Origin of the sequence: Neptuniibacter halophilus (assembly GCF_030295765.1) — a bacterium.
GTDB lineage: Bacteria > Pseudomonadota > Gammaproteobacteria > Pseudomonadales > Balneatricaceae > Neptuniibacter > Neptuniibacter halophilus.
In genome coordinates, this window is the sequence record NZ_AP027292.1 from 1614805 (window position 1) to 1730147 (window position 115343).

At 54.2% G+C, this 115343-nt stretch carries 107 protein-coding genes, 2 tRNA genes and 1 pseudogene (2 of these 110 only partly in view); 45 read left to right on the top strand and 65 right to left on the bottom strand.

Annotated elements, in window-relative coordinates; translation table 11 throughout:
- The 3 genes from QUD59_RS07490 to QUD59_RS07500 form a co-directional block, all read left to right on the top strand.
- A protein-coding gene (locus QUD59_RS07490) for a substrate-binding periplasmic protein (RefSeq protein WP_286240570.1) crosses the window boundary here: on the top strand, positions 1-478 show its 3' portion. It extends 242 nt beyond the left edge of the window; only the last 478 of its 720 coding nucleotides appear in the window; the start codon falls outside the window, past its left edge; it ends in the stop codon at positions 476-478.
- An 83-nt stretch (positions 479-561) separates the two neighbouring features.
- Positions 562-1131, top strand: coding sequence for a DJ-1/PfpI family protein (locus QUD59_RS07495; protein ID WP_286240571.1), 570 nt, complete (start codon positions 562-564; stop codon positions 1129-1131).
- Positions 1132-1218: 87 nt separating this feature from the next.
- Positions 1219-1569, top strand: coding sequence for a ribbon-helix-helix domain-containing protein (locus tag QUD59_RS07500; protein WP_286240572.1), 351 nt, complete (start codon positions 1219-1221; stop codon positions 1567-1569).
- 3 nt (positions 1570-1572) lie between these two features.
- Here QUD59_RS07500 and QUD59_RS07505 read toward each other — a convergent pair whose 3' ends face one another.
- Positions 1573-2871, bottom strand: a complete 1299-nt coding sequence (locus tag QUD59_RS07505) for a GGDEF domain-containing protein (RefSeq protein ID WP_286240574.1) — start codon at positions 2869-2871, stop codon at positions 1573-1575.
- Between the two features lie 52 nt (positions 2872-2923).
- Positions 2924-3784, bottom strand: a complete 861-nt coding sequence (locus tag QUD59_RS07510; protein ID WP_286240577.1) for an AraC family transcriptional regulator — start codon at positions 3782-3784, stop codon at positions 2924-2926.
- A 138-nt stretch (positions 3785-3922) separates the two neighbouring features.
- Here QUD59_RS07510 and QUD59_RS07515 point away from each other — a divergent pair, with 138 nt between their 5' ends.
- Together QUD59_RS07515 and QUD59_RS07520 are read left to right on the top strand one after the other, a co-directional pair.
- Positions 3923-4771, top strand: coding sequence for a nuclear transport factor 2 family protein (locus tag QUD59_RS07515; protein WP_286240578.1), 849 nt, complete (start codon positions 3923-3925; stop codon positions 4769-4771).
- Positions 4772-4877: 106 nt separating this feature from the next.
- Positions 4878-6107 carry a nucleoside recognition domain-containing protein gene (locus QUD59_RS07520; RefSeq protein WP_286240579.1) on the top strand — a complete coding sequence of 410 codons (1230 nt, stop codon included), beginning with the start codon at positions 4878-4880 and terminating at the stop codon, positions 6105-6107.
- Here the strand turns inward: QUD59_RS07520 and QUD59_RS07525 are convergent.
- Positions 6104-6502 carry an acyl-CoA thioesterase gene (locus tag QUD59_RS07525; RefSeq protein ID WP_286240580.1) on the bottom strand — a complete coding sequence of 133 codons (399 nt, stop codon included), beginning with the start codon at positions 6500-6502 and terminating at the stop codon, positions 6104-6106. The genes QUD59_RS07520 and QUD59_RS07525 overlap by 4 nt on opposite strands.
- Positions 6503-6762: 260 nt before the next feature.
- Here QUD59_RS07525 and QUD59_RS07530 point away from each other — a divergent pair, with 260 nt between their 5' ends.
- The 6 genes from QUD59_RS07530 to QUD59_RS07555 all read left to right on the top strand — a co-directional run bounded on the left by QUD59_RS07530 (position 6763) and on the right by QUD59_RS07555 (position 15131).
- Positions 6763-7734 (top strand): PstS family phosphate ABC transporter substrate-binding protein, encoded by a 972-nt coding sequence (locus tag QUD59_RS07530; protein ID WP_286240581.1) that lies wholly within the window; start codon positions 6763-6765, stop codon positions 7732-7734.
- 144 nt (positions 7735-7878) lie between these two features.
- On the top strand, positions 7879-10152 hold the full coding sequence (locus tag QUD59_RS07535; RefSeq protein ID WP_286240582.1) for an ABC transporter permease subunit: 2274 nt from the start codon (positions 7879-7881) through the stop codon (positions 10150-10152).
- A gap of 24 nt (positions 10153-10176) precedes the next feature.
- A complete protein-coding gene (pstA, locus tag QUD59_RS07540; RefSeq protein ID WP_286240583.1) occupies positions 10177-11865 on the top strand; it encodes a phosphate ABC transporter permease PstA in 1689 nt (562 codons plus the stop codon).
- Positions 11866-11898: 33 nt separating this feature from the next.
- Positions 11899-12732 (top strand): phosphate ABC transporter ATP-binding protein PstB, encoded by an 834-nt coding sequence (gene pstB / locus QUD59_RS07545; RefSeq protein ID WP_286240584.1) that lies wholly within the window; start codon positions 11899-11901, stop codon positions 12730-12732.
- A 20-nt stretch (positions 12733-12752) separates the two neighbouring features.
- A complete protein-coding gene (gene phoU / locus QUD59_RS07550; RefSeq protein WP_286240585.1) occupies positions 12753-13484 on the top strand; it encodes a phosphate signaling complex protein PhoU in 732 nt (243 codons plus the stop codon).
- Positions 13485-13619: 135 nt separating this feature from the next.
- Complete coding sequence (locus QUD59_RS07555) at positions 13620-15131, top strand: diguanylate cyclase (RefSeq protein WP_286240586.1); 1512 nt, start codon at positions 13620-13622, stop codon at positions 15129-15131.
- Here the strand turns inward: QUD59_RS07555 and QUD59_RS07560 are convergent.
- Both QUD59_RS07560 and QUD59_RS07565 read right to left on the bottom strand, forming a co-directional pair.
- Entirely contained in the window at positions 15115-15708 is a 594-nt protein-coding gene (locus tag QUD59_RS07560; RefSeq protein ID WP_286240588.1) for a glutathione S-transferase family protein, read from the bottom strand. The genes QUD59_RS07555 and QUD59_RS07560 overlap by 17 nt on opposite strands.
- Entirely contained in the window at positions 15705-16283 is a 579-nt protein-coding gene (locus tag QUD59_RS07565) for a pyridoxamine 5'-phosphate oxidase family protein (RefSeq protein WP_286240589.1), read from the bottom strand. The genes QUD59_RS07560 and QUD59_RS07565 overlap by 4 nt, the downstream gene beginning before the upstream one ends.
- Positions 16284-16392: 109 nt before the next feature.
- On the opposite strand from QUD59_RS07565, the gene QUD59_RS07570 reads away from it, so the two are divergent.
- Entirely contained in the window at positions 16393-17313 is a 921-nt protein-coding gene (locus QUD59_RS07570; protein ID WP_286240590.1) for a LysR family transcriptional regulator, read from the top strand.
- On the opposite strand, the gene QUD59_RS07575 is transcribed toward QUD59_RS07570, so the two are convergent.
- Complete coding sequence (locus QUD59_RS07575) at positions 17295-17879, bottom strand: DUF1415 domain-containing protein (RefSeq protein ID WP_286240591.1); 585 nt, start codon at positions 17877-17879, stop codon at positions 17295-17297. The two genes, QUD59_RS07570 and QUD59_RS07575, sit on opposite strands and share 19 nt — an antisense overlap.
- Positions 17880-17972: 93 nt before the next feature.
- Between QUD59_RS07575 and QUD59_RS07580 the strand changes: the two genes are divergently transcribed.
- The 4 genes from QUD59_RS07580 to phoR all read left to right on the top strand — a co-directional run bounded on the left by QUD59_RS07580 (position 17973) and on the right by phoR (position 21631).
- Positions 17973-18509, top strand: coding sequence for a chorismate--pyruvate lyase family protein (locus QUD59_RS07580; RefSeq protein WP_286240592.1), 537 nt, complete (start codon positions 17973-17975; stop codon positions 18507-18509).
- A 27-nt stretch (positions 18510-18536) separates the two neighbouring features.
- Positions 18537-19433, top strand: a complete 897-nt coding sequence (gene ubiA, locus QUD59_RS07585) for a 4-hydroxybenzoate octaprenyltransferase (RefSeq protein ID WP_286240593.1) — start codon at positions 18537-18539, stop codon at positions 19431-19433.
- Between the two features lie 125 nt (positions 19434-19558).
- Positions 19559-20254, top strand: a complete 696-nt coding sequence (gene phoB / locus QUD59_RS07590) for a phosphate regulon transcriptional regulator PhoB (protein WP_286240594.1) — start codon at positions 19559-19561, stop codon at positions 20252-20254.
- Positions 20255-20278: 24 nt separating this feature from the next.
- Positions 20279-21631 (top strand): phosphate regulon sensor histidine kinase PhoR, encoded by a 1353-nt coding sequence (gene phoR, locus QUD59_RS07595; protein WP_286240596.1) that lies wholly within the window; start codon positions 20279-20281, stop codon positions 21629-21631.
- On the opposite strand, the gene cysZ is transcribed toward phoR, so the two are convergent.
- Positions 21632-22411 (bottom strand): sulfate transporter CysZ, encoded by a 780-nt coding sequence (gene cysZ, locus QUD59_RS07600; RefSeq protein WP_286240597.1) that lies wholly within the window; start codon positions 22409-22411, stop codon positions 21632-21634.
- Between the two features lie 11 nt (positions 22412-22422).
- Positions 22423-22647, bottom strand: coding sequence for a hypothetical protein (locus QUD59_RS07605; RefSeq protein WP_286240599.1), 225 nt, complete (start codon positions 22645-22647; stop codon positions 22423-22425).
- 200 nt (positions 22648-22847) lie between these two features.
- On the opposite strand from QUD59_RS07605, the gene QUD59_RS07610 reads away from it, so the two are divergent.
- On the top strand, positions 22848-23789 hold the full coding sequence (locus tag QUD59_RS07610; RefSeq protein WP_286240600.1) for an NADP-dependent oxidoreductase: 942 nt from the start codon (positions 22848-22850) through the stop codon (positions 23787-23789).
- A 45-nt stretch (positions 23790-23834) separates the two neighbouring features.
- Here QUD59_RS07610 and QUD59_RS07615 read toward each other — a convergent pair whose 3' ends face one another.
- The 4 genes from QUD59_RS07615 to QUD59_RS07630 all read right to left on the bottom strand — a co-directional run bounded on the left by QUD59_RS07615 (position 23835) and on the right by QUD59_RS07630 (position 26323).
- Positions 23835-24266: a hypothetical protein gene (locus tag QUD59_RS07615; RefSeq protein WP_286240601.1), complete on the bottom strand. Its 432-nt coding sequence runs from the start codon at positions 24264-24266 to the stop codon at positions 23835-23837.
- Between the two features lie 9 nt (positions 24267-24275).
- Positions 24276-24536: a hypothetical protein gene (locus QUD59_RS07620; protein WP_286240603.1), complete on the bottom strand. Its 261-nt coding sequence runs from the start codon at positions 24534-24536 to the stop codon at positions 24276-24278.
- Positions 24536-25135, bottom strand: a complete 600-nt coding sequence (locus QUD59_RS07625; RefSeq protein ID WP_286240605.1) for a YjaG family protein — start codon at positions 25133-25135, stop codon at positions 24536-24538. The genes QUD59_RS07620 and QUD59_RS07625 overlap by 1 nt, the downstream gene beginning before the upstream one ends.
- A 102-nt stretch (positions 25136-25237) precedes the next feature.
- Positions 25238-26323: a TRAP transporter substrate-binding protein gene (locus QUD59_RS07630; protein ID WP_286240606.1), complete on the bottom strand. Its 1086-nt coding sequence runs from the start codon at positions 26321-26323 to the stop codon at positions 25238-25240.
- 139 nt (positions 26324-26462) lie between these two features.
- On the opposite strand from QUD59_RS07630, the gene hexR reads away from it, so the two are divergent.
- On the top strand, positions 26463-27356 hold the full coding sequence (gene hexR, locus QUD59_RS07635; protein WP_286240607.1) for a transcriptional regulator HexR: 894 nt from the start codon (positions 26463-26465) through the stop codon (positions 27354-27356).
- A gap of 332 nt (positions 27357-27688) precedes the next feature.
- The gene (locus QUD59_RS07640) at positions 27689-27886 is read left to right on the top strand and encodes a PA3496 family putative envelope integrity protein (RefSeq protein WP_286240608.1); all 198 of its coding nucleotides are present in this window, start codon (positions 27689-27691) and stop codon (positions 27884-27886) included.
- Positions 27887-27936: 50 nt separating this feature from the next.
- Here QUD59_RS07640 and QUD59_RS07645 read toward each other — a convergent pair whose 3' ends face one another.
- Positions 27937-29427 carry an FMN-binding glutamate synthase family protein gene (locus QUD59_RS07645; RefSeq protein ID WP_286240609.1) on the bottom strand — a complete coding sequence of 497 codons (1491 nt, stop codon included), beginning with the start codon at positions 29425-29427 and terminating at the stop codon, positions 27937-27939.
- Between the two features lie 469 nt (positions 29428-29896).
- Between QUD59_RS07645 and folE2 the strand changes: the two genes are divergently transcribed.
- Positions 29897-30832 carry a GTP cyclohydrolase FolE2 gene (folE2, locus tag QUD59_RS07650; protein WP_286240610.1) on the top strand — a complete coding sequence of 312 codons (936 nt, stop codon included), beginning with the start codon at positions 29897-29899 and terminating at the stop codon, positions 30830-30832.
- Between the two features lie 63 nt (positions 30833-30895).
- Here folE2 and dsdA read toward each other — a convergent pair whose 3' ends face one another.
- On the bottom strand, positions 30896-32257 hold the full coding sequence (dsdA, locus tag QUD59_RS07655; protein WP_286240611.1) for a D-serine ammonia-lyase: 1362 nt from the start codon (positions 32255-32257) through the stop codon (positions 30896-30898).
- Between the two features lie 106 nt (positions 32258-32363).
- Between dsdA and QUD59_RS07660 the strand changes: the two genes are divergently transcribed.
- Positions 32364-33287 (top strand): LysR substrate-binding domain-containing protein, encoded by a 924-nt coding sequence (locus QUD59_RS07660; protein ID WP_286240614.1) that lies wholly within the window; start codon positions 32364-32366, stop codon positions 33285-33287.
- A 6-nt stretch (positions 33288-33293) separates the two neighbouring features.
- Entirely contained in the window at positions 33294-33470 is a 177-nt protein-coding gene (locus tag QUD59_RS07665) for a hypothetical protein (protein ID WP_286240615.1), read from the top strand.
- Positions 33471-33753: 283 nt separating this feature from the next.
- Here QUD59_RS07665 and QUD59_RS07670 read toward each other — a convergent pair whose 3' ends face one another.
- Positions 33754-33969, bottom strand: a complete 216-nt coding sequence (locus QUD59_RS07670; RefSeq protein ID WP_286240616.1) for a hypothetical protein — start codon at positions 33967-33969, stop codon at positions 33754-33756.
- 73 nt (positions 33970-34042) lie between these two features.
- Between QUD59_RS07670 and betB the strand changes: the two genes are divergently transcribed.
- The 5 genes from betB to QUD59_RS07695 all read left to right on the top strand — a co-directional run bounded on the left by betB (position 34043) and on the right by QUD59_RS07695 (position 41314).
- The gene (gene betB / locus QUD59_RS07675) at positions 34043-35500 is read left to right on the top strand and encodes a betaine-aldehyde dehydrogenase (RefSeq protein ID WP_286240618.1); all 1458 of its coding nucleotides are present in this window, start codon (positions 34043-34045) and stop codon (positions 35498-35500) included.
- Positions 35501-35547: 47 nt separating this feature from the next.
- On the top strand, positions 35548-37248 hold the full coding sequence (betA, locus tag QUD59_RS07680) for a choline dehydrogenase (RefSeq protein ID WP_286240619.1): 1701 nt from the start codon (positions 35548-35550) through the stop codon (positions 37246-37248).
- A 334-nt stretch (positions 37249-37582) separates the two neighbouring features.
- Positions 37583-38716, top strand: a complete 1134-nt coding sequence (locus tag QUD59_RS07685; RefSeq protein ID WP_286240620.1) for a BCCT family transporter — start codon at positions 37583-37585, stop codon at positions 38714-38716.
- A gap of 121 nt (positions 38717-38837) precedes the next feature.
- The gene (locus QUD59_RS07690; protein ID WP_286240621.1) at positions 38838-40433 is read left to right on the top strand and encodes an alkaline phosphatase; all 1596 of its coding nucleotides are present in this window, start codon (positions 38838-38840) and stop codon (positions 40431-40433) included.
- A gap of 152 nt (positions 40434-40585) precedes the next feature.
- Positions 40586-41314 carry a TorF family putative porin gene (locus tag QUD59_RS07695; RefSeq protein ID WP_286240622.1) on the top strand — a complete coding sequence of 243 codons (729 nt, stop codon included), beginning with the start codon at positions 40586-40588 and terminating at the stop codon, positions 41312-41314.
- Positions 41315-41363: 49 nt separating this feature from the next.
- Here QUD59_RS07695 and QUD59_RS07700 read toward each other — a convergent pair whose 3' ends face one another.
- From QUD59_RS07700 to glmU, 3 genes are all read right to left on the bottom strand, one after another.
- Positions 41364-42275 carry a LysR substrate-binding domain-containing protein gene (locus QUD59_RS07700; RefSeq protein ID WP_286240624.1) on the bottom strand — a complete coding sequence of 304 codons (912 nt, stop codon included), beginning with the start codon at positions 42273-42275 and terminating at the stop codon, positions 41364-41366.
- 253 nt (positions 42276-42528) lie between these two features.
- A complete protein-coding gene (glmS, locus tag QUD59_RS07705; protein ID WP_286240625.1) occupies positions 42529-44352 on the bottom strand; it encodes a glutamine--fructose-6-phosphate transaminase (isomerizing) in 1824 nt (607 codons plus the stop codon).
- 2 nt (positions 44353-44354) lie between these two features.
- Positions 44355-45728, bottom strand: coding sequence for a bifunctional UDP-N-acetylglucosamine diphosphorylase/glucosamine-1-phosphate N-acetyltransferase GlmU (gene glmU / locus QUD59_RS07710; protein WP_286240626.1), 1374 nt, complete (start codon positions 45726-45728; stop codon positions 44355-44357).
- Positions 45729-45846: 118 nt separating this feature from the next.
- Between glmU and QUD59_RS07715 the strand changes: the two genes are divergently transcribed.
- Entirely contained in the window at positions 45847-46587 is a 741-nt protein-coding gene (locus tag QUD59_RS07715; protein ID WP_286240628.1) for a TrmB family transcriptional regulator, read from the top strand.
- A 158-nt stretch (positions 46588-46745) separates the two neighbouring features.
- Here QUD59_RS07715 and QUD59_RS07720 read toward each other — a convergent pair whose 3' ends face one another.
- From QUD59_RS07720 to rpmH, 17 genes are all read right to left on the bottom strand, one after another.
- Positions 46746-47171 (bottom strand): F0F1 ATP synthase subunit epsilon, encoded by a 426-nt coding sequence (locus QUD59_RS07720; protein WP_286240629.1) that lies wholly within the window; start codon positions 47169-47171, stop codon positions 46746-46748.
- 31 nt (positions 47172-47202) lie between these two features.
- Positions 47203-48579 carry a F0F1 ATP synthase subunit beta gene (gene atpD / locus QUD59_RS07725; protein ID WP_286240630.1) on the bottom strand — a complete coding sequence of 459 codons (1377 nt, stop codon included), beginning with the start codon at positions 48577-48579 and terminating at the stop codon, positions 47203-47205.
- Positions 48580-48615: 36 nt separating this feature from the next.
- Positions 48616-49479 (bottom strand): F0F1 ATP synthase subunit gamma, encoded by an 864-nt coding sequence (gene atpG, locus QUD59_RS07730; protein ID WP_286240631.1) that lies wholly within the window; start codon positions 49477-49479, stop codon positions 48616-48618.
- Positions 49480-49549: 70 nt separating this feature from the next.
- On the bottom strand, positions 49550-51094 hold the full coding sequence (atpA, locus tag QUD59_RS07735; protein WP_286240632.1) for a F0F1 ATP synthase subunit alpha: 1545 nt from the start codon (positions 51092-51094) through the stop codon (positions 49550-49552).
- Positions 51095-51106: 12 nt separating this feature from the next.
- Entirely contained in the window at positions 51107-51640 is a 534-nt protein-coding gene (locus QUD59_RS07740; RefSeq protein WP_286240634.1) for a F0F1 ATP synthase subunit delta, read from the bottom strand.
- Positions 51641-51654: 14 nt separating this feature from the next.
- On the bottom strand, positions 51655-52125 hold the full coding sequence (locus QUD59_RS07745; RefSeq protein WP_286240635.1) for a F0F1 ATP synthase subunit B: 471 nt from the start codon (positions 52123-52125) through the stop codon (positions 51655-51657).
- A gap of 66 nt (positions 52126-52191) precedes the next feature.
- A complete protein-coding gene (gene atpE / locus QUD59_RS07750) occupies positions 52192-52428 on the bottom strand; it encodes a F0F1 ATP synthase subunit C (RefSeq protein ID WP_286240636.1) in 237 nt (78 codons plus the stop codon).
- An 85-nt stretch (positions 52429-52513) separates the two neighbouring features.
- A complete protein-coding gene (gene atpB, locus QUD59_RS07755; protein WP_286240638.1) occupies positions 52514-53359 on the bottom strand; it encodes a F0F1 ATP synthase subunit A in 846 nt (281 codons plus the stop codon).
- Positions 53360-53375: 16 nt separating this feature from the next.
- Complete coding sequence (locus tag QUD59_RS07760) at positions 53376-53795, bottom strand: ATP synthase subunit I (RefSeq protein WP_286240640.1); 420 nt, start codon at positions 53793-53795, stop codon at positions 53376-53378.
- Between the two features lie 192 nt (positions 53796-53987).
- Entirely contained in the window at positions 53988-54863 is an 876-nt protein-coding gene (locus tag QUD59_RS07765; protein WP_286240641.1) for a ParB/RepB/Spo0J family partition protein, read from the bottom strand.
- 3 nt (positions 54864-54866) lie between these two features.
- Positions 54867-55661, bottom strand: coding sequence for a ParA family protein (locus QUD59_RS07770; RefSeq protein ID WP_286240642.1), 795 nt, complete (start codon positions 55659-55661; stop codon positions 54867-54869).
- A gap of 2 nt (positions 55662-55663) precedes the next feature.
- On the bottom strand, positions 55664-56293 hold the full coding sequence (rsmG, locus tag QUD59_RS07775) for a 16S rRNA (guanine(527)-N(7))-methyltransferase RsmG (protein WP_434025554.1): 630 nt from the start codon (positions 56291-56293) through the stop codon (positions 55664-55666).
- A gap of 8 nt (positions 56294-56301) precedes the next feature.
- The gene (gene mnmG, locus QUD59_RS07780; RefSeq protein WP_286240645.1) at positions 56302-58197 is read right to left on the bottom strand and encodes a tRNA uridine-5-carboxymethylaminomethyl(34) synthesis enzyme MnmG; all 1896 of its coding nucleotides are present in this window, start codon (positions 58195-58197) and stop codon (positions 56302-56304) included.
- 768 nt (positions 58198-58965) lie between these two features.
- Positions 58966-60333: a tRNA uridine-5-carboxymethylaminomethyl(34) synthesis GTPase MnmE gene (gene mnmE / locus QUD59_RS07785; protein ID WP_286240646.1), complete on the bottom strand. Its 1368-nt coding sequence runs from the start codon at positions 60331-60333 to the stop codon at positions 58966-58968.
- Positions 60334-60451: 118 nt separating this feature from the next.
- Positions 60452-62101 (bottom strand): membrane protein insertase YidC, encoded by a 1650-nt coding sequence (gene yidC, locus QUD59_RS07790; protein WP_286240647.1) that lies wholly within the window; start codon positions 62099-62101, stop codon positions 60452-60454.
- A gap of 15 nt (positions 62102-62116) precedes the next feature.
- Positions 62117-62488: a ribonuclease P protein component gene (gene rnpA, locus QUD59_RS07795; RefSeq protein WP_286240648.1), complete on the bottom strand. Its 372-nt coding sequence runs from the start codon at positions 62486-62488 to the stop codon at positions 62117-62119.
- Between the two features lie 28 nt (positions 62489-62516).
- A complete protein-coding gene (gene rpmH, locus QUD59_RS07800; RefSeq protein ID WP_007021587.1) occupies positions 62517-62651 on the bottom strand; it encodes a 50S ribosomal protein L34 in 135 nt (44 codons plus the stop codon).
- A 642-nt stretch (positions 62652-63293) separates the two neighbouring features.
- Between rpmH and dnaA the strand changes: the two genes are divergently transcribed.
- The 4 genes from dnaA to gyrB are packed head-to-tail and all read left to right on the top strand — an operon-like array spanning position 63294 to position 69616.
- Entirely contained in the window at positions 63294-64868 is a 1575-nt protein-coding gene (dnaA, locus tag QUD59_RS07805) for a chromosomal replication initiator protein DnaA (RefSeq protein WP_286240650.1), read from the top strand.
- A gap of 51 nt (positions 64869-64919) precedes the next feature.
- Complete coding sequence (gene dnaN / locus QUD59_RS07810) at positions 64920-66023, top strand: DNA polymerase III subunit beta (RefSeq protein WP_286240651.1); 1104 nt, start codon at positions 64920-64922, stop codon at positions 66021-66023.
- Positions 66024-66079: 56 nt separating this feature from the next.
- A complete protein-coding gene (gene recF / locus QUD59_RS07815) occupies positions 66080-67171 on the top strand; it encodes a DNA replication/repair protein RecF (RefSeq protein ID WP_286240652.1) in 1092 nt (363 codons plus the stop codon).
- Between the two features lie 21 nt (positions 67172-67192).
- Positions 67193-69616: a DNA topoisomerase (ATP-hydrolyzing) subunit B gene (gyrB, locus tag QUD59_RS07820; protein WP_286240653.1), complete on the top strand. Its 2424-nt coding sequence runs from the start codon at positions 67193-67195 to the stop codon at positions 69614-69616.
- A gap of 79 nt (positions 69617-69695) precedes the next feature.
- On the opposite strand, the gene QUD59_RS07825 is transcribed toward gyrB, so the two are convergent.
- The 12 genes and pseudogenes from QUD59_RS07825 to def form a co-directional block, all read right to left on the bottom strand.
- Positions 69696-69887 (bottom strand): GDCCVxC domain-containing (seleno)protein, encoded by a 192-nt coding sequence (locus QUD59_RS07825; protein ID WP_434025546.1) that lies wholly within the window; start codon positions 69885-69887, stop codon positions 69696-69698.
- A gap of 102 nt (positions 69888-69989) precedes the next feature.
- The gene (locus QUD59_RS07830; protein ID WP_286240656.1) at positions 69990-70400 is read right to left on the bottom strand and encodes a putative signal transducing protein; all 411 of its coding nucleotides are present in this window, start codon (positions 70398-70400) and stop codon (positions 69990-69992) included.
- 199 nt (positions 70401-70599) lie between these two features.
- Positions 70600-73869, bottom strand: coding sequence for a sensor domain-containing diguanylate cyclase (locus QUD59_RS07835; RefSeq protein WP_350227799.1), 3270 nt, complete (start codon positions 73867-73869; stop codon positions 70600-70602).
- A 284-nt stretch (positions 73870-74153) separates the two neighbouring features.
- Positions 74154-74708, bottom strand: coding sequence for a D-glycero-beta-D-manno-heptose 1,7-bisphosphate 7-phosphatase (gene gmhB / locus QUD59_RS07840; RefSeq protein WP_286240658.1), 555 nt, complete (start codon positions 74706-74708; stop codon positions 74154-74156).
- A gap of 93 nt (positions 74709-74801) precedes the next feature.
- Positions 74802-76850 carry a glycine--tRNA ligase subunit beta gene (gene glyS, locus QUD59_RS07845; RefSeq protein ID WP_286240659.1) on the bottom strand — a complete coding sequence of 683 codons (2049 nt, stop codon included), beginning with the start codon at positions 76848-76850 and terminating at the stop codon, positions 74802-74804.
- Positions 76850-77809, bottom strand: a complete 960-nt coding sequence (gene glyQ, locus QUD59_RS07850) for a glycine--tRNA ligase subunit alpha (protein ID WP_434025547.1) — start codon at positions 77807-77809, stop codon at positions 76850-76852. Before glyQ ends, glyS begins: the two co-directional genes overlap by 1 nt.
- 215 nt (positions 77810-78024) lie before the next feature.
- Positions 78025-78471 carry a YtoQ family protein gene (locus QUD59_RS07855; protein WP_286240661.1) on the bottom strand — a complete coding sequence of 149 codons (447 nt, stop codon included), beginning with the start codon at positions 78469-78471 and terminating at the stop codon, positions 78025-78027.
- A 47-nt stretch (positions 78472-78518) separates the two neighbouring features.
- The gene (locus tag QUD59_RS07860) at positions 78519-79967 is read right to left on the bottom strand and encodes a TrkH family potassium uptake protein (protein WP_286240663.1); all 1449 of its coding nucleotides are present in this window, start codon (positions 79965-79967) and stop codon (positions 78519-78521) included.
- 16 nt (positions 79968-79983) lie between these two features.
- A pseudogene (trkA, locus tag QUD59_RS07865) lies at positions 79984-81356 on the bottom strand (Trk system potassium transporter TrkA).
- Positions 81357-81404: 48 nt separating this feature from the next.
- Positions 81405-82709 (bottom strand): 16S rRNA (cytosine(967)-C(5))-methyltransferase RsmB, encoded by a 1305-nt coding sequence (rsmB, locus tag QUD59_RS07870; protein ID WP_286240664.1) that lies wholly within the window; start codon positions 82707-82709, stop codon positions 81405-81407.
- 4 nt (positions 82710-82713) lie between these two features.
- A complete protein-coding gene (gene fmt, locus QUD59_RS07875; protein WP_286240665.1) occupies positions 82714-83658 on the bottom strand; it encodes a methionyl-tRNA formyltransferase in 945 nt (314 codons plus the stop codon).
- A gap of 70 nt (positions 83659-83728) precedes the next feature.
- Positions 83729-84244, bottom strand: coding sequence for a peptide deformylase (def, locus tag QUD59_RS07880; RefSeq protein WP_286240666.1), 516 nt, complete (start codon positions 84242-84244; stop codon positions 83729-83731).
- Between the two features lie 261 nt (positions 84245-84505).
- Between def and QUD59_RS07885 the strand changes: the two genes are divergently transcribed.
- The 6 genes from QUD59_RS07885 (at position 84506) to QUD59_RS07910 (ending at position 91842) form a co-directional block, all read left to right on the top strand.
- Positions 84506-85534 carry a LysM peptidoglycan-binding domain-containing protein gene (locus tag QUD59_RS07885; RefSeq protein WP_286240667.1) on the top strand — a complete coding sequence of 343 codons (1029 nt, stop codon included), beginning with the start codon at positions 84506-84508 and terminating at the stop codon, positions 85532-85534.
- A gap of 12 nt (positions 85535-85546) precedes the next feature.
- Entirely contained in the window at positions 85547-86674 is a 1128-nt protein-coding gene (gene dprA, locus QUD59_RS07890) for a DNA-processing protein DprA (RefSeq protein ID WP_286240669.1), read from the top strand.
- A 289-nt stretch (positions 86675-86963) separates the two neighbouring features.
- The gene (gene tsaC, locus QUD59_RS07895; protein WP_286240670.1) at positions 86964-87539 is read left to right on the top strand and encodes an L-threonylcarbamoyladenylate synthase type 1 TsaC; all 576 of its coding nucleotides are present in this window, start codon (positions 86964-86966) and stop codon (positions 87537-87539) included.
- Between the two features lie 21 nt (positions 87540-87560).
- Positions 87561-88475 carry an oxygen-dependent coproporphyrinogen oxidase gene (gene hemF, locus QUD59_RS07900; protein WP_286240671.1) on the top strand — a complete coding sequence of 305 codons (915 nt, stop codon included), beginning with the start codon at positions 87561-87563 and terminating at the stop codon, positions 88473-88475.
- A gap of 32 nt (positions 88476-88507) precedes the next feature.
- Positions 88508-89335, top strand: a complete 828-nt coding sequence (gene aroE / locus QUD59_RS07905; protein ID WP_286240672.1) for a shikimate dehydrogenase — start codon at positions 88508-88510, stop codon at positions 89333-89335.
- A gap of 125 nt (positions 89336-89460) precedes the next feature.
- On the top strand, positions 89461-91842 hold the full coding sequence (locus tag QUD59_RS07910; protein ID WP_286240673.1) for a Lon protease family protein: 2382 nt from the start codon (positions 89461-89463) through the stop codon (positions 91840-91842).
- A gap of 181 nt (positions 91843-92023) precedes the next feature.
- Here the strand turns inward: QUD59_RS07910 and QUD59_RS07915 are convergent, their stop codons facing one another.
- The 7 genes from QUD59_RS07915 to QUD59_RS07945 form a co-directional block, all read right to left on the bottom strand.
- Positions 92024-93061, bottom strand: a complete 1038-nt coding sequence (locus tag QUD59_RS07915; protein WP_286240674.1) for an LbtU family siderophore porin — start codon at positions 93059-93061, stop codon at positions 92024-92026.
- A 99-nt stretch (positions 93062-93160) separates the two neighbouring features.
- The gene (locus QUD59_RS07920; RefSeq protein WP_286240675.1) at positions 93161-94261 is read right to left on the bottom strand and encodes a DUF1513 domain-containing protein; all 1101 of its coding nucleotides are present in this window, start codon (positions 94259-94261) and stop codon (positions 93161-93163) included.
- Complete coding sequence (locus QUD59_RS07925) at positions 94251-95336, bottom strand: imelysin family protein (protein WP_286240677.1); 1086 nt, start codon at positions 95334-95336, stop codon at positions 94251-94253. The genes QUD59_RS07920 and QUD59_RS07925 overlap by 11 nt, the downstream gene beginning before the upstream one ends.
- Positions 95336-96796 carry a di-heme oxidoreductase family protein gene (locus QUD59_RS07930; protein ID WP_286240678.1) on the bottom strand — a complete coding sequence of 487 codons (1461 nt, stop codon included), beginning with the start codon at positions 96794-96796 and terminating at the stop codon, positions 95336-95338. The genes QUD59_RS07925 and QUD59_RS07930 overlap by 1 nt, the downstream gene beginning before the upstream one ends.
- A gap of 49 nt (positions 96797-96845) precedes the next feature.
- On the bottom strand, positions 96846-98126 hold the full coding sequence (locus QUD59_RS07935; protein ID WP_286240679.1) for an imelysin family protein: 1281 nt from the start codon (positions 98124-98126) through the stop codon (positions 96846-96848).
- Between the two features lie 110 nt (positions 98127-98236).
- Entirely contained in the window at positions 98237-98860 is a 624-nt protein-coding gene (locus QUD59_RS07940; RefSeq protein ID WP_286240680.1) for a hypothetical protein, read from the bottom strand.
- A complete protein-coding gene (locus tag QUD59_RS07945) occupies positions 98835-99380 on the bottom strand; it encodes a gamma carbonic anhydrase family protein (protein ID WP_286240681.1) in 546 nt (181 codons plus the stop codon). Before QUD59_RS07945 ends, QUD59_RS07940 begins: the two co-directional genes overlap by 26 nt.
- A 119-nt stretch (positions 99381-99499) precedes the next feature.
- Between QUD59_RS07945 and prlC the strand changes: the two genes are divergently transcribed.
- Both prlC and QUD59_RS07955 read left to right on the top strand, forming a co-directional pair.
- The gene (gene prlC, locus QUD59_RS07950) at positions 99500-101536 is read left to right on the top strand and encodes an oligopeptidase A (protein WP_286240684.1); all 2037 of its coding nucleotides are present in this window, start codon (positions 99500-99502) and stop codon (positions 101534-101536) included.
- Between the two features lie 4 nt (positions 101537-101540).
- On the top strand, positions 101541-101804 hold the full coding sequence (locus tag QUD59_RS07955) for a YheV family putative zinc ribbon protein (RefSeq protein WP_286240685.1): 264 nt from the start codon (positions 101541-101543) through the stop codon (positions 101802-101804).
- 9 nt (positions 101805-101813) lie between these two features.
- Here QUD59_RS07955 and QUD59_RS07960 read toward each other — a convergent pair whose 3' ends face one another.
- Complete coding sequence (locus QUD59_RS07960; protein ID WP_286240686.1) at positions 101814-102890, bottom strand: PQQ-dependent sugar dehydrogenase; 1077 nt, start codon at positions 102888-102890, stop codon at positions 101814-101816.
- A gap of 128 nt (positions 102891-103018) precedes the next feature.
- On the opposite strand from QUD59_RS07960, the gene QUD59_RS07965 reads away from it, so the two are divergent.
- Positions 103019-103888, top strand: a complete 870-nt coding sequence (locus QUD59_RS07965) for a DMT family transporter (protein WP_286240688.1) — start codon at positions 103019-103021, stop codon at positions 103886-103888.
- On the opposite strand, the gene znuB is transcribed toward QUD59_RS07965, so the two are convergent.
- From znuB to QUD59_RS07980, 3 genes are read right to left on the bottom strand one after another with little or no spacing between them, the layout of a single operon-like run.
- Positions 103889-104677, bottom strand: a complete 789-nt coding sequence (gene znuB / locus QUD59_RS07970; protein WP_286240690.1) for a zinc ABC transporter permease subunit ZnuB — start codon at positions 104675-104677, stop codon at positions 103889-103891.
- The gene (znuC, locus tag QUD59_RS07975) at positions 104677-105450 is read right to left on the bottom strand and encodes a zinc ABC transporter ATP-binding protein ZnuC (RefSeq protein WP_286240691.1); all 774 of its coding nucleotides are present in this window, start codon (positions 105448-105450) and stop codon (positions 104677-104679) included. The genes znuB and znuC overlap by 1 nt, the downstream gene beginning before the upstream one ends.
- The gene (locus QUD59_RS07980) at positions 105447-105938 is read right to left on the bottom strand and encodes a Fur family transcriptional regulator (protein WP_286240693.1); all 492 of its coding nucleotides are present in this window, start codon (positions 105936-105938) and stop codon (positions 105447-105449) included. The genes znuC and QUD59_RS07980 overlap by 4 nt, the downstream gene beginning before the upstream one ends.
- Positions 105939-106006: 68 nt before the next feature.
- On the opposite strand from QUD59_RS07980, the gene znuA reads away from it, so the two are divergent.
- Positions 106007-106885 (top strand): zinc ABC transporter substrate-binding protein ZnuA, encoded by an 879-nt coding sequence (gene znuA, locus QUD59_RS07985; RefSeq protein WP_286240694.1) that lies wholly within the window; start codon positions 106007-106009, stop codon positions 106883-106885.
- A 9-nt stretch (positions 106886-106894) separates the two neighbouring features.
- Here znuA and QUD59_RS07990 read toward each other — a convergent pair whose 3' ends face one another.
- Positions 106895-107308 carry a response regulator gene (locus tag QUD59_RS07990; protein WP_286240695.1) on the bottom strand — a complete coding sequence of 138 codons (414 nt, stop codon included), beginning with the start codon at positions 107306-107308 and terminating at the stop codon, positions 106895-106897.
- A 181-nt stretch (positions 107309-107489) separates the two neighbouring features.
- On the opposite strand from QUD59_RS07990, the gene QUD59_RS07995 reads away from it, so the two are divergent.
- Positions 107490-107576, top strand: a tRNA-Leu gene (locus QUD59_RS07995).
- Between the two features lie 66 nt (positions 107577-107642).
- Positions 107643-107729 (top strand) — tRNA-Leu (locus QUD59_RS08000).
- Positions 107730-107786: 57 nt separating this feature from the next.
- Here the strand turns inward: QUD59_RS08000 and QUD59_RS08005 are convergent.
- Complete coding sequence (locus QUD59_RS08005; RefSeq protein ID WP_286240696.1) at positions 107787-108794, bottom strand: ABC transporter substrate-binding protein; 1008 nt, start codon at positions 108792-108794, stop codon at positions 107787-107789.
- A 203-nt stretch (positions 108795-108997) separates the two neighbouring features.
- Positions 108998-109120: a hypothetical protein gene (locus QUD59_RS08010; RefSeq protein ID WP_286240698.1), complete on the bottom strand. Its 123-nt coding sequence runs from the start codon at positions 109118-109120 to the stop codon at positions 108998-109000.
- 268 nt (positions 109121-109388) lie between these two features.
- Here QUD59_RS08010 and QUD59_RS08015 point away from each other — a divergent pair, with 268 nt between their 5' ends.
- Positions 109389-110570 carry an EAL and HDOD domain-containing protein gene (locus tag QUD59_RS08015; RefSeq protein WP_286240699.1) on the top strand — a complete coding sequence of 394 codons (1182 nt, stop codon included), beginning with the start codon at positions 109389-109391 and terminating at the stop codon, positions 110568-110570.
- A gap of 5 nt (positions 110571-110575) precedes the next feature.
- On the opposite strand, the gene QUD59_RS08020 is transcribed toward QUD59_RS08015, so the two are convergent.
- The 4 genes from QUD59_RS08020 to QUD59_RS08035 form a co-directional block, all read right to left on the bottom strand.
- The gene (locus tag QUD59_RS08020) at positions 110576-112222 is read right to left on the bottom strand and encodes a sensor histidine kinase (protein ID WP_286240700.1); all 1647 of its coding nucleotides are present in this window, start codon (positions 112220-112222) and stop codon (positions 110576-110578) included.
- A 13-nt stretch (positions 112223-112235) separates the two neighbouring features.
- Entirely contained in the window at positions 112236-113789 is a 1554-nt protein-coding gene (locus tag QUD59_RS08025) for a response regulator (protein ID WP_286240701.1), read from the bottom strand.
- Between the two features lie 177 nt (positions 113790-113966).
- Positions 113967-114587, bottom strand: coding sequence for a cation efflux transmembrane domain-containing protein (locus QUD59_RS08030; RefSeq protein ID WP_286240703.1), 621 nt, complete (start codon positions 114585-114587; stop codon positions 113967-113969).
- Between the two features lie 106 nt (positions 114588-114693).
- Positions 114694-115343 carry the 3' portion of a response regulator transcription factor gene (locus tag QUD59_RS08035; protein WP_286240704.1) on the bottom strand. Its footprint extends 22 nt past the window's final position, so only the last 650 of its 672 coding nucleotides appear in the window; its start codon lies beyond the right edge, outside the window; the stop codon is at positions 114694-114696.

The window sequence follows — 115343 nt, forward strand, 5'->3', positions numbered from 1 at the left end:
CATCTCCTGCTGCGCGAACCCGGCATGGCGCCAGCGCCCGCAGGAACAGGAGGTACAGATCTTCAGTCAGCCGTTCTACTGGACCCGGGATATCTTTGTTTTTCCTCTGAATCAGACCTTTCCGATCGAACGCCTCTCCCATCTGAGCGATAAGCGGGTCGCCACGGTGCGAGGTTTTGACTATCGGGGTGAGGAATATTTTGGTGAACGGATCGACTACCATAATGAACGCGCACTGATGCAGGCCCTCAGCCTGAGCCGGGCCGATGTCGGCATCATCAATCAGGATATCTTTCTCGCCGCCGAAGAGAATCTGCTCCTGACCCCGGGGCCGGTGCACGATCAGGCCAGCCTGCATATCCGCATTCATCGCGATCGCATAGATCTGGTTGAACCGATCAACCGGGCCATCAGCGAATTGATCCGCTCCGGTGAGCGGGACCGGATCGTCAACCGCTATCTGAATCACATCGAATAACCCTTGTAGTAATCGCCTAATACCACTCCGCAAGCCACCGCTGTTAAGTTGTGCAGACAGTCACAACCCACTGGAGTAGCGTAATGAATAATAAAAAAATACTGATGATTACCGGCGATTACACCGAAGACTATGAAACCATGGTGCCGTTCCAGACCCTGCTGGCGGTCGGGCATCAGGTCGACGCGGTCTGCCCCGACAAAGCCAGCGGTGATACCGTTGCCACCGCCATCCATGATTTTGAAGGTGCCCAGACCTACAGCGAAAAGCCGGGGCACAACTTCACCCTCAACGCCAGTTTCAGTGAAATTGATCCGGCTGATTACGATGCGCTGGTCATCCCCGGCGGCCGTGCCCCGGAGTATCTGCGACTGAATCAGGAAGTGCTGGCCATGGTGCGCCACTTCTTTACCGCCAACAAACCGGTAGCGGCGATCTGCCACGGCGCACAGCTTCTCAGTGCCGCCGGCGTGCTGGAAGGTAAACAGTGCTCCGCTTACCCGGCCTGTATGCCCGAGGTGGTCCAGTCCGGTGGACAGTACGCCGAGATTGCGATTGATGCCGCCATTACCGATGGCAATCTGGTCACCGCGCCGGCCTGGCCTGCTCACCCCGCCTGGCTGGCACAGTTTATGGCCTTGCTGAATAGCTGATCACACAGGATCAGGGTGGATGACCGGGCCCTGCTCGTCATTCACCGCTATACTCGAACGATTGGCCGAAAAGAGCAGAGAATCCCTATGTGCAAACTGTTTATCAACGCAGAGCCGTCACTCTGGCACAGCAGCACCCGCTCAATCCGTATAGACGGCATGGTGACCAGCGTGCGGCTGGAAAACTATTTCTGGAGTACGCTGGAAAGCATCGCCCGACGCGATGAGATGAATATCCCGCAGATGCTGACCCGGCTCTACCATGAGTCTATCGATGCAGGACATGATCTGGGCAACTTCACCTCGTTTCTGCGGGTGTGTTGCATGCGCTATCTGGCATTGCAGTTAAGCGGCGATATCCCGGTTAATGAGCGCTATCCGATTGCCGATCTTGATGCCTCTGAGATTCTGAAAAAAGAACAGGGCACACGTCACTGAGGGTCAGGGTGCAAAGGTAAAGCTGCCTTTACCCTGATGTTTGACCTGATACATGGCGGCATCCGCCACCTTGATTAACTGTTCCAGATCACCGCCATGCTGCGGACAGAAAGCAATACCGATACTGGCACTGATCCGCGCCTCTATCCGCCCCCGCTCTTCACACTCAATCAGAATCGGCTGCTCCAGTGAACTGATCAGTTTCTGCGCCACCTCTGCGGCATCTTCCGGCTGATGAATCCCGGCCAGCATCGCCACGAACTCATCACCGCCGATCCGGGCGGCCTGATCAGAGCGCCTCATCACGCCATTGATTCTCGCTGCAGCTTCAATCAGTACCCGGTCGCCCACCGAGTGACCCCAGCTATCATTCACCGTTTTAAAACCATCCAGATCGATAAACAGCACCGCAACCTGCTCCCGGTTGCGTTCGGCAGAGGCCATAAACATCGGTGCGCTTTCCAGCAGAAAATACAGGGTTGGCAGGCCGGTCAACGCATCATAATGCGCCATCCGTCGCAACTCCCCCTGTACCTGTTCTGCTTTATCCAGCGCCTGATGCAGCTCAGTAACATCATACTCTGCCATCAGAATCAGAAACTCACCGCTTAACGGGTGACGGGTCATACGAATATCCAGCGTGTGTCTGCGCTCTCCCTGAGTCGTTCGCATCGGATAGGTCCAGCGCCCGCCTTTCTCAGCCACCGCCTGCTCCAGACACGCTCGCCCTTCAGCAGGATCGGCAAAGCGCAGGCTGAACGGAGAATCCTCCGCGGCCGTGGCACTGTGTTGCAGGTGCTTGTAGGCCTCGGTCGCAGCCGGGTTTTCGACGATCACATCACCACTAAAGGTAAAGCTGGTTACCATCACGCTGGTATAACGCATCGCTTCCACCAGCAGCAGGTTTTCCGGCGTATCCCCCAGATTTACCTCTTCATTTATATAGGCGATGATACCACGGTGTTTTTCCGGCCCCAGCAGGCACGCACGATGGCGCATAAACAGGGTTTTCGGTTTACCGTTCGGGTAGGTCGTCCAGGGATCGATCGTCAGGCCGTTTTTCGCCGCCAGTTCAAAGGTCTGTACTGTACGTTCACGGGCCCCCTGAGTGTCACCCGAGAGGTCTTTATCGATAAGCTCCTGCAGAGAATTCAGCCCCCAGAACTTCACAGCCGCAGCATTACCCCACCACCAGCCGTGTTTATCCAGATCAAATACCCAGACCACATCCGGGATCAGATCATACAGAGCCAGCTCATCATGACTGCAGATGTGGACCAGATGAGCATATTCAGACGACATAAACTACTTCCTGAAACTTTGTTCTAAAATTATCCGAGTTAGCGACAACTGTCTACGCCAGTCGCTGCTGACGGAAAGCCTGTGGGGTTATGCCCTCCAGCCGGCGAAAAAATTTGCTGAAATTCGTGGTTTCAGTGAAACCCAGCGTTAACCCGATCTCACCGACACTGGCACGGCTATGGGCCAGCAGCCGTTTCGCCTCCAGCGCAATACGCCGGTCAATCACCACCTTGGCCGACCGTCCTTCGGCACGCAGGCAGGCCCGACTCAGCGTACTCTCGGCATACCCCAGACGCGACGCATAAAAACTCAACTGATGCGCCTCGGCGTAGTGTTGCTCCAAAAGATCCCGAAACCGACGATAGGTTTTGCCTGAACGGTCACTGAGCGGATGTTGCTGCCCCTGTTGCAACCGGGCCACCCGGATCAGCAGACACAGCAACTGCTGACGGATAAGCGCCATATCCAGCGGCTTGCCTGAAAACCGGTCAAAGTCGCGCTGCAGCGCTGCAAATCCCTCACCGATCTCCTGAAATGCCTGCACCCCCAGGCCAATGAAGTTGGGCCAGTGCAACAGCGCCAGCCCATCCCCGGCAGCGGCTGATAACTCAGCCTGGGGCAACGCCGACGGTTCGATCAGGATAATCCCGGCCTCTAATGCCGACTCAGACTGCCACTCCTGCACCTGACCGGGGCGCAGAAACAGTAAACTGCCGGGGTGCAGTTCATGGTCAATAAAGTCTAGCTTATGCCGCCCCCGGCCGGAGGTCACCAGCAACAGCATATAGAACTCGACCCTTTCCGGCCCCTGCGCCAGTTTCGGTTGTAGCTGAGTCCACGACAGCAGCTCAATGCCCAGCTCCATCAACTGCGGGTGAGTAAATGCGGTATTCCGTATTGTTTCTTTGCTCATTCAGAAAACGCTCGATTTCTACCTTTCTTTGCTTAAAGCCGACCTCGTTAACCCTCAATTTAATCTGGAAAATTACTATAAACAACCTGGTAGCAACAAATCCAGTAGTTGATTTTTACCTTTACGAGGACAACTCTGATGACACTGAAAACAAAATCCATTCTGGCCTCAGCACTGGCCAGCCTGACGTTAATCACCCCCCTCGCCACCGCAGGCACTGCGGATCTGAGCCCGCGCCAGCAGGTCGTTGAGCTGCTGAAAAGTATCGAAACGGGCGATCCGGCACCCGCAGCGGTGATCAATCCTGAACAGTATATACAGCATAATCTGGCGGTAGCTGACGGGCTTGCAGGCTTTGCCAGCCTGTTACAGGCGCTGCCACCCGGCTCGGCCCGTGCAGACACCCGACGGGCATTTCAGGATGGCGACTATGTGTTTACCCATACCGAATATGATTTCTTCGGACCAAAGATCGGTTTTGATATCTTCCGTTTCGAGAACGGTCTGATCGTTGAACACTGGGACAACCTTCAGGAAACACCGGAACATCTGAACCCCAGCGGTCGCAGCATGATCGACGGAGCCACCGAACTGACCGATCTGGATAAAACAGAGCAGAATAAAGCGCTGGTCAGGCAATTTGTCAGCGACGTATTGATCGGCCAGCAGTATGAAAAAATGGCCAGCTTCTTCGCGGGTGACCACTATCTGCAGCACAACCCGATGATCGGCGACGGCCTGTCCGGATTGGGCACTGCGCTGGAAGCACTCGCTAAGCAGGACATCCGGCTTGAATATGACAAGATTCACCTGCTGCTGGGCGAAGGTAACTTTGTACTCGCGGTCAGTGAAGGCCGCTTTGGCGGGGAACATACCGCCTACTACGATCTGTTCCGGGTTGCAGACGGCAAAATCGTCGAGCACTGGGATACCATCGAAACCATTCCGCCACAGGCCGAGTGGAAGAACACGAACGGTAAGTTCTGAAGCGCGCATTTCCGGGGGCGGGGTCACCGATCACTGACTCCCAAACCCGGCGAACCTTGCTATGATGGTGCAGTCCACACCGGATCACAGAACATTAAGGGACCTCATGCTGCACCGAATCTGGCTTGGTTTTTTTCTCTGCGCCTTTGCTGCCGGTCTCTACCAGTGGCTCTGGCTGGATCACTCTGCTGTGTTTCAGCAGATGGTTCAGGCCACCTTTGATATGTCGAAGCTGACCGTTGAGCTGGCGATTGGCCTCATTGGCACCCTCGCCTTCTGGCTCGGTATGATGAAACTGGCAGAACAATCCGGGCTGGTGGACAAGTTTTCCCGTGCCATCAGCCCCCTGTTCAGCCGGCTGATGCCTGAGGTGCCTGCCGGCCATCCGGCCATGGGCTCCATGACCATGAATCTGTCAGCCAACCTGCTCGGTCTCGACAACGCCGCCACACCGCTGGGCCTGAAAGCGATGCAGGACCTGCAAACCCTGAACCCGCAAAAAGATACGGCGAGTAACGCCCAGATCCTGTTTCTGGTACTGAATACCTCGTCAGTCACGCTGTTTCCGATCACCGTGTTTCTCTACCGCGCGCAACAGGGCGCCGCAGAGCCCACCTCGGTTTTTCTGCCGATCCTGATCGCCACGAGCTGCTCAACGCTGGTCGGTTTACTGGCGGTTAGTCTGGTGCAGAAGATTAATCTCCTGCAACGGGTTGTGCTGCTCTACATCGGTGGCTTTATTGCCCTCCTGCTGGCGCTGATCGGCTATTTCAGCAGTCTGGGTATGGAAGAGCTGCAACGCCAGTCATCCCTGCTGGGAAACCTGCTGATTTTCAGCGTCATTATCAGTTTCCTCTGGATCGCCCACCGCAAAGGCGTCAACGTTTACGACAGTTTTATTGAAGGTGCTAAACAGGGATTTGAGGTCGCGATCAGCATCATCCCCTACCTGCTGGCCATGCTGGTCGCCATCGGCGTACTGCGTGCCAGCGGTGCACTGGAAGGGTTTGTCTGGCTGCTGCGGGAAGGGATAGGGCTTTTCGGGCTCGACACACGTTTTGCCGATGCCCTGCCAACCGCCATTATGAAGCCATTCTCCGGCTCCGGCGCACGGGCGATGATGCTCGAAACCATGAACAACCACGGTGTGGATTCGTTCCCGGCTTATCTGGCTTCGATCATTCAGGGGTCGACCGAAACCACGTTTTACGTGCTGGCGGTCTATTTCGGTTCAGTGGGCATCCGCCACACCCGCCACGCCATTGTCTGTGGTCTGAGTGCGGATCTGGCGGGTATTATCGCCGCAATTCTGGTGGGTTACTGGTTTTTCGCTTAGTCGAAAGCCGCCAGATCGCGGATATGGCCGTGGCCATCAATCGCCACCTGAACACATTCAGTCTCGGTCACCTTACGCAGTTCACTGCCATCCGGGCAGCACCCCCAGGCTTCCACTTTAACCCGGATCGAACTTCTGCCGGACTCCAGCAACCGGGTGTAGAAAGACATCACCGTACCTTCCATCACCGGTGCCATAAAGGCCATCTGGCCGATGGAAACCGTAGACACCCGTCCCCGCGAAAGTTTGGCGGAAAACAGTTCAGCCGCCTGGACCATTTTCGCCGATACCCAGCCACCATAAACATCACCGAACATATTAGTGGCATCACTGTTAGCCGGAAGCAGCAGACTGAGCTCGCCCTCTGGCTGAAGGTTGTTGCTATCTTTACTCATTCATCGGACCCAAACAGGTAAATCAGGCATTGGCCTGAAACAAAGAGAAGGAAACCACTGTACGGCAGCGGCCTGCAGCAGGCTTCCCTGATAATTATTATAGAGCCGCAGCTTATACCAATGTATTAGACAAGCAAACCCACAGTCATGTTTACAGACGTAAGATAAAAACTTCATCTGTCACATTTTTGTCATTAAAGCCGCCTATAGTCAGGGCCATCTTAACTCACACACTATTTTAAGACTCTCTGGAGCTCTACATGAAACCAATGAAAAAGCTGCTGGCTGCTGTTGCTATCTCCGCAACTTGTGTCGCTGCAAACGCATCTGACCTGCTGGACAAAGACCTGCCTGTATACGCTAAGGCTTCCGGTGTTTCTGGTAACCTGTCTTCTGTAGGTTCTGACACTCTGGCTAACCTGATGACCCTGTGGGCAGAAGAGTTCAAGCGCAGCTACCCTAACGTAAACATTCAGATTCAGGCTGCGGGTTCTTCTACTGCGCCACCAGCACTGACTGAAGGTACTTCTAACGTAGGTCCTATGTCTCGTAAGATGAAAGACAAAGAGATCGAAGCGTTTGAGAAAAAATTCGGCTACAAGCCAACTCCGGTTGCGGTTGCAATCGACGCTCTGGCGGTTTTCGCACACAAAGACAACCCGGTTGAAGGTCTGACTATCGCTCAGGTTGATGCGATCTTCTCCTCTACTCGTAAGTGTGGCGCTGCTGGCGATATCACTACCTGGGGCGATGCAGGTGTAAGCGGTGCACTGGCTGACAAGAGCATCCAGTTGTTCGGTCGTAACTCCGTATCCGGTACTTACGGCTACTTCAAGAAGAAAGCCCTGTGTAAAGGCGACTTCAAAAACAACGTTAACGAACAGCCAGGTTCTGCATCTGTAGTACAGTCTGTATCGACTTCTCTGAACGGCATCGGCTACTCCGGTATCGGTTACAAAACCGCTTCCGTACGCGCTCTGCCTCTGACTAAGAAAGAAGGTACTGCGTTCGTTGCTGCAACACCTGAAAACGCACTGAACGGCACTTACCCGCTGGCTCGTTCCCTGTACGTTTACGTGAACAAGAAGCCTGGTCAGCCTCTGCCTCCTCTGGAGAAAGAGTTCCTGAAGATGGTTATGTCTAAAGTAGGTCAGGAAGTGGTTGTTAAAGACGGCTACATCCCACTGCCTGCTGCAGTAGTTAAGAAGCAGATGGCTGCTCTGGGCATGTAATACACGCCACAGAAAAAGCTAACGCTGAACAAGGGGGCCTTTTGGCCCCCTTGTTTCGTTTTCAGCACCCTGTGTAACAATGGTGTAACAAACTTTTAATATTGTACGCGCCGTAAATTAAGTTAACCTCAGGACCCCTGTGCCATGAGTACCAATAATTCAGCGTCGACCGAACTGGATTTCGATACACCAGCGGCTAAACGTCACAGAAATATTCGCGCACTGAAGGATAAGCTTGCCTCAGTTGGCATCGCCTTTGGTGGTATCAGCGTTATTGTTGCGATTCTGTTGATCTTCTTCTATCTGCTTTATGAAGTAGCTCCACTGTTTGAGTCTGCCAGCATTGAGCGCTGGCAGGACAATGAACAGCAGGTTGCCCCCTACCCCGTTCCCGGTGAGGGCAAAACCCTCTATCTGACGATGGAAGAACAGGCTGAGATCGGCCTGCGTGTCACCGATCAGGGTGAGATGTTCTTCTTTAATAACCGTAACGGCGAAGTGATCTCAAGCTACAGCGCGGATCTGCCTGAAGGTGCAACAGTCACCAGTTTTGCACTGGCTTCCGAGTACAGCGGCATCTTTGCTCTGGGCTACAGTAACGGTCAGGCTCAGGTCTTCAAACAGGCTTACAAATCCACTTACCCGAATGGCGTGCGTGTAATCACTCCGGGCCTTGAGTACCCGCTGGGTGCTGAGCTGATTCAGGTCAGCGATGGTCCGGTTACCGTATTGGCACTGAACGGTGGTGAAGAGAACTGGACCCTGATTGCCGGTCAGAACTCTAAACTGACTGCGACTGATATCAGTCTGTCAGTTAACCTGATTACCGATGAAGTCATGGCAGACAGCAGCAGTTCCGCACTGCCTGACATGAACATCAAAGCGCGTAAAGTTCTGCTGATGCCGGACCGTCGCTGGATGATGATCGCCAGCGAAGGCAGCAAACTGGGTATCGTTGATATGCAGGCAGAAGGTGGCCCGACACTGACCCAGCTTCTGGACGTGACTCAGGGTAAGATCACCTCATTTGAATTGCTGCTGGGCGGCAACTCCCTGCTGATCTCCGATAACAAAGGCATCACATCACAGTGGTTCCTGGTACGTGATGATCAGAACCAGTGGCAGATGACCAAGATCCGCAGCTTTGCTGACGGCAGCTCCCCGGTCAGTGGCATTGCTATCGAGCATCGCCGTAAAGGCTTTGTTGCGATCGATGAAACCGGTCACCTTGCATTCTACAGCACCACCGCAGCGCGTAACTCGCTGAGTGCAGCGGTTGCTCAGGGTAATGTCGATATGATCGCCCTGGCACCCCGCTCCAACGCCCTGCTGGTAGAGCAGAATAATGAACTGTCCCTGTGGAAGGTTGATAACGAGCATCCGGAAATTTCCTGGAGTGCGATCTGGGAGAAGGTTTGGTATGAAGGCTATCAGGAGCCTGAATTTACCTGGCAGTCTTCCGCTTCCACCAATGACTTCGAGCCTAAATACAGCCTGATGCCTCTGGCATTCGGTACGCTGAAAGCAGCCTTCTACGCAATGCTGCTGGGTACACCGCTGGCGATCTGTGGTGCGATCTACACCGCTTACTTCATGGTTCCGGCTATGCGCCGTAAGGTGAAGCCGTTTATCGAGCTGATGGAAGCCCTGCCTACCGTGATTCTGGGTTTCCTCGCCGGTCTCTGGCTGGCACCGTTCATGGAAGTGAATCTGGCAGGTATTTTTGTCACCCTGCTGTTCCTGCCCGCCGCGATCATCGCCTTCGCCTATGCCTGGTCCTGTGCACCTAAGGCGATCCGTTACCTGATTCCGGAAGGCTGGGATGCTGCGCTGCTGGTACCAGTGATCATTATCGCCACCCTGTTCAGCTTTGCGATTGCGCCGGGTATTGAACAAGCCCTGTTTGGCACTGAAATGCGTTACTGGGTCAGCCAGGAGCTGGGTATTCCATACGATCAGCGTAATGCTCTGGTCGTGGGTATCGCCATGGGCTTTGCCGTGATCCCGACCATCTTCTCGATTACGGAAGATGCGATCTTCGCTGTGCCTAAGCACCTCTCTTACGGCTCTCTGGCACTGGGTGCAACCCCATGGCAGACCCTGGTTCGCGTCGTAATGCCAACCGCCAGCCCGGGTATTTTCTCCGCGGTGATGATCGGTATGGGCCGTGCGGTGGGTGAAACCATGATCGTACTGATGGCTACCGGTAACACCCCGATTATGGATGTGAACATCTTTGAAGGTATGCGTACTCTGGCAGCCAACATTGCGGTAGAGATGCCGGAATCCGAAGTGGGCAGTACACACTTCCGTATTCTGTTCCTGGCCGCCTTCGTCCTCTTCCTGTTTACCTTTATGGTGAACACGCTGGCAGAGCTGGTTCGTCAGCGCCTGCGGAAGAAGTACGGCTCCCTGTAACGTGCGTATTGAGGATTAATGAAAATGCGACAGTCTTTTACTGAATGGACGAAATCCGGCGCACCCTGGGTATGGCTGAATGCCGGCGCCGTAGCAATCTGTCTGATCATGGTAGTGGGCCTGCTGAGCCTGATCGCGGTACGCGGTCTGGGCCACTTCTGGCCTGCTGATATCGTGCAGTCAACCTACGTTGAAAATGACAACAAAGTCCGCCTTATCGGCGAACGGGTTCAGGTGGAAGCGGTTCCGGCTGAACAGCTTCGTGACTCCGGCGTAAAGGTTCCGGAAGGTGTTGAAGCGATGGACCGGGTGCTGATGAAAGTCGGTAACCGGGACCACGGTGGCACTGACTTTATCTGGATTCTGGATGACTTCAACGAAGAGATCAGCCGCCCTAATATGCTGTTCGCTGCTGAACGCCGCGAATGGGGTAACTTCTACGGTTACCTGCGCAGCATTAAGGAGAACGGCAAAGAGGTGGCCAGCCACCAGGGCTTTGAAAAAGATGCCGAGTACGAAACACTCTGGAACGAATTCCAGAACCGTATCGACCGTGCCCTGCAGATCCATGACCAGATCTCTGATATCGAGAAGGACCGTATCGGTTCCATCAACTATGAGCTGGAGCGCCTGCGTCTGAAAGAACGTTCGCTGCAACTGAAAGAGGTGAACGATCAGAGCCGCTATCAGGAGATCGATGATCGCCGCGCTGAACTGAATGCTGAATACGAAAGCCTGCAGGGCGACCTGCTGGATCTTTACACCGCATTCAACCGCGACAGCATCACCGCTGAGATCGCCAACGGCAAGATCGTTGAGTTCAAGGTGGCTTCAGTAGTACGTGCCTTCCTGCCAAACGATATGAGTCTGGTCGGCAAGATCGGCCACTACTTTGCCAAAATCTGGGAGTTCCTCAGCGCCGATCCGCGTGAAGCGAACACGGAAGGTGGTATCTTCCCGGCCATCTACGGTACCGTGCTGATGGTTATCATCATGTCGGTCATGGTTACCCCATTTGGTGTGGTTGCCGCCGTTTATCTGCGTGAGTATGCGAAACAGGGCTTTGTGACCCGGGTTATCCGTATCGCGGTAAACAACCTGGCCGGTGTCCCTTCCATCGTTTACGGTGTATTTGGCCTTGGTTTCTTTGTTTACTTCCTCGGTGGGCATATCGATGATGCCTTCTTCCCGGAAGCTAAACCGGCACCCACCTTTGGTACTCCGGGTCTGATGTGGGCATCCATCACGCTGGCGCTGCTTACCGTGCCGGTCGTCATCGTCGCCACCGAAGAGGGCCTGACCCGTATTCCACGTGCGATTCGTGAGGGTTCTCTGGCGCTGGGTGCGACCAAGTTTGAAACCCTGATGAAGATTGTTATCCCGATGGCCAGCCCGGCAATCATGACCGGTGTGATCCTTGCGATCGCCCGTGCTGCCGGTGAGGTAGCCCCTCTGATGCTGGTAGGTGTAGTGAAGCTGGCACCAAGCCTGCCACTGGACGGAAACTATCCGTTCCTGCATCTGGACCAGAAATTTATGCACCTGGGCTTCCATATCTATGATGTGGGTTTCCAGAGCCCTAACGTTGAAGCGGCTCGTCCGCTGGTATACGCAACAGCGCTGCTGCTGGTGGCCGTAATCGCGATGCTGAACCTTTCAGCTATCCAGATTCGAAACCACCTGCGGGAAAAATACAAAGCGCTTGAAATGTAACTATCGGACCGAATTATTTAAAAGGTTGCTAAAATGACTAGCGAAGCTAAAACACACGCAATTGATATCTCATCTATGCAGCGAGACAGCCGTAGCCTCAGCCTCGAGACCGAAACCCTGGCGCTGAAGGTAAAAGACCTGAAACTGTGCTACGGCGATAACGAAGCCCTGCACGGCATCGACCTGGATATCCCGAAAAACCGCGTCACTGCGTTCATCGGCCCGTCCGGTTGTGGTAAGTCCACACTCCTGCGCTGTTTCAACCGCATGAACGATCTGGTTGACGGCTGTAACATCACCGGCCAGATCCTGCTGGATGAGCAGAACATCTACGACCGTAACGTCGACATTGCAGAGCTGCGTCGTCGCGTGGGTATGGTGTTCCAGAAACCTAACCCTTTCCCGAAATCGATCTACGAAAACGTGGCCTACGGCCTGCGTATTCAGGGTGTGACCAAGAAACGCGTCATCGATGAAACCGTTGAGTGGGCACTGAAATCTGCGGCCCTGTGGGATGAAGTAAAAGATCGTCTGCATGAAAGCGCACTGGGCATGTCCGGTGGTCAGCAGCAGCGTCTGGTTATCGCCCGTACGATTGCAGTCAAGCCTGAAGTTCTGCTGCTGGACGAACCGGCTTCTGCACTGGACCCGATCTCCACCCTGAAGATCGAGGAACTGATCCACGAGCTGAAAAAAGACTTCACCATCGTTATCGTTACCCACAACATGCAGCAGGCCGCACGAGTCTCCGACTACACCGCCTTCATGTACATGGGTGATCTGATCGAGTTTGGTGTAACAGATACCCTGTTCACCAACCCTGAGAAGAAACAGACTGAAGACTACATCACCGGCCGTTACGGTTAATTTGGGGAAGGATTGAGATAATGGAACTGAATACAGATAACTACTCCACGCATATTTCTCAACAGTTTAACGAAGAACTGGAGCAGATCCGCACTCAACTGCTGACCATGGGTGGTGTGGTAGAGCGTCAGGTACACGACTGTATCGAAGCCCTGCTGAACGGTGATGCCGAGCTGGCAGAGCAGTCACGCAAAGTCGATAAACAGACCAACGAGATGGAGCTGATGATCGATGAGCAGTGCACCACGATCATCGCCCGTCGCCAGCCTGCGGCCAGCGACCTGCGTCTGATCATCGCGGTTTCCCGCTCCACCACCAATCTGGAACGGATGGGCGACGAAGCCAGCCGTATCTGCCGCCACGCGATTGAGCTGGTCGACGAAGGTGAATCTCCCCGCGGCTATCAGGAAGTCCGTCATATCGGCAATCTGGTGCGTGAGATGGTGAAAGACGTGCTGACTGCTTTCGCCCGCAACGATACCGAACTGGCTTATCAGGTCGCCAAGCGTGACAAAGCGGTCGATCAGGAGTACCGCTCTGCGATGCGCTCTCTGGCAACCTTTATGATGGAAGATCCACGCTCCATCTCCAGCGTTATGAACGTTATCTGGGTTCTGCGTAGCCTGGAGCGTATCGGTGACCACGCCCGTTCTCTGGCACATCACCTGATCTATCTGGTGAGCGGTACGGATGTCCGCCACGGCAGCCTGAAACAGATCAAACAGGCGGTTCAGGAAGAAGGCGCCGAATAAAACAGGCGCTGATGCCGGTTTATTAAAAAGCAGCCCGTTGGGCTGCTTTTTGCTTTTAAGCAAAGTTTTTCCCAATCTGGGCGATACTATACAGACGGTCGCAGTAAAATTTTCATCTGCCAGGGTGGGTTAACCATGTCTCACTACACCGTCTACGCTGATCTTAACTGTCCATTCTGCTACGCTCTGCACGAGCAGCTGTTTCAGTTTGGGATGCTCCCACAAATCCACTGGTGCCTGGTCGAGCACGCACCGGAGATCGCCACCGACCACAAAAGCGCCGAAAACCAGGCCGAACTGGCCAGCGAAGTCTTTATTGTCCGCAGCCGGGCTCCTACGGTGGATGTTGCCCTGCCGAAATTTCGCAGTGACAGCCGCTTTGCGACGCTCTGCATTATTGAAGCCGCTACCCACGATCCGGACAAAGCCATTCTGCTACGCCGCCTGCTGTACCGGGCACTCTGGGTAGAGGGTAAGGATATCTCCGATCCCTCGGTCATCTACCAGTGCCTGACCCATGCCGGCCTGCCAGCCGAAATCAATCTGGAAGAGTCCCATGAACAACAGTTGGCAGACTGGCAGAACGATTGGGAAAAAGGCAATTACAAACTGCTGCTGCCGGTACTGGAAGCCGCTGATGGACGTTCCTCGATCGGCCTGCCCAGCAGCGAAGATCTGCTGGCATTTTTTAAAGGCGAAGAGATCGGAACCTTACAGCAGAGTCCTGAACATATCCCGCATCTTAACCGCCAGACGATCTCCATCTACGCAGATCACAGCAGTGAAGTGCTCTGGCCACTGATCTCGGCACTGCGTCACGACTACGATATTCTGCTGCCCTTCAACCTCAGTGAACTGCGCGCGCTGGTGCATGATGATCCGCCTGATCTGCTGTTACTCAGTACCGAACAGCAGTGGCGGGAAATGACCGGGCTCTGTCAGGAGTTCCATAAGAACAAAGAGACCCCACCGTTGCCGATAGCCTTTCTCAGTCAGGAGGCTGACGACCAGTTAGAGATGTCGGCTTACCGGTCGGGCGCTTCTGACTTTTTACTGCTGAGCCGGCGTCCGGAGATACTGCAGGCGCGGATCAGTATCCTGCTGCAGATGAAGCAGTCGCTGGAGAAACTCGCCCGTAATGCCCGTATAGACGGGCTGACGCAGGTGAATAACCGACGCGAGTTCGAACGCAGCATCGAAACCGAGTGGCGCCGGGCACAACGGGTACGCCGGCATATGGCGTTGCTGATGCTGGATGTAGATCACTTCAAAGCCTTCAATGATATCTACGGGCATCTGGCCGGCGATGGCTGCCTTCGTGCAGTAGCGAAAACCATCGTCGAGAGCACCCAGCGCGCTCAGGATTCTGTTTACCGGTACGGTGGTGAGGAGTTTGCCATCATCCTGCCGGAGAGCGATGTGCAGGGGGCAGCTTTAATCGCCGAACGGATTCGGCAGGCGATAGAATCACTGCAGATCCGGCACCAGGGCTCAGAGTGTAATGAGGTTGTTACCGTCAGCATCGGTATCAGTTGCCTGAATCCGGTGGATGGCGGTAACCCTCACGATCTGGTCGATCAGGCGGACAAAGCACTCTATCAGGCCAAATCCGCAGGCCGGAACCGGGTGGTTACAGCCCCGACATAGGCTGGAAGCCCGGTAGCGCACGAATCCGGCCGATCCAGTCAAGGATGGCCGGATAATCTTCCAGACGGATACCGCCCTCATGTGCCAGCGCCACGTAAGGCATCACCGCGCAATCCGCAATGGTTGGCCGCTGCAGGGTCAGCCAGTCATTACGTTGCAGGTGGGTATCGACCTGTTGCAGAATGCGGGCGGCCTTTTCCAGCGCCAGCGGTTTATCCAGCGCGTAACCAAACTTGTCCACCAGCCTGGCGGCTCCCGGTCCGTGCTGGATCTCATTTGCCGCGGTTGATAGCCACTGTTCGATCTGTGCAACCTCTGCGGGCGTTTCCCCATACCACCGGGGTGATGCATAGCGTCGTGCCAGATAGACCAGAATCGCCTGAGAATCACGTAATACCAGATCACCATCCTGCAGTATGGGTAACTCCCCCAGAGGGTTCAGATCAATCAATGGCGACTGCTTGTGTTCGCCAGACAGAAAGTCCACGGCAACCGTTTCCAGTTCAATCCCGGCCAGCGCCGCGAACAGACGTACCTTGTAACAGTTGCCTGACGGCTCGAGGTCATAGAGTTTCATAGCGTTTCTCCTTGCACTTGATAGCCCAGGCTTTCCAGCTCGGTCGCGGTATAGCGTGGGGTAATAAATTGAGAACAGTTCCAGTCGAAGGCTTCCACCTTAATCAGCATCAGAGACTCCACCCGCTCACCCGCCTCCCCATCGAGCAGTGCGCCCCGCCAGATGTCAGGCAGTTGTTCCGCGGACAGGGACTGCACCCGTCCGAGCAGCTTCAGGCGACGCTTGTTGGGGTAATCCATCAGAAACAGGGCCACCCGGTTATTGGCACTCAGGTTCCCCAGACTCTGATACTGACCATTACCCGGACGGTTTACAAAGCCCAGGGTTGCAGAATCAAGCACCTTTAAAAAACCGGCGCTGCCGCCCCTGTGTTGCAGGTAGGGCCAGCCGCTTTCTGACACGCTGGCCATATAGAAACTATCTCTGGCGGCGATAAAGCTCTCTTCCCGCGTCTGAAGATGCTGAAAGTCCGGCATCCTCTCTTTCACCCGGCTGACACGTTCGTAACTGCCGAACTGCTGTTGCGCAGCGACAACCGACGGGGTAAAGGTGATTTCGCTGAAACGGTGTCCCATAGACGCGCTCTCTGATCAAACACTTTCAGCCAGTATCAGCCAATCGGTAATCGCAATAAAGCAAGCAAAATGCTTTTCACCTATGCAATTTATGCAATAATCGAACACGATGAATAAACTCAAAGCGATGAGCATTTTCCTGCGTATTATCGATTGCGGCAGCCTTAGTCAGGCGGCCGATAAGCTGGGGCTGTCCCAGTCTTCGGTCGCGCGCTCACTGGCAGCGCTGGAGCGCGAACTGGGCGTTCAGTTAATCCATCGCACCACACGGCGCCTGCAGTTGACCGAAGAGGGCTATGAATACAGCCAGCGCTGCCGCCAGATTCTGCTGGAGATCGAAGACGCTGAAAGTGCCCTCACCCAGCGACAGAGCTCCCCCCGCGGTGTATTGAAGATCACCGCTCCGCAGACCTTTGGCCGTCGCCATCTCAGCCCACTGATCAACCTTTTTCTTGAAGAGTTCCCGAGCATGCAGGTAGAGCTGGTTCTGCTCGACCGCGTGGTTGACCTGCTTGAGGAAGGGATGGATATCGCGCTGCGTATTGGCCAGTTACCTGATTCAAGCCTGATCGCCAAACAGGTGGGCGAACTGCGCAATATGGTATGCGCCAGCCCGGAATTGCTGAACCGGAGCGGTACGCCAGAGCAGCCTGATGCGCTGGAAAGCCTTAACTGCATTCAGTTAACTGCAATCCGTAACCAACGGCAGTGGAGCTTCAAGGAAGGCTCGCAACTGAAACGTATTCAGGTCAGCGGGCGCTTCAGGACGAATCATGTCGAAACAGCATTGGATGCGTGTATAGAGGGGCTGGGATTTGGTCAGTTCCTCAGCTATCAGGTCGCGCCTGCCATCAGCCGGGGCGACCTGATCAGTGTCTTACACAAATATGAGCGCCCGCCTCTGCCGGTCAGTCTGGTTTACCCCCACAGCCGCCTTCTCTCGTCACGGAGCAAAGTGTTTATCGACTGGGTTACACCACGCCTGAAAGCGCGTTTATTGCAGATAGAAGCTCAGCTCTCCGGCCAGTAACGGGCCAGTGGCGGAAAACGTTCGATCAGACCTTCACGCCCGAGTTGCTCCATCAGCGCCATGTTCCGCTCAGGGATCTCATCCGGGTTCTTGTAATGCACCAGCACCCGGGCCATCTGCCCCTCGCGGATAAGATGCAGGGTGGGAAACGGCGCCCGGTTGGTCCAGTTGGTAATATCATCCGGATCAACCCCGGCAAAACAGTAAGCCGGGTGGAAACTGGCCAGTTGGAAAACCCCCTCCAGACCCGCCTGCTCAAGCGCATCCTGACACAGATCCAGCAGATCGAGAAAGGCTTCAAAGTCGGCAAAGCCGTGACTGAAGCAGAGTAGCGTGGTCGACAGCTCCGCCTCCGGCAACGACTGAATCCGCTCCAGCTCCTGCAGGAAGTCCCCCAGCGCCGCGGTTTCTGCCACAGCTTCGGACCGGGCATAACGGATACTCTGGTTCTTCACCTCAGGCGCGGCAAACGGGCACAGGTTAAGGCCAACAACCATGGATTCAACCCAGTCGCGGGTCAGCGATTTTGCCTCAGAGGCAGGAAATGCAAAGGTCTCAGTTTTCATCCCGGCATAGTACCCCAGCCGCGTCTCGCTGCCTACTGAAGCCCTATGCGGTTTCTGCTAACATAGCCGCTTCATTTTTCTGGACTGTGCACCGTGCCCGTTAAAGCCGCCCTGACTCGTCAGAACTTCGACACCCGCTGGACCGCTTTCCGCCGTCCCTACGCTCAGGTAGCCCCGCGCAATCTGCGCACCTGGCTGACTGACAGTGGCTCTCTGACGCAGCGTCTGGTCAACCTCAGTAACGGTGAGTTTCGCGTTGAAGTCGTCAGTCAGGGCAGCGCCCTGCCGACCCGCTCCGAAGCCCGCCTGCTGGGCTTGAAGCCGCGACGAAAAGCACTGGTGCGTGAAGTCCATCTGATCGGTTGTGACCAGATCTGGGTGTTTGCCCGCACCGTGGTCCCGTTCAGCTCTCTGCGAGGCACCCAAAGACGCTTGCGGCTGCTGGGTAACCGCTCGCTGGGCAGTTTGCTGTTCAGTACTCCGGGAATGCGTCGCGGCCCCCTGCAGATCAGCCGTTTGCAGTTAGCTGACCGGCGTCAGGTCTGGGCACGACGTTCTGTGTTCTATCTGGCGGGGCAACCGCTTCTGGTATCCGAGGTTTTCCTGCCGGAACTCCTGCAGGTAAAATAGCCGCAACCGATAAAGCTGAGCCTGATTATGTCTGCACCGCTGCCACAATCCCTGTCGCCCATGGAAAAACTCAAGGCCTACGGCCGTCTGATGCGGGTTGAAAAGCCGATCGGGACCTATCTTTTGCTATGGCCAACCTATTGGGCGCTGTGGATCGCAGCCGAAGGCGTGCCGCCGCTCGACCTGCTGATCATTTTTACCCTCGGGGTCTTTCTTACCCGCTCTGCCGGCTGTGTGATCAATGATTTTGCCGACCGCAAAATCGATGGTCATGTTAAGCGGACGGCGGGACGACCGCTCCCCTCTGGAGAAGTCACAGCACGGGAGGCACTTGTGCTGTTCAGCGGGCTGATGTTGCTGGCGTTTATTCTGGTGTTGTTTACCAACCTGAACACCGTGCTGCTCTCCTTTGCTGCGCTGCTGCTGGCAGCCTGTTATCCGTTTATGAAACGCTACACTCACCTGCCGCAGTTAGTGCTCGGGGCCGCATTTGGCTGGGCGATCCCGATGGCATTTTCTGCGGTGGGAGGGGATGTCCCTGCGATCGCCTGGCTGATCTACTGCGCCAAGCTGCTCTGGACCATTGCCTATGACACCATGTATGCGATGGTCGACCGGGATGATGACCTGAGAATCGGGGTTAAATCCACCGCCGTTCTGTTTGGTGATGCCGATAAGGTCATCATCGGTCTGCTTCAGATCACCACCCTGCTGGCCCTGATTCTGGTGGGCATTCAGGTCGGTCTGGGGCTGGCTTACTATCTCGGACTGGCAGCGGCATCAGGGCTGTTTGTCTATCAGCAATGGCTGATCCGCGAGCGTGAGCGTCAGCCCTGCTTCCGGGCGTTCCTCAACAATCACTACGCGGGCCTGCTGATTTTTATCGGTCTGGCCGCAGATTATGGGTTACGGGCTGCGATCTGAAACCCGCCACTGCTTATTGTTTGAGCAGTAAATTGCCTATACTTACGATCTGTCATATTTGTGTAACAGTATTGTCTTCTAATATTCGCGTCATTTAAAAACAGAGTAACAAGGACAATCAAACCATGTCTGTATCCAAACGCGTACTGATCGTTGATGACGAGGCGCCGATTCGCGAAATGATCGCCGTTGCACTTGAGATGGCCGGTTATGAATGCCTGGAAGCCGAAAACACCAACACCGCGCACGGTCTGATCGTGGATGACAAGCCAGATATGGTTCTGCTGGACTGGATGATGCCCGGCGCCAGCGGTATTGAATTTGCCCGTCGTCTGCGTAAAGACGAAACCACCGCGGATATCCCGATCATCATGCTCACCGCCAAAGGCGATGAAGATAACAAGATCAAAGGGCTGGAAGCGGGTGTTGATGACTACATTACCAAGCCATTCTCCCCCCGCGAGCTGGTCGCACGCCTGAAAGCCGTGCTGCGTCGTACCACGCCGAAAGGGATTGAGGAACCGGTCAGCGTCGACGGCCTGACGCTAGATCCGATCTCACACCGGGTCACCTCAGACGCCACGCCCATTGAACTGGGACCCACTGAGTTTCGCCTGCTACAGTTTTTTATGACCCACCAGGATCGGGCCTACTCCCGCAGTCAGTTGCTGGATATGGTCTGGGGGGGAAATGTCTATGTTGAAGAGCGTACCGTGGATGTTCATATCCGTCGCCTGCGTAAAGCACTTGGCGAGCGTCACGATTATCTGGTACAAACAGTTCGCGGAACAGGATACCGCTTCTCTTCCAACGTAGCTTGATGTTTTTAAGACCAAGGATCGTCAATGACCAAAAGTCGCCACTCAATGCTGACCAGCCTGCTGCTGGTGAGTGGGGTTGCTATCGCAATAGGGCTGATCGCTGGCTATCCGGGATGGATCCTCGCCATCGCCCTGTTCGGCTGGGCTATTTATCAGATTCGTCAGTTCAATCGGCTGATGGGCTGGTTTCAGGCCGACAGCAGCAACGAAGAACCCCCGGAGGCACCCGGTCACTGGGGTGAACTGTTCGACGAACTTTCCCGGTTACAACGCAGTCAGGCTGCCCGGGAGCAGGCGCTGCGCAATGTCATTACCCGTTTTCAGGATTCCTCCTCAGCCCTGCAGGATGCGGTCGTCATTATTGACCGCAATAATAATCTGGAGTGGTGGAACCAATCCGCGAACCGTCTGTTAGGCCTCGACAGCCGCACCGACCGGGCTAAACCGGTGATGAACCTGCTACGTGATCCGCGCTTTATCCGCTACTTTAAGCGTGACCAGTATAATGACCCGATCACCCTGCCCTCACCGGCACACAGCGATATTCAGATTCAGTACCAGATTACACGATTTGGTGATGGCGACCGGTTGCTGGTGGCACGGGATGTCTCCCGCCTGATCCGTCTCGAGCAGACCCGTCAGGACTTTGTTGCCAACGCCTCTCACGAACTGCGCACACCACTGACCGTGATTCGCGGTTATCTCGAGACCTTCCTCGATCAGGAACTGCCCCGGCCGTTACTGCGAGGCCTCGGCTCTATGCAACAACAGGCAAGAAGGATGGAAAATCTGGTTTCAGATCTGTTGCTGCTGTCTAGGCTCGAAGCCAGCCATCAGATCTCCGATGAGCAACCTATTCAGATCCATAGTATCCTGCAGCATATTATTGAAGGTGCTGAACAGCTCGGTCAGGAGAAACAGCATAAACTCCTGCTGGACATGGACACCCACTATGACCTCACCGGTCAGGAGATCGAGCTGCACAGCGCGTTCTCCAATCTGGTCTACAACGCAGTCCGTTACACACCCGCTGAGGGAGAGATCAAAGTTTCCTGGTGGGTAGATGATCAGGGCGGTCACTTCTCCGTTAAGGATAATGGGCCCGGGATTGAATCAATCCACCTGCCCCGCCTGACAGAACGTTTCTACCGGGTCGATGAGAGTCGCTCCTCCGCCAGTGGCGGTACCGGGTTAGGACTGGCCATCGTGAAGCATGTACTGGCTCGCCATGGCGGCCAACTGACGATCAAAAGTAAGGTCGGGAAAGGCAGTACCTTTAGCTGTCATTTCCCGAAAGAGATGGTGATTAAAGCCGTTGATATGGATGAGTCAGAGGATGACCTGTCAGAATCCGGCCACCCTCCTGTAGCATCCTGATCAGGAACCCTGTTCCAGGCGTTCCTGATCAAGCACTTTCTCCGGCGAAGCGTAAGCTTCCACCCAGTAGATGGTTGCACCCACCACCGCCGCCGGCATGATGATCAGATTCAGCAGCGGCACCATCATCCCCACCTGCACCAGACCACCAAAACCGATTGAGGTCAGCCGGTCCGCCTTCAGCATGCCACGCATATTTTTGAAGCTGACTTTGTTGTTATCCATCGGGTAGTCGCAATACTGAATCGCCATCATCCAGGCACCGAACAGCAGCCAGAGAAACGGGGCGATCAGGTTGATCACCGGAATAAACGACAACACCAGCAAGAACAGGAAGCGAGGCAGGTAATAGCCCAGCTTCGCCAGTTCCCGGCCGATTGCCCGTGGAATCAAAGCCAGCACAGCCTGCCAGCCCTCGTCGGTAATCACATCACCGCGCAGACGCTTCTCAACTTTCTCAGCCAGAAAACCGTTAAACGGTGCCGCAATGATATTCGCCACCACGGAGAAGCCGTAGTACACAAAGATAATCACCACCAGCGCCAGCACCGGCCAGAGGAGGTAATGCAGAAACTGCAGCCACTCCCAGTCCGGCAGGAAACGGCTGATCAGAGCATCGACCCAACCGGTGAAGTTACTGAACAGCAGCCAGATCGCCGCCACAAACAGCAGAATATTGGTCAGCAGCGGCACCAGCACGAAGGGCCGGATTTGCGCATCGGGCAGCATCTGCAATCCACGCAGAAGATAGCCCGCACCACGTACAGGATTTCCTTTCATAACCACCTACATTAATAGATAAAAAACAGTACCAGACGGATCACCACCGCCGCGACCATCATACTCAGGCCCGCACGGTTAACCCTGAACTCACGCACCGTCATCTCCATGGTCGGCTTCCAGAATTCCACCAGCGAGCGGTAATCCCGGGTTCGTCCGGCGTACATCGCCAGAGAGACCAGAAACACCAGCAGACCACCCCAAAATAAAAACTGTTCTAATATTGCCAGATACATCACATTCGCCTTTACTTATTGCCAGTAGCGGGGAACCCGTTTTAATCTTACCGGTCCCTATGTTTAGCCCGGCGGGCAAACAAGAAGCTAGCCTACCAAAAAACATTGTAATCGGCTGCCCTGCCATGGTTTATCAGACACGATATCAGAACCATGGCCCCGCCCACGGCTGAACCTGAATATAGCTGTTGGAGTACTCCATGAAAGCAATACAGATCAGTCAGTTTGGTGCCGAAGACGCGCTAAATTATACCGAACTGGCTAAACCTGAGCTTAACCCCGGCGAAGTGCTGGTACGGAACCGTGCTGCCGGGGTTAACCCCATTGACTGGAAAACCTGCGCCGGTGGTGGTGCCGCTCCGTTTATAGGCGAGCTGCCCTTTGTACCCGGCTGGGAGTTTGCCGGCACAATTGAAGCGGTAGCGGCCGACGTCAGTGAATTCACCCCGGGCGATGAAGTCTTTGGCTGTATCCGCTTTCCGGAACGCGCCGGATGCTTTGCTGAGTATCTGACCGCACCGGCTGACCAGATCAGCCTGCGGCCTCAGGGATTGCCGGCAGAAGCGGCAGCGGGCCTGAGTCTGGCCGGTCTCACCGCATGGCAGGCACTGTTTGATAAAGGCCACCTGCACGCTTCGCAGCAGGTGGTGATTCTCGGCGGTGCCGGTGGCGTAGGCCATCTCGCCGTGCAGTTGGCCAAGTGGATGGGCGCGCGGGTTATCACCACCGCATCAGCCGAGAACCATGAGTTCCTTAAGCAGTTGGGCGCCGATCTGGTGATCGATTACCACATCGAAAATATTCTCGACCACGTCAACAATGTGGATCTGGTGATTGATGGCATCGGCGGTGACGTGGGTGTCGACGCGCTGCGTTGTGTGAAACCGGGCGGCACACTGGTGACCCTGCCAAGCGTTACCAAAGATCAGGTAATCGAAGCGGGCCGCGCAATGAAAGTCAAAGTGGAACCGATCCGGGTTGAGAATAATATCGAGCAGCTTGATCGTCTCGCGGGCCTGTACGCTGACCGTAAACTGCAACTGCAGATCGCAGCGACCTACCCTCTGGAGAAAACCGCCGAAGCCTTTGCAGCCAGCAAAACCGGTCGTACCCGTGGCAAACTGATTCTGACGATCAGCTAAGCCAGCGCAGGAACAAAAAACGGGCCTTTTTCAGGCCCGTTTTTTTTAGGGTTGAGAGGAGCAGAGCTGCTGTTGCTGACGCATCAGCAAACGGCAACCCTCACCCCGTATATCGCGACTCCAGCAGGCATGCCGTGCCCAGCTTTTATCGTCATCACTGGGCTTCTCTTTAAATTCAGGCACCTCATCACAGAAATGCTCAGTCGGTTCTGCTTTTTCCCAACAAGCCTTGAGGTACTTGCCATGATTGATGGTACAGGCAAAACCGGAGCACTGATCAAAGCTTTCCAGAACCGCCTCGAAGCAGCCACTCTGATCGGAGCGCGCACCCAGCGCCAGACCTCGCTCCCGGTATTCTGCTGACTGCTCAGCCAGCTCCTGATTCCAACCCGGCAGCCAGTGATCCTGAGTCAACCAGGCGACAAAAATACCCGCTGCCAGCAGCAGTAACAGGCCGAAGATGATTTTCTTAACCATGGATTATCCTTAACGTGGCCGCCAGAGCAGTCCCTTCATACAGAACAGTAAGCCCAGCGCGGAAAGCAGCATACTGCCATTCACCAGAAGCGGGTGGCGCGCCATCAGCGGCTGAAACGGGTGTTTCTGCTGCATATCACATTGATCGTTGCTGTAATCGAACGAGCCGCCTTGTTGCAGACAGGCATCCACAGCGGACTGCTCGACAAAGAAAACCCCCATCAGGGTCAGCGCCGGCAGGATCAGCAGAATCAGTCCAAATCTGAGCATCAGGACTCGCTGTCGGTAATGCCGAGGTTGCTGTAACCGTCGTTGTGCGCCAGTTCACGCAACTCAGCCAAAGCTTCACCACGTGGGATCTGATCCTGAATAATCTCCAGAATATCGGCCTGGAAATCGTCTTCCTGCTGCATCAGTTCGTGCGTGTTGATAAAGCGTACCAGCTCTTCATCGGAGATCTGATCATCCGCGTTCAGCTCAATAAAGCCCGCCACGCACTCCCGGGAGACATTGGCGACATTCATGACTTCGCCGGCATCTGCTGCGATCAGAGTGTTGAGGGTGGAATACAGCGCAACGATGGCATCCAGCGCCGGAGACGCTCCGTAAAGATCGAACTCATCCAGATCCGGCATATTCGCTTCCACCTTATCAAGCTGAACCTCAAAGTTCATCTTGGCACCGGTGTTGTTCAGGTGATCCCAGACCGCATCCAGAATCTGCCGCATCTTCGCCGCATCGCCAAACTCCATCAGCCGGGCAAACAACGCAAAATTGGGGAACATCCGCTCAGAGACCGCCGCGCAAAAGGCCGCCAGTTGCCAGTCTTTCAGGTCATAAAACTCTTTATCGAAGCGCTGATCGGACATGGTCATCACCAGATCTGTTAGAAAGTCGCTATTGTACCGGTTTTATCGGCAATTGCAGTGAAATATTCAGCCCCTCACAGGCCACAGCAGAGGAGAAAATCTTCAGCTCAGATCCCGTGCCTGCAGGTAGGCCAGTTCGGATACATCGTGCCAGGCACGGACCTGCTGGCGGAACCGATCATAGGATTCAAAGATTTTCACCGCCCGGGGATCGCGGGTCAGTTCCTGCTGCACCACCTCATCGGAGGTTTGTTTTAACTGTTGCAGGACTTCCTCCGGGAAACGCCGGAGTTCGACCTTATGAACTTTAACCAGTTGCAGTAAGGCGCGATGATTTTTTGCCGTCAATTCCGCCAGCAGATCCTGATTCGCTACCCGCATGGCATTTTTCACAATATGCTGCAGATCCTGAGGCAGGCGCTCCATTGCCTGTTTATTGATGAGGCATTCCAGTGTCGCACCGGGTTCATGCCAGCCGGGGTAATAATAATAGCGGGCCACTTTATACAGGCCCATCGCGTAGTCATTATAGGGAGCCGCCCATTCCGCGGCATCGATATCGCCCCGCTGCAACGCTGCAAAGATCTCCCCACCGGGAAGCAGGACCGGCTGGGTGCCATGACGTCGCAATACTTCGCCACCCAGACCCGGAATGCGCATTTTCAGACCCTGAAGATCTTCAATCCGATTGATTTCACGATTGAACCAGCCACCCATCTGAACACCCGTATTGCCACAGGCCCAGGGCAGCAGGCCATACTCAGCGTAAAGTTCCTGCCAGAGCTCGAGCCCTTCCCCCTTATACAGCCAGGCGTTCATCTCCTGGGCATTCAAACCGAAAGGTACCGCCGCAAAAAACTGCGCGGCACGCACCTTACTGGCCCAGTAAAAAGCCGCGCCATGGCCCATCTCAGCATCACCGTCGGCAACGGTATCAAACACCTGAAGTGGGGCGACCAGTTCGCGGGCACCATACACCGTGATACGGATCCGGCCGCCACTCATCTCTTCTATCAGGCGGGCCAGAAAGTCAGCCGACACGCCAAAGCCCGGCGAATTTTTCGGCCAGGTGGTGACCATCTTCCAGCGGAATTCAGGGCGCTGTGCCGCCGCCGTAGCAGGCATGCCACTCAGGCCGGCTGCCAGTGACAGCCCGCCAGCACCTTTGACAAATTGACGACGCTTCACGAATCTGACCTTAGTTATTATTTTTCAACGAAAATAACATGGCCACTTTCGCACCGCAATTAAGCACAGTAGATGATCTGGATAGCAGAAGGTTGTTATACTTTACGCTGTAGAATCAGCATAAGTACGAGGTGAGGTGTTGAATTCGTTCAACCTGCTTAAGTCCATTGCGGAAGCACGCGAAAACTTAAGAAAGTCCGAGCAGAAGGTCGCGGATTATGTTCTGGCGCATGCCAATGACGTGATTCATATGCGTATTGTCGACCTGGCATCCGAGGCTAACGTCAGCGAACCGACGGTAGTGCGCTTTTGCCGGGCTCTGAATTACGATGGCTTTCAGGATTTCAAGCTGACCCTGGCTCAGGGTCTGGCCAGCAATACCAATTTTGAGCAGTTCTCACTCAACTCCAAAGATACGGTCACTGAATTCAAAGAGAAGATCTTTGATTCCATGATCGGCAATCTGCTGAACATAAAAGAGCAACTGGATACAGACACCGTTGAGAAAGCGATCGACTGCCTGACCAAGGCGCGCCGGGTCGAATTCTACGGTTTTGGCGCCTCCGCGCCGGTTTGTACCGATGCAGCGCATAAATTCCACCGTCTGAAGGTCTCGACCACCTCTTACTCTGACCCCCACATGCAGGCCATTTCGGCTGTTTCTCTGGACGAACGGGACGTGGTGGTTGCGATCTCCCAGACCGGTCGCACCAAAGACCTGCTACACACGGTCAAGCTGGTGAAAGAAACCGGTACATCGGTGATCGCACTCTGTCCGAGCGGTACCCCTCTGGCTGATCTGGCCAGCATCCCGATCCATATCGATCTGGAGGAAGATAAAGACCTCAGCACCCTGATGTCTTCAAGGGTGCTGCATCTGGTAGTGATCGATGTTCTCGCGGTCGGTGTGGCCATGAAGCTCGGTCCGGGACTGATCGATCATCTGAAAACCATTAAACGCAGCCTGCGCTCCCTGCGCCAGAACGACAAACGACCTCCCCTGCGTAAACCCTCTGATTCCGGCGAAGAGTAACCCGGCCGCTGTCATTTAGCGGACATCATTTATTCATCTGACTGCAACAGCCACTGCCTAAGATAAGCGCCGCAAACCTCTTGAAAAGAGAGGTATGCGCGGCGCTTTTAAACCGAAAAAGGAGAGTAAATCCCGCTCCGGCCGGGCGCTGCAGCAGCTTAAACTGTTTGAAATTTGCGAATAGCTATTATAAAACAGGAATCAGGCTGTAAAGAATCTGGACCTGACAGCCTTAACCGGCCTTCAGGTTTCCATTAGCCTCTCATCGAGATGCCGATGGCTGCTACCCCTCGATGAGCTTCTGACCGTTAAGTGAAGATCAGGAGTCTGTTATGTTGCGAAAAGCACACGAACTCAACGATACGCAGATTGAAGTTTTCGACCTACTGGTAGGTTTTGACGAAGAAGAACAGCTCTCAAAGAAAAAACTGGCGTCCCGCCGCGCACTGAAAGCCCGTCGTGCCATTGAGCAACGGCGTGAAGAAAAAGAACTGGCTGCCAATATAGACGAATGCTGGTTTGACGACTAACCCCACCGGCAAACGCCGGTAATCCTCCGGCGCTTGCACTGTTTTCGGGTTTAGTACTCTGGATAAAGAATATTCAGGGGGATTGAACGGCTGCCTTCCACTACGATTGCGCAGTGTTTGCGACGTAGCTGCCGTGGTTCAGTGACGCCACAAGAATGTGCAATCATCTCCACTTCATGTACCAGATGACGGTGGTAATAAGCTACGCGATCCGCCTTCACCTCCGGCACAAGGCCCCGCTGCAACTCAGGATTGTGGGTCGTGATACCGGTCGGGCAGGTATTCTTATTACACTGCAAAGCCTGAATACAGCCCAGCGCAAACATAAAACCCCGTGCAGAGACGACAAAATCGGCCCCCATACAGATCGCTGCTGCCACATCGGTAGGGTTGATCAGTTTACCGGAGGCCACCACCCGAATCCGGTCACGCAGCTTGTGCGCCATCAGTTTGTTCACCAGCAAAGGCAGACTTTCACGTAACGGCAACCCTACACTGTCCATTAATGGCATGGGCGCTGCGCCGGTACCGCCATCGCTGCTGTCCAGCGTGATAAAGTCGGGAGCGCTCTCAATACCGCGCTTGGTCACCGCATCACAGAAGCCATCCAGCCACTCGGCATCACCCAGCACCATTTTGAACCCACAGGGCTTACCGGTCACGCTACGCACTTTCTCAATCATATCCAGCAGATCGTCCACTGAGGCGATCTCAGGGTGACGGTTCGGACTGATCGAGTCCTCACCTGCCGGAATACCCCTTGTTGATGCGATCTCTGCGGTGACTTTTTCTCCGGGAAGAATTCCCCCCTTACCTGGCTTGGCGCCCTGGCTGAGTTTGATTTCGAACATTTTCACCTGAGGCAGAGCCGCTTTTTCCCTCAGCAGATCCTCACAAAAGCGGCCCTGAGCATCACGCAAACCGTACTTGGCAGTACCGATCTGAAACACGATGTCGCATCCGGCTTCGAGATGATAAGGTGAAACCCCGCCTTCTCCGGTATTCATCCAGCAACCGGCTTTCTTCGCCCCCTGCGCCAGTGCCTGTACCGCCGGTCTGGACAGCGCGCCAAAACTCATCCCCGAGATATTCAGAAACGACGGAGCGTCATAGGGCTGGCGACAATAAGGCCCAATCTGCATCGGCTGCGTGCTGACCGCATCTTCCTCCAGCGTAGGGAAAGGGCAGTTCAGGAAGTAGTAGGTGCCGGGGATTCTCAGATCACGGCTGGAACCGAAAGCGATAGTGCTGTCGAGATTCTTGGCCGCCCGATAAACCCAGGCACGTTGCGCCCGGTTAAACGGCATCTCCTCACGGTCCATGGCAAAGAAGTACTGCCGGAAGAACTCCCCCAGATGTTCAAACATATATCGAAATCGACCGATCAACGGATAATTTCGGCGGATGGTCTGAGCCGTCTGGTGTTTATCGATCTGATAGAGGGTGACCGCGACGATCCCCCCGACCACAACCAACAACAGAAAGACAATCCCAACCACCGCAATAAAGTTGATGGCAAAACTGTTTACCTGATCACTCATGCTCCGATACTCCTTACAGCGCTCTGATCCGGGGTGTGTATCTGTGTTGTAAGGTCTATCGTCGGCAGAGTAAATAGGTAGCCCGGAAAATGGCTTTAAACTGCACTTTTCATAGGGTCAAATAACCCTTAAAAAGGTAGATACTTATCGGAAATACTCCACCTTTTACCCTCTTTTCCGCGAAATAAGGCCAAAACTGTAAATTTTTTCGCCACAAATTTGCCAAACCCCGTGGCCTAGGGGTATGGTACGTCGCTCTTTATGTATCTTCAGACTTTAGCACTGGGGAAACAGTACTTTTAAACGCTATTTTTACCGAATTAAAGAGTTCCACCGGGGTCACTCTGCGGCATGCTTGAATTTTTACAGCAAGCCCCCATCTAGGTTGATATTGACCACAGCGGATGCAAGCTCTGTTTGCTTCTATGCCTGAACTCTGATTTGTAATCTAATTTGGAAGACCGGATTCATGACCAATTTGCCTGACGTAACCAGTAACGCAAACCCGGAGATTCACGGCTCTCTGGACTGGGTGGGCATGAATGGGATCACCGTCCCATTGCAGTTTGAAGATAACAAACTGGGTGTAAACAGCATTGAAGCGCGCGTTAATACCTATGTAAACCTGGTGAACCCCAAAGTTAAAGGGATTCACATGTCGCGCCTCTATCTGGCGCTGAGCAACTTCTTCGAAAGCCAGACCCTGAACGTGCCGGCGCTGACCGACTTCCTGTCTCACCTGCTCGACAGCCACCACGATATTTCCACTCAGGTGTTCCTGAACTTCGAGTTCGATTTCCTGATCAAGCGTGATGCCCTGAAAAGTGATAACAGTGGCTGGAAGAGCTACAGCACCACCCTGCGTGCGACGCTGAAGGATAACGATGTAGAGCTGGAGCTGGCGACCCGCGTTCCTTACTCCTCTACCTGCCCATGCTCAGCAGCCCTGTCACGTCAGTTGCTGCAGCAGGCATTCACTGAAGATTTCGCCAATAAAGAGAGCTTCAGCCGCGAAGACGTAGAGAAATGGCTGCTCTCCGAGAAAGGCTCTTTCGCAACTCCGCACAGCCAGCGTAGTCAGGCCACCGCCTGGGTTAAACTGGATAAAGGAATGGGTGCCTTCCCACTCACAGATCTGATCGATCTGGTTGAAGGCGCACTGAAAACGCCGGTACAAACGGCGGTAAAACGTGCTGATGAGCAGGAATTTGCCCGCCTCAACGGCCACAACCTGATGTTCTGTGAAGACGCTGCGCGTCGGGTTAAACATGCACTGCAGAGCCAGGAACAGTACGCCGATTTCTGGCTCAAAGTAGAACACTTTGAAAGCCTGCACGCTCACGATGCTGTAGCACTGGCTTCCAAAGGAGTTCCCGGAGGCTACAGCCCGGCTGACTATAGCTGAGTCTGATCCCTCCCGATTAAAAAAGGCTGCCTCTGGCAGCCTTTTTTAATTCTGTCACGGCGCTTATTCTGCCTGCCCCTCCGCCAGAACTGTCCCCTGCTGATAGTAACGCTGCCACTCATCAGCAGGTACCATGCTGCCTCCGGTTGCCCAGACAAGATGGGTGATAGTCTCAGCGCAGCCAGACAGGCCATTATTCTGAATATACTCAGAAGCGCTATTCATCTGCTGAACTGCCCCCGGCACACCAGCCAGCGCAGAGGGCTCCAGCGCGATCCCTTCTGCCTGATGCAAAAGTGCCAGTAAGCGATAGAGCTCGGCATCCTGCACCGTATACACCCCACTCAACAGCGGTTCCATCACCCGCCCCACAAAACCCGATGCGCGCCCGACCGCCAGACCATCAGCGCAGGTCAGGTTATCGATTCCCAGATCCTGTACGCAGATCTGATCATGCAGGCCGGTATACATCCCCAGCAACATGCAGGGAGAATGTGTTGGTTCAGCAAAGAAGCAATGCACATGATCACCAAACTGCTGTTTCAACCCAAACGCCACACCACCCGGTCCACCACCGACACCACAGGGCAGATAAACAAACAGCGGGTGTTCTGCATCCACTGTGACGCCTGCGGCATCCAACTGAGCTTTAAGCCGCTCTGCCGCCACACTGTAGCCAAGAAACAGATCAGCAGAGTTCTCATCATCAACAAAATGACTGTTCTTTTGCTCTGCAGCCTGCTTGCGCCCCTCCTCGACCGCCTTGCTGTAATCCTCGGCATATTCAATGACCCCGACCCCTTTGCTGCGCAGCAGATCCTTCTTCCACTGACGCGCATCGGCGGACATATGCACCGTTACCTGAAACCCCAGTGCTGCTCCCATAATACCGATACTCAGCCCGAGATTACCGGTCGAGCCAACCACGATCTGGTGCTGCTGAAACAACGCCCTCAGCGGGGCTGAGGCCAGTTTCAGATAACACTCATCCCACTGCAGCAACCCCGCATCCACAGCGACCTGCTCGGCGTATTTCAGCACCTCATAGATACCCCCGCGTGCCTTGATCGATCCTGAGATCGGAAGCTGGTTATCACACTTCAGCCAGAGATCTCCGGGGAGCCGGGTCTGATACACCCCTTCAAGTCGATGCTGATATGCCTCAATCCGACGCAGTGGTGATTCAATGATGCCACTGTGTTCGGCGGTTTCCGGAAACAGTTCAGCAATCAGCGGCGCAAACCGCTGCAAGCGCGCGGCAGCATCCTGCACATCCTCAGGCCCCAGTGGCAATCCCTGCATAGCTTCAGCACCGGTTTTGCGCAGGGGGTTAAGCCAGAAGAGTGCCTCAGTCGCACACAGTGGTAACAACAAAGGATGGGACTGTTTCCATTCTGAAAGCGTTTTAGCCGCAAAACCTGACATCGCAGTAACCTTTAAAAATTAATTCAACTAATATCCAATACTGAAAATCTATTTAATCCCCTCTTTAAAAGAGGAACAAACCATATTTGTCGATTCTTGAATTAGTATGATTAATGCGAAGAGTCTGTCTCTGAATCCACAAACACTGGCCAACCTCCACGGTTTTCGCTGTGCCGCAAAACACCTCAGTTTCACCCGCGCCGCCGGGGAACTGCATCTGACTCAGGGCGCGGTCAGCCAGCAGATTAAACGTCTGGAAGCGCAACTGGGCTTTGCTCTGTTTCTGCGCTTTAACCGACGGCTGCAACTGACCGCAGAGGGCGAACAGCTACTGGCGGAAGTTAACCGCACGCTGGGTAGCCTGGAGATGACGATTCGTGATCTGCGCAGCGCTGATCTGAGTGGTGAACTGAAGATCTCTGTTCCCCCTTCATTTGCGCTGGCCTGGCTGAGTCAAATGCTGCCTGCGTTTCAGCAACGCTACCCACAGATCAGGTTAAAACTGGAAACCCATAACCGGCTGATCGACTTCTATTCCGAACCGGTCGATCTGGCCATCTACTACGGGCAGCCGGACTACCCCGGCCTCAGTAGCTGGCATATTGCAGAAGAACAACTGATCCCGGTCTGTTCCCCTGAATATGCTAACCGCCTGCAAGATCAACCAGCCCCCTCGTTACAGCACTGCACGCTGCTACATGATGCTTCCGCCTGGCCACAGGCGGGCAGTTATGCGGAGTGGTCTTACTGGGCTGAACAGCGGGCTGACGCATTACAGGTAGACCATGGCTACTGCTTTGATATGTCGGAACTGGCTGTTCAGTCTGCGATCAACGGACTCGGGGTTGCGCTGGGGCGTCATCGCCTGATCAGGCGTTATCTGCAAGAGGGCCTGCTGGTCGAACCGTTTGGCCCCGCAGCCAGACTGGATGCACCGCAAAATTACTTTCTGGTCTGCCACCCGGACCGTTCAGATCATCCGGCGATCAGCGCATTCCGGGATTGGCTCTGCGCTCTGTTAACCGACTGAGCCGGGGTGAAAAAGACAGATACCCCATCCATGGCCAGGCCGGTGCGGATGAAGTACCTGCGCAATGAGCTGACCGTTCCTACTGAGTACCGCCAGCTCCGGAGAAGTGCCATAAACCCGGTGCTTCTGCACCGTCAGGGCTCGCAACACTCGGGGATCGCCCGTGGTCTGACGATCCGCTAAAACCTTAAATCGAAGCGCACAGCGGGAGAAACGATTTATTCTTATGGATTTGAATAAGGCGCACTAATGTGAACATGCAATAATCAGCCAGACAGCGCATTCTGCCTGATTACGTCGCCCTGCCCGGCCATATGACGCAAAAAGACAAGTCACCCCTGCTGCCGGGTCGAAGGTAAGGCAGCGTTTCAACCCAGCCTCGCTGCCTGTTCCGAGGCTGTAGCGAACACTCCATCTTCCTGACCCTGATGCTTTACACGCCTGTAACCAGATCCAACCGACTCACTTAACCTACTGAAAAAATTAGACATTCAGATACAAAAACCTCCTGTACCTGCTGCGCTTCTGGCCTCACCCCGGGGCTTTGGCCACCGGTTTCTGAACGCCCTGATTCCCAGCCGAAATCTGCACCGAAAATCTGACATAAGTGCTGCTTATCTTTTTGCGCAAGAATTGATTGTTTGAAGCCCAATTTTTCGACTCTTAAGATGATTTCAATCAATTGGATTCGCTTGCAGGCTCCGTTTTACCCGCCCCGGCGAATGCCAGAACCCATTCAGAAAAGGCTTCAAGTGATGCAGGAAATCTCTCTCTATATCCACGGCGGCTACCAGCAGGCAACCTCCGGAGAAACGTTCACGACCCTAAACCCTGCAACCGGAGAAACACTGGCGACCATTCAGCAGGCCTCAATGGACGATGTAGACGCTGCCGTTCGCTCAGCGCAGGAAGGTTTCAGAGTCTGGTCTGCCATGAGCGCAATGGAACGCGGACGCATTCTGCAGAAAGCGGTGGCTATTCTGCGTGAACGTAACGATGAGCTGGCGCAACTGGAGGTGCTCGATACCGGCAAACCGATTCAGGAGGCCGACTGTGTTGATATCGCCACCGGTGCAGATGTTATCGAATACTACGCGGGCCTGGCCACCAGCCTGCAAGGTGAGCAGCAGGATCTGGGCGGTACTAACTTCTTCTACAGTCGCCGCGAACCCCTCGGGGTCTGCGCCGGTATCGGCGCATGGAACTACCCGATTCAGATCGCAATGTGGAAATCAGGGCCCGCGCTGGCGGCCGGTAATGCAATGATCTTCAAACCCTCCGAGGAAACGCCGCTTACGGCGATGAAACTGGCCGAGATCTTTACTGAAGCGGGTTTGCCAGACGGTGTTTTCAACGTGGTTCAGGGAGACTACCGGGTCGGTCAGGCCCTGACGCGCCATCCGCAGATTGCCAAAGTCTCCTTTACCGGCGAATCCGGTACCGGCAAAAAAGTCATTGCCGACTCCGCCAGCAACCTGAAGCAGGTCACCATGGAACTGGGAGGCAAGTCGCCCCTGATCGTATTCGAAGACGCAAATCTGAAAAACGCGGTCTCCGGTGCCCTGCTCGCCAACTTCTATACCCAGGGCGAGGTGTGCACCAACGGTACCCGGGTGTTTGTTCATGAGTCCCTTTATGAGGCGTTTATCGCTGAGGTAAAAGCGCGCACTGAGCGTCTGATTATTGGTGATCCGCGCAACCCTGAAACCCAGATCGGCGCCCTGATCTCAGCCAGCCATATGGACAAAGTGCTTGGTTATATCGAAGCCGCGAAACAGGCCGGTGCACGCCTGATCTGTGGTGGTGAACGTGCCATGGATAACGGGCTCGATCGGGGCAACTTCGTCAAACCAACCGTCTTCGCCGACTGCAGCGACGATATGCCTAACGTCCGCGATGAGATCTTTGGCCCGGTGATGTCAATCCTGCCATTCAGCCATGAAGCAGAAGTCATCGAGCGTGCTAACGCCACCGAATACGGTCTCGCCGCTGGACTGTTCACCACCGATTTCTCCCGCGCCCATCGCGTTATCGCCAGGCTCGAAGCAGGAATCTGCTGGATCAACACCTGGGGAGCTTCACCGGCAGAGATGCCTGTGGGGGGTTATAAACAGTCCGGCATTGGCCGTGAAAACGGTATCGAAACCCTGAAGCACTACACCCAGACCAAGAGCGTTTATATCGAACTGGGTGATCTGGAGTGCCCTTACTGAGCCCCGGCTCCTGTTGGCGATACCGATTCAGCAATGAGTGTTTAATCATGAAAAATAACAACCTATACGATTACATTATCGTCGGCGCTGGCTCCGCCGGCTGCGTCCTCGCGGACCGCCTGACCGAAGATGGTCGTTACAATGTACTGCTGCTGGAAGCAGGGGGCAGCGACAAAAGCATCTTTATCCAGATGCCCACTGCCCTTTCCTACCCGATGAATACAGAGAAATACGCCTGGCAGTTTGAGACCGAAACTGAAAACGGTATCGACAACCGGGTACTGCACTGCCCCCGGGGTAAAGTGCTTGGCGGCGGTTCCTCCATCAACGGTATGGTTTACGTGCGTGGCCACGCCTGCGACTTTGATGAGTGGGCCGAACAGGGCGCCACAGGCTGGAGCTATCAGGAGTGCCTGCCCTACTTCCGCCGGGCAGAGAGCTGGAGCGGTGGTGCCGACGAATACCGTGGCGGTGAGGGCCCTCTGGCTACCTGCAACGGTAATGAGATGAAACTGAACCCGCTGTATCAGGCATTTATTGATGCCGGAGTCGAGGCGGGCTATCCGGAAACCAGAGATTACAACGGATTCCAGCAGGAGGGCTTTGGCCCGATGCATATGACGGTGAAGAAAGGGGTACGTGCTTCAACCTCCAATGTCTATCTGCGCCGTGCCCTGCAACGCCCTAATCTGACTCTGATCTCCGGTGTACTGGCTCGTAAGGTTCTGTTTCAGGGTAAACGGGCTACCGGGCTTGAGTATGAGAAAAACGGCCAGATCACCCGGGTGGAAGCCAACCGCGAGGTGATTCTCTCAGCCGGTTCAATCGGCTCCCCGCAACTGCTGCAACTATCGGGCATTGGCCCGGGTCATGTACTGCGCGATGCCGGAGTGGAACCACTGCACGAGCTACCGGGCGTTGGCGAGAATCTTCAGGATCATCTGGAAGTTTATTTCCAGTTCCACTGTAAACAACCGATCTCGCTGAACAGCAAACTGGGGCTGATCAGCAAAGGCCTGATCGGCACCCGCTGGATTCTGTTCAAGGATGGTCTTGGCGCCACCAACCATTTTGAATCCTGCGCCTTTATCCGCTCCCGCGCAGGTCTGAAGTGGCCGAATATTCAGTACCACTTCCTGCCGGCAGCGATGCGCTATGACGGGCAGGCCGCATTTGATGGCCACGGTTTTCAGGTCCATGTGGGGCCGAACAAACCGCAATCCCGTGGCCGGGTCTGGATCAAATCTGCAGACCCCCATGCCAAACCCGGCATTCTCTTCAACTACATCAGCACCGAACAGGATAAGCAGGACTGGCGTGACTGTATCCGCCTGACCCGGGAAATCCTGAATCAACCGGCGATGGACGCTTATCGCGGTGATGAGATTCAGCCCGGCATTGATGTACAGAGCGATGCCGAGATTGATGCCTGGGTACGACAGAACGTGGAGAGCGCTTATCACCCCTCCTGTACCTGCAAGATCGGTGCAGACGAAGACCCCATGGCGGTACTCGACAGTGAGTGCCGGGTGCGGGGGATTGACGCGCTGCGGGTGGTGGACTCCTCCATCTTCCCGACCATTACCAATGGCAATCTGAACGCGCCAAGCATCATGGTGGCAGAAAAAGCCGCAGATATGATTCTGGGCCGGGCGCCACTGGACAGCAGGGAAACACCTGTATGGATCGACGCTAACTGGCAGCAGCAGCAACGCGCAGGGCAGCCCCGGCGGCCGCTCCCCTCATAGCAGGGCGCTGCGCCCCAGTCAGCCAAAGCAAAGACCTAGCCAACAAAAATAACTAGAGGTACACGCTTAATGAAATCGTTCTTACACACACAGTCTGTGCTGCCGTGTGACCAGAGAGGAACCAGCACAACATCCGGCGCAACACTGCGCCCCTGTCATAACAATTGTGTCTCCGATACCGGCTGGCGGGTATTTCACGCCAATGCGGGTGGCTAGCGCGCCACAAATAACACGCTGCGAACAGCAGCGGCATTGGCTATCCGCGTCAACCACAGTATGCTGCGGTTAGCTCCCAGAGGTAAGACAACAAAAATAACAACGGAGCCATCCTGTTATGACCACCATACTTTCTGTCGCTATTGTTGTGACACTACTGACATCGGCTTTTATCGTCATTAAGGGCCGTAATATTCGCTGCACCGGCGAGATGCCGAGCAGCCTGTTCGCGTTTATTGCGATTCTGTTCACTTCAGGTCTGGATGTGGGCCTGATTATGTTTCCGCTCACGGAATTTCCGGTTTATGCCGAAGAGCAGGTCTACCAGTTCACCAACCCTCTGGCGATTGAATTTGGCTTCTGGGGCGGACTGGTCTGGGTGTTCTACTTCCTGACCACCTTCTATTTCTGTGTGATTGAGCCCAGGGTTCAGCTATTTGAGATCCCGGCGGTAAAGATCATCAACAACCTGATTGTTATCGCCACCTGCGCCTTCACCGGCTTTCTGTTTCTCAGCTACCTGCCCAGTTACGTTGAGGGCATCTCTGATGCAGCACGCTTCACGCTGGTGGCCGTTGTCGTCCTCTTCGCCGTGCTCTCAAGCACCGATATCAAATACGTTAAGGTGCTGAGTATTGCCTCCACCTGGATGTTCCTGGCGCTGATCGCCGGCGTTATGTTTAACGCAGATGGCCTCGGTATGGCGGAGATGGGCGCTACGCTGGCGGGTATCGGCGGTTATTTCAGTAATCTCGACCACTTTATCCTGCCGATCTCTGACTATCATCAGTTCTACCTGTTCTGGTGGTTCTCCTGGAGCATCATGATCGGCCAGTTTGTCTCTCGCTTTGTCGGCGGTCTCAGCACCTGGCAGCTCTGCCTTGCTCTGCTGGTGATTCCGTCCATTCCGCTGGCTCTCTGGTTCTCCGTGCTCTTCTACTACCACAGCAACTCACTGGAAGTGGTGGAGATGATGAAGCTGGCGATGATCGTGGTGGGTATCATCTTCGTGATCAACTCCCTCGACTCCCTGATTCGCCTCTACACCAGCAATATGGACCTGACCGTGGAACGCTTTGGTAAAGCCAGATACATCGCCGGTAACTTTATTGTGATGTACGGCCTGATTCTGGCGTACCAGTTCACCCCGTTTGATATCGCCTGGGTCGGCCTGCTGGTGATCGCGCTCTATGCCGCTATCTACCTGATGCTGCTGCAGCGGCGCACGGAACTGAGTCCACAGCCCGCTTAACCGCGCGCCTCTACCTCAATCAACCATCAACCCCGGCAGTGAACTATTTCCCTGCCGCTCCCCCCGCACGCCCGGAGATCAGAGCCCCGGCTGCGGGCGGGCCAGAAAAGAGGGAACACCCATGAGTTTAGGTAAATGGACAGCCGCACTGGGCGCTGCCTGTCTTTCGGCAAGCTGTGCCTGCGCCGGCGACATTAAAAATGTGATCGTCGTTATCGGCGATGGCATGGGCGCACAGCAGATCGGTCTGCTCAACTCCTATGTCAAACACGCACCGGGCGCTGACTATCAGGCTAAAAACCGGATCAGTGCCTGGGAGAAGATCGCCCGCGAAGGTGAACTGGGTCTGGCCTACACCGATCCGGCAAACGCGCTGGTGGTGGATTCAGCGGCTTCAGCTACCCAGTTTGCCAGTGGTACTCTGGCGGGCTCGGAGATGGTCGGTGCCGACCAGCACGGTGACGCCACTGAAACCATGCTCGAGCTGGCCCGGAAAAAAGGTATGGCCACAGGGCTGGTCAGTGATACCCGGGTAACCCATGCCACTCCGGCCGGCTTTGCCGCTCACCAGACCCACCGTTCAAAAGAGAATGAGATCGCCGAAGATATGCTCGGTACACAGGTGGATGTGATGCTCGGCGGTGGCCTGCGCCACTGGATTCCAAAATCGGCTAACGACAAGGCTGGCGAAAGCCATCAGGCACTGCAACAACTGACCGCCGGCAGTGTGCGGATCAAATCCAAACGTAAGGATGAACGCAACCTGCTGAAGCAAGCGCAATCACAGGGTTATCAGTTAGCCTTCAACAAGGCGCAGTTGCAGGCGGCCAGTGGCGATAAACTGCTCGGCCTGTTTGCTTACTCCCGCACCCTGAACGGCATTGAGGAATCACACAGCCTTAACGACCCGGAACGCTCCACTCCGACTCTGCAGGAGATGACCGCTAAAGCGCTTTCCGTGCTGGAGAAAAACGACAAGGGCTTCTTCCTGATGGTCGAATCAGGCCTGATCGACTGGGCAGCTCACGACAACGATACAGGCTATATGCTGCACGAAATGCTGAAGATGGACCGCACGGTAGCGTACCTGCATGACTGGGCAAAAGAACGCGATGACACACTGATTATCATCACTGCAGACCATGAAACCGGTGGCTTCGGTTTCAGTTACTCACGCAATAATCTGCCTGAAGGCCGGGACCTCAAAGGCGATGTCTTCAAAGGGGCTGCCTTCAAGCCTAACTACAATTTCGGCAGTTACGATACGCTGGACAAGCTCTACCAACAGCGGGCTTCCTACGAAGATATCTTCGTCGAGTTCGATGCGCTGCCTGAAACAGAGCAAACCCCGGCCAGCCTCAGCCGGCTGGTGAATCAGTATACCCAATTCCCGATTACAGAAGCGGAAGCCGCGAAGGTGCTGACCACCGAACCTCACGAATATTACGTTGAGGGGCACGGTTATCTGGGCAGTAAGACCTTCCCTAAGGTGAATGAATTCAAAGAGTTCTTCGTTTATGGCGCGGGCGTGCGTCACAACCTGCTAGCCAGCGTTGTCGGGAAACAGCAAAACACCGTCTGGGCCACCGGTACTCATACCAATACCCCCGTGCCGGTAGTGGCCTGGGGGCCGGATAGCGTCACCCGCGACTTCGACGGCCTGATGCATACCACCGACTGGGCGAACCGGGTGATCCAGACGATTCAGGCGAATTAAGCGCCGCCAGTCGTTGCAAAAACCTTAACAACCATTAACCAGCCGGGCAGTGGATAAGCCACTGCCCTTCCCGCCGCTCGTCTGGTGCAAGCCCCTGTAGCCTGATGCGCGGCCTTTAATCTGACTAAAAATAACCTGAGAAGGGTTTTACCATGAGAACAAAAATAACATCACTTAGCTTTGCTCTGGCGCTCTGCGCTGCCACCACCTCCAGTCAGGCAGAAGTCTCTGCCACGGCGAGCGTGGTTTCCGATTACGTCTATAACGGTGTCAGCCAGACAGACAGTAATCCGGCGTTGCAGGGCAGCGTCGACTGGTATAACGACGCCGGATTTTATGTCGGTGCTTTCGCCTCCCAGATCGACTTTACACCGGCGGGTCTGCCTGATGCCGAGCTGGAGTTCGATCTGTATGCCGGTTATGCCGGAACGATCAATGACGACCTGAGCTTTGATCTGGGCTATGCCTACTACACCTACCCCGGAGCTGATGATGATGGCTTTGAATCAGATTATGGCGAGTTTTATGGCTCCCTGACCTACAAAGGCAACACGACCCTGAAACTGGCCTACTCCGATAATTACTCGTTCGATGTAGGCGGCTCCTATCTGCTGATGCTCAGCCATAGCATCGATCTGGGCCATGATCTGAGCCTGACGCTGGAAGCCTCGCATACGGAGTTGCTGGATAGCGGGAATGGTCAGGATGTTTACTGGTTTGGCGATAACGAGATCAACCACTGGGGCGCGACACTGAGCAAGTCGGTCGGCGGATTTGATATGGCGCTGGGGTATACCGACACCGATGCGGATCAGGCATTCGACACCTTTGATGTGGCCGATGGCCGGGTATTCCTGAGTATCAGCCGTACCTTCGAGTAACTAAGCTCAAGACCGGAGCCCTCTCCTCTTCGGGTTCCGGTCACACTGATCAGCAGGTTTCCAGATGCTCCCGAATCCACTCGATAAAGGCGGTTGCCTCCTGCGACAACTTACGCTCCTTATGCCAGATCAGGTAATAACCAAAATCGGTTTCTACTGACTCACCTACGGGATTAAGCAACGGCACTTCATGTTCAGTCTCCGCACTGATCAGATGCTTCCAGCCCAGCGCGATGCCCTGACCATTGCGTGCGGCATCAATCACCAACGGGTAGCTGGTCAGTGACAAGCCAAGCCGCTCTACCGGCAGATCGACCTGCTTGGCATTCAGCCAGCGCCGCCAGTTAAGGGAGTTCCAGTTGAGGTCTTCCAGCTCAATCAGATGATGGTGGATCAGCTCTTCAACCCCGTTAATCGGTCCATGCTGACGGATGTACGCCTCACTGCAGATCGGATAAACCGTCTCGCGGAAGATCCGCAGTGACTCATAGCCACGCCAGCGTCCCTCACCAAAAAACAGGGCCACATCAACATTGCGATTAAGGCAGTCATCCACCAGATCGGATGAAACCAGACGCAGTTTCACCTCCGGATAGCGTTCTCTGAATTCGCCCAACCGGGGCATCAGCCAGAGGGAAGCGATCGACTGATCCGCCGCCACCGTGAGTGTACTTTCCCGGTCAACCACCCGGATATCCAGCGTTGCATTAGCCAACTGAGTCAGCGCTGCCACCACCGTATGCTGGTAATCCCTCCCTTGCTGAGTCAGCGAGACGGAGCGGTGCTCACGAATAAACAACTGCTCTCCGAGATACTCCTCCAGTGAGCGAATCTGCTGACTCACCGCCGCCTGAGTCAGGTGCAGCTCTTTAGAGGCCTGAGTAAAACTCAGATGGCGCGCAGCCGCCTCGAAGGCGATCAAGGTATCCAGAGGCGGGAGTTTTTTCCTGAAATTACGCATGCTGTGGTTCCGGCGCTGCGAAGCTGGGTTATTGTGTTTATCTGGACACTACAGGCGATTAACCAAGTAATCAAAAGATCATTCAATAACCTATTTGTAACATGGAATGCGATCCGAACAGGACCGAAAGCGACAATTTTTTGCTCAGAAAACAGCCAACTGACGCGAATGGGCATTGGCTGAAATACCCAACTAAAAAGAAAAACCCCTGCAAAATCGACTCTGCAGGGGCTTTCCTGAGGCTGCTGAGACCTTATTCCACCGTGACCGATTTAGCCAGATTACGGGGCTGATCCACATCGGTGCCTTTCAGCACTGCGACATGGTAGGAGAGCAACTGCAGCGGGATGGTGTAGAGTACCGGCTGCATGATTTCCTCACATTCAGGCATAGTCAGCACATAGGTGCCCTCTTCTGCTTGTACCCGGTCGGAACCGGCAAAGACAAACAGTTCACCGCCACGCGCACGCACTTCCTGCAGGTTGGCCTTGAGCTTATCCAGCATATCGTTTTGCGGTGCCACTGCGACCACCGGCATATCCTTGTCGACCAGCGCCAGCGGGCCATGTTTCAGCTCGCCAGCCGGGTAGCACTCTGCATGAATATAGGAGATCTCCTTGAGCTTCAGCGCGCCCTCTTTGGCTACGGGGTAGAGTGTACCGCGACCCAGAAACAGGGTGTGATGCTTCTCAGCAAAGGCACCTGCCATCTGCTCAATATCCGCATCCATCGCCAGCGCCTGTTCTACCTGCTGTGGTAGTTTGCGCAGCGCACTGATAATCGTCGCCTCGGTCTGCGCATCCAGATTGTGTCGCCGTCCGAGTGCGATGGTGGTCAGCATCAGGGCGGTCAACTGAGTGGTGAACGCTTTGGTGGACGCAACACCAATCTCCGGCCCGGCATTCGTCATCAGCGCCAGATCAGATTCACGTACCAGTGAGCTGCCCGGCACGTTACAGATCACCAGTGAGGCCAGCACCCGCGACTGCACTTCACGCAGTGCCGCCAGCGTATCCGCCGTTTCACCGGACTGAGAAATGGTCAGGAACAGGGTACCTTGTGGAATCACCACCGTGCGGTAACGGTATTCACTGGCTACTTCAACCATGCAGGGAATACCTACCAGTTCTTCTATCCAGTATTTGGCGATCAGTCCGGCATGGAAGCTGGTACCGCAGGCAATAATCTGTACCTGCTTAACCTGATCAAAGATCGACGCCGCCCTGGCACCAAAACATTGTTCAAGCAATTTATCTCCGCTGATCCGGCCTTCAAGGCAAGCACTGATCACCTCAGGCTGCTCGTAGATCTCCTTCAGCATGAAGTGTTTGTATTCACCTTTATCCGCTGCGCTGACACCGTGCTCAAACTGGCTGACCTTGCGCTCTGCTTTTGCACCGTTGATATCGGTCACAATGATCTGCTCGGCTGTCAGGGTCGCTACATCGCCGTCTTCGAGGAACATGAACCGGTCGGTGACCTGAAGCAGGGCTAACTGGTCGGAGGCGATAAAATTCTCCCCCATGCCCACACCAATCACCAACGGACTGCCTTTACGGGCTGTAACCAGTTGGCTTGGATCACTCTTTTCGATCACGCCCAGGGCATAGGCACCCTCTAACTGACCGATGATGTTTGCCACCGCTGTGTGCAGAGAGCTTACCTTATTTAGCTCCCTTGCCAGTAAGTGAGCGATTACTTCGGTATCTGTGTCGGAGCTGAATTCATAGCCCTGCGCCTGCAGTTCCTGTTTCAGCTCTTCAAAGTTTTCGATGATGCCGTTATGTACAACCGCTAACTGATCGGCTGACATATGTGGATGTGCATTGGCTTCATTTGGCACACCATGCGTCGCCCAACGGGTATGCGCGATGCCGGTTTTTCCCTGCAGCGGCTGGTCATGCAGTGCATCAGCCAGCGCCTGAACCTTACCGGTACGGCGGCAACGCTGAATGCCCTTCTCTGTCTGCAGTGCAACACCGGCGGAATCATATCCCCGGTATTCAAGACGTCGCAGACCCTCAAGCAGGATCTCCTGAACCGGACGGCTGGCAACGGCTCCAACAATTCCACACATAATTAATTCCCTTTCTCTTTTTTCTGCGGACGCGGCCAGTTTTTAATTTCAGCCTGTTTCGCCCGGGTGACCGCCAATGCATCATCCGCAACATTTTTGCTGATGGTAGAACCCGCGCCAATGGTCGCCATTTTGCCCACCTGAACCGGAGCAACCAGTGCGGTGTTGGAACCAATAAAAGCGTTATCGCCAATCTCAGTCAGGGACTTGTTAACCCCGTCATAGTTACAGGTGATGGTGCCAGCCCCCACATTGACTGCCTTACCCAGTACCGCATCACCCACGTAGGAAAGATGATTGATCTTACTGCCTTCACCCACTATCGCTTTCTTGGTTTCGACAAAATTCCCGACCTTAGCTTTGTCCGCCAGTTGAGTGCCGGGGCGCAAACGGGCAAACGGACCGATATCACAGGATTCAGCAATGCTTGCCTCCTCAATCACAGTATTGGCCCTGATTCGGGTTCCGGCGCCGATGCTGCAGTTTTTCAGGTAGCAGTTGGGCTCAATGACCACGTTATCAGCCAGCTCAACATGCCCCTCAAGAACTACGTTGATATCGATCTGAATATCATGGCCGATTTTTACATTGCCGCGCACATCTATACGCGCAGGATCGGCCAGCGTTGCTCCATTGAGCATCAGTAGCTCCGCCTGCTGGCGCTGGTACCATCGCTCCAGTTCAGCAAGCTGAACCCGGTTATTCACGCCCTGCACCTCTTCCTCGGCTTCGGGCTGAATGGCACTGATGCGCAATCCCTGAGTGGCAGCCATCGCTATGATATCGGTCAGGTAATACTCACCCTGGGCATTCTCTGAGGAGAGCTGCGGCAGCCATTGCTGCAGATACTGGCTGTTTACAGCAAGGATACCGGTGTTTACCTCTGCAATTTTGTGCTGCTCCGGCGTGGCATCTTTGTGCTCGACAATGGCCACCACCTGATCACGCTCATCGCGGACGATCCGCCCGTAACCTGTCGGGTCTTTCAGATTAACCGTGAGCAGGGCCAGATCACCCTGAGCGGCGATATCGACCATCTGCTGCATAGTTTCCGCGCGTGTCAGCGGCACATCTCCGTAAAGCACCAGTACCACGCTGTTATCCGCAACCTCTGGCATCGCCTGCGCCACGGCGTGGCCGGTTCCTTTCTGTTCCGCCTGCAACGCAAAGTTCATCGCCTGCCCGGCCAGCGATTCCCTGACCTGCTCCGCGCCATGACCGATCACCACATGCGTATTGACCTGATCGAGTCTGGAGGCGGTATCGATTACATGCTGCAGCATGGAACGTCCACCCACCTTATGAAGTACTTTTGGCAGGTTGGATTTCATACGGCTGCCCTGACCTGCAGCCAAAATGACAACGTCTACTGACATAGCCTTAACTTTCCTTGTGGCTTAGCGCCCTGATGATTAATTACAGCTTTATTAACCGCGCAGTTTAAAGTACATATAGATTCAGACAATCCCTTTTGTCACAAACTTTATGACAAGTATGAATAACGATACCTTTACTCTGCTGGGCCTCAGTGCCCGTGAAATTGAGATTTATAAAGCCCTTCTTTCACTGGGGGCTAGTTCTATACGCACAATTGCTGACAAATCCGGCGTTAACCGGGGCAGTGCTTATGAAAGCCTGAAAGAGATGCAACAGAAAGGCATCGTCACCTACCAGCCGAAAGGTAAGCGACGATTGTTTGCGCCGGTCGATCCCGAGATCCTTCTGCAGCTTGCCGAAGAACGGCGTCAGGGACTTGATCGAGCCATGGAGGAGCTGAAGCAAAGTATTATTCCCGAGCTGCAGCACCTGAAGCCGGATTTCAATGCCGCCAATGTCAGCTTCTACGAAGGCGATGACGGGATTGAACAGGTGCTTAAAGATATTCTGGTGACGGTGGGTAATTCTGACTCTGACAGCTACTCAGTGTTCTCCTCCAGGCCGATACGACAGCACCTCTACCGTCCCTTCCCTAACTTCACAAATCAGCGCATACAGCGTGGTATTAACGTCAGAGCGATTGCGATTGGTGATGGTGGCGAGGACGCTCTGCTCTCTGAACGTAAATGGATTAAAACTGAGGGTAAGGTGGATGCCGCTTACATTGCTATCTATCCACCCAAGTGCGCGATTATCTCACTGGCATCCAGCAACTACCCGACAGCCGTAGTGATTGATTCACCGGAGGTGGCTGCTGCACAGAAGATTATCTTTGATACGCTGTGGCGGCTTTTGTAGGGACGCCGGGGGCAACGCCTGAGCTCTCCTTCGGTACGAGGAAATGGCCGAGTACGTGCTATCACTCAGCCGGAGACCGGTCTCCAACATAAAGCAGGCCCAACAAAAAAGGCAGCCCGAAGGCTGCCTTTTGAACTGTGGATTCTAAGTGCTGAGTCTTAACGACCCAGTTTCTTACGAATCTGCTGTAGGGTACGAAGCTGAGCCGCAGCTTCAGCCAGCTGAGTTGCTGCTTTTGAGTACTCAAATTCAGCATTTTTATCAGCAATCGCCTGTTCAGCATGTTTCTGTGCTTCTTCAGCCGCAGCTTCATTAAGGTCTTTCGCGTGCAGAGCAGTATCTGCAAGGACAGTCACTTTGTGAGGCTGAACTTCCAAGAAGCCACCGGATACGTAAAAGATATCCTGTTCGCCACCCTGTTTGCGTAGCTCGACAGGGCCTGGTTTCAGTTCCGTCAGAAGCGGAGCGTGGCCCGGGTATACACCCAGGTCACCCAGGCTACCTGTTACGGATACGAATTCGATCAGGCCAGAGAAAATCTCTTCTTCAGCACTTACGATGTCGCAATGAACAGTCATAGCCATATTTATACCTCGTAAAGGTTAGCTAAAGGCATTACATGCCTTTAGCTTTCTCGATCGCTTCGTCGATACCGCCGACCATGTAGAACGCCTGCTCTGGCAGATCGTCGTACTGGCCTTCCAGGATGCCTTTAAAGCCGCTGATAGTCTCTTTCAGAGATACGTATTTACCCGGTGCACCGGTGAATACTTCAGCAACGAAGAATGGCTGAGACAGGAAGCGCTGGATCTTACGAGCACGCGCTACCAGTGACTTATCTTCTTCAGACAGTTCGTCCATACCCAGGATCGCGATGATGTCTTTCAGCTCTTTGTAGCGCTGCAGAACACCCTGAACCTGACGAGCAACTTCGTAGTGCTCCTGGCCGATAACCAGTGGGTCAAGCTGACGTGAAGTAGAATCCAGTGGGTCAACCGCAGGGTAGATACCCAGCTCTGCGATCTGACGAGACAGTACTACAGTCGCGTCAAGGTGAGAGAAGGTTGTCGCCGGAGACGGGTCAGTCAAGTCATCCGCAGGTACGTATACGGCCTGGATAGACGTGATGGAACCTGTTTTGGTAGAAGTGATTCGTTCCTGCAGAACGCCCATCTCTTCCGCCAGAGTTGGCTGGTAACCTACCGCAGAAGGCATACGACCCAGCAGTGCAGATACCTCTGTACCCGCCAGGGTGTAACGGTAGATGTTGTCTACGAACAACAGTACGTCACGACCTTCGTCACGGAATTTCTCAGCCATAGTCAGGCCAGTCAGCGCTACACGCAGACGGTTACCCGGTGGCTCATTCATCTGACCGTATACCAGAGATACTTTATCCAGTACGTTGGATTCTTTCATCTCGTAGTAGAAGTCGTTACCCTCACGAGTACGCTCACCTACGCCGGCGAATACGGAGAAACCTGAGTGCTCGATCGCGATGTTACGGATCAGCTCCATCATGTTTACGGTTTTACCTACACCCGCACCACCGAACAGACCAACTTTACCACCTTTCGCAAACGGGCATACCAGGTCGATTACCTTGATACCAGTTTCCAGCAGTTCGTTAGACGCAGCCTGCTCGTCGTAAGAAGGCGCTTTACGGTGAATAGGCATACGCTCTTCTTCACCGATTTCGCCACATTCATCAATTGGGTTACCCAGTACGTCCATGATACGACCCAGTGTTGCTGTACCAACAGGTACAGATACTGGAGCACCAGTGTTCGCAACTTCCAGACCACGGCTTACACCTTCGGTCTGACCCATTGCAATCGCACGTACAACACCGTCGCCCAGCTGCTGCTGAACTTCCAGTGTCAGGCCGGTTTTAGATACGTGAAGCGCATCGTAAACCTTCGGTACAGAATCACGTGGGAATTCCACGTCTACTACTGCGCCGATAATCTGAACAATAGTTCCGCTACTCATGTTCGGATCCTCTTAAAATTTAACCTGTGACCTGTATTAAACAGCTGCAGCACCACCCACGATCTCAGAAATTTCCTGAGTAATCGCGGCCTGACGAGCTTTGTTATAAATCATTTCCAGCTCGTTGATCATATCACCGGCGTTGTCTGTTGCATTCTTCATCGCCAGCATACGTGCTGCCTGCTCACAGGCATTGTTCTCAACCACGGCCTGATAGACCAGGGACTCAACGTAACGAACCAGCAAGCTGTTCAACAGCTCTTTTGCGTCTGGCTCGTAGAGGTAATCCCAGTGGTGATTGAGCTTAGTGTCATCTTCTTCTGCCTTCAGTGGAAGCACCTGAGAGACGGCAGGCTGCTGAGTCATTGTGTTAACGAAATCGTTAGATACAACGAACAGTTTATCCAGCTTGCCTTCATCATAAGCATCCAGCATGACCTTAACTGCACCGATCAGATCCGCCACTTCTGGCGCATCACCCAGGTGAGTCTTGGCTGCAACAACGTTACCGCCGTAGTTCTTGAAGAACGACGCGGCTTTGCTGCCCAGCGCACAGATGTCGATCTCGACACCCTGGTCATGGAACTCTTTCATGCTTTTAACAGCTGCTTTGAACGCGTTCACGTTCAAACCACCACACAGGCCACGGTCGGTTGCCACTACAACAAAACCAACGCGCTTAGTCTCACGCTCCTGCATGTACAGGTGTCTGTACTCAGGGTTGGACTTGGCCAGGTGCTGAATTACACCACGGATACTCCGGGCGTACGGGCGAGATGACTCCATGCGATCCTGTGCTTTACGCATCTTGGAAGCAGCAACCATTTCCATAGCGCTGGTAATCTTCCGGGTGCTCTGCACACTCGCAATTTTTGTCTTAATCTCTTTTCCGACTGCCATAGTTCCGCCTATTTAGCTTTGTGTTAGATCTGCATGAAGTTCATGCAGATCACTCACTCAAAACGAGTTCTTACCAAGCTTGAGTAGACTTGAACTTTTCGATACCAGCTTTGAACTGTGCAGCAATCTCGTCAGAGTAGTTGCCAGATGCGTTGATATCGCTCATCAGGTCAGCGTATTCGCTGTTGAAGAACGCGATCAGAGCCGCTTCAAAGTCCAGTACTTTGTTCAGTTCTACGTCTTTCAGGTAACCTTCGTTCGCAGCGTACAGGCTCAGACCCATGTCAGCGATAGACATTGGCGTGTACTGTTTCTGCTTCATCAGCTCGGTTACGGACTGACCATGCTCCAGCTGAGCACGGGTCGCGTCATCAAGGTCAGAAGCGAACTGTGCGAATGCCGCCAGCTCACGGTACTGAGCCAGGGCCAGACGTACACCGCCACCCAGCTTCTTGATGATCTTAGTCTGAGCTGCACCACCTACACGGGATACGGACAGACCAGCGTTGATCGCCGGACGTACACCGGAGTTGAACAGGTCAGTTTCCAGGAAGATCTGACCGTCGGTGATGGAGATTACGTTAGTTGGTACGAACGCGGATACGTCACCACCCTGAGTTTCGATTACTGGCAGGGAGGTCAGGGAACCAGTCTTGCCCTTAACTTCACCGTTAGTAAAGTTCTCAACGTAGTCAGCGTTAACACGCGCAGCACGTTCCAGCAGACGGGAGTGCAAGTAGAAAACGTCACCCGGGTAAGCTTCACGACCTGGCGGACGACGCAGCAGCAGGGAGATCTGACGATACGCCCACGCCTGTTTAGTCAGATCATCATAGATGATCAGCGCGTCTTCACCGCGGTCACGGTAGTATTCACCCATAGTACAACCAGCGTACGGAGCCAGGAACTGCATCGCAGCCGGATCAGCCGCACCTGCAGCAACAACGATGGTGTGATCCATCGCGCCGTGCTCTTCCAGCTTACGTACTACGTTAGCGATAGTAGACTGTTTCTGGCCTACTGCTACGTAGATACACTTAACGCCGGTACCTTTCTGGTTGATGATAGCGTCGATCGCGATCGCAGATTTACCAATCTGACGGTCACCGATGATCAGCTCACGCTGACCACGACCGATTGGAACCATGGAGTCGATCGCTTTCAGACCAGTCTGAACTGGCTCATCTACGGACTGACGAGAGATTACACCAGGTGCTACCTTCTCAACGGCGTCAGTCAGTTTAGTTTCGATCGGGCCTTTACCGTCGATCGGGTTACCCAGAGCGTCTACTACACGACCCTGCAGTTCCGGACCAACAGGTACTTCCAGGATACGACCAGTACAACGTGCAGTCGCACCTTCTACCAGACCCTGGTAATCACCCAGTACTACAGCACCTACAGAGTCACGCTCAAGGTTCAGCGCCATACCGTAGATACCGCCAGGGAATTCGATCATTTCCCCGTACATAACGTCAGCAAGTCCGTGGATCGTAATGATACCATCGGAAACGCTCACTACAGTGCCCTCATTACGGGCTTCTGAAGTCACATCGAGTGTGTCGATGCGCTTCTTGAGAATCTCACTGATCTCAGAAGGATTCAGTTGCTGCATGCTTTTATTCCCCTAGGAATTCATCGCTTCGGCCAACTTCGCGAGTCGCGCGCGAACGGAGCCGTCGATCACCAAGTCGTCAGTGCGTACTACAGCACCACCCAGGATGGACTTGTCCACCTGAGAGGTCAGTACCACTTCGCGACCCAGTTTAGTTTTCAGTGCCTGAGCAAGTTTTTCCTGCTGCTCATCCTGCAGTTCAAAGGCAGTCGTCACTTCGATATCCAGTGACTTCTCCTGTTCTGCTTTCAGCTTTGCAAACTGTGCGCTGACTTCTGGCAGAATCGCCAGACGTTTGTTATCAGCCAGCAGTTTGAGGAAATTCTTACCCGCTTCATCAGCTTCTTCACAGAGGCTGATCATCAGATCAGCTTTCTGTGCGTCTGTCAGTGCAGGGTTACCCAGTACACGCGCTACTTTCTCGTCTTCTGCTGCAGCTGCAGCCAGAGCCAGTGTAGCAGACCACTGATCGAGGTTTCCCTTACCCAGAGCATACTCAAAAGCAGCTTTGGTATAAGGCCGAGCGACAGTGTTGACTTCAGCCATCTTTAAACCTCGCTTTAAAGCTCAGCGGCCAGTTTTTCAACAAGCTGCGCGTGTGCCTTCTCATCGATAGAAGCTTCCAGTACTTTTTCAGCACCGGCCAGAGCCAGAGCAGCTACCTGGGAACGCAGTGCTTCGCGTGCCTGGTTAACTTCCTGCTCCAGTTCAGCTTCTTTAGCCGCTTTAACGCGGTTAGCTTCTTCCAGAGCTTTCTCTTTAGCTTCTTCGATAATCTGGTTAGCCCGCTTGTTGGCCTGTTCAATGATGGCGGCTGCTTCTTCTTTGCCTTTGCGCATATTTTCAGTGGCTTTTTCCTGAGCCAGCTGAAGATCACGCTCAGCGCGGTCTGCAGCGTCCAGACCTTCTGCAATCTTCTTCTTACGCTCTGCAAGTGCAGCCGTGATTGGCGGCCACACGAATTTCATGCAGAAAACGACAAAGATAAAGAAAGCGATGGCCTGGCCAATGATGGTGATATTGATATTCACGCCATTACCTCTCGCGGTTGTTAATTAAGTAGGACTCGATAGACTCGAGGTTAAACGAGTAGCTACTTATGCAACAGCGAACATCAGGTACATACCCAGACCAACACCGATCATAGGTACCGCGTCAACCAGACCCATTACGATGAAGAACTGAGAACGCAGCAGTGGCACCAGTTCAGGCTGACGAGCAGCACCTTCCAAGAATTTACCACCCAGGTTACCGATACCTACAGCAGCACCAATAGCAGCCAGACCCATCAGAAGTGCAGCAGCCAGGAATACCAAAGCGTTAGCCATTTCCATCAGTTTTTCTCCACATTAAGTTTAAAAGTTCAAGTTTGAAAAAAAGTTAAATCAATAAAACAGTGCTTCAGTTCACGAATTGCTCTTAGTGATCATCATGTGCCATCGCAAGATATACGATTGTCAGCACCATGAAAATGAACGCCTGAAGAGTAATTACCAGAATATGGAAGATCGCCCATGGCACAGACAGAATCCACTGTGCCCAGAATGGTAGCAGTGCGATCAGGATGAAGATCATCTCACCCGCATACATGTTACCGAACAGTCGAAGCGCCAGAGAGATTGGCTTAGCCAGCAGGCCTACAATCTCAAGGAACAGGTTGAATGGCAGCATCCACTTGCCCATTGGCTGCAGTGAAAGCTCTGCCAGGAATCCACCGATTCCTTTCTCTTTAATGCTGTAGTAGATGATCAGGAAGAACACACTGAACGCCATACCCAGCGTCGCATTCGGGTCTGTGGTTGGTACAATTTTCATGTAACCCACACCCATCTGTGCTGCGATGTATGGAACCCAGTCGATTGGCACAAGGTCCATCAGGTTCATCAGGAAGATCCAGACAAAGATGGTCAGAGACAGAGGTGCGATAACCGGATTTTTATGGTGGAAAATCCCTTTCACGTTATCGTCAACAAACTCAATGATTGTCTCGATAAAGTTCTGGGTGCCACCCGGTACACCGGAGGTAGCTTTTTTCGCTACGCTACGGAACAACCACAGGAAGAACACACCGAGACCAACAGACCAGAGCATAGTATCCACGTGGATTGCCCAGAAACCGAAATCGGCAGGCATAATGACTTCACCGTGCGCCGGGTCAGTGTTCACGAAACGCCAGGAATCTGACTTCTCATGATAACCAAACGTGAGGTTAGTCAAGTGATGGGATATATACTCTGAGGATGTTACTGTGTCGCTACTAGCCATTCTCAGTTTCTCTCGTTCAAAGTTTCAGGAATCTTTTATTCAGGTTCATCTGAGCTATCCAGCCAACAATCTGCATCAGGATGAACATGCCAAATAGGGAAAATGGATTCAGGGGATGAATCAGGATAAACACGGCGGCAAAGCCTGCTGCCGTCAGTCCCATTTTCCATATTTGGCTCACATACATTTCTGCCAGTGCCTGTCTCGGAGTCTGTTGCTCACGAAACGTCAGGGCACGGTGCGTAAAATAAGCCGTCGGCAGCAGATACAATCCACCTCCGAGCAGGGCCGAATAAGCCATTTCAAGGCCGACCAGAAGCAGGGCCAGGCTGCCGAATCCACAGAGAACACTCTGTATCAGCAATAATCTGAACGTCTGGTTGCGGGTTTTCTGACTATGGACACCCGGTTTCCGGTTCCCCTTGCCCACTGTCATGTGCCGCAACCTTTTCAAGCCTTGTTCAAAATGACGCCCTGTTTTGGCGCGTACGCACCCAAAAATGCGTGCCGATTATATGAGCTTCGGCATGCCGAAACAACAGTCAGTTTCAGCATTTGCACTAATGTCGTAGCACCGGCCCTGCTCTGAATCGCTAAATTCAGTGCCAAAGTATGAGTCAGATCAAATTTATTTGAGCTGCTGCAAAATACTGTTCAGCGCTTCACTGTCATCGTAACTGATCGTGATCTTACCCCGCCCCCGGGCATTTTCACTGATTGCGACCTTAGTCGAAAAACGCAACGATAGTTCACCTGCCAACTCATCCAGTCTCGGGTTGGCTTCCGGCTTAGGCTTTTCTTCTGCGGTATCGCCTTGCTGCAGTTTCTTAACCAGTGCTTCTGCCTGCCGTACCGAGAGCCCTTTACCCGCGACTTCCTGCGCCGCTGCAATCTGCATTTCAGGTTCCAGTGCCAGCATTGCCCGGGCATGACCCATCTCCAGATCACCGTACTCGAGCATTTTTTTCACTTCGTCGGTCAGATTCATCAGACGCAGCAGGTTAGTCACTGCCGAACGGGATTTGCCTACCGCATCGGCCACTTCCTGCTGAGTCAGTTCAAATTCATCCTGCAGACGCTGCAGTGAGATCGCTTCTTCGATCGGATTCAGATTCTCGCGCTGGATGTTCTCGATCAGCGCCATGGCAATGGCCGCTTCATCCGGCACATCTTTGACGATCGCCGGGATCTCGGTCAGATCCGCCATCTGCGATGCGCGCCAGCGGCGTTCACCGGCAATGATCTCATACCGGTCAGAATCGATCGGCCGGACAACGATAGGCTGCATAACCCCCTGGGCCCGGATCGAGTTGGCTAACTCTTCGAGGGCCTGAGGTTCTATATCCCGCCGTGGCTGATAGCGTCCACGCTGAATCAGGTCCACCGGCATCAGACGATAGCCTTCAAGCCCCTCCGCTTCCTGTGTTGATACTTTCTCTTCAACATCGCTGACGCTAGACAGCAGAGCATCCAGACCTTTTCCCAGTCCACGCTTTTTAGCCATTGGTTATGCTTCCTGTGATTGTTCTTTCTCTTCCAGTTGGGTACGACGAATCAACTCGCCGGCCAGAGCCAGGTAGGCCACCGCACCACGGGAGTTCTTATCGTACAGCAGCGCCGGCAGACCATGGCTGGGTGCCTCGGCCAGACGAACGTTGCGTGGGATCACCGTGCGATACACCTTGTCGCCAAAGTATTCCACTAGATGGTCGGAGACATCTTTGGTCAGGCTCATACGCGGATCAAACATGGTACGCAGAATCCCCTCAATTTTGAGTGAGGGGTTAAGTCGCTTATTGATTTTGTCGATGGTTCCGATCAGTGCTGAGATCCCCTCAAGGGCATAGTACTCACACTGCATCGGGATGATCACCCCGGAGGATGACGCCAGCGCGTTGACTGTCAGCAGGTTCAGCGAGGGCGGGTTATCGATCAGCACAAAATCATATTCATCATTGAGTTCCATCAGCGCCATTTTCAGGCGGAACTCGCGGCGGGGAATCTGTAGCAGTTCAACCTCGGCCGCAGTCAGATCACCATTGGAGCCAATCAGGTCATAGCCCGCCGGGGTGTTTTTGACGATTGCTTCGCGGATGTTGACCTGATCAGTAAGTACCTCATACACGGTCTTCTCAAGGTTGTGTTTATCAACCCCGCTGCCCATGCTGGCATTGCCCTGAGGATCCAGATCAATCAGCAGTACCCGTTTTTTTGTTGCGGCCAGTGAAGCAGCCAGATTGACGCAAGTAGTTGTTTTACCTACGCCTCCCTTCTGGTTGGTGATCGTAATGACCTTCGCCACGCCTAGCGTCTCCCCAAAACTAGCAGATGCCTTTCCCCTTCTGTCTCCGGTACAGCGAGACGGTGACAGGCTTTAAGTTCATAACCGTCAGGCAGATCTGACAGTTCGTCCACAGGATACAATCCTTTCATTGCAAGAAAAACACCATCTTCACGACAAAGCTGATGGGTCCAGTTGATCATATCCTGTAATGATGCGAATGCACGGGATACAACCTGATCAAACGGTTCAAAATTGCAGTTTTCAACCCGTTCGTTGACCACCGTTAAGTTCTCCAGGCCCAGCTCGGCTTTTGCCTGTAGCTGAAACCGGGTTTTCTTACCGTTGCTGTCCAGTGTTGTCACCGCCAAATGCGGATAGCAGATTGCCAGCGGTATCCCCGGCAGCCCCGGGCCGCTGCCCACATCAATCAGGCGTTTTGCGTCGATATAGGGAACAATGCTGAGGCTGTCGATCAGATGGCGATTGATCATCTCCAGCGGGTCACGGACAGCAGTCAGGTTGTACGCTTTGTTCCATTTCACCAGCAGGTTCAGGTAACGCAGCAACAGCCCGGTCTGTGTCTCAGAAAGTTGCAGGTTGAGCCCGGCAATGCCTTTTTTCAGTGCAGCTTCCCACTGCGGCTGATTCATCTGGATCATTAACTGGCCACCTTACCCTGTGTCTTCGCCAACTGATGTTTCTTCAGGTACACCAGCAACAGCGAGATCGCCGCCGGGGTCATTCCCTGAATTCTGGAAGCCTGAGCAATCGTCACCGGGCGAACCTCTTTCAGCTTCGCTTTCAGCTCGTTAGACAGCCCACCTACCTGATCATAATCAAACCCATCCGGCAGCGCGGTGTTTTCCTGCCGGCGCATCTGTTCAATCTCATCCTTCTGCCGGTCGATATAACCTGCATACTTGTTCTGGATCTCAACCTGCTCTGCCACCTGCTGGTCGCTGACGCCCTCACCCTTGAGATGGGCCAGATCGCCGTACACCAGTTCCGGGCGTTTCAGCAGATCCGCCAGATTGTATTCGCGGGAGAGCGGAGTTTTCAGCTTCGGCGCCAGCGCGTCGGCTTCCGGCGAATTTGGCTGAATCCAGGTTTCGCGCAAACGCTGCTGTTCCAGCTCGATCGCCTCACGTTTTTCCGAGAACGCCTGCCAGCGTTCATCGCTGACCAGCCCCAGTTCACGCCCTTTCTCAGTCAGACGCAGATCCGCGTTGTCTTCACGCAGAATCAACCGGTATTCCGCCCGGCTGGTAAACATGCGGTATGGCTCTGAGGTTCCCAGAGTGATCAGATCATCCACCAGTACACCGATGTAGGCTTCATCACGGCGTGGATACCACTGCTCTTTGCCGAGTGCTCTTAAGGCGGCGTTCGCACCCGCCAGCAGCCCCTGAGCCCCCGCCTCTTCATAACCGGTTGTGCCGTTAATCTGACCGGCAAAGTAGAGGCCGTTCATATAGCGGGTTTCCAGCGTATGTTTCAGATCCTGCGGATTGAAGAAATCATATTCGATCGCATAACCCGGACGGACGATGTGTGCGTTTTCGAAACCGCGGATTGAACGCACAGCGGCCAGTTGAATATCAAACGGCAGGCTGGTCGAGATGCCATTCGGATAGAGTTCATGGGTGGTCAGACCTTCGGGTTCAACAAACACCTGATGCTGATCTTTATCAGCAAAACGCATGATCTTGTCTTCGATCGACGGGCAGTAACGTGGGCCGGCCCCTTCTATCACTCCGGTATACATCGGTGAACGATCCAGACCACTACGCAGTATGTCGTGGGTCCGCTCATTGGTGTGGGTGATATAGCAACTGATCTGTTGCGGATGATCGCTCAGTTTACCCATAAACGACATCACGGGTGTGGGTGTATCACCGGGCTGTTCCTGCATCACAGAAAAATCAACACTACGGGCATCGATACGAGGCGGCGTGCCGGTTTTCAGGCGCTCGACCCGAAATGGCAGTTCACGCAGACGCTGAGCCAGCGCGATTGATGGCGGATCTCCGGCGCGACCACCGGAATGATTTTCCAGCCCGATATGGATAACACCCCCGAGGAAAGTACCTGCGGTCAGCACGACCGACTCAGCACGGAAACGAATACCGGTCTGGGTAACAACGCCTTTTACGGTCTCGCCTTCAATGATCAGATCATCCGCTGATTGCTGGAATATCTCCAGATTGGGCTGGTTCTCGAGAATATGCCGGATAGCCGCTTTATACAGAATGCGGTCAGCCTGAGCACGGGTTGCTCTCACTGCAGGCCCTTTGCGTGAGTTAAGGACGCGGAATTGTATGCCCCCTTTGTCAGTAGCCAGAGCCATGGCGCCATCGAGTGCATCGATCTCTTTAACCAGGTGGCTCTTCCCTATTCCGCCAATCGCCGGATTGCAGGACATCTGTCCCAGAGTCTCAATGTTATGGGTTAACAGCAGGGTACGGGCTCCAGCCCTGGCAGAAGCTAACGCCGCTTCAGTACCTGCATGGCCACCACCAATAACAATAACGTCATAGCGGGTAGGAAAATCCACCGTTGTTTTACCTCTAATGAATGACTGCCGGTTATGAGACAAGCGACAGTTGAAGATCTGATCTGAAAAGGGCGCTGATTATACCCTTATGGGGAGCGGTTAGGAATGATCATTTTTTATACAGCTTTGTCTGACCTGTTTTCTTATATAAAGAATAAATAGATTAAAGAGAATATATGTTTTTTTATTTTAATGTTTATTAATGGTCAGCCACTTTTCTGGTGATAACCCTTTTTTTTCCTTTAGTAGCATGAGCTTAGCTGAATGATAACGGGTTATGTAAACTGCCGGTATCCCCTGCACAAACGGGTGGCGAGCTGTGTATATCCCGGGTGTTTTTCCACAGCCGGATATATGCACAGTTTTATCCTTAGGTTAACGACGCTCAGGTATACAGTTTATTCACACCCTCTGTGCATATCATAGCGGGTGTGTTTTCTTATGAATGGCTGTGTGGTTATTTCAGAGCCATGGTTTTCATTGTAAGGTTCTGTTTTTATTAATAATTTTAAATCTATCCTGAGATTACTCCCAGTTTATCCAGAGAAAAGTTGTACAGATTATTCAGGTGTTTTTGTGGATAAGCTGATAATAAGATTGGATTAATCTGTTGGAAAAGGCAGGTATTCAAGCCTTATCAATAGATTAGTGATCTGAGAGTGGTTGATTCTTAGCCAGGCACAGGCGCAGGATATGGCCCCTATCGGTGGATAACGGCCTGATTTTGCTGAAACTGCTGAGGATAACCGGGCAATAACCCGGTGTTCATTACTTACCGATACAGAATGAACTGAAGATCCGGCCGAGCAGATCGTCTGAGGAAAACTCACCGGTGATCTCTGCCAGCGCCTGTTGTGCCTGACGCAGGTCTTCAGCCAGCAGTTCTCCGGCTGCGTTATATTGCAACTGATCAAGGCCGGTATGCAGCAATGCACTGGCGCGCTCGAGTGCATCAAGGTGACGCCGGCGGGCCATAAATCCACCTTCGGTTGTGGTGCTGAAACCCATTGCATCTTTGAGGTGCTGGCGCAGCAGCTCTACCCCTCGCTGAGACTTAGCCGAGAGCGTAATGGTGGTGTGATCGTGAGCCTCACGGATACCAATCTCTTCGCCACTCAGATCAGCCTTATTCCGGATCACGGTGATGCGACTGGACTCAGGCAACTGATGCACAAAGTCCGGCCAGATCTGTTCCGGATCATCGGTTGCGATACTCTGACTGTCGACCATCAGCAGTACCCGGTCTGCTTTGTTGATCTCCTGCCAGGCGCGGTCGATACCGATTCTTTCCACTTCATCCGGGGCATCTCGCAGACCGGCCGTATCAATAATATGCAGGGGCATACCATCAATGTGGATATGTTCACGCAATACATCACGTGTCGTCCCGGCGATATCTGTCACGATCGCGGTATCGCGCCCGGCAAGCGCGTTCAGCAGGCTGGATTTTCCTGCATTTGGCCGTCCGGCGATCACCACGCTCATGCCTTCACGCAGCAGGCTACCCTGTCGGGCTTCTGCCTGGACAGCCGCGACCCGCTGCAGAATCTGTTCAAGGTCAGACAGCACTTTGCCATCTGCGAGGAAGTCTATCTCCTCTTCCGGGAAGTCGATCGCGGCTTCTACGTATATACGCAGGCTGATCAGGGATTCCACCAGATCATGGATACGGCTGGAAAACTCGCCCTGCAATGAACGAATAGCGCAACGGGCGGCCTGTTCTGAAGAACTGTCAATCAGGTCGGCAATTGCCTCAGCCTGCGCCAGATCGAGCTTGTCGTTAAGGAAAGCCCGCTCCGAAAACTCTCCGGGATTTGCCAGTCGCGCACCCAGTTGCATCACCCGTTTCAGTAGCAGGTCGAGAATAACCGGCCCACCATGCCCCTGCAGTTCCAGCACATCTTCGCCGGTGAAGGAGTTCGGTCCCGGAAAATACAGGGCGATCCCCTGATCCAGCTCCTGTCCGTTCTGATCAAAGAAGGGGCCATAGTAGGCGTAACGGGGTTTCAGTTGGGTGTTCAGAACCTGTTCTGAGATCTGTTTTGCCAGTGGGCCGGACACCCGGACTATACCTACGCCGCCACGTCCGGGCGGAGTCGCTTGGGCGGTAATGGTATCTTTACTGGTCAGGGACATGGTGGTTCTCGTTCAGGTCTGTTTCGGCGAAGTTTATCATTTTGCTGAGTTTCAGGCATAAACCCGATACAAAAAAGCCGCTGTATCAGACAGCGGCTTTTTTAAAAGAAGCGACAGACTACTTGTCGGTGCCTGCTTCAATCTGTTTGTTGATCACATACTGCTGAGCGATCGACAGAATGTTGTTCACCACCCAGTACAGTGTCAGACCAGCCGGGAACCAGAGGAAGAAGAAAGTGAACATGATTGGCAGCATCTTCATGATCTTCGCCTGCATCGGATCCGGAGGTGTCGGGTTCAGCATCTGCTGAATAAACATACTCACACCCATGATAATGGGCAGGATAAAGTACGGATCTTTAACCGACAGGTCAGCCAGATAGAGGAATTCAGCGTGACGCAGTTCAACGGATTCCATCAGTACCCAGTACAGAGCGATGAAGATCGGCATCTGCGCAACGATAGGCAGACAGCCACCCAGCGGGTTGATCTTCTCTTTCTGGTAGAGCTTCATCATCTCCTGGGACATCTTCTGGCGGTCGTCCCCGTAGAGTTCTTTCAGACGCTGCATCTCAGGGCCGAACTTACGCATTTTCGCCATCGATCTGAAAGCTTTCGCATTCAGATGGAACAAAGCCGCTTTCACCAGAATGGTGATACCGATAATCGCCAGACCCCAGTTACCTACCAGATTGTGAATCCACTTCAGCAGCATATACAGCGGTGAAGCGATCCACCACAGCCAGCCGTAGTCAACGGTCAGCTTGAGATCTTCCTGAGCCAGCTCCATCTGCTCCTGGTCTTTTGGACCGGCATAGAAGTTAGCACTTACTGTCTTGCTCTCGCCCGGTGATACGGTAAAGTCCGGAGACAGGAAGCCAACTATGTAGTTGCCGTTCAGTTTACGCGACTGATACTTGTACTCCGCACCCGGTGCCGGAATCCAGGCACTCAGGAAGTAATGCTGAGACATGGCAACCCAACCGTCCTGGCTGCTTGCCTTGAACTGTTTCTCGTCAACGTCATCGAAGTCGTACTTCTGATAGGTATTTTCGGAAGTAGAGAAAACCGGTCCCAGATAAGACTGCATACCCATATCGGTACTGGAAGTCGGGTCTTCGCTGCGATCGCGTTTGATCTGGCCGAACAGGTTAGCAGCCCAGCTCTGCTCAGACTGGTTGTTTACTATAAACTCCAGTTTCAGATCGTAAGAACCTTTGCTCAGGGTGTAACGCTTGGTGATCTGTACGCCCTGTTTGTCGGTGTAATTCAGATCAACAACCAGTTGCTCCTGATCGCCCAGCAGGTATTCGCTTTTTTCCACCTGATAGGTAGGCCGTCCTTCTGTGCTTGCATCCGGACCATTCTTGCCTACCAGACCGCTCTGAGAAACATAGGTACGGTTTGTGGTCTGCTCAAGCAGGATGAAAGGAAGTTCAGAACCTAAGCTGGCTTTATACTCAGGCAGTGCGACCTGGATAATATCACCGCCTTTAGTGTCGATGATGATATCCAGAACATCCGTTTTAACGTTGATCAACTGAGCTTGTTTCGCTGCCTGTTCTGCGGTTCCGGGTACATCGCCTGCCTGCGCGGTTTGCTGGGCGCTTGGCAGATCAGAACCGGCAGGGCTGGCTTCGTAAGCAGAGATTGAGGTGGTTGCCTGTTGTGCTTCAGGCTGCTGACCGTAGTCTTGGTTCCATTGCAGCACTAGCATATAGCTGATTAAGCAGAGTGCTCCAATGAGAATAATGCGCTGTACATCCATGGGGTTAAGGACCAATCAGGTTGACTTTAACTTGTTTGATTTCTTCCGCATTCGTGACCAGCACTTTCTCATCAACTTATGCATGGCATCATTTTCCATATCGCCGAGACCGGGTCTGGCAAGAATAATCATGTCCACGGCTGGTAAGTCATGCTGATGCAGACGAAAGGATTCGCGAATGATACGCCGAACGTGGTTACGTTTCACGGCCTTGCGAATATTTTTTTTGGAAATAACAAATCCAAGCCGGGGATGGCCCAGATTATTAGGACGGGCAAGTATGAGGATAGGCTGGTCTGGTACTTTCAGTTGTACGTCATCGAAGACTTGCTGAAAGTCCCCGCCGGTCAGCAGACGCAACCGGCGGTGGAATCTGAATTCGGTCATTCAAATAACCAGACCGTCTTGCCAGTCATTAAGCAGACAGGCGCTTACGGCCTTTAGCGCGACGACGGTTAATTACCTGACGGCCAGCTTTAGTAGCCATGCGGGCACGGAAGCCGTGTGTACGCTTACGCTTTAATACGCTTGGTTGAAATGTTCTTTTCATCGGTCAATCCTGCCAACGCGTTTGATGAATGAATACGTGACGGAAAAAGCCACGCGGAAAAATAGAGGGCGGAATTCTAGTGAATTTGTTTCCCGGGTTCAATCTCTTTTTGAGTTTATTTCCTGTTTTTTACCTATATAAGGAAGATTACAGGATAAAAGGCCACGCGGCACCGCTTCAGTCAGGCCTCAATGCTGGTCACTACGGCGTTTTTTGCTCCCCAATCCGCATATTCAGAGTCCATCTGATTGCCTTAAAAAGCACTTAAAAGCCCGCTTGTTTTTCACTTTGCTGAAGGAAATTGTTACTAACTCTGTGAATTCTGTGGATAACTATTGCCAGCCCACGGTTTACCCCCACTCTTCTACTGTATAACTCTTTGAATAAGAGGTGGGCTATTTGTGTGCTTGCTGCTGAAAAGGCTGGGGTAAGTGTTATCCAGCCCGCGCGTGACAAGGCTTTGTTCAGATACTGTTGTTACCTGAAGGTAGGAAAAAAACTCTTTTTTACTGTGGATAACTGTGGCGTAAGCCGGTAAAATCGACCCATACATGAACCCCTCGCTTACCGCAGCTCCTTTGCTGCGCTGGTTCGTGAGATTAAAACTAAAAAAACAGGATTACAGAGAAGGGCTTCTCCCCTATGTCTACGGAACTATGGGCGCGTTGTTTGCACAGCCTGCAGGACGAGTTTCCGGCTCAGCAATACAACACCTGGATCCGACCGTTACAGGTCGCTCCGGACAGTGCTGATCAGCTTATTCTGGTCGCGCCAAACCGTTTTGTCCGGGACTGGGTGAACGACAAGTTTCTATCCCGAATCCGACAGGTGGTCTGCGATGTCACCGGTGATATCGCCACCGAAGTGATGCTGGAAGTGGCCAACAATCGTGCGGCTCCGCGTCCTCGCCCGGCGCCACCGGCGATGAGTCGCCGGCCTGTCCGACCTGCGGTCAGTCAACCTTCTCCTGCTGCGTTTGCACCTCAGGCGGTACCTGAACCTGCTGCAGTGGCACCACACCCGGTTATGGAAGCACCCCAGGCTGAGGAGATTTTCCAGCCCTCCGCTCAGGAGATGGTGCCTTCGCAAATTCAGATGCCGATGCATATGCCGGTATCTCAGCCTGCCCCGCCTCCTGCACCTATACCAGAACCGGTGGAGCGTCAGGTTGATGTTGATGGCGGATTGCGTCATCACCAGTCTAATCTCAACCAGTCTTTTACTTTCGACAGTTTCGTTCAGGGTAAGTCCAACCAACTGGCGCTGGCGGCTGCCAGACAAGTCGGCGATAACCCCGGGGTCTCCTACAACCCGCTGTTTATTTATGGCGGTGTAGGTCTGGGTAAAACCCACCTGATGCATGCGGTGGGCAACGAGATGCTCAAGCGTAATCCAAATGCGAAGATTGTTTATCTGCATTCGGAACGTTTTGTGGCCGATATGGTTAAGGCGCTGCAATTAAATGCGATCAACGATTTTAAGCGTTATTACCGTTCGGTCGATGCCCTGCTGATTGATGATATTCAGTTCTTCGCCGGTAAGGAGCGTTCTCAGGAGGAGTTTTTCCACACCTTCAACGCGCTGCTTGAAGGCGGTCAGCAGATGATTCTGACCAGCGACCGCTATCCGAAAGAGATTAACGGCGTTGAGGAGCGACTCAAATCCCGCTTCGGCTGGGGCCTGACGGTGGCGATTGAACCGCCTGAACTGGAAACCCGGGTTGCGATCCTGATGAAAAAGGCTGAAGAAGCGCGGGTTCGCCTGCCTGATGATTCTGCTTTCTTCCTGGCGCAGAAGATTCGCTCCAATGTGCGGGAGCTCGAAGGCGCCCTGAAACGCGTGATTGCCAATGCCCATTTCACCGGCAGTGCGATCACCACGCCATTTATTAAAGAATCTCTTAAAGACCTGCTGGCTTTGCAGGATAAACAGGTTAGTATTGATAATATTCAACGAGTTGTAGCTGATTATTATAAGATTAAGGTTTCGGACCTGCTGTCAAAACGACGCAGCCGTTCTGTGGCCAGACCACGTCAGGTAGCGATGAGTCTGTCCAAAGAACTGACCAACCACAGTCTGCCGGAAATCGGCAACGCCTTTGGTGGTCGCGATCACACCACCGTGCTCCATGCCTGTCGTAAGATTAAGGAGCTACGTGAGAGTGATACGGATATCAGAGAAGATTATCAGAATTTACTGCGCCATCTGACGGCGTAAATATACCGGCCAAGACTGGACCGGCCATATATAAAGGTAGGTGGGGAAACGATGAAATTTGTCATCTCACGTGAAGCGCTGATTAAACCATTGCAACTGGTTGCGGGTGTTGTAGAGCGTAGACAGACATTGCCAGTGCTATCCAACATTTTGCTGGTAGCTGAAGGGGATCAGCTCTCCATGACCGGTACTGACCTTGAGGTCGAACTGGTTGGGCGGGTGACTCTGGATGAGCCGGCTGAAGCAGGTTCGGTAACGGTACCGGCGCGCAAGCTGATGGATATCTGTAAATCCCTGCCTGATTCTGCCCGGATCGAACTGACCCTGACAGGTCAGAAGATGGTGATCAAAGCCGGCCGTAGCCGCTTCTCGCTCTCTACCCTGCCGGCAGCAGAATTCCCTAATGTTGAAGACAGCCCGGAAACGCTGGAACTGTCCATGCTTCAGCAGCAGTTACGCACCCTGATCGATAAAACCGGTTTCTCCATGGCGCAGCAGGATGTGCGTTACTACCTCAATGGTATGTTGCTGGAGATCGCTAATGGTCAGTTGCGTTCTGTTTCTACCGATGGTCACCGTCTGGCGACCAGTGTGACTGCGGTTGAAGCTCAGGATGGTATGCAGCACCAGATTATTGTGCCGCGTAAAGGTATTCTGGAACTGGCGCGCCTGCTGCAGAATGGTGAAGAGCCGCTGCGTCTGGTGATTGGTGCCAGCCATATCCGGGCACATGTAGGTGATTTTACTTTCACCTCTAAGCTGGTTGACGGTAAATTCCCTGATTATCAGCGTGTTATCCCGAAAAATGGCGATAAAGTGCTGCTCAGTGATCGTATGGAGCTGCGTCAGGTGCTGAGCCGTATCGCGATCTTGTCGAACGAAAAATACCGCGGTGTACGCCTCTCCCTGACCAGCGGTTATCTGCAGGTCATGGCAAATAACCCTGAACAGGAAGAAGCGGAAGAGACACTGGCGGTGGATTACGAGGGTGACAGCCTGGAAGTTGGCTTCAACGTAAACTACCTGCTGGATTGCCTGTCGATTCTCAACTCCGATGTGGTCCGTCTGACACTGTCTGATTCCAACTCCAGTGCGCTGGTTGAAGGGTTCGACGAGCCGGACAGCCTTTACGTTGTTATGCCAATGCGTATGTAAGGCACTCACTGTTAAGCTATGGGGGGCTCAATCAGCCCCCCTTTTTGTACCTGTCTATGTCCATATCGAAACTTCAGATCCAGCGCATTCGTAATATCAGTGCCATTCAGTTTGAGCCGGTGCCCGGCATTAACATCATCAGTGGTGAAAATGGCAGCGGAAAAACCAGTATTCTCGAAGCGATCAACCTGCTTGGGCTGACCCGTTCTTTTCGAACCAGCAAAGCCCGTCATCTGGTGCAGAACGATCAGGCCTCCGCTGTGGTCTTTGCCAGTATTGATCCGATGGCTCAGGGCCTTAAGCAATCTCTGGGCGTAGAGCGCCCTGTTGAGGGTGAAGCACGGATTCGTTACGAAGGTCAGGATATCGATCTGTCGACTCTGGCCGAGCTGATCCCTCTGCAGGTGATCAACTCCGATACCTTCCTGCTTCTCGAGGGATCTCCGGCGGTTCGGCGACAGTTTCTCGACTGGGGCGTATTCCATGCGGATAAAACGTTTATCCAGCTCTGGCGGGGCTTCAGAAGAGTATTAAAACAGCGTAATACCCTGCTGAAATGTGGTAAGATTGACAACCAGTTACGCCAGGTCTGGGATCGCGAATTTGTTGCTTTTGCTGACCAGCTTACCCGCCTTAGACGGGAGTATCTCAGCCTGCTTAAGCCTGAATTTGAAGCGGTCGTCAGTCAGCTTCTCGAAGGTATGAAAGTTGAGCTTGGCTTTACGGCCGGTTGGGATAAAAAGCGCCCTCTGGATGAAGTACTCGCGGTTAATTTTGAGCGTGATTTGCGTCAGGGATTTACCGGCAGCGGGCCTCAAAGAGCCGATCTGCGACTCAAAGTGGATGGCCACAGTGCGGCAGAGCGCCTCTCGCGAGGACAGAAAAAGCTGGTTGTCAGTGCGCTTAAGCTGGCTCAGGGAGCCCTGTTTCAGCGAATGAACAGCCGGCCCTGCATCTACCTGATCGATGACCTTCCCTCAGAGCTTGATGCACACCACGGCGAACTGTTTTGTAAAGTGTTAGAGCAGAGCTCTAACCAGTGTTTTATAACCTGTGTGGATGCTTCAGCGCTGCGGGCGCAGTGGCAGCCACAAACGGAAAAAGCCACTTTTCGTATTGCAGATGGCAGCATTGTCGAGCCAATGTAACGAAAGAGTTAGGAGACTTGGATGAGCGGCGAAGATAACCAGAATTATGATTCCTCAAGCATTAAGGTACTTAAGGGCCTTGATGCGGTCAGGAAGCGGCCGGGCATGTATATTGGTGACACCGACGATGGAACGGGTTTGCACCACATGGTTTTCGAGGTTGTTGATAACTCGATTGATGAGGCGCTGGCTGGTCACTGTAGTGAAATCAAAGTGGTTATTCACCCGGATGAGAGTATCACCGTATCTGATAATGGTCGTGGTATTCCAACTGATATCCACCCTGAAGAAGGTGTATCGGCAGCCGAAGTTATCATGACCGTGCTCCATGCCGGTGGTAAGTTTGATGACAACAGCTATAAGGTTTCCGGTGGTCTGCACGGTGTAGGTGTCTCTGTAGTTAACGCTCTTTCCACCAAGCTGAAAATGACCATTCGCCGAAACGGCAAAGTGCATGAGCAGGTCTACCACCACGGTGAGCCTGAAGCGCCTCTCTCGGTTGTGGGTGAAACTGAGTCCAGCGGTACCATGGTTCGTTTCTGGCCATCGGAAGAGACCTTCACTAATGTCTCTTTCAAATTTGATATTCTGGCTAAACGTCTGCGTGAGCTTTCCTTCCTGAACTCCGGTGTACGTATCGTTCTTAAAGATGAGCGTACTGCCGTTGAGGAAGTGTTTGAGTATGAAGGTGGTCTGAGTGCATTTGTTGAGTACCTCAACACCAATAAAACCACCATTAATAAAATGTTCCACTTTACGGCTGATCATGAGACCGGTGTCGCGGTTGAAGTGGCGATGCAGTGGAATGACAGCTTCCAGGAAAGTATCCACTGCTTTACCAACAACATTCCTCAGCGTGACGGCGGTACCCACCTGTCGGGTTTCCGTGCGGCCCTGACCCGCTCACTGAATACTTACATCGAGAATGAAGGCCTGAACAAAGGTGGTAAGATCAGCACCACCGGTGATGACAGCCGTGAGGGTCTGACTGCGATTATCTCGGTAAAAGTGCCTGATCCTAAATTCTCCTCCCAGACCAAAGATAAGCTGGTCTCCTCCGAGGTGAAATCTGCGGTTGAGCAGACCATGGGGGAACTGCTGGCGGACTACCTGCAGGAAAACCCACAGGAAGCTAAGTCTGTTGTATCGAAAATGATTGACGCGGCGCGTGCCCGTGAAGCGGCACGTAAGGCGCGTGAAATGACACGGCGTAAAGGTGCACTGGATATCGCAGGTCTGCCAGGTAAGCTGGCAGACTGTCAGGAGAAAGACCCGGCCCTTTCTGAACTGTACCTGGTGGAGGGTGACTCTGCGGGCGGTTCTGCCAAGCAGGGCCGTGCGCGTAAGACGCAGGCGATTCTGCCTCTCAAGGGTAAGATTCTTAACGTAGAGAAAGCCCGTTTCGATAAAATGCTCAGTTCTGCAGAGGTTGGTACGCTGATCACTGCGCTGGGCTGTGGCATCGGACGTGAAGAGTACAACCCTGAAAAACTGCGTTACCACCACATTATCATCATGACCGATGCCGACGTGGACGGATCACATATTCGAACCCTGTTGCTGACTTTCTTCTTCCGGCAGATGCCTGAGCTGATTGAACGCGGTTATGTTTATATTGCTCAGCCACCACTGTACAAGATTAAAAAAGGTAAGCAGGAACAGTACCTGAAAGATGATGAAGCTCTGGACTCCTACCTGCTTCAGGGAGCGTTGGACGGTACATCGCTTCACGTGAATCCTACGGCCCCGGGTATCAGCGGTGAAAAGCTTCAGGATCTGGTATATCAGTACCGTGCAGTGATTCGTACAGTTAACCGGATGTCCCGTGTTTACCCATACGCTATGCTCAAAGCGTTGCTGGATGTCTCAGCCTTCCCCGGCGACTCGATGACTGATCAGGCTGCTGTTGCAGACTGGTGTGATCGTTTTGATGACACCCTTGCCGGCTATTCCGATAAGGCTGTGAGCTACCAGTGTCTGGTTGAAGAAGATAAAGAACACAGCAATTTTGTCGCCAAGGTTGTTATGCAGCAGCATGGTGTTGCCCATGATTACGTCCTCAATGCTGAATTCTTCGCTTCCCGTGAATACGGTGAAATTAAGAAGATGGCCGATACCCTTTCGGGTCTGCTGGAGCCGGGTGCTTATCTGCAGCGCGGTGAGCGTAGTAAAGAGGTGATTGACTTTGAAGAAGGCCTTAACTGGTTGCTTGATCTGTCCCGCCGTGGCCATTACATCCAGCGTTATAAGGGTCTGGGTGAGATGAACCCGGAACAGCTCTGGGAAACGACAATGGATCCTGAATCCCGTCGTATGCTGCAGGTTACCATCGAAGATGCGATTGCCGCTGATCAGTTGTTCACGACTCTGATGGGCGATGAGGTAGAACCGCGTCGTAACTTTATTGAGTCGAACGCCCTGCAGGTCGCCAACCTCGATGTGTAACAGATCACAATCTCCCGATGGGAGGTAATCCTAAAAGCAGCCATTTGGCTGCTTTTTTTATGGCTGCTGTTTGCTCTGCTTAGCTTTCTGGCTCGGTTTGTTGTGATTTCGCTTTGGAGGCTATTTTCTGGCAGCAACTGTTGCCCTTCTGTATGGGTGGGCAAGGTGTTGTGCCATAGGAACAGAATACGCAGCAGTCGCCCGGTAAGGGCCTGAGTAAAGATCCGCAGCCTTCGCATTCGTAATACCACTGGCAGGCTTCTGTGGGCATCTGTTCTTGCTTGCTGTGGCCGCATCTCGGGCACGTGATAACTGATTCTGTAATGACGGGTTTCACTGCATTTTCCCCGCGAGCTGATCTGTTGATGTCTGATTATTCTGCTGGCTCTTCTTGCCTCGATCGGGCGCCACAGTGATGACATAAGATACCATCGTGGGTTGGATAAAGCGGGAAGTCCAGCCCAAGAAAGACAAGGAATGCCATGCGTCGGCCAAATTGATAATACTCGGTGTTATGGCTTCCGCAATGGGGGCAGGCTGCACCCTGATAATCCTGTTGTTCTATCAGTGCCTGCTCCAGATCCAGTGCCAGTATCTCCTGCGCCTGCTGAGTATAGTTTTCCGGTACCTGTAGTCGTATTCCGCCGAGTGCATCGGAATAGAGCCATTGCATGTTAATGGTATGCTCATCTGCCAGATAGGCGGGTATGCCTTCTGATTCGAGGCGTGATCGGGCCAGGTGCGCTTCATAGGGGTAACTATATCGGGCGATAGTAACCAGCATAGGCTCATCCTTGAAGCCGGGTACGCGGCTTAGCTGTATTGGTTGTATCCTTGCTCTCACATTGGCTGAGAGGTCTTCTCCGCCATGTTTTCTTTATGCGGGCGATCATGTGGCTCTATTTTGAATATAGCGTCTGTGCGTGCTTCAGAGCGCCTTCTGCTTGTGTCATGGGTCTGGCTTCCCTGCCGATCATAGCGCCCTACTGATTAAACACCCGGTAACAATTTCGTCCGTTTCGTTTGGCTTTGTACATTGCTTCGTCAGCCTGTTTGATCAGTTCTTTTTCGCTGCTGCCATCTGGGAAACTACTGATGCCTATACTCACACCAAATCGAATCGAGTGGTCTTCAATGACACGCTCATGGCTGAGGTGGTGAATGATCCGGTCTGCCAGCTTTTCTGCCCCCTTGGGCTTATCTAATGCGGTAGCGATGATCGCAAACTCGTCGCCACCCAGCCGGGCTATGATGTCTGTTTCACGGCAAAGTAATTTGAGGTCAGTGGCGAATCCCTGAAGCACAGCATCGCCAATGGGATGGCCATACTGATCATTGATCGCTTTGAAACCGTCCAGATCCAGCAGAATCAGAGCGAATGGCTGGCCGTTGCGCTGCCCCAGCTTAAAGGTTTCGCTCAGGCGTTGATTAAAGTAAGCACGATTGGCCAGTCCGGTCAGCACATCTGTTTTCGCCAGATGCTGAATTTCGGCTTCCCGTTGTTTTCGTGCACTGATGTCCGCTTCGGTTCCGCAGATGCGCAGCGGCTCCCCTTCGGGCCCTCTTTCGGTGACTTTGCCTCGATTCAGTACCCATACCCAATGTCCTTGTTTGTGGCGCATCCGGCACTCGATTTCATAGAAATCACGGCTGCCATCGAGGAGCTCTTTGAACTGAGCTTCTGATTCATGCAGATCCTGCGGGTGTATCAGCATATGCCACGTGCTAAGGGTAGTGGGTGCTAACTCCGCCAGCTCATAGCCAATGATCTCTGCCCAGCGCTGGTTAAAGATGATTTCGCTGGTGCTGATGTTCCACTCCCAGGTTCCCACATTGGTCCCCCAGATAATTTCGGAAAGGCGCTCTCTCTCAGATGCCAGCTCCTCGGCTACCTGTTTGAGCTGGGTTTCGTAACGTACCCGATCGGTTACATCGACAATAATGGAGTACAGCAGCGTGCTGTTTGCCAGCCTTACCGGGCCACTGTGAACTTCAACTTCCCTTACCTCACCCGATGCCAGCCGGTGCTTAAAGCGAACCTTATAGTGGTTCTGTTGCTTCGCTGTTTCTATTTCATCACGCAGCTCACTGGGTGGCAGCATATTGATCTGTGACATCGGCATGTCGTTCAGTTCCGCTTTGCTGTAACCGTAGTATTCGCAGGCGGCATTGTTAGCGCTGACGATATGCCCGGAGGCCGCATCGATCAGTAGCTTGATCGCTGAGTTGTTCTCGAACATTTCACGGTAGACACGTTCCTGTTCTATCAGCTCTTCCTCGGCTTTTTTGCGAGCCGTAATATCCTGAACAATCCCAATCATGCGCACGGGTCTTCCCTCGGTATCAGGGATGACCTCGCCCTGTTCGATAACAATCTTTTCCTCACCGCTTTCCAGAACGAGCCGGTGTTCAATTTCATAAGGTGTCTGATGTGCCAGTGCTGCTTCAATGGCTACGGTTACCCGGGTTCGGTCTTCAGGATGTATAGCGTCCAGAAATCCTTCATATGTGGCTTCATAATCCCGGCTGTCCCTGCCAAAGATTCTGTATATCTCTTCCGACCACCAGAGTTTTCCACTCTCGATTTCCCATTCCCAGTTACCTAAAGATGCCATCTTTTCGGCACGCCCGAATAAAGCATTCAGCTTGGTCAGGCTGTTTGTTCTGGCGATCACCTGATGCTCTATTTCGAAGGTATGTCCGGCGACGATGACCATAAACCAGTTCAGCAGCCCGGCGATCACCAGACCGCAGATGATCATCAGGTGTACGCTCCAGGGCTGATAGAGGAAACTGCTGTTGCTCACCTGAATCAGAGACCAGCTCTGATCGCCTACACTGATTACGCTGTGCCTCAGCAAGGGGTATCGGCCTTGTACTTCTATCTCCTTCAGCGGTTCATCGCTCCAGGTATTACTGCCTTGTGTATAAAGCGCCTGTGCACCCGGTTCGGCCTCCGGGTCTAACAAGATGAGGCTGGTGTTGGGTACGGTTTTCCCGGCCAGAGCACTGGTTGCCAGGTTTCCAACGCGAAGAACGGCGGTGGCGTATCCCTTCATGCGACCGTTATCCGGATCGAACACCGGCAGGAAGATCAGCACGCCTGCCTGGCTACTGTTCTCCTGAACCAGCCTGATGGGTCGGGTTACCACCTCATCCATTGTGGTTGCTGCGGTATCCAGTGCCTGCCTTCTGACTTCCTGTGAATATACGTCATACCCCAGCGCCTGCTTGTTTTGTTGTAAAGGTTCGATATAACTGACTACAACATGACGGTTGCCCCGGTTAGCGGCAATCAGTTCACCTTTCTCGTTTCGCTGAGTAACCCTGAACTCTATCCCCTCTTTTTGATACTGGCTCCGTAGCTTGTCTTCGAATGCGGCCAGCTCATTGTTGGTGAGATTGATATTCCATGACAGCCCATGCAGGTTCTTTTTGCGTATCAGAATGGGGGTTGTATAGGTTCGGAACTGCTCCGGCGTTAACGACTCATTGCTCAGTATCAGGCCTTTCAAACCGTACAATGTATCGATCGTTGCCTGCAGTTCAGCTTCTAATGCCAGCGCCAGCGTGTCGGCATTTTTATTGAATTGTTCTGTCTGTTTACGTTGTTCAAATTTGGCAATGGCAATGGAGAACATGACAGTACAGCCGGCGATAACCAACAGACTGGAAATCAGACTTTTCCGGTTGGGTACTTTAGCTTCTGAAAGTTTCGGGAATAGCGCCAGTAACCAGGGCGAGAGAACGATAATTCCTAAGGCGTCGCCGAGCCACCAGTTAAACCAGTTTGCTGCAAATTGATCGGTTTGAATGACGCCTGCCATTAGCAGTACAACACAGCTACTGCTCGCATTGATCAGACTGCTTATCAAACCCCCAATTAAACAGAAGTGCAGAACCTGATTGGGTTGGTGAAATGCGAAAGGAAAGCCAATTAGCCTGGAAACCAGTCTGGCGCCCACATAAGCCTGGAGTGCGGCGCCCGCAGCAATCAGAGCAGGTATCAGTAGTATCCAATCCCCTTCGCTGCCGCTGTTTGCTATATAGATGTTAACCAGAAACGAGCCTGCGAATATCCCCGGAAGTACCCGGGCTCCCCATATCAGGGCGGCGCATATAGCTAAGCCAGAGGCTGGCCAGATGATGGTTGCAAACCCGGGTGGTATTGCCATGAACTGGCCAGCCATACCCAACAGGAAATAACCACCTGCCACCAGTGTTGAGGTGGCTACAAGACTACTCTTCTTCATAGTTCACTACGACGCTCTGGATATTTGCTCTTGCAGTATGACCTATCTACCTGAGCCTGAACAGGCAGCTTTTGGCCTATTTATGGTGGCTTTGATCTGACTCGTTTTTGCATCCGGGCGCCCTTCTCTATGTTGCTCGGCTCCACTATTTGTTGATCCTTCAGTAGTCATTCGCTGAGTGCTTGATCGCTCTTTTAACTCTGTCTCAGGTGGGTTGGTCTGTTTGTTCGACGAGGATGCCTTGAGTGTTTCACGTGAAACACTCAAGGCTCTGGCGGGATTGTTCAGGGCAGGATTGAATCAGCAAATGTTTTCAGGTCTTCAAAAATAAGCGTGCCATCCGGGAGCGCTTTATCTGAGTTGAGCGTTCTCATACCTTTGCCCGTTTTAACCAGTACAGGTTTGCAGTTAACCTTAGCGCCGGCCTGAAGGTCTCTCAGGCTATCACCTACCGCGAATACACCAGTAAGATCATTCAGACCAAAGCTCTTGGCGATTGAGTTGAACATGCCCGGCAGGGGTTTTCTGCAGTCGCACTTATCATCAGGTCCGTGCGGGCAGAAATGAATGCTATGTATCTCACCGCCCTGTTCATTGACCAGTGCCTCAAGCTTATGATGCATCTGTTCGAGTGTATCTTGTGTGAAATAGTTTCGTGCAAGGCCTGACTGATTGGTTGCAATGCAGATGCTATAGCCTGCTTTAGATAGCGCTGCTATAGCCTCTATGCTACCGGGGATAGGAATCCATTCATCCAGTGATTTTACATACTCATCTGAATCCTGATTAATAACACCGTCCCGATCCAGAACGATCAATTTTAACTGTGGTTTGTTCATATGCATTACCTGCATCTGTAGTCATATGATGTTTCACGTGAAACAAAAAAGCCGGCATTGAGCCGGCTTGAATATTGCGCTCGCAAGAACGGTTTAGCCGAGCAGCGAGATGTCGGCAACGCCCAGGAAGAGTGAGCGGAGCTGAGAGAGCAACGCCAGACGATTGTTTTTCACTGCTTCGTCATCGGCCACGACCATAACTTGATCAAAGAAATCGTCAACAGAAGCTCGCAGAGCAGCCAGGGATTCAAGAGACTCCTGGTACTGACCGGCTGCGAAAAGCGGAGCAAGCTTAGTGCGCTGAGATTCGATCTCTGCGGCTAAGGCTTTTTCTGCAGGCTCTGCCAGCAGGCTGGTGTCGACCTCAGATACGCCTGAAACGCCCTGCTTGTTCAGGATGTTGGAAACACGCTTGTTGGCCGCAGCCAGTGCATCTGCTTCGGCCAGAGTGCGGAAGTGGTTAACCGCCTTAACGCGTCGATCAAAATCCAGTGGGCGACTTGGTTTAAGTGCGAGGACAGAGAGGAACACTTCTGCATTGATGCCGGCGTCTTCATACCATGCGCGGAAACGCTCCAGCATGAACTCAAGCACTTTATCTTCGAGGCCATCACGGGCAGCAAGGCTGTTGTGATTATCAGCCGCGATAGAGAGAAGCTCGCGCAGATCAAGATCCAGATTGCGCTCAACGATTATGCGCAGAACGCCCAGCGCTGCACGACGCAGTGCGAACGGGTCCTTGGAGCCTGTAGGTGGCTGGTTAATGCCAAACAGGCCTGTCAGGGTGTCCAGACGGTCAGCAATAGCGACCGCGATTCCCGGCGCAGTCTGAGGCAGTTCGTCACCTGCAAAGCGTGGCATGTACTGCTCGTTCTGTGCCAGTGCCACATCCTTGTCTTCACCATCATTCAGGGCGTAGTGATAACCCATCAGGCCCTGAAGGTCGGTGAACTCAAAGACCATGTCGGTCAGCAGGTCGGTTTTAGCGAGCAGGCCTGCCCGCTCAGCTTTGCTCTGGTCTTCGCCAAGCTTGTTGGCGATCTTACCGGCCAGTGAGCTGATGCGTGCGGCTTTGTCGTATACGGTGCCAAGGTCTTTCTGGAATACGACGGATTTAAGTTTCTCAACCCGGGATTCGAGCGTGGACTTCTTGTCGGTCTCGAAGAAGAATGCGGCATCAGACAGTCGTGGGCGGATAACCTTCTCGTTGCCTTCAATAACCTGCTGCGGATCTTTGGAAACGATGTTGCAGATCGTGGTGAAGTTAGGCAGCAGGTTTCCATTCTGGTCGAGGTGGTGGAAATACTTCTGGTGCTCCTTCATTGAAGAGACCAGTGCTTCGGCCGGCACTTCGAGGAAGCGCTCTTCGAAACGTCCGGTCAGGGCGATTGGCCACTCATTCAGAGCGGTCACTTCATCCAGCAGATCTTCATCGATCTGGGCGGTGGCGTTGAGCTTGCGCCCCTCTTCCTCAACCTGTGACTTGATCAGCGCTTTACGCGCATCATAGTCAGCCATCACCATGCCCGGGTTTTCCAGTCGGGAGTGGTATTCGGAAGGCGCAATCAGCTCAATGTCCTGATTGTAGTGGAAACGGTGGCCGCGGGTTTTACGGCCGGCTGTCAGGCCAAGGATCTCGCACTCGACTACTTCATCACCCAGCAGCATGACCAGCCAGTGAACCGGGCGAACGAACTCAACCCGGGATGCACCCCAGCGCATACGCTTAGGAATAGGCAATTTGTTCAGGGACTGCTCAACCAGAGATGGGAGCAGAGACGCCGTAGCTTTGCCCTCTTCCGTGGCGCGGAAGTTATAGTATTCGCCTTTATCTGTATCAATCTTTTCGAGCTGGTCCGCGCTGACACCGCAGGAGCGGGCAAAGCCCTCTACCGCTTTTTCAGGCGCTTTGACTGACGGGCCGCGTTTTTCAATGGCGCGATCAGCCTGTTTCTCATCCAGAGCGCTGATCAGTACGGCAAGGCGACGAGGTGAGGCATAGTTTTTAACGTCACCGAACTCGATGCCCGCCTCTTTCAGACCAGAAGTAATGCCGTTGCTGAATGCTTCAGAAAGGGATTTCAGTGCTTTAGGTGGCAGCTCTTCGGTGCCCAGCTCAACGAGAAAATCATGTTGTGCCATTAGTTGTTCTCCTCGCAGTTAGCCAGAACTTCCTGACGGATCGCATCGGTAGCCAGTGGGAAACCCAGTGCTTTACGGGCATTGAAGTAGGCGTGCGCTACTTCCCGGGCCAGCGTTCGTACGCGCAGGATATAGCGCTGACGTTCGGTGACGGAGATGGCGTGACGGGCATCCAGAAGGTTGAAGGTGTGTGATGCTTTCAGAACCTGCTCATAGGCAGGCAATGGTAGCGGCTTCTCCAGACTGAGTAGCTTGTTACATTCAGCTTCACAGTTGTCGAAGGTTTTGAACAGCTCTTCGACGTTAGCGTGTTCGAAGTTGAAGGTGGATTGCTCCACTTCATTCTGATGGAACACGTCGCCGTAGGTCACTGTGCTGCCATCCGGGTTTTTCGCCCAGATCAGGTCATAGACACTGTCAACGCTCTGCAGGTACATTGCGATACGTTCCAGACCGTATGTGATCTCGCCAGTCACCGGGTAGCATTCAAGGCCGCCGGCCTGCTGGAAATAGGTAAACTGGGTGACTTCCATGCCGTTCAGCCAGACTTCCCAGCCAAGACCCCAGGCACCCAGTGTCGGAGACTCCCAGTTGTCCTCTACGAAACGAACGTCATGTACGCCAAGGTCTACGCCGATCCGTTCCAGTGAGCCCAGATAGAGTTCCTGAAAGTTCTCAGGAGAGGGCTTCAGAACGACCTGAAACTGGTAGTAGTGCTGCAGGCGGTTAGGGTTCTCGCCGTAGCGGCCATCGGTTGGACGGCGGCTTGGCTGCACGTAGGCAGAGCGCCAGTTTTCTGGTCCGATTGCGCGAAGGAAAGTTGCCGGATGGAAGGTGCCTGCACCTACCTCCATGTCCAGTGGTTGTACGATCACACAACCCTGCTCTGCCCAGTATTCCTGCAGAGCAAGGATAAGCCCCTGAAATGTGCTTACGTCTGGGGTTGCCTTGTCAGTCACAGAGTTCACCTTTTACATGAGTGCGCCAGAGAATTTCCTCCCTCTGGAGGGTTGGCGACACCGTATTAGCCTGAAAAATTAGCCGGCAATTATACAACAAAAAATGATCAGTCTGTGCCCGCTGGCGGGCTTAAAGGCGAGAAAAGGCGGGATAATTGCGGAAATTGAGGAGGAGGTCGGAATCCCGCCCCCTCCCGGATATGGGAATGACTGGATCAGTAATCCAGACAGAGGTATTTCAGAGTCTCAATGACCTGTTCGGTGTTTTCTGCAACGGCATGTGCGCAGGCGTCGATCTCTTTGAGGGGGTGGGTCAGTTCCGGTGCGTGCTCGACAATCAGAGATTTGCCGTTGGCCACCGCAAAGCCCGCATCGAATGCTGCGTTCCACTGGCGGTATTTGTCGCCGAAACGAACAATCACAATATCAGCCCGTTTGATGGCGGTCATGTGACGAATGGTATTCATTTTGGCGGACTTGTGATCGGTCCAGAAGCTGGAATCCTCCGGGCCGAGAATGTCGCTGGCGCAGCCATCGCTGGAGTCGTGGTCGGTATTCGGGGTCAGAACATCAACCGGCAGGCCGTTTTCATTAATCGCTTTTTTGATTTTGTCGCGCCAGTCGCTGTGAATCTCGCCGGAAAGGTAAACAGTGTATCGCATGATCAGGCTCTCAATAGTGTTTGTATGGCGCGGGTCTGCTGCCCGCTTTAACGTTTCCAGAATGCCGGCGTGAAGAGTACCAGCAGAGTAAATACTTCAAGTCGACCGAGGAGCATGGCAAAACAGAGCACCCATTTGGCAGGATCGTTCAGGTTGCCGTAGTGCGCGGATACATCGCCCAGCCCCGGGCCGAGGTTGTTCAGGGTCGCCCCCACTGCTGACCAGGCTGTGACCTGATCCAGCCCGGTAGCCAGCAGGACGATCAGCATGATCACAAACACGATCAGGTAGACGGAGAAAAATCCCCAGACCGCTTCCAGAACTTTATCTGAAATCGGTTTGCGGCCGAGTTTAACCGGAATGATCGCATTGGGGTGGATCAGACGCTGAATCTCACGGTAGCCCTGTTTCAGGATCAGCAGTACCCGGATTACCTTCATTCCGCCCCCGGTGGAGCCGGCGCAACCCCCGGCAAAGGCGGCAACAAACAGCAGAAATGGCAGCATAACCGGCCAGTGTGCGAAGTCTGCAGTGGCGAAGCCGGTGGTGGTGGCAATGGAAACGACCATAAACGCAGCTTTACGCAGTGACTCATCCGGTGGGTAGGTTTTGGTCAGGGTCAGCACAATCAGGGCGATCAGAGTGATGCCTGCCAGCGTGCAGAGATAGAACTTAAATTCAGGGTCCTGCAGGTAGTGGAGCAACGTATGCTGCCGCCAGGCAAAGAAGTGCAGGCCGAAATTCACCGCGGAAATGGTCATAAAGAAGATGCAGATCAGCTCAATGGTTACTGAATCGAAATAACCGATACTGGCATCATGGGTGGAAAAGCCGCCAATCGCTACGGTGGAGAAACTGTGTCCGATCGCATCAAACAGGTCCATGCCTGCAAGCCAGTAACCTGCGGCACAGGCAATCGTCAGTGACAGGTAGATATACCAGAGCGCTTTAGCGGTTTCAGTGATGCGCGGGGTCAGCTTGGAATCTTTAACCGGCCCCGGCGTTTCGGCGCGGTATAGCTGCATACCCCCGATGCCGAGCATCGGCAGAATGGCAACGGCGAGGACGATGATACCCATGCCGCCGAGCCATTGCAGTTGCTGGCGATAGAAGAGAATCGATTTTGGCAGGTAATCGATACCGGTAATCACCGTCGCACCGGTTGTGGTGAGGCCGGAAAGGGACTCGAACAAGGCGTCGATAAAGCTCAGATGGGGGTTGTCGGTGAGCATGAAAGGTAATGCCCCGAACAGGCCCAGAACGGACCAGAACAGCACGGTAATGAGGAAGCCGTCACGGGTACGCAGATCCTGCCGGACCCGGTAAACCGGTATCCAGATAAAGAAACCGGTCATCAGGGTAATCAGGAAGCCGGAGATGAACGCCAGCTCAGCGCCATCATCGTAGAAAAATGAGATGCCAAGAGGCGGCAGCATCGAGATGCTGAATATCATCAGCAGGATGCCCAGAATACGGAGAATGACTTTGTAATGCATCTACGCGCTTCCGCTGTCAGAAGAATGTCAGGCCGACCTGGAACAGGCGCTCAACTTCGTTGATTCGGCGTTTGTCGACCAGGAACAGGATGACATGGTCACCGCTCTCTACAACCACATCGTCATGGGCGATCAGCACCTCATCGTTACGCACGATGGCGCCGATGGTGGTGCCCGGTGGCAGTTTGATCTCTTCAATGGTTCGGCCGACCACCTTGGAGGAGGATTTGTCGCCATGGGCCACCGCCTCCAGTGCTTCGGCTGCGCCGCGCAGTGAGTGAACCGCGACCACGTCGCCCCGGCGCACATGGGTCAGCAGCGCGCCGATGGTGGTTTGCTGGGGGAGATCGCAATGTCGATCGCCCCGCCCTGCACCAGATCGACGTAGGCCGGGTTGTTGATCAGGGTCATGACGGTACGGGCACCCTGACGCTTGGCCAGCATCGAGGCCATGATATTGGCCTCATCATCATTGGTCAGGGCGCAGAAAACATCAGTGTCTTCGATATTTTCTTCGATCAGCAGCTCCCGGTCGGAAGCGCTTCCCTGCAGCACAATGGTGTTATCCAGTGTCCGGGCCAGGTAGTTACAGCGGCGAATATCACGCTCGATAATCTTCACCTGATAGTTGCTCTCGATAGATTCAGCGAGACGGGCGCCGATATTACCGCCGCCGGCAATGATGATCCGTTTATAAGGGTGATCAAGACGGCGCAGTTCACTCATTACTGCGCGTATGTCGCGGCGGGCGGCGATGAAGAAAACCTCATCGTCCGCTTCGATAACCGTATCACCCTTTGGAATAATCGGGCTTCCACGGCGGAAAATGGCCGCTACACGGGTATCAACATTAGGCATGTGGGAGCGCAGATAAGAGATCTCACGACCTACCAGAGGGCCGCCGTAGTAGGCTTTTACCGCAACCAACTGGGCTTTAGCGTCTGCAAAATCGAGTACCTGCAGCGCGCCGGGATGCTGGATAAGGCGTTTGATGTGCTTGGTAACCAGCAGCTCCGGGCTGATCCGCACATCAATCGGAATGCCCTTTTCACCAAAGATTTTCTGGTTTTTATTCAGGTAGTCATGTTCCCGGACACGGGCGATTTTGGTCGGCGTATTAAACAGCGTCTGGCCGATCTGGCAGGCGATCATGTTCACTTCATCGGAGTTGGTGACCGCAATCAGCATGTCTGCATCCTGCGCACCGGCCTGATCGAGTACCGAAGGATAGGAGGCTTTGCCCTCAATGGTGCGGATGTCGAGTCGATCCTGCAGTTCGCGGAGTCGGCCGGAGTCTGTGTCGACCACAGTGATGTCGTTATCTTCACGGGCCAGGTTTTCTGCGAGGGTGCCGCCAACCTGGCCTGCACCGAGAATAATGATCTTCATGATCAGCCTTTTACAGTAACCGGAGGCGGTCGGTCAGGTCGATAGCATTCAGGCCTGAGCAACTTTCTCCAGTAGCGCGTAGTAGAAACCATCATGGCCGTTTTCCTGAGGGAAAAGCTGCCGGCCATATTCTCTTTCAATACCCCACTCCGCGTTGATAGGCAGGTGTCGGGCATCCTCTGTTTGTGTCATAAAGCGTTTGATAAGTCGCTCATTTTCCTGCGGGAAAATAGAACAGGTAGCATAAAGCAGTTTGCCGCCTGGTTTCAGCATTGCCCAGCAATTTTGCAGGATATCTGCCTGTAGCTGGGACAATTGATGAATATCTTCACCCTGGCGCAGGTATTTTATATCCGGGTTGCGACGAATAACACCGGTAGCGGAACAGGGAGCGTCCAGCAGGATTCGGTCATAGGCTTGTCCGTCCCACCATGTCTGGGTGGCGGCATCAGCGATATGCAGGTTGGCTTTAAGGCCGAGCCGGCTCAGGTTTTCGGTTATCCGCTCTGCTCGTTTCTCTTCAAGCTCAACCGCGTCTACCTGACTCAGGCCTTTCCCGGCTTCAAGAATATGGCAGAGCTTGCCTCCGGGAGCCGCGCAGGCATCCAGTACCCGTTGGCCGGGTTGAAGGTCAAGGAGTCCGGCACTGAGCTGGGCCGCCTCATCCTGTACGCTGAAAGCACCGACACGGTAGCCCGGCAGTGTTTCGACATTCAGGGATTGTGACAGGCGGATACCCTGCGGGCTGAAACGGGTTGGCTCGGCCTCTGTTACCACATTCAGTTGTGTAAGATAGCTTTCCCGGTCGGTGCGCAGGGCGTTAATACGCAGGGTCAGTGGCGCCTGAAGATTGTTCGCGTTAATAATCTGCTGCCAGTGATCAGGCCAGTTATTTTGCAGCTTTGCGATCATCCATTCAGGATGATTAAAGCGGTAGCTGAGTTCCTGCTCCAGATCGGCTTCAATCGCCTCCCGTTCGCGCTGAAAGCGCCGTAAAAGGGCGTTAATGAGTTTTCCGGCCGGAGCCTTATCGAGTTTTTTACAGGCGTCTACGCTTTCGTTAATAGCTGCGTGGGACGGCACCCGGGTATGAATCAACTGGTACAAGCCGATCAGAGCGACGGCTTTAATATCGATATCCCGGTATTTAAAGGGATGATTCTGCAGCCGTTTAAGGATCGCATTGAGCTGCGGGTGGTAGCGCATGGTGCCGTAGCAGAGTTCCCGCAACAGGCCCCGGTCCTTCTCCGGGCAGCGTCGTTCCAGTGCCGCCATCTGGGTATTCAGGGAGCCCTTGTTTTTCAGTAGCGGGGTGAGTACCTGGCTGGCCAGGGCGCGAACATTGGTTGTCATCGTCTTAGCCTAAACTCAGTCCTGGTGCGAACTGCTCCCGCTTGGAATTAAGTACAGCGGCTGCGTCCATTGGTTTTTTGCCGGGTAGTTGCAGTTGGGTAATCCGCAACGCGCCCTCCCCGCAGGCGACGATAATCGAGCGTTTGTCAGCCGGTAACAATTCGCCGGGTGTGCCCTGCTGCTGCACTGGCTCGGCAGCCAGAAGCTTGACCGTCTCTTCGCCCAGCTTAAAGGTGACGGCAACTCTGGGGCTGAGTGCCCGGATCTTCAGATCGATCTCGCTGGCCGGGGCGTTCCAGTCAATCACGCCTTCCTGTTTATCCAGTTTGTGCGCGTAGGTAGCGAGGCTGTCGTCCTGAGCTTCGGCTCTGGCGCTGCCAAGCTGAAGCTGTTTCAGGGTGGTGATCAGTGCCTCTGCGCCGATTTCGGCCAGTCGGCTGAACAGGCTGGCTGCTGTATCGCTGGTGCTGACAGGCGTATAGACTTTATGCAGCATGGCACCGGTGTCGAGGCCCTCATCCATCTGCATGATGGTGACGCCGGTTTCGGTATCGCCGGCGAGCATAGCCCGTTCTACCGGAGCAGCGCCACGCCAGCGGGGCAGCAGAGAGCCATGAACATTGATACAGCCCAGCCGGGGGGTATCCAATACCGCCTTGGGCAGGAGTATGCCATAGGCAACCACCACCATAATGTCGGCTTCGAGGTTAGCAAGTACTTGCTGTTCGGCTTCGTCTTTCAGACTGTGTGGCTGGTGGACCGGGATGTCATGGGCCAGTGCCAGGTCTTTCACCGGGCGCGGAGCCAGTTGATTCTTGCGTTTGCCCTTCTTGTCCGGCTGGGTGTAGACCGCAATAACCTGATGCTCTGAATCCAGCAGTGCGCGCAGGCTTTCTGCGGCAAAATCAGGGGTGCCGGCAAAGACGATACGGAGTGGGCTGTCTGACATGGGTGTCTCCAAAATAAAACAGGCCTGCGGAGTAATCACGCAGGCCTGTGAACGCTCTTAAAACAGGCGATCAGGCACGCTTTTCCTGCAGTTTATGGGCTTTTTCCAGTTTGCCCTTGATGCGGTTACGCTTGAGCATGGACAGGTAATCAACAAACAGTTTGCCATTGAGGTGATCCAGTTCATGCTGGATGCAAACCGCGAGCAGGCCTTCGGCGACCATTTCATAGGCTTCGCCGTTGTAGTCGAGCGCTTTCAGGCGAATCTTCTGCGGTCGGCTGACGTCTTCGTAGAAGCCGGGAACAGAGAGGCAGCCTTCCTGATATTTCTCCTGCTCATCATCCAGCACTTCAAATTCCGGGTTGATCAGGACCAGAGGTTCGTTCTGCTCTTCTGAAATATCGATAGTCACTACACGCTTGTGAATATTCACCTGTGTTGCTGCCAGGCCGATACCGGGTGCTGCGTACATTGTCTCGAACATATCGTCGATCTGATTACGCAGTTCGTCGGTCACCTCAGCGACAGGTTCGGCGATGGTCCGTAAACGGGGATCGGGATACTCAAGGATGGTCAGTTTTGCCATGATTAGTGTCTGTTTTAGCCGGTTACTGGGTGCGACTGCATGGGAATCAGGCGGTCAAACATGTTAAGTTAGACGCTGTCAGCGGGCACCATTAATTTTAGCTCGATAATTCCGGCTTATAGCCGAAAGATATAATCGAGAACAATAGCGAAAAATATTAATCTGCCTATTATACTGATTAGAACGCTCAATGCATTGTCGTTACTGTTTTCCTCCGCGCTTCCTGTGCGACGGTGGATCACGGTAATAAGGGAACTGGACATGAAAAAATTGTTATGCGGTTTGTTCGCCTTGATGATGGTCGTCATTACGCCTGTTCAGGCGGAAACGCGGAAGGATAATCTTCTCCTCCGGGACGATCACCCCGAAGAGTATGTAGTGGTGAAGGGAGATACGCTGTGGCATATCTCCGGACGATTCCTTCAGAGCCCCTGGAAGTGGCCTGAAGTCTGGGGAATCAACCCTCAGGTCGACAACCCCCATCTGATTTACCCGGGTGATGTCATCTACCTGACCTGGGTTGATGGCAAACCGCGTCTGGGTGTTCGTCGTGACAGCGGCATTTATCCGCGTGCCCGTGTCAGCCCTCTGGAAGATGCAATCCCTGCAATCCCGCTGCGTGACATCATCAGTTTCCTTAACGACAACCGGGTTCTCTCTGAAGATCTGCTGAAAGAGGCACCTTATGTTCTGGGTGGCCAGAGCGAGCGGATCATTGCCGGTGCCGGCGACCGTATCTACGCCCGCGGCACTCTGCTTGAGGATCAGAAGCGTCAGGGCATTTACCGTGCCGCGAATGAATATGTCGATCCGGATACCGAAGAGTTTCTTGGCTATGAGATGCTGAAGATTGCGGAAGCTGACGTAGCGGCGAAAAGCGATGATGTGATTACGCTGGATGTTCGCAAATCAAATAAAGAGGTGCGGGTACTGGATCGGGTCGTGCCGACCGAAGAGGTCCGGATTGAGTCAGTCTTCTACCCTAAGGCTTCCCCTGAAGGGGTGACCGGCCAGGTGCTTTCGGTACTGGGTGGTGTGCGTGACGGAGGCCAGTTCAACGTGGTAGCGCTGAACCGCGGTAGCCGTGAAGGGCTGGAAACCGGGCATGTCTTTGCGATCTACCGCCGCGGCGAGGTGGTGAAGGATCCGGTAACGAAAGAGCTGGTAACCCTGCCGCAGGAGCGATCCGGTGAGCTGATGATCTTTAAAGTGTTTGAGAAAGTCAGTTACGGTCTGATCATGCAGAGCCGGGATGTGGTCTCTATCGGCGATGAGATACGCGAACCATAAGGAATAGCATCTATGTCTGGCGATCCAAAGGAGTGGATCGCCGTTGCTGCCCTCCCCGGTCTGGGAGCGGCTTCTGTCAAACGTCTATGGGATCTGGGCTGGACGCCCGGCAGGTTGTTAGGCGGCTCAGAGCTCGACTGGCAACGGCTCGGTCTTAAATCCTCAACCATCAATGCCTTGCAGCAGTATCATGCAGGTGCTTCCCGAAGTCAGGTGGCTGCTCAAGTTAATCAGGCACTTACGTGGCTGGATAACACCGCTGATGCATCCATACTCCCCCTGACCCACCCTGAATACCCCACTCTTCTGAAGCAGATTCATGATCCCCCCGTTATCCTGTTTGTCAGAGGTGGCCTGACAGCGTTATCACTGCCGCAGATTGCCATTGTCGGCAGCAGGAGCGCTTCTGCGGCTGGTTTGCGTCAGGCGGCGGAGTTTGCCCGTTATCTGGCCGAAAATGGGCTGAGCACCTGCTCAGGGCTTGCTTTGGGGATCGATGCTGCGGCTCATCAGGCCTGCGTGGCACAGCAGGCGCCGACCATCGCCGTACTGGGCACCGGCCTGGATCGTCCCTATCCGCAACGTAATCTGAAGCTGGCAGAACAGATTCTGGCAAATGGTGGATGCTGGGTGAGTGAGCTGTTTCCCGGTTCAGCGCCGCGGGCCGCTCATTTCCCGCGCCGTAACCGGATCATCAGCGGTATGAGTCTGGGGGTGCTGGTGGTCGAAGCCGCTCTCAGGAGCGGGTCTCTGATCACCGCCCGACAGGCAATGGAACAGGGACGGGAGGTATTTGCCATTCCCGGTTCAATTCACAACCCGCTGAGCAAAGGGTGTCATCAGTTACTCCGTGAAGGTGCGCTGCTGGTGGAGAGTGCCACCGACATCATTCAGCCGCTGGCACCGATGCTGGGATATCTGGCCGAAAACGTCACCGGGCCTGCGCCGGAGCCCGATATAACAGCATCATTGACGCCAGCGCAGCAGGCAGTGCTGGCGTGGTTAGGTTATGAATCTCTGACACTGGATCAGCTAAGCACGAGTAGTGGGCTGGATGTGGAAGAGTTGAGTGTTTGCCTGACTGAACTGGAGTTGCTGGGGATTATCGCGCACGCCGGCGGCGTATATCAGCGTTGTTAAAGCCGGCCTCAGCTCTATGGCGCATCTGACAGTGCGCCTCAACGACCTGTTCGAAGGTTCCCTAACACCCTGTTTCTATGGGTTTTGCGTATATAGCTATAGCCGAACAGGAGTTGAAAAAAAACGGTTGAACATTTAGTGTTCAGCCCCTCTTTAGGTAAACTTGCCGCGTTTTGGCAAGCGCCAGTCTGTTGTTTTCACCGGATAAAACGGTGGGGTTGATCATTCGGCAGCAGGTCGGGCTAATTTTGATACTGGGCAACGCAATGTTGCAGGGAACCTTACAAAAGTGAATGTTAATCTGACTCCCGACTGGTGGCATATCAACCAGTCCGTTAGAGCGATACGCCGTGGTGGGGTGATCGCCTATCCTACTGAAGCTGTTTGGGGCCTGGGTTGCGATCCGTTTAATGAGGATGCGGTCTCTCATCTGCTTGCGATTAAGCGCCGTCCTATGCATAAAGGTCTGGTTCTGGTAGCCGCAGATTTACAGCAGATCGATTTCCTGCTTCAGGATCTGAGTGATGATGAATATACCAAAGTGACTGCTAACTGGCCGGGGCCTTATACCTGGATTTTACCCGATAAGCGCGGATTGATTCCGCACTGGATCAAGGGTAAGCATGATGCAGTGGCTGTGAGAGTGAGTGCTCACAAACAGGTGAAAAGGCTGACTGAAGCATACGGATCATTCATTGTTTCTACTTCAGCCAACCCGGCTGCACACGATCCGGCAAAGGATTCATTGAGAGTGAAGACTTACTTCGGAGAAAAGCTCGATTATCTTCTTCCCGGTGAGCTGGGAGATCTGGCTCAGCCGACCCAGATTCGTGATTTAAAATCAGACCGGCTTGTCCGGGCCTGAAAATTTATGTGAGTGATTACTATGTCTGCACCCGATATTGATGCCGTTAAAGACTACTTATTAGGACTGCAGGAGCGCATCTGTGATGCGCTCGAGCGGGCTGACGGTAAAGGAAAATTTGTTCAGGATGAGTGGCAGCGAGAAGCGGGTGGCGGTGGTCGTACCCGGGTGCTGGCCGATGGCGCGATCATCGAAAAAGGGGGCGTGAACTTTTCCCATGTATTTGGTGATCAGTTGCCAGGCTCTGCTACCGCACATCGTCCGGAACTGGCAGGCAGAAATTTTCAGGCGATGGGGGTTTCACTGGTGATTCATCCCCATAATCCTTATATCCCTACTTCCCATGCCAATGTGCGTTTCTTCATTGCCGAAAAGGAAGGTGAAGAGCCGGTTTGGTGGTTCGGTGGCGGCATCGACCTCACGCCATACTATGGCAATGATGAAGATTGCCGTTTCTGGCATCAGAAGGCGAAGGAAGCCTGTGATCCTTTTGGCGAAGATATCTATCCCCGCTTTAAGGAATGGTGCGACGAATATTTTTACCTCCGGCACCGTGATGAACCACGCGGCGTGGGTGGTCTGTTCTTTGATGATCTCAATGAGCTGGGCTTTGAGAAGAGTTTTGCTCTGATGCAGTCGATCGGCAACGCTTATGCCGAGGCATACGTGCCAATTATTGAGCGCAACCGCGATAAGCCTTATGGCGAGCGGCAGCGTGATTTCCAGCTCCACCGCCGCGGTCGTTACGTCGAATTTAATCTGGTCTATGACCGGGGTACCCTGTTTGGTCTTCAGTCTGGCGGCCGCACCGAGTCGATTCTGATGTCGATGCCGCCTGAAGTCCGCTGGGGCTATGACTGGAAGCCGGAACCGGGTAGTGAGGAAGCAGTGCTCTATGAGCGTTACCTTAAACCACGTAACTGGTTATCCATTTAACATTCTCAGGGCAAGGTAAAAAGGCAGGACAGATGACAGATCGCTATGCCGTGTTTGGTAATCCGATTAAGCACTCTAAATCACCGCAAATTCATGCTTCGTTCGCCACTCAGACCGGGCAGGATCTGACCTATGAAGCGATCTGTGTACCCGAGGATCAGTTCGCAGGGTATGTGGATGAATTTCTTCAGGGTACCGGGCGCGGGCTGAATATTACCATCCCGTTTAAGCAGCAGGCCTGGGCTATGGCAGAGCAGCTCAGCCCACGGGCTAAGCTGGCTGGCGCGGTCAACACGCTGTACCGGAACCAGGCCGGAGAACTCTGTGGTGATAATACCGACGGTATTGGCATGGTGCGGGATATTGTGCGTAATCACGGTGGTGAAATCCGTGGAAAGCGGGTGCTGATTCTGGGAGCGGGCGGCGCTGTGCGCGGTGTACTTCAGCCGGTGCTGGAACAACAACCCCTGAAACTGGTCATCGCTAACCGCACCGCCTCCAAAGCGGAGGAACTGGCACAGCTGGTTGCCGATCTCGGGGATGTGCAGGGCTGCGGTTTTGAAACATTGCAGGGGGAATGTTTCGATCTGGTGATCAATGGTACCGCTGCCAGCCTGCAGGGCGAAGTGCCTCCCCTGCCAGCGGGCATTCTGGCTGAAAATGCCTGGTGCTACGACATGATGTACTCGGCAGAGCCGACCGCATTCTGTCAGTGGGCGCAGCAGAATGGCGCTGTTAAAGCCCTCGACGGGCTGGGTATGCTGGTGGAGCAGGCGGCACAGTCGTTTCAGATCTGGCGCGGTGTTGAACCGGATTCCGGGGCTGTGATACGCGCCATCAGAGATTCATTAACTGTTTGATTTTAAAACAGCTGTTCTTATTTTCAGAAATCATTATGTCGGGTTGCATGCGCCGCCTGTGCGGCGTATAACGTTTCTAGGTACAGAGAAAATCTGCCTCTTTCAGTCTGCTGCGGGAGTACCCTATGGTAACGGAAACCCGACTATCCACCGAACAACTGTATCGCAGTTGTGATCCTGAATTACTGCCCTTTAAAACCACTGCTACCCTGAAACCCTTCACCGGCTTTTTTGGTCAGGACCGGGCCATTGAAGCAATGGACTTTGGTATCGGCATGCGCAGGCCGGGTTATAACCTGTTTGTGATGGGTAACCCCCACACCGGGCGCTTCTCCTTCGCCATGGAAAATCTCAAAGCGATTGCTAAAAAAGAGAAGAAACCGGGCGACTGGGTTTATCTGAATAACCTGAAGGATAATCGTAACCCGCTGGCGATTAACTTCCCTGCCGGGAAGGCGCAGCAGTTCAAGCGCGACATTAAAAATATTATCGAAACCACCCTGGCTGAGATGCCCGCGGCTTTTGAGAGTCCGGCCTATCAGCGCAAGAAAAGCCGTATTGAGCGGGATCTGAACCGTTACTACGATCAGGCCATCGAGGCGGTAGAGAAAGAGGCCCGTGAGTACAGTATTGCGGTTTATCGAGATGCCGGCAGCGTTGGTTTCACGCCGGTCGCAGATGGACAGGCAATGGACGAAGCGGTGTTTTCGCAACTGCCGGAGGAGGTACGTGATGGTTTTACCCGGGCGATCGCCAGCCTTGAGGATAAGCTCAACGATGCCCTGACCGAACTGCCCCTGTGGCGCCGGGAAGCCACTGAAAAGCTGAAAAATCTCGACCGCGATACAGCGCGCCACTCGGTATCACGCCTGTTTCAGCAGGTTAAAGATAAATACTCCAATATCCCTACGGTGTCCGACTATCTGGCAGAGATGGAAACCTCTCTGGTGAAAAACTGCGCCGAAATTGTCGGTGAGGAGAAGTTGCTGGAGCCGGTAACCGATGCCAGCCGCCGTAACTATATGGAGAATAACTACGGCGTTAACCTGCTGGTGGATAACGAGAAAGTTAAAGGCGCGCCGGTTATCTACGAGGCGCATCCGAGTTATGAAAATCTGTTTGGCCGGGTTGAGTACACATCGGAGATGGGGGCTCTGTCGACCTCCTATAAACTGATCCGCCCCGGTGCTCTGCACCGGGCTAATGGTGGTTATCTGGTGCTGGAGGCAGAAAAACTGCTGGAACAGCCATTTGTCTATGGTGCCCTGAAGCGCGCTCTTAAGTCCCATGAGATTCGTATTGAGAGCCCGGCCAGCGAATATACCGGAATCAGTACCATTACCTTGACCCCGCAGGCGATTCCCCTGTCGGTAAAAGTGGTGGTGATCGGCGCGCGGAATATCTATTACCTGCTGCAGGAGCTGGATCACGATTTCGAGAAGATGTTCCGTGTGGTGGTGGATTTTGATGAGGATGTAAAGCGTACTGCGCAGATGGTTCGCAACTACGCCCGGCTGATGAAAACCCTGGCCGATGAGGAGGGGCTGGCGCCGCTGACCCGGCGTGCCGTGGCGCGACTGGTGGAACACAGCTCGCGACAGGCTGAGGATCAGGAGCTGCTGTCAGCACATATCGGAGAGCTGGTGGATCTGCTCTGTGAGGCGGATTTCAAGCGGATTCGAGAGGAAGATGAACTGATCAACGCGGATCATGTTGAGATGGCGCTGAATGCGAAAGAGCGCCGTACCTCGCGGATGTCAGAAAAAATCGCAGAGAGTATTCTCAATGAAACCGTGCTGATCGATACCGAGGGCGAGGCGATCGGTAAAGCCAACGGGCTGACAGTGCTGCAGGTGGGCGATGTGGCCTTTGGTACACCGGCACGGATTACCGCGACGATGCACCCCGGTAGTCGCGGTATCGTCGATATTGAGCGTGAAGTTACACTGGGGCAGCCGATTCACTCCAAAGGGGTGCTGATTCTCACCGGGTTCCTCGGTCATCAGTATGCGCAGGATTTCCCGTTGTCGATCTCTGCCAGTATTGCGCTGGAGCAATCCTACGGTCTGGTTGATGGCGACAGTGCATCACTGGCGGAGGTCTGCACCCTGCTCTCTGCATTGACCCACATCCCGATCAGCCAGAATTTTGCGATTACCGGATCGATCAACCAATATGGTGAAGTGCAGGCGATCGGCGGAGTTAATGAGAAGATCGAAGGCTTCTTTAACCTGTGTAAAACCCGTGGTCTCAATGGGGAGCAAGGGGTTGTTATACCACGGGCGAACGTGCGCAATCTGATGCTCAAAGCCGAAGTGGTGGAAGCCGCAAGACAAGGGATGTTCGCGGTCTACGCGGTGTCCCATGTGGATGAGTGCCTGGAGATTCTGATGGGCCGTAAAGCCGGCCGGCGCAAGGAGGATGGCAGCTTCACTCAGCGTAGTATTAATGCACTGGTGGTGAAGCGGCTGCGTGAGGTTTCCAGCGCGAAAGTTGAGGAAAAATAGGCTGCATCCGGATCCCGGATGAAACTTTTATGGCACCGGTTCCCAATCGGTTCCTGAAAGGATAATATCCGCCGAAACAAAGGGTTGTGCTGTTTGCCAGCACAACCAACAGATTGTGACGACCGGTGCTGATGATGAAGGGGGATTCAGTACCGGTCTGTCACTCCTGCTAGGGGATGCCTCAGAACTCGGTAACCAGAACCAGATTCAGGGTATCGGTTTCAGCACCGCTGTTATCTTCGTCACGCACATATTCTGCTACTACGCTGGTGTTCTCACCAAAGGCGCGTTCCATGCCCAGTACGGTACGCTCGGCATCGGCTGCAGAATCATCGATATCGCTGTAACCCAGATAAACCTGACCCTCTGCACCGAACAGCTCCGTGTTATAGGCAGCATTGAGTGCCATAAACTGAGGATCAAAGTCGCTGCCATCCACTTCAATAAACTCTGCACTGAAGGCAAACGGGCCGGTTTCCAGCAGCGCATTCAGACGCCATGCATCCGCCGCTTCGCTGGTCAGGTCTGTCAGATCATTAGCATCGTCCTGCAGGTCATTGGCGTAACCGGCACCCAGAGTCAGCCCTTCAGCCGCTTCCAGAGACAGATTCAGGCCGTAGGTATTTACCGAATCACCTTCATCGTTGTTGTAGATGAAAACGTCAGCCGCCAGCGGGCCTGTTCCGAACGACGCCATCGCCATCCCTTCAGTGATGTCGAAGAAATCATCGGTCAGAGGGGAAGTCCAGCCTGCGTCGTTGATGGCCGCGAACGGAATCGGCGCCTTACCTACGGTCAGAGTGGCCGGAGTCTCATCGTTACCGATAACGGCATAAGCTTCAGACAGTTCAATCCCATCATCATCTGAGTTGTATTCCAGCAGAGAGGAAACGGCGACCAGCTCATTCAGCTGAGCTTCTACTGCCAGCTCAAAGGTGTCGACTTCAATGTCGCTGGCGGAGTTGCCGCTCTCTTCTTCGCTGTGGGACGCCAGAATTTCCAGTGCGCCGGAAACGCTGACATTATCGGCAAAGCCACCTGCAGATGCGGGGCTTGCGGCCTGCTGTTCAATGGTTTCCTGCTGCTCAGCCAGCTTAGCTTCCAGTTGAGCAATACGTGCTTTCATAGCATTCAGTTCTGCTACAACGTCCGAGGCGTATGCTGGAGTGGCGCTGGTCAGTGCAGCGGTGATCAGTGTTGCAATTGCGGTTTTCTTCATGGTTTACCCTTCTATATCAAAGCGTCGGTGATTATATTGATTATGTTATAATATTACATTAACTTTATTTCTGTGCCGGGTTGATGCCGCCTCAGTTTTTTAACTGAAGCTGCTCAGGTGGTTATCCCAGGCGACAATTTCACTCAGGGGAACTTTCTCCCGCTGACCATTACTGGCGTTGTAGCGATAACAGCGGCCGCGCCCGGTGGTGATCAGAAACTCTGCGTCATTCGGGGTTGCGGCCAGACCGCAACCATCCCGGCTTGCGACCTGACTGAGATACTCACCCTGTTCATTCCAAAAGGTAACTAAGTTACCTCGTGGTGATGAGATTGCCGCCACCTGTCCGCTACGATCGTAACGGGCGCTGCCGCAGTATTGCTTCATCGCCAGATTGACCTCAGCAGGTGCGCGAACCAACTGTAATGGCCGGCTCCGGGTATGGAAGGCCACCAGAGGTACATCATCCGACTTGGCGCCCTGATACTGCAGGGCGATCGCCACCCTGCCCCGCGGGTTGATGTCAAAATGGCGGATGCTCAGTTGATGCAACGTCTGCGGCATGAACACCTGCTCCAGCAACTGGCCGCTGGCCAGATCCAGATAGGCCAGTGACGGCTGCATTGTCTCCAGATTGAGCTTCTCCCTGCCCCGGTTCGGATGGGTCAGGATACCGCCGTTTGCAACGACCAGAGTGCGTCCGTCGGGCATCATCTTCAGTTCGTGAGGGCCCGTTCCTGCGGAGGAAAACTGGCGGATAACGACAGCCTTCTGCTGCAGATCCCGCACGACGATCAGGCCTTCCCCGGTGTTTATCTGATTTTCACTGCTGATCAGATAGCGGCCGTCAGGGCTGAAGATTGCATGGCCGTAAAAGTGCTGTCCCGGACTGCTGTGGATACGCTGCAGCAGCGTTTTGTTCTGGTAATCCAGCAGATCGATAAAGGTTTCCGGCCGTCGGCCAACCACGGCAAGCAGTGGCCGGTTCGGGTGCCGCTCCACATGGTGCGCACGGGCGGGCAAGGTATGGCTGAACTGTACCTTGCCCTGTTGATCGATCAGGCGGAGCTGATACTCGCCGGCCCGGGTTTTGGCAGCGGAAGCAAACAGCGGAGCAGTGCCTCGGGTTTCAGCCATCAGGCCGGGCGAAAACAGGCTGCTGGCCAGTAACAGGCTGAACTGACGTCGGTTAATCCCCATCGCGGCTATTGAATCCCAGTTGTACTCCGAGGTTGCTGACGGCCTGTTTCAGGTCGCTGTTGAGTTGTTTCAGCTCGCTGCTCACCTGCAACAGCTGAGCGCGTACCTGATCATCCCGGATCTGCTCATACAGCGGGCCGGGGATCTCGCTTAACTGTTGTTTCAGGGTGACAAACTGCTGCTCGATGCTGGCTGCCAGCGCCTTTTCTCCCTTATCCTGCAGCAGTTGTGAAAAGGAATAGCCTTTCAGCCCGCTGTACATATGGTGCAGGGAGGCGATGTTAGTACGGAGGTTGGTCAGCGCTTGTCGGCTGCGCCAGCTCTCTAACTGTCGTGGACGGGCTTTTTTGTTGCCCAGCGGGCGCAGCAGTTTCAGGTCGCGAATAATCTCAATGGGTTCCACCTGAGCTTTCAGCAGATCGATCCCCGCCTCTTCTGCGCTCTCGTAGCTGCCCTCTTCCGATTCCAGATAACTGAACTCCTGCTGGAAACTCTGCCACTCTGTATAGGTGTTGTGACTCTGCAGCCTGATATAGTCGCTTACGGCGTGGGCAAACTGGCAGTTGAACGGATTCTGCCGGATCGTCATCAGAGACTGATCGGCAAACAGCAGTCGTTCCATTGCCGGCAGCCCTTTCACGGCGATGCTGGCACCCTGCAGGTACGCCTGACTCAGGGTCGCCGGGTCCTTCGCGGTCAGCAGCTTCTCCAACTGGCGGGATGTGAGGTTCTTTTTGTCCGGCCAGAACTGCATGCTGTAGTTACGCATCAGCAATTCGACAGGGCCGAAGTTGATGTGCTGAATCCCCTGCCATGCGGCCAGCGTCTGGCGAAAAGCTTCCCGGCTGGCTTCAAGATGTGCCTTATCGGTCTGCTGACACAGGGCGGCTGTCGTTAATGCCAGTCTGGCCGCGCTTGAGGCCAGGGTTTGGTAACCGGGCAGTACATGCTCGCTGACGATGCTTTGATTCAGGCGCAGCCACTGCTCCGGGCTGACGTCTGCCTGAGCGCTGGGCTGAAAACCGATCAGGGCCAGTGCTGGCAGCAGAAGGGATGATTTTATGCAAAAGCTCACTAGAGAGACTCCAGGAATTTAATCAGTTTTGCCCGGTCAGAAACCGGCATGTTGACCACGTTGTCGCGTGCGCTGCGGGCTTCACCGCCGTGCCAGAGTATCGCCTCCAGCAGGCTTCGGGCGCGACCGTCGTGCAGGAAATGGGTATGGCCGGAGACCAGTCTGGTGAGGCCGATGCCCCACAGCGGTGGGGTCCGCCATTCGCGGCCATTGGCAGCGAATTCCGGGCGCTGATCGGCCAGTCCATCACCCATGTCATGCAGCAGCAGGTCAGTGTAGGGCCAGATTTTCTGCTGGCTTAAGGCCGGTCGTTGCGAATCAGTAGCGGTCACGAAGTCTGGCTGGTGGCAGCGGGCGCAACCGGTTTGCAGGAACAACTGTTTACCTGCCAGCACATCCGGGTTATCCGCGTTTCGTCGTGCCGGCACGGCAATATGCTGACTGAAAAACAGTACCGTGCGGTCCATCTCCGGGGCCGCTTCCAGATCCGCGTGAATCGGGCTGGCCCCATGTGCCAGCCTGAGACAGGCGTGCTGGGCTTTAGTGCAGTCTCCGTAAGGGTTCCGGGCATCCGCTGTGGAGATGCCGATATCGCCATTAAAGGCTGCACTGTTCTGCTGCTGCAGGTTCGGCATGCCGGCTTTCCAGCCAAAGCGTCCCAGGGCTTTACCCTGCGCTGCCTGATCCCAGACCCAGTTGGCGCGTCCGGAAATACCATCTCCGTCACGGTCATCAGGGTCGCTCAACGCAAGAATAGCCTGCTGCGGAATCCGTTCCAGCAGGCCCAGACCAATCATCGGCGGGGTCAGTCGCGGCGACGTCATTAATTGTGGGTGTAACGGGCCGAACTGAGGATCGTCTATATGATACTCAGGTTTGCGCAGCGAAACCTGTTCACCGCCGTTGAGGGTGATCTGAAACTCGCGGTAGCTGATTCGTAAGCGCCCTTCTGCGCTGAGCCCGCTGACAGCAAAGTCCTGTAGCTGGTTGCCATACACAGGTTCCGGAATACTGCCCAAACGTCCGCTGGCCAGTGCCTGACGCTGGGCTTCGGTCTGCGGCGGAATACTTAAACGCAGGAACAGGGAGATCGCGTTATCGGCCGGGTTGTCAGGGTCAGGCGTGTGGCCCCGTCCATTGTTGCGATGGCACTGCATGCAGGAACGGGCGTTATACAAGGGTCCAAGGCCATCACTGGCGGTCGTTGACGAAGGGGCGGCCACCCAGAGTTTTTTGAATATTCCCAGACCCAGGCGGTAGTCCATCTGCTGTGCAAACGGCATGTTGGCAGCCGGATGGCTGAAAGCTTTGCTGTCGGCGGCTTTGTAATGGGTGGTTGCTCCGCCCTGCGCCACTTCGTCCGGATCAAACTGTTGCCCGGTAGCCATACTCACAGGCGCCAGACAGAGTGCGAACAGCAGCCCGAAAGTGGGTGTAAGGTATGAGAATAGTGTCTTCATAACGGAAAATCCGGGGCAAGCCCCGGATCTGTCTTAGTCAGTGCCTGATTTACTCGGCACCCACCAGTGCCGGGTTGTCGAGGCTGTCTGAGCCTTCCAGTTCGATGCCATCCAGTTCCAGCGTGGCAATCACGTTTTCGATCGCTTCCGCCTCAGCAACCAGTGCGTCCACAAAGGTCTGTACCGTCTGGTTACCCGCGGCGTTATCTGCAGCGATCAGGACGTCAAAGGTATTGCCTGTTGCTGCCGCATCAACCATCGCCTGAGCCGCCGCTTCCGTTGCATCCAGTTTGCCGCGCAGGGCGCTGTCAGCATCAGCATTCTGGCTGTTGACCAGCTCGGACAGGCTGGCGCCCTTCACCTGACTGCCATCAACCCGGGTGTACTGGCCGAGGTAGACGTTCTTGATCCCTTTGGCATCGTAATAGTGGGAGAAGTGAGTGTTATCGGAGAAGCAGTCGTGCTCCTCTTCCGGGTCGTGCAGCATCAGGCCCAGCTTTGTACGTTCACCGGCCAGTTCGCCGTAGGCCAGACTGCCCATGCCGGTGAGCATGGTGGAGAGGCCGCCCTGCGGGCCTTTGGCCTGCAGATCCTGACGTGCAGCACCGTTTTCTGCCCAGTTAGCAGTCATTTCAGCCAGATCATCGATCAGCAGTTCAGTGGCCGCTTTGAGGTAATCCCGGCGACGGTCGCAGTTGCCGTTGCTGCAGTTCTGCAGATCAAAATCGGTCGCCGGCCGCTGGCCCGCACCCGGTTGGGTACCGTTCAGATCCTGACCCCAGAGCAGAAATTCAATGGCGTGGTAACCGGTCGCAACATTGGCCTCTACCTCATCAATCTCATGCAGTACCTCGCCCAGCAACTGTTTGTTGATCTGGGTTGCGTCTACTTCGACACCGCCGATTTTCAGGGTTTTGTTGGCGATGATGTTGGCGCTGTAAAACGGGTTCTCGTCGGATTCACTGCCGTAGCCCGGATCGACGTAGTCGATCAGGCCTTCATCCAGAGGCCAGGCATTGACCTTACCTTCCCAGTCATCGACCAGCGCGTTACCGAAGCGGTAAGCCTCTGACTGCTGGTAAGGTACACGGGCTGCGATCCAGGCCTGACGGGCCTTGTTCAGGTTGGCTTCGTCAGGTTGAGCCAGAAACTGATCAATGACGCTGTTTAGCTGTTTAGCCGTCAGCAGTGAGTCTTCATAGGTGGCGTGAGCAATATCGGCGTAGTTTTTCAGAATGGCCTCAGCCGAGGGCGCTGCCGCCTGAGCCTGTGTGGTGCCGAAAAGTACTGTAGAGACCGCGAGTGCTGCCATCGACCTGGAGAAGTTCATCGATCAATTCCTTTTATTACTGGTTATTGAGGCGATGAGAGTAATCGTAATGAGAATAGATATCAATAATAAATGCATTTGTGCTTATAAAAACTGCTCCACGTCATTTTTTACTCGGCCGGATCGTTGCCCGAGAGCCAGATCTCTATCGGTACCACCCAGGCGGGTTCACCATTGCCCCGGAACCAGGAATCCACGGCGAAGCCCTGTTGGTTGCTCAGTTGCCGGATGGTGGCGCTGTTATGGGGGGCGCTGAGCCTGAGCGGGCCACGGTGGGCGTTGCCACCGGTGCGGTGGAATTGCAGCAGGCCCTGTTGTTCCAGTGTCAGCAGGTAGCGGCTGGTATTCAGGCTCTCGGCAATGCAGTCAAGTTGGTTGGAGCGGTTGCTGAGGGCGAAATCATTCTTTGCCAGATCGGCGACGGTGTTCAGTTGCGGGCCGCTGATCGTCTCCATCAGGCCGATCGCGTTGGCGATCCGCTGACGCTCCTCCTCGGGGGAGCGGGACTGAGGCGTGAACAGGGCGCGAATCTGTGCCATATCTTCGGCGCTGAACCGCACTGTACCCCGGTCGCTGCAGCCAAAGTTGCGGCACAGGCGCAGGGTTTCCCGGGATTCTGACTGCAAGCCATGGGATTGCAGCCAGTTATCCGGTGTGCCGTTCGGGTTATAGCTGCACCCGGCGAGCAGGGTGCAGAGCAGCAGCGGTTTACAGCGCAGCATAATCTTCTTCAAGGTGCTTATCCTTCAGCCTGACGTAGTTGGCAGCGGTGTAGCGGAAAAACTCCCGCTCTTTTTCAGTCAGGGGGCGTTGTTGTTTCACCGGACGACCGATGTAGAGATAACCGCTTTCCAGCGTTTTGCCCGGTGGTACCAGTGAGCCCGCGCCGACAATCACTTCATCTTCGACAACCGCGCCGTCCATGATCATCGCGCCCATGCCCACCAGAACCCGGCTGCCGATGGTGCAGCCATGCAGCATTGCCTGATGACCCACGGTGACATCATCACCCAGAATCAGCGGGAAGCCATCCGGGTTGTAGGGGCCGGCGTGGGTGATATGCAGCACTGAACCATCCTGCAGACTGCAGCGGTTACCGACCCGGATGCGGTGCATATCACCGCGGATTACGGTCAGCGGCCAGACTGAAACATCATCGCCCAGTTCCACATCGCCCAGTACCACCGCGGTGGGATCGACAAAGACCCGCTCACCCAGTTTCGGAGTCATACCCTGATAGGTCCGAATTTTCATAATCTGTGCTCTCAGCTCGGTTATTTGTTGCGTATTATGGAATAGTGGGCGGGAATTGAAAAATCGTGATTCGTACCCATCTTTAAAAGCGATTCAAATTATCTGATGGAGCCGGGAAAATGAGTAACCCAATGCTTGAACCACAGCTGTTGCCAGCCTTCAGCAAGATCCAGCCGGAATCGATTGAGCCGGCTATTGATCAGATACTGGCAGATAACCGGGCTGGGGTGGAGCAGTTACTGCAGAATCTGACCACCGCAAGCTGGGATACTCTGGTAGCACCGCTTGAGGAGATGAATGACCGTCTGGCCAAGGCCTGGTCTCCGGTTTCGCACATGAACTCCGTGGTTAACAGCGATGCGCTGCGTGATGCCTATAATGCCTGTCTGCCGAAACTGTCCCGCTACTGGACCGAGATGGGCCAGAATCAGGGCCTGTTTCAGGCCTTCCGTGAACTGGCTGACGGCTCCGAATTCAGCACCCTGAGCGAAGCCCGGCAGAAGGTGATCAGCAACACTCTGCGTGACTTCCGCCTTTCCGGTATCGCTCTCGAGGGCGAGGAGAAGCAGCGCTACGGTGAGCTGCAGCAGCGTCTTTCTGAGTTGACTACCCGTTTCTCCGAGAACGTGATGGATGCCACCGACGCCTGGAGCAAACTGTTAACCGACGAAGCGTCGCTGGCGGGGCTGCCGGATATGGCGAAGGCGGCGGCACAGCAGATGGCTGCAAGCCGTGGAGAAGAGGGCTGGCTGGTAACGCTGGATTTCCCGTCGTATCTGGCGTGCATCACTTATGCGGATGACCGGGAGCTGCGCCGTGAAATCTATACCGCCTTTGCAACCCGTGCTTCCGAACAGGGACCGGGTGAAGGACAGTGGGATAACTCGGCGGTGATGACAGAGATTCTTGATCTGCGTTATGAACTGGCGAAGCTGCTCGGTTTTGACAACTACGCGGAGTACTCTCTGGCGACCAAAATGGCGGAAAACACCGATCAGGTAGTGGGTTTTCTTAACGATCTGGCTGAGAAAAGCCGTGCTGTTGCGCAGCAGGATTTTCAGCAGTTAACCGACTTTGCCCGTGAAGAGCATGGTCTGGAAGCGCTCGAAGCCTGGGATCTGGCTTATTATGGCGAGAAACTGAAACAGGCCCGTTATGCGATCTCTGAAGAGCAGATCCGGCCTTATTTCCCACTGCCGAAGGTGCTTGAGGGTTTGTTCGCGGTGACGGGGCGCCTGTTTGATATTGAGATTACCGAGGTTAATGAATTTGATCGCTGGCATCCCGATGCGCGCCTGTTTGAGATCAGCCGCAACGGTGAGCTGATTGCCCGTTTCTTTATGGATCTCTACGCCCGTGAGAAAAAACGTGGTGGGGCCTGGATGGATGATTGCCGGGTGCGTCGGCGTCTGGATGATGGCGCCCTGCAACTGCCGGTGGCTTATCTGGTCTGTAACTTCAGCTCACCGGTCGGCGATGACCCGGCACTGCTGACCCACAATGAAGTGACCACGCTGTTCCACGAATTCGGTCATGGCCTGCATCATATGCTGACCCGGATTGAGTGTGCTGATGTGAGCGGTATCAACGGGGTTGCCTGGGATGCGGTAGAACTGCCAAGCCAGTTTCTGGAAAACTGGTGTTACGAGCCGGAAGCGCTGGCGCTGATCTCGGGCCACTACCAGAGTGGTGAACCACTGCCGCAGGCGCTGCTGGATAAAATGCTTGCCGCGAAGAATTTCCAGTCAGGCATGATGATGATGCGTCAGTTGGAGTTCTCACTGTTCGACTTCGTTCTGCACCGGGATTACCAGCCGGGTGAAACCTCGGTTCAGGCGGTACTGGATCAGGTCCGCAGTCAGGTGGCGGTGATCACGCCACCCGCGTTTAACCGCTTCCAGCACAGTTTCAGTCACATTTTTGCCGGTGGCTATGCGGCTGGTTACTACAGCTATAAGTGGGCTGAAGTCTTGTCGGCGGACGCTTTCTCCCGGTTTGAGGAGGAGGGGATCTTCAGCGAAGCGGCCGGTGCGGATTTCCGTCAGCATATTCTGGAGATGGGCGGTTCCAGAGAACCGATGGAGTTGTTTGTCGCTTTCCGTGGCCGTGAGCCACAGGTCGATGCACTGCTGCGTCACAGTGGAATTACGGAGTAACAACATGAGTGTAATTAAACGGTTTATCGCCGGGGCGGTTTGCCCCCGCTGTGGAGAGATGGATTGTATCCGTACTTTCCGTGACGAGGCGCGGGAGTACAAAGAGTGTGTCCGCTGCGATTATGAAGATTCCATGCGTCTGGATGGCGAGCCTGAGCTGGAAGAGCTGGAAACCCGGGTAAACCGGGAGAACAAGCCGCAAATAGAGGAGGGTGCACAGCCGTTGCTGTTCACTGCCAACCCGGGCAGTGGTCGCAAGGACCACTAAGCCGGGATGCTACCGGGTGGGCTCAGGTCTGACCCGGTAGATCACTCCGGCATAGTCATCCGAGATCAGCAGATGGCCGCGCGGTGTCACCAGCACATCGTTGGGGCGTCCCCAGTGGCTCTGCCCCTGCAGCCAGCCACTGATGTAAGGTTCATGGCTGATCACCTGATCCCCCTCAATCTGTAGTTTCACGACTCGATAACCCACCTTGCTGCTGCGGTTCCAGGAACCGTGTTCGGCAATAAACAGGCTGTTCCGGTCGGCACCGGGCAGGCCTTCTCCCCGGTAAAACGTCAGCCCCAGCGGGGCTACATGGGCGCCCAGTTCATACCGGGCCGGTGTAGAGTCATGGCCACCCTGAGTACCAAATTGCGGGTCAGGCAGGTTCTCTCCGTGGCGGAAGGGGTAACCGAAATGTTCGCCGGTGTGCTGTAGCTGGTTCAGCTCGTCGGAAGGCAGGTCGTCGCCCAGATGATCGCGGCCATTGTCGGTAAACCACAGGCGGTTGCTCCCCGGCTGCCAGGTGAAGCCAACGCTGTTGCGCACGCCTTGGGCGATAATCTGCAGTTGCTTATCAGCGCTCAGCCGCACCAGTGTGGCGAAGGGTTCAGGGCTGAGGCAGATATTACAGGGCGCACCGATATTGAAATACAGCGCTCCATCCGGACCGAATTTGAGATATTTCCAGCCGTGGTGGCGTTTATCCGGTAGCTGATCAAAATAGACCTCCGCCGGGGGCGGCGTACTGCTCAGCGGTAGCAGACCGGGGAAACGCAGTATCTGGTGTACTTCGGCCACGTAGAGATCATTGCCCTGCAGCGCGATTCCGCTGGGCAGATTCAGGTTACTGGCGATCACCCTGCTCTCTTCATACTGGCCATCGCCGTCCAGATCGCGAAAGGCGTAAACTTTGCCTGCCCGGCGACTGCCGGCAAACAGGGTGCCGTCAGCAGCCAGCGCCAACTGGCGAACATTGTCGGCACGGGCGATGACGTCGATCTGAACGCCCGGCGGATGTTGCAGGGCTGAGAGGTCCGGCAGTGGGCCGGGCAGGGCCATTGTCAGACTGAGAAACAGTACATTCATGGGGATGACCTGTGTTAAAGACTGCCCTAACCATAGTCGTCAGCCGGCTATGTCGCCAGAGGCGGGAGAGAGCGGAGCAATTCTGCTATGATCGCCAGCCATCCACCCCAAGTGACGCTATATAACCTATGAATCTGTTTCTGAGTATTCCGGCGGCGATCCGCTATATGCTGTTATCCACTCTGGGTTTTGCCCTGATGGGGGCTTGTGTAAAAGCGGCGGGGATGCGCGGTATTCCGGTGCTGGAGATTGTTGCGGCGCGTGCTGCGGTGTCTCTGTTGCTGAGTTATCTGGATATCAAACGTAAGCGAATCCAGGTCTGGGGAGAGCAGAAAATGCTGCTGGTTGCGCGGGGTGCCATTGGCGCTGTGGCGCTGGTCTGTGTGTACTATTCGGTGACCACGCTGACGCTGGCCGATGCGACGGTGTTGCAGTATACCCATCCGGCCTTTACCGCGTTGCTGGCCCTGTTGTTTCTGGGGGAGCGGATACGTGCAGCGACGCTTGTCTGTCTGTTACTGAGCTTTGCCGGGGTGCTGGTCATGGTTCGGCCGGGGGCTGTGGCTGAGGGTTTCAGTGCGCTGCCTGCACTGAGTCTGGCAGCCGCACTGGCGGGGGCCTTTGGCAGTGCGGCCGCCTATGTGCTTGTGCGCAAGCTGAGCCAGACCGAAGACAGTTCAGTGATCATTTTCTATTTCCCGTTGATCGCACTGCCGGCTTCGCTGGTGATGCTGGGTGACACACTGGTCATACCGGATATGGAAGGGCTGATGTTGCTGCTGCTGGTGGGGATCTTTACCCAGATGGGTCAGATCGGCCTGACCAAAGCGATGGCAACCGAGTCGGCGGCAAAGGCGACCGCCTACTCCTATGTACAGGTGATATTTGCTGCGCTGCTGGGGATCTGGCTGTTTGCCGAAATCCCCACCCTGTGGACCCTGCTGGGGGGCGGCCTGATTATCGCAGGGGCATTGATCAACGCCCTCTGGAAGCGTTGATCAGGCCCTCTGTCGCGAGGGGATGGCATACAAAAGGAGAAAAATCAGCAGGGCTACCACGACCACTGAGGGGCCGGCAGGCGTGTCAAAGTGCCATGACAGCCCCAGTCCGCCACTGACCGAGAGGCAGCCCACCAGACCTGCGCCGATCGCCATCTGTTCCGGGGTGCGGGCCAGACGGCGTGATGCAGCAGCAGGAATGATCAGCAGCGAGGTGATCAGCAGCAGGCCGACAATCTTCATGGCGATCGCAATCACCACCGCAATCAGCAGCATCAGAACCAGACGGGTCCAGGCGACGTTAACGCCCTCGACATGGGCCAGTTCCTCATTGATGGTGATCGCCAGTAAGGGTTGCCAGAGCCAGCAGAGCAGCGCCAGCGCAAGGCTGCCGCCGCCATAGATCCACAACAGATCCTCCATGCCAACCGCCAGCAGGTCGCCGAACAGGTAAGACAGCAGGTCAACCCGGATCTCAAGCAGGGCGACGGCGACCAGACCCAGTGAGAGGGCGCTGTGAGCCATAATTCCGAGCAGGGTGTCGGTGGCGACCAGACGCTGGCGTTGCATCGCGACCAGCACCAGCGCCAGCGCGACACAGCAGAACACCACCGCCAGATTCATATTGATATCCAGCAGAAAGCCCAGAGTTACGCCCAGCAAGGCCGAGTGGGCGAGGGTGTCGCCGAAATAGGCCATCCGCCGCCAGACTACAAAAGAGCCCAGTGGCCCGGCAACGGCTGCTACACCCAGTCCGCCAAGCAGAGCAAAGAGGAGAAATTCCGGCATCAGTGATCCCCTTTGCACGGGTGGTCGTGAATGATATCGCCGTGATCGTTATGGCGATGGTTATGGTGGTGGCTGTAAACCGCCAGTTGGTCGCTGCCCTTAACACCAAACAGCTCGGTGAACGAGGGATCGTTGGTGACCTGTTCCGGGTGGCCGGAGCAACAGATATGGTGATTGATGCAGACGACGTGATCGGTAGCGGCCATCACCAGATGCAGGTCGTGGCTGACCATCAGTACGCCACAACCACGCTCATCGCGAATCCTCGCGATCAGGTTGTACAGTTCCAGTTGCCCGTTGATATCCACACCCTGTACCGGTTCATCCAGTACCAGCAACTGCGGGTCACGCAGCAGTGCCCGGGCCAGCAGCACGCGCTGCATCTCACCGCCGGAGAGGTTATGAATATTCTGCTGCAGCAGGCGTGCGGCGCCGACATTATCCAGTGCCGACAGCATCTGCGGTCGGTCACAACGTTGTGCGGTACGGAGAAAGCGCTCAACGGTGAGGGGAAACGTGGTGTCTATTTGCAGTTTTTGCGGCATATAGCCGATGCGTAACCCCGGCTCCATCCAGATGCTGCCGTTATCCGGTTTGATCAGGCCCAGTACCAGGCGCACCAGTGTGGTTTTACCGGCACCGTTGGGGCCGATCAGGGTGGTGATACAGCCGCGGTGCAGTTCAGTATTGATGTCCTGCAGCACATGGTTGCGCCCAAAGCTCAGGTTGACCTGATTCAGACGTACCAGCGGATCGTGGCTGTGTTGACTCATGCGTCGTCACCCTGCTGACAGCGGGGGCAGAGACCGAGTACTTCAATTGACTGCTGTTCCGGCTGGAAACCCAGTTTACGTGCCTGTCCGGCAATGGCTTGAACGATGTTATCGGTATCGATCTCAACCGCATTATTGCACTGCTTGCAGATCAGGAAGGAGCTCTCATGCTGCTCCCCCGGATGGGGACAGCCGATAAAGGCGTTGAGCAGCGCGATGCGGTGCACCAGTCCCTGTTCCTGAAGGAAATCCAGTGCCCGGTATACGGTCGGGGGGGCGGAGTTAAACCCGGCTTCGGCGAGTGTAGGCAGAAGCTCGTAGGCACCCAGCGGTTTGTGACTTTGCCAGATACTGCGCAGCACCAGTTCGCGGATCGGGGTAAACCGTAAGCCGCGGGTTTTGCAGAGGCTGCGAGCGTCCTCCAGTGCCTGTTCAATACAGTGGTGGTGATCGTGCTCCGGGTGAAAGCCAAGCTGAGCGTTATCCATAAGCGTTATTTCGACACATTGTTTATGTTATATTGTAACTGTTAACCGATTTGAGATGTAACCTGAGCATGAAAAAAATATCCTTTGTAGCGCTGCTTGTCAGCCTTTTCAGTTCAAACCTGCTGGCGCAGTCGCTGAACGTAGTGACCAGTATCAAACCGCTGCAGTTGGTGGCTGAAGCAATCGTTGCCGATCTCGGTAAGGTGGATGTATTGATCCCGCCGGGGGCTTCTCCGCATCACTATGCCCTGCGGCCCTCTGACCTGCGTCGCCTGAACGATGCTGATCTGGTGGTCTGGGTCGGTCCGGAGATGGAGCAGTTTCTGGGTAAAGCGCTGAAATCAACTCCGGCACCTGTGCTGCAATTGATGGAGGGCGATGCACAAGCAGCCGGCGGGCATGCCCACGATCATGCGGAGGGTGAACATCATCACGGCGAAAACGATCCGCATATCTGGCTTGACCCGGTACTGATGCTGGAAGCCGCAGATCAGATCAGGCAGCAGCTCAGCCTTCAGGCACCGAAACAGGCGGCGCAGTTGCAGGCAAACTACGAGCGTTTCAGTGCAGAACTGATTGCGGCGGAGGCTCATGTTCGTCAGCAGCTATTGCCGCTCCAGAAGCGGGGGTTCGTTGTATTCCACGACGCATTCAGCCTGCTGGTCGATCACTACGGGCTGAACCAGCGGGCGTACTTCACGGTCGATCCGGCGCGTGCGCCGGGAGCGAAAAAACTGCAGCAGATCCAGACCCTGCTGGAACAGGAGAATATCGGCTGTGTCTTCACCGAACCCCAGTTTAAGGCAGCGGTGATCGAGCGGATTGTGTCGGGCTATCCGGTCCGGTTGGGGCAGTTAGATCCTCTGGCTATCGATATTACAACCGAGCAGGGCTACCCCGGTTATCTGAGAGCGCTCGGCGCTAATATTCAAAGCTGTCTGCAGTAATGAGTGTTGCTAACCCGGTGTTTTGAGCAGGGTGTTTACCCGGCTGCAAAGGGCCGTGGGCTGGTAAGGCTTCACCAGATAGCTGTCGACGCCGGTGGCGATCGATTCGTGGATCAGGTGTGCTTCGGCGTGGGCCGTGAGCATAATGAACGGGATGCGATTGAGGCGTTGATCTGCCCGCAGGTTACGTAGCAGTTCAAGGCCGTTCATCTGTGGCATATCCCAGTCACAGATAATCAGGTCGATATTCATCAGTCGCAGTCGTTTCAGCGCTTCTTCCCCGTTCGGGCTTTCAACGATGCGTCGAAAGCCCATGCTTTTCAGCGTGGTGCGGGTCAGCATCCGCATTGACTGCATATCGTCAACGATCAGAACAACTGCGCTGGCGGGTGGGACGTTGATGGTTCGCTGTGTTTTACTCATTGCAGAAAACAAAAAAAAATAGCTGCAGAAGGGAGCGCCATAATACGGCAGGGGGGCAGTGCCGCCAAATCTAAAGCGCGATAACCCTGTCCGAAGCAATTATTTTGTTAAATTTTAAAATTCGATAATATTTTTCTTCACAAATAAAAAACCTCTCTATATAATGCGCCCCACTTTTGACGCAGATGTGGTGGAATTGGTAGACACGCTAGCTTCAGGTGCTAGTGCCTTCACGGGCGTGGGAGTTCGAGTCTCCCCATCTGCACCAACTCCTTCTGGAGTGGTGTAAAAAGTAACGGGGTAGCGCCCTTAACGCTGACAATTTGATTGATACGCAGATGTGGTGGAATTGGTAGACACGCTAGCTTCAGGTGCTAGTGCCTTCACGGGCGTGGGAGTTCGAGTCTCCCCATCTGCACCAGTCATTCCCTCCCGGTTTGACCTTCCTTAGTTTTTTATTTTTCTTACTCTGACAGCGCTAATCTGTCTGGGGATTTTTGCCGTTGTAAATTCCGGCTCCGCTGATCGGGTTCAGATCCATCAGCCGGGCGTAGTCTGGTAGTGCATGATTTTCCACCAGACCATGGCTGAGTGCCCACTGCGCCTGATGCTGCAATGAACTCAGTTGCTCATTATCCAGCCCCAGATGGAAGTGGTAGTCTTTCCAGCTCCAGTCGATAAACTCCTGAGTCAGCTTCAGTCTGTGACGCAAAATTAACTGTGCCGCTTCCGGGTTGTTGCGGATATAGTGCACCGCCTTCTGTAAGGCCAGCAGGACCTGCTGCTTCTGTTCTTGCAGTTCGGGCTGATCAGTCAGTTCCAGCAGGTTGAAGCGCAGATTAAACAGGCCCTTGGTATCAACAATATTGATCTGATCGGCCCCCTGCAGATAAATTTTATAGGCGTAAGGTTCCCACACCGAGAGCAGATCTACCTGCCCCGACGCCAGGGCGTTATGCATCTCGGTAATATCCAATGGCACATAAACCGGCTGCAGCGGGTCGAGACCCTTATGTTTCAGCCAGTTATGGAGAAAATATTCGCTGGCACTGTTTTCGACGACCCCGATCCGGAGTCTGCTCAGATCGCGGGAGGCCTCGAGCTGTAAGGGTTCCCGGCTGATCAGTTTGATATCGTTGTCGGACTCGACAAAACTCGCGATGACCGCAAAATGATCGTAATAAAAGCCGTTGAACATGACCACCGAGTCGGAGCTGGTGGCCAGATCGGCCTTACCCTGCAGCAGAAGATCAAAGCAGTTTGCGCCCCCCGCAACATCCAGTAACTCAACCTGTACCGCCTGTTCATCGAAGTAACCGAGCTTTTCGGCCACATAGAAAGGCGCCGAAAGTGGGGTGGAGGAGACCGCAATCCGCAACGAACCGGGTTTCTCGTCCGGTTGCAGAGCAGCAGCCAATAACAGCAGGCCGCTGCCGATCAGCAGCGCTATCATCAGAATCAATACCGGCTTTCTGAGCGCGGACATAACCAATCCTTCTTTACGGCTGGGGAGCAGGATGCAGCGAGGCTGCATAATTAGTATTTGTTCAATTACTTACTAAAGCAAGGGACAATAGAGTGGTATGATGCGGGCACAAGCGCTGATACCAGCGGATTGTGCATCTGGCTGCCCGTGGCGGGCAGCGCAGGGAAAGGGTATAAAGTTAATCTGGCTGGGCGGTCAACCGCTTAGCCCAGCAGTAAAGCGAGTTGCACCAGCATGGGTGTGATCGCAATCGCTAAGCCTGCAACGACCATAAGGATTGATGGTACAACCCCGATAACTTCAACATTGTTTTCAACTTCGTTCATGTGCCTGTCTCCTGAATGGTTGGGCTTTGTAAAGTCTTTGCAGGAGCGGTGCCAATTTTTGGTTGTTTTGTAACTTGTTGATTATTTGGTTTTTTACGGGTTGTTCGGGCTGAGAGTCGACGGGGTTGCTGGTTTATGTCATGTCATATTTGTCAGGTATGTCATATGTTGCGTAGTCGCTGCGCGGGCAATCGCCGCACCTGTTAAGATACAACGCCGCAGGCAAGCGTCTGATGGCAGGGAATAAGAGTCGTTATAGGAAGTAAAAATGAGCCAACCGGTCCTGTTTGCCCGGCAACCGATTTTTGATCGGCAGATGAACACCTATGCGTATCAGTTGATCTGCAGTCTGGATCCAGAGGATGCGAATCCGAGCCCGGATCATACTGCTGAGGTGCTGGTTAACGCTTTCAGTAACTTCCTTGAAAAGGGACATATCCGTTACCTGCCAGCGCTGATCAGGTTTGATGCCGGTTGGTTACAGCATGGCCAGTTACCTGCGGTTCCGTCTGATGCGCTGTTACTTGATCTGCACTATACCGACCTGCCGGACGCTTCATTGCAGACTCTGCGCCAACTGGCGGAGAAAAACTATCGGCTGGTGGTGCCGGCCAATGCTTCTGAAACACTGCTGGAGCTGGGTTCTGTAGTGCGGATCGATATCCGGCAAGGCAGTCAGGCCGAGCTGGAATCGCTCTGCCGGCAACTGCGGCAGCAGCCGGGTAAAATACTGCTGGCTGATCAGGTTGACAGCTTCAGCGATTATGAGATGTGTAATGCGGTTGGCTTTGATCTGTTTCTGGGCAATTTCTTTGCGAGCGCTGAGCCGGTGGCGGGGCGTAAGCTGTCGCGTAATGAGCTGGTCATGTTCCAGCTTATCGGTGAGGTGAATCATCCTGATGCCACGGCTGACAGTATCGAGCAGGTGTTGCAGCGGGATCCGGAGCTGGTCGCCAGCCTGTTAAGGCTGGTGAACTCCGCAGCCTATCGGGGCCACCGCACCATCGGCAATATTTCCGAGGCGGTGGTGCTGCTGGGGTTGGCCGAGCTGAGAAAGTGGGTGTTGTTTTTTGCCCTGTGCCACAACCGCCAGATTCCTTCAGAGCTGATCTCCCTGTTGTTGTTAAAGGGCAAGATGTGTGAGCTGCTGGCAGCCAATGATGCGCAACTGGAGCCGAGCACTGCGTTTATGACCGGGGTGCTCTCGGGGATCGACGTGATTCTCTGTATGCGCAAGGATGAGCTGCTGCCACAGTTGCCCCTGCAGGTCGAAGTGAAACGGGCTCTGGCGGGCGGGAGTAACCCTCTGGGGCGCCTTCTTGCGAGTGTCGAAGCTTATGTCACGGGGCAGTGGGAACGTTTGCCGGCAGGGGTAAACGAAGGCGAGATGACAACGGCTTATGATCAGGCCCTTGGCTGGAGTCTTGAGCTGATGCAGGAACTGGGCTGAGCGGCTCAGTTCCCGGTTTCAGTGCTGGTCAGTTCCTTCGCTTCGATCGGTATATGCATACGCAGGTGGAAACCCGGGGTCTCTTCCTGAGGCAGTTCGGCGCGGCCGCCTAACTGACGCGAAATAATATTAAACACAATCGACATACCCAGGCCACTGCCGCCCTGACCCCGTTTGGTGGTGAAGAACGGTTCGAACAGTTTCTTCTGTTCCTCCGCCGTCAGTCCGCGGCCGTCATCACGATAATCCAGAATCAGATGGTCTCCCTCGCATTCCGCGTGGATGACAATGTTGCCTCCCTGTTTTTGCTCAAACCCATGCAGGATGGAGTTATTGATCAGGTTACTGATGATATGGTGCAGTGCGCCGGGGTAACTGTTGAGCTGGATATCTTCCGGAATCTGCAGGTTGAAACGGACCTTCTGATGTTTGTACTGCGGGTAGATTGTCTGGATCGAGGATTGCAGATAGTTGTGCAGATTGAACTTCTGTTTCGCATCGTAGCTCTGGTCGGTAGCAATCAGTTTAAAGCTTGAGATCAGATTACTGGCCTTGATGATATTGCTCTCGAACAGATGGCTGGATTCTTCGACTTCATCAAGGAAACCGCGCAGATCGCTCTGGGTCAGCGTACCTTCGGCCATTTTCTGGCGAATGAGCTTGGCGTTTTCTCCCTGAAAGCTGGCGGCGGTACGGCAGACCCCGATCGGGGTGTTAATCTCATGGGCTACCCCGGCCACCATATTCCCCAGCGCGGCCATTTTTTCGGTTTCGATCAGCAGGTCCTGTGCTGAACGCAGATCGTCCATCGAGTTCTGCAACTGCTGGGTTCGCTCCATGACCCGTTGTTCCAGTTGCTCTTTATGATGCAGCTCTTTCTCCAGCAGGGTATCGCGTTCTTCAACCAGTTGCTGCAGGTGGAGCTTGTTCTCATGCAGGCTCCGGTAGGTCTGTTCCAGGCTGCTGCCCATATGGTTGATGGTCTGTACTACGTTGTCGATCTCATCGTACTGACTTTGGTCTTTCTGTCGCTTATTCAGTTTCAGCGGGTTGTTATGGCGGCTGAAATCCAGATCGCGCAGGTAGTCAGAGATCGTCTGAAGATGGCGGGTGATCAGGAGCCAGATCAGCAGAAGAATGAAGCCGGATACAAGAAAGGTCTTGATCCCGTTGCTGACCAGAATCACCCCGGCTTTTTGCAGCAGGCGGTTGTAGACGTTGTCGATACTGGCCGTAATCCGCAGTTTGCCGATATCCTGAGCGCTGATGCCCGGTGCACTGTAGTTGAGTGGGAAATCCATGTTGCGTATGGTGCTGGAGACGGCCTCTCCCTGTTCCCAGGCGATCTCATCCTCGACCAGAATCGCGACATATTCGATATCGGGTAGTTGGCTCAGGCCGACCAGTTGGGTTTCGATCTGGGAATCATCCAGTGACCAGACACTGAGGGTAATCGCCTGCAGGTAGGAGGTACGGATATTATTGAACTGCTGCTCGATGCGGCTGATGTCGGCGCGGTAATCGAGCCCAAGCTGTAAAGAGGTGCTGAGCAGGGTAAAACAGGAGCTGAAGACCACGATCAGAATGGCAATACGTTTCCCAAGGCGTCCGGAGATGATCTTGGCGGGAACTTTTGCAGATCTGCCTAACATATGCCGGTAGTCCTCAGTCAGGGTAGCGTTGGCAAATAGCCAGAATACTGTCCAGATTCTTTTCAAACAGCTCAATCAGTTGCGGATCAAAGTGCTTACCGCTTTGCTCCTGCAGCAGTTGCAGTGTTTGCTCAAGCGGCCAGCCCTCTTTGTAACAGCGTGCGCTGTTAAGGGCATCGAACACATCGGCTACCGCCGTGATTCGCCCGGACAGCGGGATCTCTTCCCCTTTCAGTCCTTTCGGGTAACCGCTGCCGTCCCATTTTTCATGGTGGCTGCCGGCGATCCGGGCGGCCAACTGAAAAACCGGCCGGTCCGAGCTGCGCAACATCGACTCGCCGATTTCGGCATGGGTCTGCATCACCTGCCACTCCTCCGCATCCAGCTTGCCGGGTTTGTTCAGAATCGCATCAGGAATCGCGATTTTACCCAGATCATGTAGTGGAGAGGCGAGTCGCAGGTTTTCAACGAATACCTGATTGGTACCGTAGGCGGAAGCCAGCAGCGCCGAGATTTCGGCAACCCGTTTAACGTGTGCGCCGGTTTCCTTGGAGCGTTTTTCAACGGCTTCACCGAGGATGTAGATCAGCTCCGCCTGGGTCTCCTGAATCTCTTCTTTCAGCAGCAGGGTGTGATAGGTGGAGATTACATCGGCGCTGAAGATCTCCAGCAGGTGTTTGCCATGCTCATCAATATTACTGCGATGTTTGATATAGAGCAGGCTCTCGGCCCCGGACATACCTGAGTGGTAGGCGATATAGCCCTGATCGGTATGGATTGAGCGTTTTTCGGCTAAAGCCTGACCAAAGGCGGTCTGCAGCTCTTCCGGCAGTTCGTTCTCTTCAAACTGTACCAGAGCCTGCTGGTTGTGATGATCCAGCAGCGGCTTCATGTTTCCGGTGGCGGCCAGCACGGTAAACCGGGGCAGATCGCGATAGATTCGCCGGGTACTGCAGTAGATCGCATCCGGTTCGAAGTTGAGCAGGGAGATCAACTGGCTGAGAATCGCTGAGGCCAGCAGACTGAGTGAGTTCACCTGATTGATCTGGCCGATGGCATGAATCACGGTTTCCAGCGACCGGCGCTGGTGATCGATGGTGCGAATGTCGCGGTAGGAGCGCAGCGAGGAGTAGACCAGAGTTTTCAGTTTGATGCCGGTCAGCTCAGTTTTATCTTTGTAGTCATTGATATCGTATTCATGAATCACCCTCTCCTCCGGTGCCTGACCGGGTTGTCCGGTACGCAGAACCAGTCGGGTCATCTCGTTCTGCAACTCCTGACGGATGGTGCGTACCAGTTGCAGGCCGGCATCGTCGGTTTCCATGACCACGTCGATCAGGGCAAGGCCGATATCGGAGCCATGCTGTTCCAGTAAAGCGCGGGCTTCTGCTGCGGAGCGGGCTTCGAGCAGCTCTACCGGCCGACCATCAAAGTAAGCGTTTTTGAGCACCAGTTGGGTGACCCGGTGGACACTCTCTTCGTCGTCGACAATCAGTACTTTCCATGGCGGGAGCCCTGCTTCGGAGTTAACTGGTTCCTCTGCCGCAAAAAGTAGGGTATCGGTCATTATCTGTTCCTGTAGCCTTTAAGGCGCCGGGCAATGGCACCCGACCTCCGGTAAGTGTAGTCCAAGCCATAGCCGGTGTACGAAGTGGGCGCGATCTGTTGTTGTTTTTATTGGCCTCATCTTAGCGACTCAGCCGCGTTCGGGGAAGGGCTCCGCCAGGCGGAGCTCTGAGTCTCTTCAGGCGGAACAGTGATCCTCCCGGCTCTGTCTGATCTGCCGTAAAATCTGTACCGAAGACCAGATGAACAGGCTGGCCATGATGCTGGCGACAATCAGATCGGGCCAGGCGGAACCCGCTTGCCAGACACCGGCCGCTGCAAGCATCACCGCCAGATTACCGATAGCGTCGTTGCGGCTGCAGAGCCATACAGAGCGGACATTGGCGTCGCCGTTTCGAAAGCGCAGCAGAATCAGCACACTGAGCATATTGGCGGCGAAGGCGATAAAACCTACGATACCCATGGTGGCGGCTTCCGGCGTTTTCAGCAGCACAACCCGGTACAGGGTCATGCCCATCACCGCCAGCCCCATCAACAGCAGACTGATCGCTTTAAACAGTGCCGCCCGGTTGCGTACGGTCAGGGAGCGCCCGATTACCAGCAGGGACAGGCTGTAAGTGGCGGTGTCGCCGAGGAAATCCAGCGCGTCGGCCTGCAGTGCCTGAGAGTGGGCCTGCAAACTGGCACCCATCTCAAGGAAAAACATAAAGGCATTAATGCCGATCACCCACAACAGTGCCCTTTTGTACTCACGTGAGGCACCGTCAAAGTTCTGATCATTATTGCAGCATGAACCCATCACTCACTCCTTTAATCGCTCGGTTGGCAGGCAGAAAAGGCTGAAGCAGCCGTAATCCTGTTCCCAGATAAACCGAGTATGGATTATGAAAATGATTTAAAAATGACTACTGTACACCCATAAACCGATAGCCCTGATTACGTTTGTTCTGGAAACAGTGATGACCCAGTTTTCTGCGCAGTTTGCGGATATAGCTCTCCAGCACATTGCTGTCCGGCTCTTTGTTAAAGCGGTAAAGGCCATCGAGCAGTTGCTGGCGGCTGAAAAGCCGGTCCGGGTAGCGCAAAAATTGCTGCAACAGGCGAAACTCCAGATCAGACAGTGGGATCTCTTCGCCGCTGTGGAGCACCACGGCGGTTTGCCGTGACGTTTCCAGACGGATACCTCCCGCCTGCAGGCGCGGGCACTGGTGGGGTTGTGCACGGCGCAGCAGCGACTGCATACGCGCCAGTATCAATGCGGGTTCTGTTTCCCGGCTGACGAAATCATCGGTACCGGCGGTAAAGGCGTCCAGTGCTGCGTGATCAGTTGCCTTCAGCGCTGCGGCGATACAGATGATCGGAGTGTGGTTGTGCTGGCGTCGCCAGAGCCGGATCAGTTGCAGGGCATCTGAGTCGCCCAGTGACAGATCGAGCAGAATAATGTCGAAGCTGACCTCTTCCAGCAGATAACGGCTTTCCGCCAGACTCGGGCTCTGGTCGATCTGATACTCAGCGCCGAGCAGGGCTGTGTACAGCGGGTCGTTTTGCTCTGAGG

Coding starts and splice junctions, on each gene's coding strand:
- QUD59_RS07570 (WP_286240590.1), top strand. CDS start 16,393: ATGAATAAACTCAAAGCGATGAGCATTTTCCTGCGTATTATCGATTGC.
- QUD59_RS07765 (WP_286240641.1), bottom strand. CDS start 54,863: ATGGCTAAAAAGCGTGGACTGGGAAAAGGTCTGGATGCTCTGCTGTCT.
- QUD59_RS07505 (WP_286240574.1), bottom strand. CDS start 2,871: ATGTCGTCTGAATATGCTCATCTGGTCCACATCTGCAGTCATGATGAG.
- QUD59_RS07625 (WP_286240605.1), bottom strand. CDS start 25,135: ATGTCCGATCAGCGCTTCGATAAAGAGTTTTATGACCTGAAAGACTGG.
- atpE (WP_286240636.1), bottom strand. CDS start 52,428: ATGGAAATGGCTAACGCTTTGGTATTCCTGGCTGCTGCACTTCTGATG.
- ubiA (WP_286240593.1), top strand. CDS start 18,537: ATGTCTGCACCGCTGCCACAATCCCTGTCGCCCATGGAAAAACTCAAG.
- QUD59_RS07500 (WP_286240572.1), top strand. CDS start 1,219: ATGTGCAAACTGTTTATCAACGCAGAGCCGTCACTCTGGCACAGCAGC.
- QUD59_RS07885 (WP_286240667.1), top strand. CDS start 84,506: ATGAAAAAATTGTTATGCGGTTTGTTCGCCTTGATGATGGTCGTCATT.
- QUD59_RS07825 (WP_434025546.1), bottom strand. CDS start 69,887: ATGCCCACAGAAGCCTGCCAGTGGTATTACGAATGCGAAGGCTGCGGA.
- QUD59_RS08005 (WP_286240696.1), bottom strand. CDS start 108,794: ATGTCCGCGCTCAGAAAGCCGGTATTGATTCTGATGATAGCGCTGCTG.
- phoR (WP_286240596.1), top strand. CDS start 20,279: ATGACCAAAAGTCGCCACTCAATGCTGACCAGCCTGCTGCTGGTGAGT.
- QUD59_RS08010 (WP_286240698.1), bottom strand. CDS start 109,120: ATGAACGAAGTTGAAAACAATGTTGAAGTTATCGGGGTTGTACCATCA.
- QUD59_RS07530 (WP_286240581.1), top strand. CDS start 6,763: ATGAAACCAATGAAAAAGCTGCTGGCTGCTGTTGCTATCTCCGCAACT.
- QUD59_RS07915 (WP_286240674.1), bottom strand. CDS start 93,061: ATGAAGAAAACCGCAATTGCAACACTGATCACCGCTGCACTGACCAGC.
- QUD59_RS07575 (WP_286240591.1), bottom strand. CDS start 17,879: ATGAAAACTGAGACCTTTGCATTTCCTGCCTCTGAGGCAAAATCGCTG.
- QUD59_RS07935 (WP_286240679.1), bottom strand. CDS start 98,126: ATGAACTTCTCCAGGTCGATGGCAGCACTCGCGGTCTCTACAGTACTT.
- QUD59_RS07855 (WP_286240661.1), bottom strand. CDS start 78,471: ATGCGATACACTGTTTACCTTTCCGGCGAGATTCACAGCGACTGGCGC.
- QUD59_RS07565 (WP_286240589.1), bottom strand. CDS start 16,283: ATGGGACACCGTTTCAGCGAAATCACCTTTACCCCGTCGGTTGTCGCT.
- QUD59_RS07520 (WP_286240579.1), top strand. CDS start 4,878: ATGCTGCACCGAATCTGGCTTGGTTTTTTTCTCTGCGCCTTTGCTGCC.
- QUD59_RS07910 (WP_286240673.1), top strand. CDS start 89,461: ATGGTAACGGAAACCCGACTATCCACCGAACAACTGTATCGCAGTTGT.
- QUD59_RS07685 (WP_286240620.1), top strand. CDS start 37,583: ATGACCACCATACTTTCTGTCGCTATTGTTGTGACACTACTGACATCG.
- QUD59_RS07740 (WP_286240634.1), bottom strand. CDS start 51,640: ATGGCTGAAGTCAACACTGTCGCTCGGCCTTATACCAAAGCTGCTTTT.
- rpmH (WP_007021587.1), bottom strand. CDS start 62,651: ATGAAAAGAACATTTCAACCAAGCGTATTAAAGCGTAAGCGTACACAC.
- rsmB (WP_286240664.1), bottom strand. CDS start 82,709: ATGACAACCAATGTTCGCGCCCTGGCCAGCCAGGTACTCACCCCGCTA.
- glmU (WP_286240626.1), bottom strand. CDS start 45,728: ATGTCAGTAGACGTTGTCATTTTGGCTGCAGGTCAGGGCAGCCGTATG.
- QUD59_RS08030 (WP_286240703.1), bottom strand. CDS start 114,587: ATGGGTTCATGCTGCAATAATGATCAGAACTTTGACGGTGCCTCACGT.
- QUD59_RS07965 (WP_286240688.1), top strand. CDS start 103,019: ATGAATCTGTTTCTGAGTATTCCGGCGGCGATCCGCTATATGCTGTTA.
- recF (WP_286240652.1), top strand. CDS start 66,080: ATGTCCATATCGAAACTTCAGATCCAGCGCATTCGTAATATCAGTGCC.
- cysZ (WP_286240597.1), bottom strand. CDS start 22,411: ATGAAAGGAAATCCTGTACGTGGTGCGGGCTATCTTCTGCGTGGATTG.
- yidC (WP_286240647.1), bottom strand. CDS start 62,101: ATGGATGTACAGCGCATTATTCTCATTGGAGCACTCTGCTTAATCAGC.
- glmS (WP_286240625.1), bottom strand. CDS start 44,352: ATGTGTGGAATTGTTGGAGCCGTTGCCAGCCGTCCGGTTCAGGAGATC.
- QUD59_RS07980 (WP_286240693.1), bottom strand. CDS start 105,938: ATGGATAACGCTCAGCTTGGCTTTCACCCGGAGCACGATCACCACCAC.
- gmhB (WP_286240658.1), bottom strand. CDS start 74,708: ATGAACAAACCACAGTTAAAATTGATCGTTCTGGATCGGGACGGTGTT.
- atpD (WP_286240630.1), bottom strand. CDS start 48,579: ATGAGTAGCGGAACTATTGTTCAGATTATCGGCGCAGTAGTAGACGTG.
- QUD59_RS07640 (WP_286240608.1), top strand. CDS start 27,689: ATGTTGCGAAAAGCACACGAACTCAACGATACGCAGATTGAAGTTTTC.
- rnpA (WP_286240648.1), bottom strand. CDS start 62,488: ATGACCGAATTCAGATTCCACCGCCGGTTGCGTCTGCTGACCGGCGGG.
- QUD59_RS07535 (WP_286240582.1), top strand. CDS start 7,879: ATGAGTACCAATAATTCAGCGTCGACCGAACTGGATTTCGATACACCA.
- QUD59_RS07555 (WP_286240586.1), top strand. CDS start 13,620: ATGTCTCACTACACCGTCTACGCTGATCTTAACTGTCCATTCTGCTAC.
- QUD59_RS07495 (WP_286240571.1), top strand. CDS start 562: ATGAATAATAAAAAAATACTGATGATTACCGGCGATTACACCGAAGAC.
- rsmG (WP_434025554.1), bottom strand. CDS start 56,293: ATGAATCAGCCGCAGTGGGAAGCTGCACTGAAAAAAGGCATTGCCGGG.
- glyS (WP_286240659.1), bottom strand. CDS start 76,850: ATGGCACAACATGATTTTCTCGTTGAGCTGGGCACCGAAGAGCTGCCA.
- QUD59_RS07945 (WP_286240681.1), bottom strand. CDS start 99,380: ATGAAAATTCGGACCTATCAGGGTATGACTCCGAAACTGGGTGAGCGG.
- hemF (WP_286240671.1), top strand. CDS start 87,561: ATGTCTGCACCCGATATTGATGCCGTTAAAGACTACTTATTAGGACTG.
- QUD59_RS07620 (WP_286240603.1), bottom strand. CDS start 24,536: ATGCTCAGATTTGGACTGATTCTGCTGATCCTGCCGGCGCTGACCCTG.
- betB (WP_286240618.1), top strand. CDS start 34,043: ATGCAGGAAATCTCTCTCTATATCCACGGCGGCTACCAGCAGGCAACC.
- prlC (WP_286240684.1), top strand. CDS start 99,500: ATGAGTAACCCAATGCTTGAACCACAGCTGTTGCCAGCCTTCAGCAAG.
- QUD59_RS07930 (WP_286240678.1), bottom strand. CDS start 96,796: ATGAAGACACTATTCTCATACCTTACACCCACTTTCGGGCTGCTGTTC.
- QUD59_RS07605 (WP_286240599.1), bottom strand. CDS start 22,647: ATGTATCTGGCAATATTAGAACAGTTTTTATTTTGGGGTGGTCTGCTG.
- phoB (WP_286240594.1), top strand. CDS start 19,559: ATGTCTGTATCCAAACGCGTACTGATCGTTGATGACGAGGCGCCGATT.
- atpG (WP_286240631.1), bottom strand. CDS start 49,479: ATGGCAGTCGGAAAAGAGATTAAGACAAAAATTGCGAGTGTGCAGAGC.
- QUD59_RS07835 (WP_350227799.1), bottom strand. CDS start 73,869: ATGAAGAAGAGTAGTCTTGTAGCCACCTCAACACTGGTGGCAGGTGGT.
- betA (WP_286240619.1), top strand. CDS start 35,548: ATGAAAAATAACAACCTATACGATTACATTATCGTCGGCGCTGGCTCC.
- QUD59_RS08015 (WP_286240699.1), top strand. CDS start 109,389: ATGAGCCAACCGGTCCTGTTTGCCCGGCAACCGATTTTTGATCGGCAG.
- aroE (WP_286240672.1), top strand. CDS start 88,508: ATGACAGATCGCTATGCCGTGTTTGGTAATCCGATTAAGCACTCTAAA.
- phoU (WP_286240585.1), top strand. CDS start 12,753: ATGGAACTGAATACAGATAACTACTCCACGCATATTTCTCAACAGTTT.
- atpA (WP_286240632.1), bottom strand. CDS start 51,094: ATGCAGCAACTGAATCCTTCTGAGATCAGTGAGATTCTCAAGAAGCGC.
- atpB (WP_286240638.1), bottom strand. CDS start 53,359: ATGGCTAGTAGCGACACAGTAACATCCTCAGAGTATATATCCCATCAC.
- znuA (WP_286240694.1), top strand. CDS start 106,007: ATGAAAAAAATATCCTTTGTAGCGCTGCTTGTCAGCCTTTTCAGTTCA.
- QUD59_RS07920 (WP_286240675.1), bottom strand. CDS start 94,261: ATGGGGATTAACCGACGTCAGTTCAGCCTGTTACTGGCCAGCAGCCTG.
- folE2 (WP_286240610.1), top strand. CDS start 29,897: ATGACCAATTTGCCTGACGTAACCAGTAACGCAAACCCGGAGATTCAC.
- QUD59_RS07560 (WP_286240588.1), bottom strand. CDS start 15,708: ATGAAACTCTATGACCTCGAGCCGTCAGGCAACTGTTACAAGGTACGT.
- QUD59_RS07960 (WP_286240686.1), bottom strand. CDS start 102,890: ATGAATGTACTGTTTCTCAGTCTGACAATGGCCCTGCCCGGCCCACTG.
- mnmE (WP_286240646.1), bottom strand. CDS start 60,333: ATGTCCCTGACCAGTAAAGATACCATTACCGCCCAAGCGACTCCGCCC.
- QUD59_RS07720 (WP_286240629.1), bottom strand. CDS start 47,171: ATGGCTATGACTGTTCATTGCGACATCGTAAGTGCTGAAGAAGAGATT.
- QUD59_RS07525 (WP_286240580.1), bottom strand. CDS start 6,502: ATGAGTAAAGATAGCAACAACCTTCAGCCAGAGGGCGAGCTCAGTCTG.
- QUD59_RS08020 (WP_286240700.1), bottom strand. CDS start 112,222: ATGTTAGGCAGATCTGCAAAAGTTCCCGCCAAGATCATCTCCGGACGC.
- QUD59_RS07515 (WP_286240578.1), top strand. CDS start 3,923: ATGACACTGAAAACAAAATCCATTCTGGCCTCAGCACTGGCCAGCCTG.
- pstB (WP_286240584.1), top strand. CDS start 11,899: ATGACTAGCGAAGCTAAAACACACGCAATTGATATCTCATCTATGCAG.
- QUD59_RS07615 (WP_286240601.1), bottom strand. CDS start 24,266: ATGGTTAAGAAAATCATCTTCGGCCTGTTACTGCTGCTGGCAGCGGGT.
- znuB (WP_286240690.1), bottom strand. CDS start 104,677: ATGCCGGAATTTCTCCTCTTTGCTCTGCTTGGCGGACTGGGTGTAGCA.
- dnaN (WP_286240651.1), top strand. CDS start 64,920: ATGAAATTTGTCATCTCACGTGAAGCGCTGATTAAACCATTGCAACTG.
- QUD59_RS07860 (WP_286240663.1), bottom strand. CDS start 79,967: ATGCATTACAAAGTCATTCTCCGTATTCTGGGCATCCTGCTGATGATA.
- dprA (WP_286240669.1), top strand. CDS start 85,547: ATGTCTGGCGATCCAAAGGAGTGGATCGCCGTTGCTGCCCTCCCCGGT.
- QUD59_RS07715 (WP_286240628.1), top strand. CDS start 45,847: ATGAATAACGATACCTTTACTCTGCTGGGCCTCAGTGCCCGTGAAATT.
- QUD59_RS07660 (WP_286240614.1), top strand. CDS start 32,364: ATGATTAATGCGAAGAGTCTGTCTCTGAATCCACAAACACTGGCCAAC.
- znuC (WP_286240691.1), bottom strand. CDS start 105,450: ATGAGTCAACACAGCCACGATCCGCTGGTACGTCTGAATCAGGTCAAC.
- QUD59_RS07645 (WP_286240609.1), bottom strand. CDS start 29,427: ATGAGTGATCAGGTAAACAGTTTTGCCATCAACTTTATTGCGGTGGTT.
- QUD59_RS08025 (WP_286240701.1), bottom strand. CDS start 113,789: ATGACCGATACCCTACTTTTTGCGGCAGAGGAACCAGTTAACTCCGAA.
- QUD59_RS07760 (WP_286240640.1), bottom strand. CDS start 53,795: ATGACAGTGGGCAAGGGGAACCGGAAACCGGGTGTCCATAGTCAGAAA.
- QUD59_RS07610 (WP_286240600.1), top strand. CDS start 22,848: ATGAAAGCAATACAGATCAGTCAGTTTGGTGCCGAAGACGCGCTAAAT.
- pstA (WP_286240583.1), top strand. CDS start 10,177: ATGCGACAGTCTTTTACTGAATGGACGAAATCCGGCGCACCCTGGGTA.
- dnaA (WP_286240650.1), top strand. CDS start 63,294: ATGTCTACGGAACTATGGGCGCGTTGTTTGCACAGCCTGCAGGACGAG.
- dsdA (WP_286240611.1), bottom strand. CDS start 32,257: ATGTCAGGTTTTGCGGCTAAAACGCTTTCAGAATGGAAACAGTCCCAT.
- QUD59_RS07695 (WP_286240622.1), top strand. CDS start 40,586: ATGAGAACAAAAATAACATCACTTAGCTTTGCTCTGGCGCTCTGCGCT.
- QUD59_RS07955 (WP_286240685.1), top strand. CDS start 101,541: ATGAGTGTAATTAAACGGTTTATCGCCGGGGCGGTTTGCCCCCGCTGT.
- QUD59_RS07690 (WP_286240621.1), top strand. CDS start 38,838: ATGAGTTTAGGTAAATGGACAGCCGCACTGGGCGCTGCCTGTCTTTCG.
- QUD59_RS07990 (WP_286240695.1), bottom strand. CDS start 107,308: ATGAGTAAAACACAGCGAACCATCAACGTCCCACCCGCCAGCGCAGTT.
- fmt (WP_286240665.1), bottom strand. CDS start 83,658: ATGTCAGACAGCCCACTCCGTATCGTCTTTGCCGGCACCCCTGATTTT.
- QUD59_RS07700 (WP_286240624.1), bottom strand. CDS start 42,275: ATGCGTAATTTCAGGAAAAAACTCCCGCCTCTGGATACCTTGATCGCC.
- def (WP_286240666.1), bottom strand. CDS start 84,244: ATGGCAAAACTGACCATCCTTGAGTATCCCGATCCCCGTTTACGGACC.
- gyrB (WP_286240653.1), top strand. CDS start 67,193: ATGAGCGGCGAAGATAACCAGAATTATGATTCCTCAAGCATTAAGGTA.
- QUD59_RS07510 (WP_286240577.1), bottom strand. CDS start 3,784: ATGAGCAAAGAAACAATACGGAATACCGCATTTACTCACCCGCAGTTG.
- QUD59_RS07830 (WP_286240656.1), bottom strand. CDS start 70,400: ATGCTGGTTACTATCGCCCGATATAGTTACCCCTATGAAGCGCACCTG.